The sequence below is a fragment of the Sabulicella rubraurantiaca genome (assembly GCF_017355885.1).
GTDB lineage: Bacteria > Pseudomonadota > Alphaproteobacteria > Acetobacterales > Acetobacteraceae > Roseococcus > Roseococcus rubraurantiacus.
Genome location: NZ_JAFEUU010000001.1, coordinates 723608 through 824106 on the forward strand (window position 1 = coordinate 723608; position 100499 = coordinate 824106).

Annotated in this window: 90 protein-coding genes, 1 tRNA gene and 3 pseudogenes (1 of these 94 cut by a window edge); 49 read left to right on the forward strand and 45 right to left on the reverse strand. The window is 67.0% G+C overall.

Annotated features, from left to right (window positions below; all coding sequences use genetic code 11):
* The 8 genes from JTJ31_RS03510 to JTJ31_RS03545 all read right to left on the reverse strand — a co-directional run.
* Window positions 1-437, reverse strand: the 5' portion of a protein-coding gene (locus tag JTJ31_RS03510; RefSeq protein ID WP_207537182.1) for a hypothetical protein. Its footprint begins 22 nt before the window's first position; 437 of the gene's 459 nt are visible here — the first part of the coding sequence; it begins with the start codon at window positions 435-437; its stop codon lies beyond the left edge, outside the window.
* A complete protein-coding gene (gene pth / locus JTJ31_RS03515) occupies window positions 434-1000 on the reverse strand; it encodes an aminoacyl-tRNA hydrolase (RefSeq protein WP_207537183.1) in 567 nt (188 codons plus the stop codon). The genes JTJ31_RS03510 and pth overlap by 4 nt, the downstream gene beginning before the upstream one ends.
* 6 nt (window positions 1001-1006) lie before the next feature.
* Window positions 1007-1681 (reverse strand): 50S ribosomal protein L25/general stress protein Ctc, encoded by a 675-nt coding sequence (locus JTJ31_RS03520; protein ID WP_207537184.1) that lies wholly within the window; start codon window positions 1679-1681, stop codon window positions 1007-1009.
* Between the two features lie 131 nt (window positions 1682-1812).
* Window positions 1813-2481, reverse strand: a complete 669-nt coding sequence (locus tag JTJ31_RS03525) for a hypothetical protein (RefSeq protein ID WP_207537185.1) — start codon at window positions 2479-2481, stop codon at window positions 1813-1815.
* Window positions 2482-2494: 13 nt separating this feature from the next.
* Window positions 2495-4696: a xanthine dehydrogenase family protein molybdopterin-binding subunit gene (locus JTJ31_RS03530; protein ID WP_207537186.1), complete on the reverse strand. Its 2202-nt coding sequence runs from the start codon at window positions 4694-4696 to the stop codon at window positions 2495-2497.
* Between the two features lie 10 nt (window positions 4697-4706).
* Window positions 4707-5171, reverse strand: coding sequence for a (2Fe-2S)-binding protein (locus JTJ31_RS03535; protein ID WP_207537187.1), 465 nt, complete (start codon window positions 5169-5171; stop codon window positions 4707-4709).
* A gap of 85 nt (window positions 5172-5256) precedes the next feature.
* Window positions 5257-6147 (reverse strand): hydroxymethylglutaryl-CoA lyase, encoded by an 891-nt coding sequence (locus tag JTJ31_RS03540; protein ID WP_207537188.1) that lies wholly within the window; start codon window positions 6145-6147, stop codon window positions 5257-5259.
* Window positions 6144-7313 (reverse strand): CaiB/BaiF CoA transferase family protein, encoded by a 1170-nt coding sequence (locus JTJ31_RS03545; RefSeq protein WP_236019791.1) that lies wholly within the window; start codon window positions 7311-7313, stop codon window positions 6144-6146. The genes JTJ31_RS03540 and JTJ31_RS03545 overlap by 4 nt, the downstream gene beginning before the upstream one ends.
* 308 nt (window positions 7314-7621) lie before the next feature.
* Here JTJ31_RS03545 and JTJ31_RS03550 point away from each other — a divergent pair, with 308 nt between their 5' ends.
* The 6 genes from JTJ31_RS03550 (at window position 7622) to JTJ31_RS03575 (ending at window position 12314) form a co-directional block, all read left to right on the forward strand.
* Entirely contained in the window at window positions 7622-8257 is a 636-nt protein-coding gene (locus tag JTJ31_RS03550; RefSeq protein WP_207537190.1) for a phosphorylase family protein, read from the forward strand.
* A gap of 31 nt (window positions 8258-8288) precedes the next feature.
* Window positions 8289-9251 carry a Bug family tripartite tricarboxylate transporter substrate binding protein gene (locus JTJ31_RS03555; protein WP_207537191.1) on the forward strand — a complete coding sequence of 321 codons (963 nt, stop codon included), beginning with the start codon at window positions 8289-8291 and terminating at the stop codon, window positions 9249-9251.
* A 73-nt stretch (window positions 9252-9324) separates the two neighbouring features.
* Window positions 9325-10311 carry a GTP 3',8-cyclase MoaA gene (gene moaA / locus JTJ31_RS03560; protein ID WP_207537192.1) on the forward strand — a complete coding sequence of 329 codons (987 nt, stop codon included), beginning with the start codon at window positions 9325-9327 and terminating at the stop codon, window positions 10309-10311.
* Window positions 10311-10673, forward strand: a complete 363-nt coding sequence (locus JTJ31_RS03565; protein ID WP_207537193.1) for a hypothetical protein — start codon at window positions 10311-10313, stop codon at window positions 10671-10673. Before moaA ends, JTJ31_RS03565 begins: the two co-directional genes overlap by 1 nt.
* A gap of 52 nt (window positions 10674-10725) precedes the next feature.
* On the forward strand, window positions 10726-11553 hold the full coding sequence (locus tag JTJ31_RS03570) for a carbon-nitrogen hydrolase family protein (protein WP_207537194.1): 828 nt from the start codon (window positions 10726-10728) through the stop codon (window positions 11551-11553).
* 2 nt (window positions 11554-11555) lie between these two features.
* The gene (locus tag JTJ31_RS03575; RefSeq protein WP_457852398.1) at window positions 11556-12314 is read left to right on the forward strand and encodes an NAD kinase; all 759 of its coding nucleotides are present in this window, start codon (window positions 11556-11558) and stop codon (window positions 12312-12314) included.
* Here JTJ31_RS03575 and wecB read toward each other — a convergent pair.
* Entirely contained in the window at window positions 12304-13419 is a 1116-nt protein-coding gene (gene wecB, locus JTJ31_RS03580) for a non-hydrolyzing UDP-N-acetylglucosamine 2-epimerase (RefSeq protein WP_236019792.1), read from the reverse strand. The genes JTJ31_RS03575 and wecB overlap by 11 nt on opposite strands.
* An 85-nt stretch (window positions 13420-13504) precedes the next feature.
* Window positions 13505-13981, reverse strand: coding sequence for a Fur family transcriptional regulator (locus tag JTJ31_RS03585; RefSeq protein ID WP_207537197.1), 477 nt, complete (start codon window positions 13979-13981; stop codon window positions 13505-13507).
* A 23-nt stretch (window positions 13982-14004) separates the two neighbouring features.
* Here JTJ31_RS03585 and hisI point away from each other — a divergent pair, with 23 nt between their 5' ends.
* From hisI to JTJ31_RS03620, 7 genes are read left to right on the forward strand one after another with little or no spacing between them, the layout of a single operon-like run.
* Window positions 14005-14424, forward strand: a complete 420-nt coding sequence (hisI, locus tag JTJ31_RS03590) for a phosphoribosyl-AMP cyclohydrolase (RefSeq protein WP_207537198.1) — start codon at window positions 14005-14007, stop codon at window positions 14422-14424.
* A complete protein-coding gene (locus JTJ31_RS03595) occupies window positions 14421-15377 on the forward strand; it encodes a CobW family GTP-binding protein (RefSeq protein WP_207537199.1) in 957 nt (318 codons plus the stop codon). The genes hisI and JTJ31_RS03595 overlap by 4 nt, the downstream gene beginning before the upstream one ends.
* Window positions 15374-15961, forward strand: a complete 588-nt coding sequence (locus JTJ31_RS03600; protein WP_328805655.1) for a GNAT family N-acetyltransferase — start codon at window positions 15374-15376, stop codon at window positions 15959-15961. The genes JTJ31_RS03595 and JTJ31_RS03600 overlap by 4 nt, the downstream gene beginning before the upstream one ends.
* Complete coding sequence (locus JTJ31_RS03605) at window positions 15958-16839, forward strand: carbon-nitrogen hydrolase family protein (RefSeq protein ID WP_328805656.1); 882 nt, start codon at window positions 15958-15960, stop codon at window positions 16837-16839. The genes JTJ31_RS03600 and JTJ31_RS03605 overlap by 4 nt, the downstream gene beginning before the upstream one ends.
* Window positions 16836-17936 (forward strand): lipid-A-disaccharide synthase, encoded by a 1101-nt coding sequence (gene lpxB / locus JTJ31_RS03610; RefSeq protein WP_207537200.1) that lies wholly within the window; start codon window positions 16836-16838, stop codon window positions 17934-17936. The genes JTJ31_RS03605 and lpxB overlap by 4 nt, the downstream gene beginning before the upstream one ends.
* Window positions 17937-17941: 5 nt before the next feature.
* Complete coding sequence (locus JTJ31_RS03615; RefSeq protein WP_207537322.1) at window positions 17942-18637, forward strand: ABC transporter ATP-binding protein; 696 nt, start codon at window positions 17942-17944, stop codon at window positions 18635-18637.
* Window positions 18634-19806 (forward strand): ABC transporter permease, encoded by a 1173-nt coding sequence (locus JTJ31_RS03620; RefSeq protein ID WP_207537201.1) that lies wholly within the window; start codon window positions 18634-18636, stop codon window positions 19804-19806. Before JTJ31_RS03615 ends, JTJ31_RS03620 begins: the two co-directional genes overlap by 4 nt.
* On the opposite strand, the gene JTJ31_RS03625 is transcribed toward JTJ31_RS03620, so the two are convergent.
* Window positions 19760-20032, reverse strand: a complete 273-nt coding sequence (locus JTJ31_RS03625) for a hypothetical protein (RefSeq protein WP_207537202.1) — start codon at window positions 20030-20032, stop codon at window positions 19760-19762. The two genes, JTJ31_RS03620 and JTJ31_RS03625, sit on opposite strands and share 47 nt — an antisense overlap.
* A gap of 100 nt (window positions 20033-20132) precedes the next feature.
* Between JTJ31_RS03625 and JTJ31_RS03630 the strand changes: the two genes are divergently transcribed.
* On the forward strand, window positions 20133-21620 hold the full coding sequence (locus JTJ31_RS03630) for a TolC family protein (protein ID WP_207537203.1): 1488 nt from the start codon (window positions 20133-20135) through the stop codon (window positions 21618-21620).
* A complete protein-coding gene (locus JTJ31_RS03635) occupies window positions 21613-23367 on the forward strand; it encodes an HlyD family efflux transporter periplasmic adaptor subunit (protein WP_207537204.1) in 1755 nt (584 codons plus the stop codon). The genes JTJ31_RS03630 and JTJ31_RS03635 overlap by 8 nt, the downstream gene beginning before the upstream one ends.
* Here the strand turns inward: JTJ31_RS03635 and JTJ31_RS03640 are convergent, their stop codons facing one another.
* Window positions 23368-24162, reverse strand: a complete 795-nt coding sequence (locus JTJ31_RS03640) for a class II aldolase/adducin family protein (RefSeq protein WP_207537205.1) — start codon at window positions 24160-24162, stop codon at window positions 23368-23370.
* Between the two features lie 177 nt (window positions 24163-24339).
* Between JTJ31_RS03640 and JTJ31_RS03645 the strand changes: the two genes are divergently transcribed.
* Window positions 24340-24726, forward strand: a complete 387-nt coding sequence (locus tag JTJ31_RS03645) for a c-type cytochrome (protein ID WP_207537206.1) — start codon at window positions 24340-24342, stop codon at window positions 24724-24726.
* A gap of 22 nt (window positions 24727-24748) precedes the next feature.
* On the opposite strand, the gene JTJ31_RS03650 is transcribed toward JTJ31_RS03645, so the two are convergent.
* The 3 genes from JTJ31_RS03650 to JTJ31_RS03660 all read right to left on the reverse strand — a co-directional run bounded on the left by JTJ31_RS03650 (window position 24749) and on the right by JTJ31_RS03660 (window position 27664).
* On the reverse strand, window positions 24749-25405 hold the full coding sequence (locus JTJ31_RS03650; RefSeq protein WP_207537207.1) for a GOLPH3/VPS74 family protein: 657 nt from the start codon (window positions 25403-25405) through the stop codon (window positions 24749-24751).
* A 76-nt stretch (window positions 25406-25481) separates the two neighbouring features.
* Complete coding sequence (locus JTJ31_RS03655) at window positions 25482-26111, reverse strand: GOLPH3/VPS74 family protein (protein WP_207537208.1); 630 nt, start codon at window positions 26109-26111, stop codon at window positions 25482-25484.
* A complete protein-coding gene (locus JTJ31_RS03660; protein WP_236019793.1) occupies window positions 26108-27664 on the reverse strand; it encodes a gamma-glutamyltransferase in 1557 nt (518 codons plus the stop codon). Before JTJ31_RS03660 ends, JTJ31_RS03655 begins: the two co-directional genes overlap by 4 nt.
* 136 nt (window positions 27665-27800) lie before the next feature.
* On the opposite strand from JTJ31_RS03660, the gene JTJ31_RS03665 reads away from it, so the two are divergent.
* Window positions 27801-29948: a malate synthase G gene (locus JTJ31_RS03665; RefSeq protein ID WP_207537209.1), complete on the forward strand. Its 2148-nt coding sequence runs from the start codon at window positions 27801-27803 to the stop codon at window positions 29946-29948.
* Window positions 29949-29963: 15 nt separating this feature from the next.
* Here the strand turns inward: JTJ31_RS03665 and JTJ31_RS24935 are convergent, their stop codons facing one another.
* The gene (locus tag JTJ31_RS24935; RefSeq protein WP_207537210.1) at window positions 29964-31394 is read right to left on the reverse strand and encodes a DUF3300 domain-containing protein; all 1431 of its coding nucleotides are present in this window, start codon (window positions 31392-31394) and stop codon (window positions 29964-29966) included.
* Between the two features lie 103 nt (window positions 31395-31497).
* Here JTJ31_RS24935 and JTJ31_RS03675 point away from each other — a divergent pair, with 103 nt between their 5' ends.
* The 6 genes from JTJ31_RS03675 (at window position 31498) to JTJ31_RS03700 (ending at window position 37318) form a co-directional block, all read left to right on the forward strand.
* Window positions 31498-32454, forward strand: a complete 957-nt coding sequence (locus tag JTJ31_RS03675; protein WP_207537211.1) for a tripartite tricarboxylate transporter substrate-binding protein — start codon at window positions 31498-31500, stop codon at window positions 32452-32454.
* Window positions 32454-33674: a CaiB/BaiF CoA transferase family protein gene (locus JTJ31_RS03680; RefSeq protein ID WP_207537212.1), complete on the forward strand. Its 1221-nt coding sequence runs from the start codon at window positions 32454-32456 to the stop codon at window positions 33672-33674. Before JTJ31_RS03675 ends, JTJ31_RS03680 begins: the two co-directional genes overlap by 1 nt.
* A complete protein-coding gene (locus JTJ31_RS03685; protein WP_207537213.1) occupies window positions 33671-35065 on the forward strand; it encodes an amidase in 1395 nt (464 codons plus the stop codon). Before JTJ31_RS03680 ends, JTJ31_RS03685 begins: the two co-directional genes overlap by 4 nt.
* Before the next feature lie 50 nt (window positions 35066-35115).
* On the forward strand, window positions 35116-35958 hold the full coding sequence (locus tag JTJ31_RS03690; RefSeq protein WP_207537214.1) for a fumarylacetoacetate hydrolase family protein: 843 nt from the start codon (window positions 35116-35118) through the stop codon (window positions 35956-35958).
* 29 nt (window positions 35959-35987) lie between these two features.
* The gene (locus tag JTJ31_RS03695; RefSeq protein WP_207537215.1) at window positions 35988-36140 is read left to right on the forward strand and encodes a hypothetical protein; all 153 of its coding nucleotides are present in this window, start codon (window positions 35988-35990) and stop codon (window positions 36138-36140) included.
* Window positions 36141-36337: 197 nt separating this feature from the next.
* Window positions 36338-37318, forward strand: coding sequence for a tripartite tricarboxylate transporter substrate binding protein (locus JTJ31_RS03700; RefSeq protein ID WP_207537216.1), 981 nt, complete (start codon window positions 36338-36340; stop codon window positions 37316-37318).
* 7 nt (window positions 37319-37325) lie between these two features.
* Here the strand turns inward: JTJ31_RS03700 and JTJ31_RS03705 are convergent, their stop codons facing one another.
* Window positions 37326-38042, reverse strand: coding sequence for a YcbK family protein (locus tag JTJ31_RS03705; RefSeq protein WP_207537217.1), 717 nt, complete (start codon window positions 38040-38042; stop codon window positions 37326-37328).
* 222 nt (window positions 38043-38264) lie between these two features.
* Between JTJ31_RS03705 and JTJ31_RS03710 the strand changes: the two genes are divergently transcribed.
* Both JTJ31_RS03710 and JTJ31_RS03715 read left to right on the forward strand, forming a co-directional pair.
* Entirely contained in the window at window positions 38265-39446 is a 1182-nt protein-coding gene (locus tag JTJ31_RS03710; RefSeq protein WP_207537218.1) for a M20 family metallopeptidase, read from the forward strand.
* A 32-nt stretch (window positions 39447-39478) separates the two neighbouring features.
* Window positions 39479-40348 carry an N-formylglutamate amidohydrolase gene (locus tag JTJ31_RS03715; RefSeq protein ID WP_207537219.1) on the forward strand — a complete coding sequence of 290 codons (870 nt, stop codon included), beginning with the start codon at window positions 39479-39481 and terminating at the stop codon, window positions 40346-40348.
* Window positions 40349-40394: 46 nt separating this feature from the next.
* On the opposite strand, the gene JTJ31_RS03720 is transcribed toward JTJ31_RS03715, so the two are convergent.
* Entirely contained in the window at window positions 40395-41096 is a 702-nt protein-coding gene (locus JTJ31_RS03720; protein ID WP_207537220.1) for an alpha/beta fold hydrolase, read from the reverse strand.
* Window positions 41097-41286: 190 nt separating this feature from the next.
* Here JTJ31_RS03720 and JTJ31_RS03725 point away from each other — a divergent pair, with 190 nt between their 5' ends.
* From JTJ31_RS03725 to JTJ31_RS03745, 5 genes are all read left to right on the forward strand, one after another.
* Complete coding sequence (locus JTJ31_RS03725; RefSeq protein ID WP_408015372.1) at window positions 41287-43170, forward strand: DEAD/DEAH box helicase; 1884 nt, start codon at window positions 41287-41289, stop codon at window positions 43168-43170.
* An 87-nt stretch (window positions 43171-43257) separates the two neighbouring features.
* Window positions 43258-44457 (forward strand): acyl-CoA dehydrogenase, encoded by a 1200-nt coding sequence (locus JTJ31_RS03730; RefSeq protein ID WP_207537222.1) that lies wholly within the window; start codon window positions 43258-43260, stop codon window positions 44455-44457.
* A complete protein-coding gene (locus JTJ31_RS03735; RefSeq protein WP_236019794.1) occupies window positions 44450-45682 on the forward strand; it encodes a class I SAM-dependent RNA methyltransferase in 1233 nt (410 codons plus the stop codon). The genes JTJ31_RS03730 and JTJ31_RS03735 overlap by 8 nt, the downstream gene beginning before the upstream one ends.
* Before the next feature lie 45 nt (window positions 45683-45727).
* Window positions 45728-46705 carry an MBL fold metallo-hydrolase gene (locus JTJ31_RS03740; RefSeq protein ID WP_207537223.1) on the forward strand — a complete coding sequence of 326 codons (978 nt, stop codon included), beginning with the start codon at window positions 45728-45730 and terminating at the stop codon, window positions 46703-46705.
* Window positions 46702-47667, forward strand: a complete 966-nt coding sequence (locus JTJ31_RS03745; protein ID WP_207537224.1) for an MBL fold metallo-hydrolase — start codon at window positions 46702-46704, stop codon at window positions 47665-47667. Before JTJ31_RS03740 ends, JTJ31_RS03745 begins: the two co-directional genes overlap by 4 nt.
* Window positions 47668-47679: 12 nt before the next feature.
* Here JTJ31_RS03745 and moaB read toward each other — a convergent pair whose 3' ends face one another.
* From moaB to JTJ31_RS03760, 3 genes are all read right to left on the reverse strand, one after another.
* Window positions 47680-48216, reverse strand: a complete 537-nt coding sequence (gene moaB, locus JTJ31_RS03750; RefSeq protein ID WP_207537225.1) for a molybdenum cofactor biosynthesis protein B — start codon at window positions 48214-48216, stop codon at window positions 47680-47682.
* A 6-nt stretch (window positions 48217-48222) separates the two neighbouring features.
* Window positions 48223-50019: a lytic transglycosylase domain-containing protein gene (locus JTJ31_RS03755; protein WP_207537226.1), complete on the reverse strand. Its 1797-nt coding sequence runs from the start codon at window positions 50017-50019 to the stop codon at window positions 48223-48225.
* A gap of 112 nt (window positions 50020-50131) precedes the next feature.
* Window positions 50132-50914 (reverse strand): uracil-DNA glycosylase, encoded by a 783-nt coding sequence (locus JTJ31_RS03760; RefSeq protein ID WP_207537227.1) that lies wholly within the window; start codon window positions 50912-50914, stop codon window positions 50132-50134.
* A gap of 72 nt (window positions 50915-50986) precedes the next feature.
* On the opposite strand from JTJ31_RS03760, the gene JTJ31_RS03765 reads away from it, so the two are divergent.
* The 10 genes and pseudogenes from JTJ31_RS03765 (at window position 50987) to JTJ31_RS03805 (ending at window position 59517) form a co-directional block, all read left to right on the forward strand.
* Window positions 50987-52633, forward strand: a complete 1647-nt coding sequence (locus tag JTJ31_RS03765; RefSeq protein ID WP_236019795.1) for an electron transfer flavoprotein-ubiquinone oxidoreductase — start codon at window positions 50987-50989, stop codon at window positions 52631-52633.
* Window positions 52634-52638: 5 nt separating this feature from the next.
* Complete coding sequence (locus JTJ31_RS03770; protein WP_207537228.1) at window positions 52639-53028, forward strand: DoxX family protein; 390 nt, start codon at window positions 52639-52641, stop codon at window positions 53026-53028.
* Window positions 53028-53228 carry a hypothetical protein gene (locus tag JTJ31_RS03775; RefSeq protein WP_207537229.1) on the forward strand — a complete coding sequence of 67 codons (201 nt, stop codon included), beginning with the start codon at window positions 53028-53030 and terminating at the stop codon, window positions 53226-53228. Before JTJ31_RS03770 ends, JTJ31_RS03775 begins: the two co-directional genes overlap by 1 nt.
* On the forward strand, window positions 53225-53833 hold the full coding sequence (locus tag JTJ31_RS03780) for a glutathione S-transferase family protein (protein ID WP_207537230.1): 609 nt from the start codon (window positions 53225-53227) through the stop codon (window positions 53831-53833). Before JTJ31_RS03775 ends, JTJ31_RS03780 begins: the two co-directional genes overlap by 4 nt.
* Entirely contained in the window at window positions 53830-54453 is a 624-nt protein-coding gene (locus JTJ31_RS03785; protein ID WP_328805657.1) for a class II aldolase/adducin family protein, read from the forward strand. The genes JTJ31_RS03780 and JTJ31_RS03785 overlap by 4 nt, the downstream gene beginning before the upstream one ends.
* Before the next feature lie 120 nt (window positions 54454-54573).
* Complete coding sequence (locus tag JTJ31_RS03790; protein WP_207537232.1) at window positions 54574-56274, forward strand: tetratricopeptide repeat protein; 1701 nt, start codon at window positions 54574-54576, stop codon at window positions 56272-56274.
* Between the two features lie 3 nt (window positions 56275-56277).
* Window positions 56278-57126 carry a 4-(cytidine 5'-diphospho)-2-C-methyl-D-erythritol kinase gene (locus JTJ31_RS03795; RefSeq protein WP_207537233.1) on the forward strand — a complete coding sequence of 283 codons (849 nt, stop codon included), beginning with the start codon at window positions 56278-56280 and terminating at the stop codon, window positions 57124-57126.
* A gap of 47 nt (window positions 57127-57173) precedes the next feature.
* Window positions 57174-57248: transfer RNA gene (locus tag JTJ31_RS03800), tRNA-Gln, on the forward strand.
* 73 nt (window positions 57249-57321) lie between these two features.
* A pseudogene (locus tag JTJ31_RS25295) lies at window positions 57322-57570 on the forward strand (DUF6538 domain-containing protein); the annotation flags it as partial.
* A gap of 12 nt (window positions 57571-57582) precedes the next feature.
* Window positions 57583-59517 (forward strand): site-specific integrase, encoded by a 1935-nt coding sequence (locus JTJ31_RS03805; protein WP_207537234.1) that lies wholly within the window; start codon window positions 57583-57585, stop codon window positions 59515-59517.
* Between the two features lie 196 nt (window positions 59518-59713).
* On the opposite strand, the gene JTJ31_RS03810 is transcribed toward JTJ31_RS03805, so the two are convergent.
* The 4 genes from JTJ31_RS03810 to JTJ31_RS03825 are packed head-to-tail and all read right to left on the reverse strand — an operon-like array spanning window position 59714 to window position 66312.
* Window positions 59714-62854 (reverse strand): type I restriction endonuclease subunit R, encoded by a 3141-nt coding sequence (locus JTJ31_RS03810; RefSeq protein WP_207537235.1) that lies wholly within the window; start codon window positions 62852-62854, stop codon window positions 59714-59716.
* Complete coding sequence (locus JTJ31_RS03815) at window positions 62851-63543, reverse strand: hypothetical protein (RefSeq protein ID WP_207537236.1); 693 nt, start codon at window positions 63541-63543, stop codon at window positions 62851-62853. Before JTJ31_RS03815 ends, JTJ31_RS03810 begins: the two co-directional genes overlap by 4 nt.
* Before the next feature lie 2 nt (window positions 63544-63545).
* Window positions 63546-64796 (reverse strand): restriction endonuclease subunit S, encoded by a 1251-nt coding sequence (locus JTJ31_RS03820; protein ID WP_207537237.1) that lies wholly within the window; start codon window positions 64794-64796, stop codon window positions 63546-63548.
* Complete coding sequence (locus tag JTJ31_RS03825; protein WP_236019796.1) at window positions 64786-66312, reverse strand: type I restriction-modification system subunit M; 1527 nt, start codon at window positions 66310-66312, stop codon at window positions 64786-64788. The genes JTJ31_RS03820 and JTJ31_RS03825 overlap by 11 nt, the downstream gene beginning before the upstream one ends.
* 1025 nt (window positions 66313-67337) lie before the next feature.
* Between JTJ31_RS03825 and JTJ31_RS03830 the strand changes: the two genes are divergently transcribed.
* The 3 genes from JTJ31_RS03830 (at window position 67338) to JTJ31_RS03840 (ending at window position 68878) form a co-directional block, all read left to right on the forward strand.
* The gene (locus JTJ31_RS03830) at window positions 67338-68312 is read left to right on the forward strand and encodes a hypothetical protein (protein WP_207537238.1); all 975 of its coding nucleotides are present in this window, start codon (window positions 67338-67340) and stop codon (window positions 68310-68312) included.
* Between the two features lie 69 nt (window positions 68313-68381).
* Window positions 68382-68579 carry a hypothetical protein gene (locus JTJ31_RS03835; RefSeq protein ID WP_207537239.1) on the forward strand — a complete coding sequence of 66 codons (198 nt, stop codon included), beginning with the start codon at window positions 68382-68384 and terminating at the stop codon, window positions 68577-68579.
* The gene (locus JTJ31_RS03840) at window positions 68576-68878 is read left to right on the forward strand and encodes a hypothetical protein (protein WP_207537240.1); all 303 of its coding nucleotides are present in this window, start codon (window positions 68576-68578) and stop codon (window positions 68876-68878) included. The genes JTJ31_RS03835 and JTJ31_RS03840 overlap by 4 nt, the downstream gene beginning before the upstream one ends.
* A gap of 748 nt (window positions 68879-69626) precedes the next feature.
* On the opposite strand, the gene JTJ31_RS03845 is transcribed toward JTJ31_RS03840, so the two are convergent.
* The 3 genes from JTJ31_RS03845 to JTJ31_RS03855 form a co-directional block, all read right to left on the reverse strand.
* Complete coding sequence (locus JTJ31_RS03845; RefSeq protein WP_207537241.1) at window positions 69627-70211, reverse strand: hypothetical protein; 585 nt, start codon at window positions 70209-70211, stop codon at window positions 69627-69629.
* Window positions 70212-70369: 158 nt separating this feature from the next.
* Entirely contained in the window at window positions 70370-71305 is a 936-nt protein-coding gene (locus tag JTJ31_RS03850; protein WP_207537242.1) for a DNA-primase RepB domain-containing protein, read from the reverse strand.
* On the reverse strand, window positions 71302-71856 hold the full coding sequence (locus tag JTJ31_RS03855; RefSeq protein ID WP_207537243.1) for a hypothetical protein: 555 nt from the start codon (window positions 71854-71856) through the stop codon (window positions 71302-71304). Before JTJ31_RS03855 ends, JTJ31_RS03850 begins: the two co-directional genes overlap by 4 nt.
* 330 nt (window positions 71857-72186) lie before the next feature.
* Here JTJ31_RS03855 and JTJ31_RS25300 point away from each other — a divergent pair, with 330 nt between their 5' ends.
* Both JTJ31_RS25300 and JTJ31_RS03865 read left to right on the forward strand, forming a co-directional pair.
* Window positions 72187-72696, forward strand: a complete 510-nt coding sequence (locus JTJ31_RS25300; RefSeq protein ID WP_207537244.1) for a hypothetical protein — start codon at window positions 72187-72189, stop codon at window positions 72694-72696.
* Between the two features lie 833 nt (window positions 72697-73529).
* On the forward strand, window positions 73530-74600 hold the full coding sequence (locus tag JTJ31_RS03865; RefSeq protein ID WP_207537245.1) for a hypothetical protein: 1071 nt from the start codon (window positions 73530-73532) through the stop codon (window positions 74598-74600).
* 562 nt (window positions 74601-75162) lie between these two features.
* Here the strand turns inward: JTJ31_RS03865 and JTJ31_RS03870 are convergent.
* The 3 genes from JTJ31_RS03870 to JTJ31_RS03880 form a co-directional block, all read right to left on the reverse strand.
* Window positions 75163-76014, reverse strand: a complete 852-nt coding sequence (locus JTJ31_RS03870) for a substrate-binding domain-containing protein (protein ID WP_207537246.1) — start codon at window positions 76012-76014, stop codon at window positions 75163-75165.
* A gap of 422 nt (window positions 76015-76436) precedes the next feature.
* Window positions 76437-77711, reverse strand: coding sequence for a Zn-dependent hydrolase (locus tag JTJ31_RS03875; RefSeq protein ID WP_328805658.1), 1275 nt, complete (start codon window positions 77709-77711; stop codon window positions 76437-76439).
* 40 nt (window positions 77712-77751) lie between these two features.
* Window positions 77752-78729: a Bug family tripartite tricarboxylate transporter substrate binding protein gene (locus JTJ31_RS03880; RefSeq protein WP_207537247.1), complete on the reverse strand. Its 978-nt coding sequence runs from the start codon at window positions 78727-78729 to the stop codon at window positions 77752-77754.
* Between the two features lie 237 nt (window positions 78730-78966).
* Here JTJ31_RS03880 and JTJ31_RS25305 point away from each other — a divergent pair, with 237 nt between their 5' ends.
* A complete protein-coding gene (locus tag JTJ31_RS25305; RefSeq protein WP_207537248.1) occupies window positions 78967-79260 on the forward strand; it encodes a transposase in 294 nt (97 codons plus the stop codon).
* A gap of 70 nt (window positions 79261-79330) precedes the next feature.
* On the opposite strand, the gene JTJ31_RS03890 is transcribed toward JTJ31_RS25305, so the two are convergent.
* Window positions 79331-80734 carry a M6 family metalloprotease domain-containing protein gene (locus tag JTJ31_RS03890; RefSeq protein ID WP_207537249.1) on the reverse strand — a complete coding sequence of 468 codons (1404 nt, stop codon included), beginning with the start codon at window positions 80732-80734 and terminating at the stop codon, window positions 79331-79333.
* 155 nt (window positions 80735-80889) lie between these two features.
* On the opposite strand from JTJ31_RS03890, the gene JTJ31_RS25310 reads away from it, so the two are divergent.
* Window positions 80890-81120, forward strand: coding sequence for a transposase (locus JTJ31_RS25310; protein WP_207537250.1), 231 nt, complete (start codon window positions 80890-80892; stop codon window positions 81118-81120).
* Between the two features lie 47 nt (window positions 81121-81167).
* On the opposite strand, the gene JTJ31_RS03900 is transcribed toward JTJ31_RS25310, so the two are convergent.
* From JTJ31_RS03900 to JTJ31_RS03915, 4 genes are all read right to left on the reverse strand, one after another.
* Entirely contained in the window at window positions 81168-81791 is a 624-nt protein-coding gene (locus tag JTJ31_RS03900; protein WP_207537251.1) for a hypothetical protein, read from the reverse strand.
* Between the two features lie 429 nt (window positions 81792-82220).
* Window positions 82221-83675, reverse strand: a complete 1455-nt coding sequence (locus tag JTJ31_RS03905; protein ID WP_207537252.1) for a T6SS phospholipase effector Tle1-like catalytic domain-containing protein — start codon at window positions 83673-83675, stop codon at window positions 82221-82223.
* 96 nt (window positions 83676-83771) lie between these two features.
* Window positions 83772-85646 (reverse strand): peptidoglycan-binding protein, encoded by a 1875-nt coding sequence (locus JTJ31_RS03910; RefSeq protein WP_207537253.1) that lies wholly within the window; start codon window positions 85644-85646, stop codon window positions 83772-83774.
* A gap of 34 nt (window positions 85647-85680) precedes the next feature.
* Window positions 85681-86499 (reverse strand): hypothetical protein, encoded by an 819-nt coding sequence (locus JTJ31_RS03915; RefSeq protein WP_207537254.1) that lies wholly within the window; start codon window positions 86497-86499, stop codon window positions 85681-85683.
* Between the two features lie 725 nt (window positions 86500-87224).
* Here JTJ31_RS03915 and JTJ31_RS03920 point away from each other — a divergent pair.
* Window positions 87225-89258, forward strand: coding sequence for a C1 family peptidase (locus tag JTJ31_RS03920; protein WP_207537255.1), 2034 nt, complete (start codon window positions 87225-87227; stop codon window positions 89256-89258).
* Between the two features lie 2011 nt (window positions 89259-91269).
* Here the strand turns inward: JTJ31_RS03920 and JTJ31_RS03925 are convergent.
* The 4 genes and pseudogenes from JTJ31_RS03925 to JTJ31_RS03940 all read right to left on the reverse strand — a co-directional run bounded on the left by JTJ31_RS03925 (window position 91270) and on the right by JTJ31_RS03940 (window position 94565).
* Window positions 91270-92079, reverse strand: a complete 810-nt coding sequence (locus tag JTJ31_RS03925) for a hypothetical protein (protein WP_207537256.1) — start codon at window positions 92077-92079, stop codon at window positions 91270-91272.
* Window positions 92080-92182: 103 nt separating this feature from the next.
* Window positions 92183-92434, reverse strand: coding sequence for an IS66 family transposase (locus JTJ31_RS25315; RefSeq protein ID WP_408015374.1), 252 nt, complete (start codon window positions 92432-92434; stop codon window positions 92183-92185).
* 293 nt (window positions 92435-92727) lie between these two features.
* On the reverse strand, window positions 92728-92922 hold the full coding sequence (locus JTJ31_RS03935; protein ID WP_207537258.1) for a hypothetical protein: 195 nt from the start codon (window positions 92920-92922) through the stop codon (window positions 92728-92730).
* Between the two features lie 617 nt (window positions 92923-93539).
* Window positions 93540-94565, reverse strand: a pseudogene (locus JTJ31_RS03940) (IS110 family RNA-guided transposase).
* Window positions 94566-94629: 64 nt separating this feature from the next.
* On the opposite strand from JTJ31_RS03940, the pseudogene JTJ31_RS03945 reads away from it, so the two are divergent.
* Window positions 94630-95049: pseudogene (locus JTJ31_RS03945) on the forward strand (IS630 family transposase); the annotation flags it as partial.
* A gap of 244 nt (window positions 95050-95293) precedes the next feature.
* Here JTJ31_RS03945 and JTJ31_RS03950 read toward each other — a convergent pair.
* From JTJ31_RS03950 to JTJ31_RS03970, 5 genes are all read right to left on the reverse strand, one after another.
* Entirely contained in the window at window positions 95294-95476 is a 183-nt protein-coding gene (locus JTJ31_RS03950; RefSeq protein ID WP_207537259.1) for a hypothetical protein, read from the reverse strand.
* A 109-nt stretch (window positions 95477-95585) separates the two neighbouring features.
* Window positions 95586-97127 carry a terpene cyclase/mutase family protein gene (locus JTJ31_RS03955; protein WP_207537260.1) on the reverse strand — a complete coding sequence of 514 codons (1542 nt, stop codon included), beginning with the start codon at window positions 97125-97127 and terminating at the stop codon, window positions 95586-95588.
* Window positions 97128-97465: 338 nt separating this feature from the next.
* The gene (locus JTJ31_RS03960) at window positions 97466-98869 is read right to left on the reverse strand and encodes a hypothetical protein (RefSeq protein ID WP_207537261.1); all 1404 of its coding nucleotides are present in this window, start codon (window positions 98867-98869) and stop codon (window positions 97466-97468) included.
* Between the two features lie 896 nt (window positions 98870-99765).
* A complete protein-coding gene (locus JTJ31_RS03965) occupies window positions 99766-100065 on the reverse strand; it encodes a hypothetical protein (RefSeq protein WP_207537262.1) in 300 nt (99 codons plus the stop codon).
* A gap of 1 nt (window position 100066) precedes the next feature.
* Window positions 100067-100429 carry an immune inhibitor A domain-containing protein gene (locus JTJ31_RS03970; protein ID WP_207537263.1) on the reverse strand — a complete coding sequence of 121 codons (363 nt, stop codon included), beginning with the start codon at window positions 100427-100429 and terminating at the stop codon, window positions 100067-100069.
* Window positions 100430-100499 lie beyond the last annotated feature (70 nt).

Genomic DNA, 100499 nt, shown 5'->3' on the forward strand with positions numbered 1-100499 from the left:
GCGCCCACCAGCTCCTGCACCCGAATGGCGGCGGCAATGCGTGCGGAGGCATCGTCGGTCGGCAAGGACAGGGCGGCGGCACGCAGCGCCGGGACCAGCCCGGCGATGTTCATTCCCAGACGCTTCGCAGCCTCCGTGAGGCGGGCGGCGATGGAGGCCGCCTCGCCGCCCGGGCCAACGATCTCAGCGGCCTCCAGCAGAAGCGCGGCGCGGCTGGCCGCCTCGGCGGCGGCGAGCGAGACGGCGCGGGCGCGCCGCATGTCAGAAAGCGGCCCGGCATCGGTGGGTCCGGGCAGGCAGGCGCGCAGCCCGGCGGCCGCCTGCGCCTCGGTTGCCGCGAAGCCGCGCAGCGCCTGCGCCAGGGCGGCGGCGGCGTTGAGCAGGTCGCCCTCGCCGGGTCCGCCGAAATATTCCTCGATCACCAGGGGTTCGGTCATCGCACGGCCTCCGCGACACGGGTCATGAAATCCTCTGCGCGCCCTTCGGCCAGCAGCGGCGCGTGGTCCGCCAGCGCGTCCAGCAGCGGCCCGACCCAGGTCTCGTCCTTGGCAAAATTGCCGAGCACGTGCCCGGTAACGCGGTCCTTGTGGCCAGGATGACCGATGCCCAGTCGCACCCGGCCGAAATCCGCCGTGCCGAAGGCGCGCTGCATGTCGCGCAGCCCGTTATGCCCGGCCGTGCCGCCGCCCTGCTTCACCCGCACCTTGCCGGGGGCGAGGTCCAGCTCATCGTGCCAAGCGGTGACCTCGGCCGGTGGAATCTTGTGGAAGGCGCAGGCGGCCTGCACCGAATCACCCGAGGCATTCATGTAGGTCTGCGGCTTGAGCAGGAGCAGGCGCTCCCGACCCAGCGTCACCTCGGTGACCTCGCCCTTGAATTTCTGCCGCCACGGGGGCGCCCCGTGGCGGCGGGCCATGGCGTCGATCGCCATGAAGCCGATGTTGTGACGCTGCCGCGCGTGCTCGGGGCCGGGATTACCCAGCCCGACCCAGAGTCGCATGGCGCGTTACTTCTTCTTCGCGGGCGCCTTGGCAGCGGCGCCAGCCTGCGGCGCCTTCTGCTTGGTCGCCTCGGGCGGCGGGGGAACGGCCACCGGGCCCGTGTCCTCGTCCACCGTCGGCGGGGCGATGGTCGCCACCACGAAGTCGCGGCCGCTGATCACAGGACGGGCGCCGGCCTTGTCCTGCACCACGGACCAGCGCAGCGAATCACCGATCTTCGCCTCGGCGAGGTTGATCACGAAGCTCTCCGGCACCGCGTCCACGGCGGCGTGGACTTCGACCTCACGGCGGACGACGTTCAGCACGCCGCCGGCCTTGATGCCCGGGCACTCTTCCTCGTTCAGGAAGGTGACGGGCACCTTCACGCGGATGCGCGCGCCGGGGGCGAGGCGCTGGAAATCGATATGGATGGGGCGGTCCGAGACGGGGTCGAACTGCACGTCGCGCATCAGGGTGCGGACGGTCGGGCCGTCGGTCACCGCCACCTCATAAAGGGAGGACTGCCAGCCACCCTTTTGCAGTTCCTTCATGATCACGCGCGGGTCGAGGGCGATCAGCGTCGCCTCCTCCTTCGCGCCATAGATCACGCCGGGGACAAGCCCCTCTCGCCGGGTCGCGCGCGCCGCCCCCTTACCGGCACGCCCGCGCGCCGCAGCCTCGATCCGAACGGTCTGGACCATGCTACATATTCCTCTTCGCGGTGTGTTGCTTCCGTGGGGGAATGCCCAAACGGAAACAGGCGGCCTCCAGGGGTGCCGCCTCGCCGCGGGTTCTAGGCGGAACGGGGCGCGGGCGCAACCTCAGCCCCGCGTCAGATTGCGTGGCGGATCGGCGAATCGCCCGAGCGGGTGTTGGGCATGACCGGCTTCTGGGGCACGCCCGGCGTGAAGGGCTGGGTTGGCGGAGCTTGGCGCGGCGCATCGCCGAAGGGCTGGGTCGGGCCGCCGCGCGGCGCGTCTCCCGTCCCCTGGCGCACCGCATTCATGCACTCAACCATCCGCCCCATGGCGGCGGCGGAACCGGTGAGGCTCACCACCCAGGGACCCTCGCTGCCCTCCGGGAACTCGAGGAACAGGCGCGTGCCATTGCGGAACTGCACCTCGAAGCGCTCGATCCCGCCGGCGACCGTCCATTCCACGAAGTTGCGCTGTCCGACGGCGCCACCCGTGGTCCAGGGCGCGTTGTTGTCCACCCGCAGGCTGAGGCGCAGCCGCGTGCCCTGCGGAATGGTCCAGCTCGACTTGAACGCCTGGAAGGTGACGTGCCGGTCCCCCGCGAAATGCTTGAGGTGCAGCGTGCGCCCCTCGGCCCCCACGACCCGGATGCCACAAAGCTGGCGCCCAGTCGGCGTCTGGGCGCGATACGCCGTCCAGGAGCCGTGGGTGGCGATATCCGTGGACCAACCGCCTTGTTGAGAGAGCGCCGGGGTCGAGGCCAGGCCCAACCCCAGCGTAAGCACCACAAGTCGAAACGAACGCATGCTGCCCCTTTCGTCAAACGCCCTGCGCGGCGGCGCGGAACTTTGCGGCGGTGAAGGGAATGCTCCGCATCCGCACGCCGGTCGCATCGAAGATCGCGTTACCGACCGCGCTCGGCACCACCGCCGCCGCCGGCTCGCCCGCGCCCCAGGGGCGCTCAGTCGGGCGGTCCACCAGATCCACCACGATCTCCGGAATCTCCGGGAAAGTGATGACCTGATAGCTCGCCCAGTCGAGCGAGGTGACGGCCTTGCGGTCGAAGGTCATCTCCTCCTTGAAGGTGCGCGACAAGGTGTGGATCACGTTGCCCTCGACCTGGGCGCGGACGCCGTCCGGGTTGATGATCTGGCCGCAATCGTGGCTGCACAGGAAGCGCGTCACCTTGATGGCGCCGGTGCGGCGGTTCACCTCCACCTCCGCCACCGCCGCGACATAGGTGCGGACCAGCTCATACTTGCAGAAGGTGACGCCACGCCCGCGCAGCACCTCGCCCGAGCGGTCATTTTGCGGCGAGGGACGGGCCTGCCAGTTGGCAAGACGCCCCACGCGCTCCAGCACTTCGCGCCCGCGCGCTTCCTCGTGCGGGAGCAGCGACAGGCGCAGCTCCAGCGGATCCTTGCCGGCGGCGGCGGCCATCTCGTCCAGGAAGCATTCGCTGGCATAGGTGTTCTGCATCCGCCCGGGCGTGCGGATCCAGGAGGGGCGGAAGGGCGTCGTTTCCAGCCGGTGGCAAGTGGTCTTCACCGCCGGGAAGCCATAGGGCTGGGCCAGGTTGTGGATGATGTTGCCCGGATGGATCTGGTTCTCGCGCGGAAGCCCGCCGAGTTCCGCCGCCACGAGGTCGACGTTGCCGCCGGCCCCCTTGGGGATCCAGGCTTCCGCCTCCCACCCCACGATGTTGCCCTGGGCGTCCAGCCCGCCACGCAGCTCTACGAGGTGGGGTGGCCCCTTGGGGTCCCAGCCATGCTCGTCATGACGCATCCACTGCACGCGCACCGGGCGACCGACCGCCTTGGCGAGAAGTGCCGCATCGGCCGCCGCATCCTCATGTCCGTTGCGGCCGTAGCAGCCGGCACCCTCCATGTAGATGCAGCGGACATTGTCCACCGGCTCGGCCAGCATCATCGCCAGCTGCTTGCGGAGATTGTGCGTCCCCTGGGAGGCGGACCAGGTGGTGAGGCGCCCATCCTTCCACTCCGCCACCGCGCAGGACGGCCCCATGGAGGCGTGAGAGTTGATGCCGAAATCATAGGTCGCGGAAAGCTGCCGCGTCGCGCCGCGCACCGCGCCCGGGGCGTCGCCGCGCTCGCTCGTCACCTGCACCTGGGCGACGGGGGTGGCCTTCACGTGCTCCCAGATGCGCGCCTGCTCGGGCAGGCCGTTCCAGTCGGACCAGCGCACGCGCAACTCCCGCGCCGCTTTGATCGCGGCCCATTCGCTTTCCGCGACCACGCCCACGAAGGCGCCCTGGTGGACGACGCGCACCACGCCCGGGATGTGCCGGATACTCGCCTCATCCACCGCCTCGGCCACCGCGCCCAGAGCGGGCGGCCGCACAGGGCGGCCATGCAGCATGCCGGGCAGCTTGAAGTCGTGCACGTATTCGAAGCGGCCGAACACCTTGTCCGGGATGTCCACGCGCGGCGCGGCGCGTCCGACGACGCGACGCTCCTCCGGCGACTTGATCGGCGCGCTGGTATCCACCGCCAGTTCCATCCGCCCGGTGCCCACGAGTTCCGCCAGGCTGGCGCGGCCATTGGGGGCAATGACGACCCCCTCCTCCATCCTCAGCGACGCAGGCTGGGCGCTGAAGCGATCGCCCGCGCGGCGCAGGACCTCGCGCCGCAGCGTGGCGGCGGCGGCGCGAAGCTGCACGCCGGCGTTCTGGATGGAGAGCGAACCATAGGTCACCCCCTGGTCCGGCGTCAGCGCCGTGTCGCCCTCGACCACGCGGATGCGGCCGAGCGGAATGTCGAGTTCCTCCGCCACGATCTGCATGAAGCCGGTGCGGACACCAGTGCCGAGATCCACTTTGCCGACATAGACGGTGACGCGCCCGTCGGATTCGAGCGCGAGGAAGGACTCCACACGGTCGGCGGCGACGGGCTTCTCCGCCCAGGCCAGGGCACCGCGTGGTGGGCCGCCGGCGACGAAGGCCACGAGAAGCGCACCGCCGGCCTTGAGCAGGGAGCGGCGGTCAGTGGTGATGCGGTCCATCGCTTCCTCCTCAGCCCTGCGCGGCGCGCAGCACGGCGGCGACGACGCGCGGATGCGTGCCGCAGCGGCAGATGTTGTTGGCCAGTGCCTCCTTCACCTGATCGGCGCTGGGGCGCGGGTTGCGCTCCAGGAGGGCAGCGCTCTCCATGATCATGCCGTTGGTGCAGTAGCCGCACTGCACCGCCTGCTCCTGGATGAAGGCGGATTGCAGCTTGTGCGGGTTCTCGGGCGTGCCAAGGCCTTCCAGCGTCACCACACGCTTGCCGGCGGCGTCGGCCACCGGCATCACACAGGAGCGGATGGCGGCGCCATCCACATGCACGGTGCAGGCGCCGCACTGCGCAAGGCCGCACCCGAAATGCGGGCCGGTCAGGCCCATCTCGTTCCGCAGCGCATAGAGCAGCGGCATTTGCGGATCGTCCACAGCAATGGTGACTGCGCGGCCATTGACCGTCAGGGCAAGACTCTGACTCATCTGGACTTCCTCCGGAGACGCCGGTGCGGTGCCGGCGTGTTGGGAGGAAGCAAAGCCCAGCGCGGGTTTCCCCGCAACCTGATTGTCAGGCGGCTTGTCGCGCCGCCGGGACGCCGCGCACCCGCCCGCCCGGCAGCGCGCCGGGAATGGAGGCGGCAAGGTCCGCCGCATCGAGCAGCTTCGCCCAGTCCAGCCCGGTCTCCACCCCCATGCGGCGGAACACCCAGGCCAGATCCTCCATCGCCGTGTTGCCGGTGGCGCCAGGCGCGTAAGGGCAGCCGCCGATGCCGCCCGAACCTGCATCGAAGACCCGGCATCCAGCCTCATAGGCGGCGAGGTTGTTCAGGACGCCCATGCCGTAGGTGTCATGGCCGTGGAAGGCGAAGCGGTTGCCCCAGGAGTTGATCGCGTGTTCGAAGACACGCCGCACCTGGTCCGGGGCAGCATTGCCGGTCGTGTCGCAGATGCTGACTTCGATGTCCGGCGACAGCGCCTGCACGCGCTCCACCCAGTCCAGCGCATCTTCCTCGGGCACCACGCCCTCGAAGGGGCAGTGGAAGGCGCAGGACAGGTTGAAGCGCACCTTCACGCCCGGCGGCACTTCGCGCAGCAGGGAGGAAAGCTCGGCGAAGCTGTCCATGCGCGAGCGGTTGAGGTTGGCGCGGTTGTGGCTCTCCGTCACGCTCATGAAGAAGCCCAGGCGATGCGCGCCCGCCTGCACCGCCGCATCGAAGCCGCGCCGGTTCGGCACCAGCACGGTGCATTCAAGGCCGGGCAACTCCCGCGCCGCCGCCAGCACCTCTCCCGTATCGGCCATCTGCGGGATCGCCTTGGGCGAGACGAAGGAGCCGACCTCCATGCGCCGGATGCCCGCCGCATGCAGCGCCCGGACCAGGGCGATCTTGGTCTCGGTCGGCACCCATCCCTTGATGGGTTGCAGCCCGTCGCGAGGGGAAACCTCTGAAAGCTGGATCATGGGCGGGGCTCCCCCAGAATGCCGTGGAACACGCGGTCATTGTCCGCCCCGGCCGCGCGGCCCGTCCAGCGGATCATCTCCTCAGGTCCGGCGCCATCCATGCGGAAGGGCGGCGCGGGGTGAAGCACCTCGCCGAGGAGCGGGTCCTGGACGCGGGCGACGAGGCGGCGTGCCTGGAAATGCGGGTCCTCGGCGCAATCCTTGATGTCGTAGAGGCGGGAACAGGGAACTTCCGCGCCCTCCAGCATGTCCTGCGCCTCGGCTGCCGGGAGGGTGCGGGTCCAGGCGGCAATGGCAGCGTCGAGTTCTTCCACGTGGGCGCAGCGCCCCCCATTCGTCGCCATGCGAGGATCGTCGCGCAGGTCGGGGCGGCCGATCATCGTCATCAGGCGCCCGAAGATCAGATCGCTGTTGCCGGCGATGCACAGCCACTTCCCGTCGGCACAGGGATAGGTGTTGGTGGGCGCCGCCGTGGCGATGGCCGCGCCCTGAGGCTGGCGGACCCAGCCGAACAACCCGTGCTCGGTGAGCATTCCCTCCATCAGCGAAAAGACGGAGGAGACGAGGTCCAGGTCGAGCACGCGCCCCTTCTGGCCATTGCGGTCCCGTCCCCAGCAGGCGGACACCAGCGCCAGCGCCGCATACATCCCTGCAAGGTCATCGCTGATCGAGACACCGCAGCGCGGCGGCGGATATTCATGCTGCCCCGGATTGGCGGTGAGGTGGCGCAGCCCGCCCATCGCCTCGCCGATTGCACCGAAGGCCGGCTTGTCGCGATACGGCCCGTCCTGCCCGTAGCCGGAGATGCGGGCGATCACGAGGCCGGGATTCTCCGACTGCAGATCCGCGGGCCCCAGTCCGATGCGCTCCAGGTAGCCAGGGCGGAAATTCTCCACCACCGCGTCGGCACGGGCGCAGAGCGCCTTCACCCGCCGCTTCCCTTCGTCGCTCTTGAGATCGAGCGTGACGGACAGCTTGTTGCGCCCATGGACGGAGAACCATACCGAATGCCCGTCCTTCTGAGCGCCCCAGCCGCGGAACGGATCACCGCCGGGCGGCTCGACCTTGATGACCTCGGCGCCCAGGTCAGCGAGGAGACGGGTGCAGAAGGGCGCGGCGATGTAGTGACCCAGCTCGACGACCTTTAAACCTTCCAGCGGCAGCAAGGACCGGCTCCCTCCCGATACATGAACCTGCCTTGATAGCCTGCCCTGTGCGAATGGAAACCCGTTCCATGATTTTTCCACAGCTTTCCGCAACCGACTCGGGTGAAACGGCATTGATGGGATGCACGGGAGCAGTCCCCCCCGACTCTCCCTTGTCTCTCCCGGATGTGCTCCTGTGAGCCGTCTTGGCTCCGGGTGACACCTAACTTAAGGGGGGTGGGCGCCCCCCCGTGCCCACCCCTCCTTTTTTTGTCCGGGCCTCGGGAGCACGCCTTCCGCCATTCCAGCCATCCCATTATTCCGCGGCCATGCCACCCCTCCTGCCCCCGGGCTGCCTCTTGGTCTGCGGGCTGCGTGCCGAGGCGGCGCTGCTTCCCAATCTGAGGGCGATCCATGTCGGCGGCGACGCCGCGCGTCTGCGCGCGGCGCTGGAGCAAGAGGCGCCGAAAGCAGTCCTGTCCTTCGGGCTGGCCGGCGGGCTGGACCCGGCCCTGGCCCCGGGCACGCTTCTGATCGGGGCAGGCCTCTGGGGGGTTGGGCAAGCCGATGCAGGCTGGTCGCTGCGCTTGGCACAGGCAACGGGTGCCCTCCCTGCCCTTCTGGCCGGCAGCGCCGAAGCCGTCGTCACGCGCGAAGCCAAGGCGACGCTGCATGCGGAAAGCGGCGCGGCGGCAGTGGACATGGAGTCCGCCATCGCTTTGCGCCACGCCATGCGCCACGGCATCCCTTTCGCTGCGCTGCGCGCAGTGGGCGATCCGGCAGACGCGGCGGTGCCCCCTTCGGCCCTGGCCGGGATGACGGCGGAGGGCGAAGTCGCGCCCGGACGGGTCCTGCTGTCGCTGCTGCGTCGCCCCGGCGACCTCCCACAACTCCTTCGCATCGCCCGGCACAGCCGCTCGGCCATGGCGCGTCTGCGCCTTGCGGCGAGGGCGCTCACCGCGTAACCAAATGGCACTACGCCAGGGGTTACACGCAATGAATCGCCGCCAGATCCTGTCCGCTCTGCCTGCCGCTGCCTTCGTCACACCTGCTTTCGCCCAGGAATGGCCGACCGGGCCGGTGCGCGGCATCGTTCCCTTTGCCGCGGGCAGCGCGACGGACACCGTGGCGCGGCTGTTCGGTGAGCGGATGCGCGACGTGCTGGGCCAGCCCGTCGTCATCGAAAACCGCGCCGGCGCAAACGGGCTGATCGGCGCCGAGGCCGTCGCGCGCGCCACGCCGGACGGGCAGACCGTGCTGTTCGGCACCAACTCGACCAATGCCGCCGCCAATGCCCTTTTCCGCCGCGTGCCCTTCGACATGGAACGGGACTTCATCCCTGTCTCCACCCTCTGCTCGGTGCCACTGCTGGTCGCCGTGGCGGCCAATTCCCGGTACCGGACCCTCCGCGAACTCCTGGACGCGGCGCGGGCGCGGCCGGATGCCGTCACCTTCGCCTCCGCCTCCGCCTCACAGCGCGTCGCTTCGGAAATGCTGGCCTCGATGGCTGGGGTGAAGATGCTTCACGTGCCCTATCGGTCCTCGCCCAATGCGGTGCAGGACCTGATCTCGGGCCGGGTGGACGTGTTCGTGGCCGATCAGGCGGTGATCCTGCCGGGCGTCCAGGGCGGGCAGCTGCGCCCGCTCGCAGTGACCACGCGCCAGCGCTCCGCGCAGTTGCCCGACGTGGCCCCGGTCGCGGAGCAAGGCCTGCCCGACTACGAGCTTTTCGCTTGGTTCGTGCTCTGCGTGCCGGCTGGCACCCCGGCTCGCGCCATCGAGCGGCTGAACGCCGCCGTGCGCCACGCCGCCGCCGACGCCACTCTGCGCGAGCGCCTGGGCAGTGGCTTCGGGATGCAGGTCCGCGCCTCCACCCCGGAGGAGGCTCGCGAATTCACCCGCGCCGAGACGGCGAAGTGGACCAACGCCATCCGCGCCGCCGGAATCGAGCCGGAGTAAGCCGACCTGGGGCGCTCATGACCCTTGCGGGAAGCCCTGTTCCGGCCCCACATGGTAAGCTGGAGCGCCCCTCATGATTGACCCATTCGGCCGCAGCGTCACTTACCTCCGCGTCTCGGTCACCGACCGGTGCGACCTTCGCTGCGTCTACTGCATGGCCGAGGACATGACCTTCCTCCCCAAGAGCGAGGTCCTGTCCCTGGAGGAGCTGGACCGGCTCTGCGGTGCCTTCGTCTCGATGGGCGTCCGCAAGCTGCGCCTGACGGGCGGCGAGCCGCTGGTGCGCCGGAATGTGATGTCGCTGATCGACAGCCTCGGCGCGCGCATCGGGCATGGGCTGGACGAGCTGACGCTCACCACCAACGGCACCCAGCTGGCAAAACACGCCGAGGGGCTGTTCCGCGCCGGCGTGCGGCGCGTCAACGTCTCGCTCGACACGCTGGACGCGGCCCGGTTCAAGGAGGCGACGCGCTGGGGCGACATCGCCAAGGTACTGGACGGGATCTACGCCGCGAAGGCGGCGGGGCTGCACGTCAAGATCAATGCCGTCGCGCTCAAGGGCGTGAACGAGGACGAGTTCGACCGGATGCTCTCCTGGTGCGGCGAGCATGGCTTCGACCTGTGCCTGATCGAAACCATGCCGCTCGGCGAGATCACGGGCGACCGAGCCGACCAGTTCCTGCCGCTCTCCACGGTGAAGCGGCAACTGGCGCAGCGCTGGACGCTGAACCCGACATCCTTCACCACGGGTGGCCCCGCCCGCTACTACGACGTGGCTGAGACCGGCACGCGGCTCGGCCTCATCACGCCGCTGACCCACAATTTCTGCGAGAGCTGCAATCGCGTCCGCCTGACCTGCACCGGCACGCTGTACATGTGCCTCGGCCAGGAGGACGCGGCCGACCTCCGCGCCCCGTTGCGCGACCCGGAACTGGGCGAGGATGGGCTGAAGCAGGCCATCCGGGACGCCATCGCCCGCAAGCCTAAGGGACACGACTTCGTGATCGAACGCGCGCGTGACCCGGCCCTGGCCCGCCACATGAGCGTGACCGGCGGCTGATGCTGAACCAGCTTTCCGAACGGCTGACCCTGCCGGGCATGCCGGAATGGACGGGCCTCGCCCTGCTGGTGATTCTGCTGGGGCTGGGGCTCTGCCTCCTTTTCATGCCCTTCTCGGTCTTTGGGGTGAAGGGACGCCTCGATGCCATCGAGGCGCAGCTGGATGAGCTGCGCGCCGAGATCCGCGGCCTCGCGGTAAGGCTCTCCGAAGGGCGCTCAGTGCGGGAGTGGTCCGCCCCGGAGGAGACCATGCTCGACGCCGGACCATTGCGTCCAGAGGACCCGATCGCGCCGCGCGCCCATCCCACCCTGCCGCCACGCGGCCGGTCCGAGCCGCGTATCACCTGGCCGAAGCCACGCTGAACCGAAGCTTCCGGCTCTAGCCGGGCCTCCGGCGCTGTGGCTCAATCAGCCCATGCGCGTCTCCGTGATCCAGATGAACCAGGGCAGCGACAAGGCGGCCAACCTCGCCCAGGCGCGGCGCCTCGTCGCCGCGGCGGTGGAGGCCGACCGGCCGCACATGGTGTCCCTGCCCGAGACCTGGACCAATCTGGGCGGCGGGCGCGACGCGCGCGTGGCCGCGGCCGAGACCTTGCCGGAACCGGGCGGCACCGGTGGCCCGGCCTATGAGGCGATGCGCGAGATGGCGCGCGGCGCCGGCATCTTTGTCCATGGCGGCAGCATCGTGGAGCAGGGCGCGGAGAAGCTGCACAACACCACCCTCGTCTTCGACCCGGAGGGGCGCGAGGTGGCGCGCTACCGCAAGATCCACCTCTTCGACATCACCGGGCCCGACGGCACCGGCTACCGCGAGAGTGCTCTCTATGGCGGCGGCTCGGAGATCGTGACCTTCGAGGCGGATGGCACGCGCTTCGGCTGCTCCATCTGCTACGATATCCGCTTCCCGGAAATGTATCTCGCCCTGCGCCGCGCGGGGGCAGAGGCAATCTTCGTCCCGTCCAACTTCACCCTGATGACCGGCAAGGACCACTGGGAGGTGCTGCTGCGCGCCCGCGCCATCGAGGCACAATGCTGGTTCATCGCCGCCGCCTCCTGGGGCAGCTACGAGGAGCGCGGCGCGATGCGACAGGTCTATGGCCACTCCCTGATCGCCGACCCGTGGGGCCACGTGGTCGCGCGCTGCTCGGACGGAACGGGATGGGCGACGGCGCGGCTGGACCGCGCCGTGACCGAACGGGTACGGCGCGACATGCCCGTGCTCGAGCACCGGAAGCTGGCCTGACCTTGGCCGCCATCGCCTTCCTGGCATCGCAGGGCGAGGCGGCACAGGCCGCGCGGGCCCGCCTCGCCGGTCTCTACGGCGACGCGCCGCCGGCCCAGGCGGATTTCGTGGTGGCGCTGGGCGGCGATGGCTTCATGCTGGAGGTGCAGCACCGTTTCCTGGGACGGAACACGCCAATCTACGGCATGAACCGGGGTTCGGTCGGCTTCCTGATGAACAGCTACCGGGAGGAGGATCTGCCGGCGCGCCTCGCGGTGGCGCTGGAAGCGACGCTGCACCCGCTGCGAATGCGCGCCCACACGGCGGACAAGACCCATGCAGCGCTGGCGATCAACGAGGTGTCGCTGCTGCGCGAAACCCGGCAGGCGGCCAAGCTGCGCATCATGGTCGATGGCAAGGAACGCCTCCCGGAACTGACCTGCGACGGCATCCTGCTCGCCACCCCAGCCGGGTCCACCGCCTATAACCTCTCGGCCCACGGGCCGATCGTGCCGCTGGACGCGAACCTCCTGCCCCTCACCCCGATTTCCGCCTTCCGGCCGCGGCGCTGGCGCGGGGCGCTGCTGCCCTCGGAGGCGCGGGTGGAGATCGAGGTGCTGGAGGCGCAGAAGCGACCGGTCTCCGCGACCGCCGACTACACGGAGGTGCGCGATGTCCGCCGGGTCGAGATCCGCGAGGATCGCAGCCTGTCCATGACCATGCTCTTCGACCCGGACCATTCCCTGTCCGAGCGTATCATCGCGGAGCAGTTCACGGTCTGACGGCCATCGCCGGGAGCCGCGCCTCAACCGGCCGGGCTGACTCCAGCGCTGCCAGGATCCGCGGCGCGTCGCGCCCGTCCCCGAAGGCGAGGCTGGGGCGCGGCGGCTTCGGCGGGGCATCCAGCACGCGATGCGCAGCGGCGAGCAGCCCTGCCTCCCCCGTGCCGACGAGGAGCGTCGTGCCCGCATCCATCGCCTCAGGCCGGTCGGTTTCCTCGCGCGCCACTAATACGGGGACGCCGAGCGTCGCGGCCTCCTCCTGCACCCCGCCGCTGTCGGTGATGACCAGGGCAGCGCGGCACAGCAGGGCAACGAAGGCGCGGTAATTCTGTGGCGGCAGCAGCGTGACGCTGCGGCAGTCCGCCAGCGCCTCGGCCAGCGGCTTGGCCGCCAGCGGGTTGCGGTGTAGCGGCACCACCATCTGCACGTCCGGCCTCGAAGCGAGGCGCGCCATTGCTCGTGCGAGGCGTTGCAGCCCCGCCGCCTGGCTTTCCCGTCGGTGCGCGGTGACCAGGACGAGGCGCCGCGCCGGGTCCAGCGTGACGGGCGGGTCGGGCGCCTCCGAAGCCACGGCAAGCAGGGCATCCACCCCGGTATTGCCGGTGACGCGGATCGCGCCGCCCGGAACGCCCTCACGTAGCAGGTTCTGCCGCGCGGTTTCCGTCGGCGCGAGGTGCAGCCGGGCAAGGCGTCCGATCACGGCGCGGTTCGCCTCCTCCGGGAAGGGGGCGTCCAGATCGTGGGAGCGCAGCCCGCCCTCCACATGCGCCACCGGGATGCGCGCATGGAAGCCGGCCAGCGCGCCCGCCATGGCGGAGGTGGTGTCGCCCTGCACCAGCAGCCAGTCCGGCCGCTCTGCCACCAGCCAGGGATCGAGCCCTGCCATGACCCCCGCCGCCAGTGCCGAGAGCCCCTGTCCCGGCCGCATCAGCCCGAGGTCCAGGGTCGCCCGCAGCGCGAACCCCTCCAGCGCCTGATCCAGCATCTCCCGATGCTGACCAGTGGACAGGATGTCGCAGCGATGACCGGCCGCACGGGCCGCCTGGATCACCGGGAAGAGCTTGATCGCCTCCGGGCGAGTGCCGACGACGCAGGCGAGGTGCAAGCAGGATGGCTCCAGAAACTCACGCCAGGACTCAACCGGCGGTTGCTTCCGACTTTGGCAGTTCTTGTGAAATGCAACCAGGGAGTCAGGCGCAGCGTGCGCAGATTCCTTCCACCTCGACCGTCGCGCGGTTGGGGCGGAAGCCCAGCCGGTCCGCCGCTGCCGACAAGGCATGGGCGACGTCGTGATCGGCGATCTCGGCCGTGACGCCGCAGCGCGTGCAGATCAGGAACTGGTGCGGGTGGTCGTGGCCGCAGCCATGGCCGCAAGGCGCCTCTTCCGGCCCGATGCAGGGCAGGAAGGCGTTCAGACGTTCCAACCGATGTATCAGCCCCTGCTCCAATAGGAAGTCCAGGGCACGATAGACGGTGGGCGGCGCGGCGGGGCCGCGTTCCTCCTTCAGGCGCTCCAGCAGCGTATAGGCACCGACAGGCTGTCCCGCTTCCAGCACGAGGCGAAGGACCTGGCGGCGAAGCGGGGTCAGCGTGGCCCCTTGGCTGGCGCAGCGCGCCTCGGCGGCGGCCAGGGCGGCGTGGAGTTCCGGCGTCTCTACGGCGGTCATGCGGCGGGTTATACTCCATTCCGATGAAGCCTGCCCTCCCCATTCCCGACCCGGCGCTTCGCATCGCCATCCTCCGCTCGGTGCGGTTCAACAGCATGGGTATCGTCCCCGCCATCGCGCAGCAGCACGACACGGGCGAGGTGCTGATGATGGCCTGGATGAACGACGCGGCGCTGGAGGAGACTCTGGAAACGGGACGGGCCTGCTATTTCAGCCGTTCGCGCAACAAGCTGTGGCGCAAGGGGGAAAGCTCGGGCCAGGTGCAGCGCGTCCTCGACCTCCGGATCGACTGCGACGGCGACACGGTGCTGCTGCTGGTGGACCAGCATGGCGTGGCCTGCCATACTGGCCGTCGCTCCTGCTTCTTCCTCGCGCCGCGTGACGGCGTGCTGACGGAGATCACGGCGCCGGAGGCCAGCCCCGAAAGCCTGTACGGCGCATGACCCCCCGTCCCGTTACCCTCCTCACCGGCTTCCTCGGCGTGGGCAAGACCACGCTACTGAACCGGCTCCTGCCCGCCCTGCCGCGCACCGCTGTGCTGGTGAATGAGTTCGGCGAGATCGGCCTGGACCACCTCTTCGTCCAGACGGTGGCGGAGGATGTGGTGCTTCTCCAGGCCGGGTGCCTGTGCTGCACCATCCGCGGCGACCTGTCGCGCGCCCTGCGCGACCTCGCTGCCTCGGGGCGGCCCTTCGATCGCGTGGTGATCGAGACAACGGGCCTCGCCGATCCCGGCCCGATCCTGCAGACGCTGATGTCCGATCCGCTGCTGCGCCGGGACTTCACGCTGGACGCCCTGGTGACGCTGGTGGACGCCGCGCATGGCGTGGCGACGCTGGATGCGCAGGAGGAAGCGCGGCGGCAGGTTGCGGTGGCGGATCGGCTGGTGCTGACCAAGACCGACCTCGTGACCGACACGGCGGCGCTGGAGGCGCGGCTGCGCGCCCTCAATCCGGTCGCTCCCATCCTCCGAAACGATGCGCCGGCCGAGGCGATCTTCGCGCCCGCCGGTCCGGGCCGCGACCTGCCCTGGTCGCCGGGTGATGTGCATCATCACCGACACCATCATCACGATCCGAACCGGCACGGCGCGGATATCCGCGCCCTTTGCCTGCGCTTCGACCAGCCGCTGCGATGGGAGGGCCTCGCCTCCTGGCTGGAGATGATGGCCATGACGCAGGGCGAGCGCATGTTGCGCCTCAAGGCCGTGCTGAACCTGGAAGGCGAGGAAGGACCGGTCGCGCTGCACGGGGTGCGGCACCTCTTCGACACGCCGCGCCGCCTTCCCGCCTGGCCGGACGGGGATGACCGCTCCTCGCGCCTCGTCCTCATCCTGCGCGGCCTCGACCCCGAGGTGGCGGAAGCGGGGCTGCGTGCCTTCCTGGAGGCGGCGTGACGCTGCGCATCGAGACGCTGCGTGGCGAGGCGCTGCTTCGCCACCTGCCCCGCCTCGGCCACCTGCGCGGCGCGGTGTTCCGCGAGTGGCCCTATCTCTATAAGGCCGAAGGTCGCTACGAGGCCAACTACCTACGCCAATACGCCGAGGGCGAGGGCGCGGCGGTGATTGTCGCGCTGGACGGGGATGAGGCCGTCGGCGCCTCCACCTGCCAGCCGATGCGCGAAGCCCACGCCCCCGTGCGCGAGGCCTTCGAGCGCGCGGGGCGCGACCCGGCAGAGCATTCCTATTTTGGCGAAAGCGTCCTGCTGCCCGAGTATCGCGGCCGGGGGATCGGCGTCGCCTTTTTCGCGCGGCGGGAGGAAGTGGCGCGAGAGGCGGGGCTGCGCTTCGCCACTTTCTGCGCCGTGGAGCGAGACGCAAGCGACCCACGGCGCCCGGCGGACTATGTGCCGCTGGACGAGTTCTGGAAGAAGCGCGGCTATACTCACCACCCGGACATCGCCTGCAGCTTCAACTGGCGCGAAATCGGCGGCACGGCGGAGATCCCGCACCGCCTCTCCTTCTGGATCAAGTCACTGTGACGCTGCGCCTCGCCACCTGTGCCTGGCCGGTCGAGCCGCTGCCCGACATCGCCGCCTATGCCGTCAAGCTGGAGCACTGGGCACGCCGCGCCCGCGACGCCGGGGCGGAGATGGTGGTCATGCCGGAATATGCCTGCGTGGAGCTGGGCGCCGCCCTGGCGGGCAACCGTGCGGCCGACGAGGCAACGGAACTTCGCGCCATGGTGCAGGCCGCGCCCGCCGTGCTTGAGGCGATGCGCGCGGCCGCCCGCGCTGCCGGCATCTGGCTCTGCCCCGGCAGCCTGCCGATGGAACTGCACGGGAAGGTCGTGAACCGCGCACCGCTGATCCGCCCCGACGGCACCATGGCCTTCCAGGACAAGCGCATGATGACGCGCTTCGAGTCCGAGCGCTGGATGATCGACGCTGGCGCGCCGCCACGCGTCTTTGACACGCCCTGGGGAAGGATCGGGATCGCCATCTGCTACGATGCGGAGTTCCCCAAGCTGGTTCGCACCCAGGTCGAGGCAGGTGCGTGGCTCGTCCTCGTGCCCTCCTGCACCGACACCGCGCATGGATTCAGCCGCGTCCGCATCGGCGCGCGGGCACGCGCGATGGAGAACCAATGCTTCGTTGCCGTTGCGCCCACGGTCGGCGGCTTCGCCGCCTCGGCCGCGCTGGACGAGAACCACGGCGCGGCCGGCATCTTCGGTCCGGTGGACCGCGGCTTTCCCGCCGATGGCATCCTGGCTCAAGGGGCGATGGATGAGCCGGGCCTCATCCTTGCCGAACTCGACCCCGAGGCGCTGGAGCGGGTGCGTGTGGATGGCCAGGTGCGGAACCACCGCGACTGGCCGCGCGCGCCGGTGCCCCACCCCTCCCCGGCCGAATTCGCATGAGCCTCGTCTGGATCGCGGCGGGCGAGGCCTCGGGCGACATCCTCGCCGCACGCCTCGTCGCCGCTCTGCGGACGCGGGCTCCGGGGCTCCGATTTGCCGGGATCGGCGGGGAGCGCATGGCCGAGCAGGGCGTCGAAAGCCTGTTCCCCATCCGCGAGCTCGCGCTGATGGGGCTGGTGGAGGTGCTGCCGCAGCTTCGCAACCTCGCACACCGGATGAGCGAGGCGGAGGAGGCGCTGCGCCGCGACCGCCCTGCCCTGTTGGTGACGGTGGACAGCCCGGGCTTCACCCTGCGCCTCGCGCGGCGAGCCAAGGCCCTGGGCATCCCGGTCGTGCACTATGTGGCGCCGCAGGTCTGGGCCTGGCGGCCCGGGCGGGTGCGGAAGATGGTGGGCGTGGTGGACCGCATCCTCGCCCTCCTCCCCTTCGAGGCGCCCTTCTTCGAGCAATCCGGCATCCCGGTGGAATTTGTCGGACACCCGATCCTGGAAAGCGAAGCCGCGCATGGCGACGCTGCGCGCTTCCCGCTGGAAGGTCCAGGCCTGCTCGTCATGCCGGGCAGCCGGCGCGGCGAGTTGCGCCGCCACCTGCCGGTCTTCAGCTCTGCATTGCCGCCTAGCATCACGCCGGTCGTCGCCCTGGCCGGCACGGTGGAGGAGGAGGTGCGCGCCGAGACCACCGCCTGGGGCGCACGCTATGTCCGCACCCCTGCCGAGAAGTCGGACGCCATGGCCGCTTGTCATGCCGGGCTGATCAAGTCCGGCACCTCCTCGCTGGAGGCGGCGGTGGCGGGGCTGCCGCATGTCGTCGCCTATCGCGTGAACCCGGTCACCGCCGCGATCGTCCGCCGCCTCATGCGCGTGCGCCACGCCTCCCTCGTGAACCTCCTCGCCGAGGAGGAGGTGGTGCCCGAGTTCCTGCAGGAACGCTGCGAGCCGAACCTCCTGCGCGCCGCGCTCCTGCCACTGATCGAGGGCGGAGCCGAGGCAACACGGCAGCGCCGGGGCTTCCATCGCGCGCTGGAGAAGCTGACGCCACCAGGCGGTGGCACCCCCAGCGAGGCGGCTGCTGAGGCGGTTCTGCGCATGCTATCGTGAGCACCATGCTCGAGCTTCGCGGCATCACGAGACGCTTCCGCATCGGCCCGACCGAGCGAACCGTATTGCATGGCATAGACCTCGACCTCGCGGCGGGCGAGCTGGTCTCGATCATGGGTGGCTCCGGCTCCGGCAAGACCACCTTCATGAACATTCTCGGCCTGCTCGACCGGCCCAGCACCGGCACCTACTGCATACGCGGCGAGGACGTTTTGGCCGCCAAGGCGGATGCCCAGTCGCTGATGCGGAACCGCATGATCGGCTTCGTGTTCCAGCAATTCTTCTTGATGCCCCGGCTCAATGCATGGCGGAACGTGGCGCTGCCGCTGATGTATCGCGGCACGCCGGAGGCGGAGGCGCGGCGGCGGTCGGAGGCGATGCTCCAGCGCGTCGGCCTCGGCCAGCATCTGAGCCACATGCCCAACATGCTTTCCGGCGGGCAGAAGCAGCGCGTCGCCATCGCACGCGCCCTGGTGACGGAGCCTGCCCTCATCCTCGCCGACGAGCCGACCGGGGCGCTGGACCCGACGGTGAGCCGCGAGATCATGGGGCTGTTCGAGGAGATGAACCGGGAGCTGGGCGTCCTGGTCGTCATCATCACCCATGACCCGGGCGTGGCCGCGCGCTGCCGGCGGCGCCTCACTCTCGTGCAGGGACGCCTGCTGGAGGAGGATGACCTCGCGAAGGCACGGGCGGCATGATCCGCCAGACGCTGATCGAGGCCGCGGGCAACCTGCTCGCCGTGTGGCAGCGCTCGCTGCTGGCGTTGATCGGCATCGTCGTCGGGGCTGGGGCGGTGATCGCCATGCTCCATGCCGGAGCGATGGCGCGGGAGGAAACGATCCGCCAGTTCCGTCAGATGGGCACGGACACGATGGTGCTGCGCGCCGACAGCAACACCGGCATGGGCAATTTCCGCCTGGGCGACATCGAGGCCACGCCCGAGGCGGTGCCGCTGATCCGCGAGATCGCGCCCTTCATGATCGGCGGCGGGACGATCATCTCCGAAGGTCGCTCGCGCAACGCAGGCTTCCTCGGCGTCACGGCGGAATTCGCGCAGGTCGCCCGCCTGCCGATGGCAGAGGGCCGCTTCCTGTCCCCCTTCGACCGGTTCGAGTTGCTGGTGGTGGTCGGCCACGACCTCGCGCAGCAGCTTTCCTCGCCCTTCGCGCCGCTACGCGTCGGCAGCCAGATCCGCATCTCCCGCTACGTCTTCACCGTCGCCGGCATCCTGGAGCCGGCGATGATGAACCCCATGCTGCCGGTGGACGTGAACACCACGCTGTTCCTTTCGCTGCCCAATGCGAGGCGGGTGATCGCCCTGCCCTCGCTCTCCATGGCAGTGGCGCGTTTGCAGCCGGATGCCGATCCGGAACTCGCCTCTCAGATGCTGCAGCAGCATCTTGGGCCGGGGCTGCGCGATGCGCGGTTGAACGTCCTGACAGCGCGGCAACTCATCGCCGGCATGAACAGTCAGGTCCAGCTCGTTGCCATGCTGCTAGGCGCGGTGGGGTCCATCGCGCTGGTGCTGGGCGGAGTAGGCGTCATGAACATCATGCTGATGTCGGTGGCGGAACGGCGGCGCGAGATCGGCATCCGCCTCGCCATCGGGGCACGCCGGCGGGATGTGCGGCGCCTATTCCTTGCCGAGGCATTGATCTTGTCCCTGCTAGGCGCGGCGCTCGGGGTCGGGCTGGGATTCCTGGGCGGCATCGGCTTCGCCTGGATGTCGGGCTGGCAGGTCAGCTTCTCGCCCATCGCGGCGCCGCTCGGCGCCGGCGTGTCCATTGCCGTGGGAGTCTTCTTCGGCTTCTACCCGGCCGTCATGGCCGCGCGGTTGGATCCGATCGAGGCGCTGCGGGCGGAGTGACCGCGCCCGGCTCCGCCACCCCGGGCAGGCGGACATGGCTGCGCGGGGCCGTTGCCGCCGGGTCCGGCAGGGCGATGGGCGGGTCGCCCATGCGCTGCATCACAGCGGGCATCGGGGCGAAAGCCCGCTCGACCGGCGTGTAGCTCGCGCCCCCGATGGGTTCCTGCAGCACGGAGGGCGGGGCGCAGGCGGCGAGGGCAAGCAGGGCCAGGGAGGCGGATCGCATCGCCCTTTCCTACCTGCGATGAACGGAGCCTGTCAGCGCCGTGGCAATACGCATTTGGGCTTGCTTGCGGCAGTCCTGTTCTTGGTGGGATAAGCTTTCCATGACGGGGCGTGGTGCATGGGGGGCAGCAATGCTCGCAGGGATTGTCCTGTGGGCCGCGCCTGCACTCGCGCAGAGCAGCCCTCCCCGACCGAATGGCGCACGGGCAGCGGCTTCCCCGGCGCACCCGCGCGGAACCGTCCCGCTCACCCTGGCCGAGACGGTGTTCCTGGCGCTCCGCCACAACCGTTCCATCCAGTCGCAATACATCCAGCGTGTCGCGGACCGCTTCAACCTGCGCGTGGCCGAGGCCACCTTCGCGCCCCGCTTCGGCATCGAGGGCAGCGTCAGCCATGGCCGCACCGCCGGCGTGACCGGAACGGTCACCACCCTCGGCCCGACGGTGAACCTCACCACCCCGATCGGCACGCGCTTCACCTTCGGTTGGCTCGGCATGCAGAGCAACACGCGCGGGCAGAACCCGCTCGCCACCTCCCGTGCGACCTTCCAGGTGGTGCAGCCGCTGCTGGCCGGGGGCGGCATCGATGTCACCATGGCCCCGGTCCGCGTCGCCCGCATCCAGGAAGTCGGCAGCAAGCTCCAGCTCCGCTCCCTGGTCGCGGAGCAGGTGACGCAGACCATCCTCGCCTACCGCGCCCTGCTTCAAGCGCAAGAGCAGCTTCGCATTGCGGACGAATCGCTGCGCCGCGCGCGTGACCTCGCCCAGGTGAACCAGGCTCTGGTCGCGGCGGGCCGGCTGGCCCAGGTGGAGCTGATCCAGGCCGAGACCTCCATCGCGCAGCAAGAGCTTGGTCTCACCACAGCGCAGAACCAGCACCAGCAGGCACGGCTGGCGCTGCTGACCCTGCTGGCGGTCAACCAGTCCTCGCCCATCTGGGCGGTGGAACGCCCAGCGGCTGAATCGGCGCGCGTGGATGTGCGCCAGGCGCTCGAGGTCGCGACGGCCAACCAGCCCGAATACCTCCGCACGCTGCTCGGCGCGGAGGTGGCGCGCATCAATCTCGACGTCGCCCGCAACCAGCGCCTGTGGGAGGTGAACGTCGTTGCCGGCACGGGCTACAACGCCCAGCGCGCTGACCTCATTCGCGCGCTGGATGCGCTGGGCAGCGCCCGATCCGACTTCAATATCGGGCTCCAGCTCAACATCCCCATCGGGCAGATCGCGCGCGAGCAGCCGGAGGTGAACGCCAACGTCGCCATGCGCCAGACCCAGCTCGGCATCGAAGGGGCGCGCGACCGCCTGCGGCAGCAGGTGGAGGACACGGTCCGCAACATCGACACGCTGCGGCGCCAAGCGGAGCTGGCACGGCGTGCGCGGGAACTGGCCGCGCAGCAGCTGGAGCTGGAGCTGGTGAAGCTCCAGGCCGGGCGCTCCTCCAACTTCCAGGTCGTGTCCTTCCAGGGCTACCTGCAATCCGCCGAGAGCGCCGAGCTTTCGGCGGTGATCGCCTATGCAAACGTGCTCACGCAGCTGGACCAGATCCTCGGCACTACCCTCGACACCTGGCAGATCCGCGTGAATGACTGAGACCGCCGCGCTGGACTACGCCCACCTGCTGGATGCCGTGGCGGATGGGGTGCTGACGGTCGGGCCGGACAGCCGGATCATGACGCTCAACCCCGCTGGCGCTGCCATGCTGGGGGTGAAGCGCGAGGAAGCCCTCGGCCAGACGCTGGCCTTCGCCCTGGCCGAGCAGGAGGATGCGGACGCTTTCCTCGACGCCGTGCTCTGCCCCTTGCAGCCGGAGGCGCCGCAGGGCCGGAGGGTCGTTTCCTTCGGGGACCGGCGGCTTTCCGTGGAAAGCCGGGTCTGGCGCCCGGAACACGGCCCCTTCGTTGGCCGCCCGGCGCTGACTACCGCCTTCTCCGACGTCACCGAAACAGAGCGCCTTCAGGCGGAGCTCGCGGAGCAGCACCGGCGCCTTCAGGACGCCTTCGTGGAACTTGAGCGCAAGGCGGAAGCGGAGCGTCGCTTCAGCCGCCGCGTAGGGCTGCTGCGGACAGGCGCCATCGCTTCCGTGCTGGCCGCCGTACTGGGCGTTGCGGCCTGGACCTTCCTGTCCCCTGCCGCCGCGCCGGAGGAAATCGCCCTCACGGCGCCCGGCGGCGTTGTCACCATGGCGGCGCAGGCGCAGCCCGTTGCGCAGCGCATCGCGGTGGTGGGGGCGCTGGAGCCGGGTGCTAATGTGTCCGTCGTCGGGCCTTATGACGGCACGGTGCGGGAGCGCCTTTTCCGCTACGGCGGCAGCGTGGAGCGCGGCGAGGTCCTGCTCCGCATGGACCGCAACGAGCTGGAATCGCGTATCCGCGAGGCCCGTGCCGCTGAGATCCGCGCTCGCGCCAAGGTGGAGGAGCTGCGTAGCTGGTCCACGGGCTTCGAGGTCGCACGCGCCCGGCGTCAGCTGGCTGCGGCGGAGCTAGAGACTGGCAACCTCCGCGCCCGCATCGGGCAGAGCCAGATGCTCCTGTCGCGCGGCATCATCCCGGCAGAAGAGCACCGCAATCTGCTCCAGCAGGCGCGCAATCAGGATCTGCAGCTGGAAGCGGCGCGGCAGGACCTCGCCTCCACCCTGGCGCGGGGCGATGCCACGCAACTGGCTACGGCGGAGCTAGAATTGCTGAACGCCGAGGGCAAGCTGCGCGACCTGGAACAGGACCTCGCCCAGGCGGAGGTGCGCGCCCCGGTGAGCGGCGTTGTGCTGATGCCGCCGGAACGCCAGGGGGCTGGAGGCGGCGGCGGGGGCGGGCCGCAGACGGTCGAGGCCGGCTCACGCGTTTCCCGCGGCCAGACCATGTTCACCATTGGCGACCTCGAGACCTTCATGGTGCGCGGTCAGGTGGACGAGATCGACGTGAACCAGGTGCGGCCCGGCCAGAATGTCGTGGTGACGGGCGATGCCTTCGCCGAGACGCCGCTGCGGGGTCGCGTCGCTTCCGTCGCCGCGCAGGCCAGCAGCGAGGGGCGCGGCATGGGGATGGGCAGCGGCATGCCCAGCTTCGCCGTCTCCGTCATCGTCGATGGGCTGACGCCGGAACAGCGCCAGCGCCTTGCGGTCGGCATGTCCGCAAGCCTCTCCATCGTCGTGCATGAGCGGCAGGAGGCAGTGGTCCTGCCGCCCCAAGCCATCCGCACGGAGAACGGGCAGCGGGTAGTGCGGGTGCGCGACGGGGCACGCTTCGTGAGCCGACCCGTCACCCTGGGAATCACCATCCCCGAGGGCATCGAGATCCGCGAAGGGATCAGCCCCGGGGACGTGATCGTGCTGCGCGAGTGATCAGCTGCGATAGCTGGGATCGATCCGGTTCAGCATTCGCAGCAGCGCCGGCCACTCCATGACGCCGTAGGGGCGGCGCGTCTTGGGCTGGTAGTTGTTCCACGTCTCCTGCAGCACCTCGGGACGCACCTGCACGAGCGGCGAGTTGCAGGCCATGGCCGCAAGCTGCGCCTTGCAGGAGAGCTCAAGCCGGTGCATCGCGTTGAACGCCTCGGCGATGGTGTGGCCGACAGTGAGAAGCCCGTGGTTGCGCAGGATCATCGCGTTGCTGTCGCCCAGGTCGGCTACCAGCTTGTCCTGCATCGCGACGTCCAGCACCACGCCCTCGTAGTCGTGATACGCGATCTTGAGGAAACGCATCGCCGTCTGGTTCATCGGCAGGAGGCCGCATTCCAGCGAGGACACCGCCATGCCAGGCCAAGTGTGGGTGTGGATCACGCAGTCCAGGTCGTGCCGCCGCTCATGGATGGCGCCGTGGATCACGTAGCCTGCGCGGTTGATGCCGTAATCCAGCCCGCCGAAATCAGGCTTGAGCAGGATATTGCCCTTCACGTCGATCTTGATGAGCGAAGAGGCGGTGATCTCCTCATACATCAGCCCATAGGCATTGATCAGGAAGGCGCCCTCCTCTCCCGGCACGCGGCAGGAGATGTGGTTGGCGATCATGTCGCTCATCCCGTAATGGGCGACGAGGCGATAGCAGGCAGCAAGGTCCACCCGCGCCTTCCATTCCTGCGGCGTCACCTGGTTCCGCAGGCTCGGGATGTTCAGGACGGGTTGCGCTTCTTCCAGCATGGGATTCCTCCGTTCCGCCGCATCCTAGCCATTGCGCCAGGTTCCGTCAGGGCCTCCCCTGGACGTGCCAGCGATGGGACGCTTACCTCGCATGGCGAAAATGCCTGCAGCGGTGACCCAATGGCCGTAGAGGCATTGAGCATCAAGATGCGGCAACGCAACGGAGGACGATACATCATGCGGGCATGGATGATCCTGGGCGCGGCCCTGGCAGCGGCACCCCTTGACGGCGCGATGGCGCAGGACGCGGATGCGGGACAGCGCGTCTTCAACCAGTGCCGCGCCTGCCACACCATCAACCAGGGCGGACGCAACGGCGTCGGACCAAACCTGCACGGGGTCTGGGGCCGCAAGGCCGCCTCGGTGGAAGGGTTCCGCTACTCGAACCCGATGCGCGAGCGCGCCGCCGCGGGCCTGACCTGGGACGAGGAGACCCTGCGCTCCTACATCACCGACCCCAAGGCGGTGGTCCCCGGCGGCTCCATGGCCTATCCGGGGCTCCGGAACGCGCAGCAGCTGAACGACCTGCTCGCCTATCTCCAGCGCGCCTCGACCGCGCAGTAGCGGCCGGGCGCGGCGGGGCCCCTCAGTGGGCCCCGGCGAAGGCGAGCATCATCGCATAGACCTCGCGCGTCACGGAGGAGAGGGTTCGGCCCAGCTCCTCCAGATCCGCGACCTGATCCACGCGCGCCATGGCCCTTTCCTGCTCCTCGGTGGAGAGGATCAGCGGGATGAGGCCGGCGGATCGGGCGAGGCCGATCATCAGCGCCTCGCGCGGCTCCGGGATCTCATCGTGCAGCAGCACGTCGCGAAGGCGGGCGCGCACTTCCTTGACCTCGGCCTGGCCTTCGGGCGGCTTGGGGTAGCGTCGCTCCGGGAAGACCCAGAGGAAGCGCCCCTCCTCCCGCCGCAGCACACCTTTGGCGGTGAGGCGGTCGAGCACCATGGAGCGGAAATGCTCGGTCTTGCGGCCGATCTCCACGATCCAGTGCCGGCTGTCGCGCATCGTCTGGGACGACGAGATCATGATCAGCGCCTCGTCCAGCACCGGATCATTGGTCGGCTTCTGGCTGGTGACCATCAGCCGCTCCAGGTCCGTGTCCACGCGGCCCTGGAGCGAAAGCTCCATCAGGATCGCGCTGGACAGGGCGTAATCTCCCGCCGGGGCCGGCAGCCCGATCGGCCGCCCGGTCCGGTCGTCGAGCAGGAGGAGCATGATCTCCTCCGGCATGGTCAGTTGCATGGCGCTAGCTCCTCAACGGTCGCGCCAGAGTGCGGTCGGCTTCCTGCCCTGTCCAGGGTAGGAAGATACCGATGCGCTACCCGCCGAGCCTCGCGACGCGCAGCGCCGCGACCGCCGCGCCCAGGCTGCGGCCCAGCGCCTCGATCCGCCCCAGCAGATCCAGACGTTCCTGCCGCGCGGCGAGGAGTTCGGGCGGCAGCAGGACGGGCAGCAGCCCCGCGGCCCGGGCCAGGGATACCAGCAGGGCCTCCCGCGGTTCGGGCACGTGATCGCCTTCCAGCGCGCGGCGGAGACGGGCCAGCACCTCGCCCGCCTCGGGCCGGTCACCTGCCGGCACCCAGCGCCGGGAGCGGAACAGCAGCAGCACGCGCCCCTCCGCGCGTCGGAGCAGCCCTTTCGCTTCCAGCCCTGCCATGGCCGCGCCGCGCAGCGCTTCCTCCTCGCGGGCGAGGAGCATCAGCGCGCTGCGCGAATCGCGCGAATCGGGCAGGCGCGAAAGGGCGAAATCCATCGCCGCATCGCCCGTCGGCTCCGCCGAGACGAGGAGGAGCGCCTCCCGATCCGTGTCCACGCGCCCGGCCAGGGCCAGCTCCATCAGCACCGCCCCGGCCAGGGCAAGCCCGGCCGCCACGCCCTGCCGGCCGAGTGGCCGCCCTTCCTCGTCCAGGGTGAGGAGAAGCACCTCCTCCGGCAGCGATAGGCTCATTCGGAAATCGCGGCCGACCAGGGCGACATCACGTCGGTGATGCCGACGCGTGTGCCTTCATGCTGTAGAATCAGGTTCGGGCAGGCGAAGTTCACCGGCATCACCGCGTGTTCCACCACCTCCACCGGGGCATCGGCGGCCAGCGCCGCGACGACGGTGTCGCCCATGCGCTCATCCGCCGTGACGCCTTCCGGCCCGCTGACGTCGATGCGCGGATGATGCGCCGCCGCCTCCGGATCCATGCCGAAATCGGCGACATAGGACAGCATCTGATAGACGCTCGCCATGATGCGCCGCCCGCCCGAGGCACCGAGCGCAATCTGCGGGTCGCCCTCGGCGTCCAGCGCGATCACCGGGCACATGTTGCAAAGCGGGCGCTTGCCCGGGCCGATGGCGTTGGGCGTCTCCGGACGCGGATCGAACCACATGACGCCGTTGTTCATCAGAACGCCGGAGCGCGGCAGCACCATGCGCGACCCCATGGAGGAGAGCAGCGTCGTGGTCATCGCCACCATCATCCCGTTGCGGTCGGCAACGGTCAGGTGGGTGGTGCAGCTATCGGCGCCCTGCGGCTCCGCCTCGCCCAGCCCGGCCAGGCGCTCGGCATAGGATTCGCGCAGGGAGCGGGCGAGATATGCATACCACTCCGCGTCCGGCACGCCGCTGAAGGGAGCCGCTTCCATCCGCTCCAGCAGCCGCGCCAGGGTGGGCGCGGCGGTGAGGCCGCGCGCCAGCATCAGGCGCCGGCCGCGATACGTCACCTCCAGCGCCGGCACGCTGCGCGCCGTGCAGCCGGAGAGGTCCTCGGCAGACAGGAAGCCTTCCATCGCCTTCATGTCGGCCGCGATCTCGCGCGCCACGTCGCCTTCGTAGAAGTCGCGCAGACCGGCGGACTGCAGCCGCTCAAGCGTGTCCGCTAGCTTGCCCAGGCGGAAGAAGCCGGGCTTGCCCTGGTAGGGGGCCACGGGCGGCAGGCCGTTGGGCAGGTAGATGCGCGCGCTCTCCTCATAGAGGCGCAGCACGGCGGCGCTGTTGGCGATCTTCAGCGTGGTGAACCAGTCCTGCGCCAGTCCGCGCTTCGCAAGCGCCACTGCGGGGGCCAGCACCTCGCGGATCGGCAGCTTGCCGTGGCGCTCGTGCAGCAGCGCATAGCCGGCGACGGCGGAGGGGATGACCACGGATTTCGGCCCGTGGATGTTCACGTCGCCCTCGACCTCCGGCCAGGCGAAGAGGTCCTGCTTCATCCGCCCCGTCATCGGATAGGCAGAGGGATCGAGGCTGCCTGGCGCACGGGGGCCGAAATCGAAGGTCTCGGCCGCATGGCCCGGCTTCATCACCTGGGCGAAGCCGATGCCGCCGAGGCCGCTGTTCCAGGGCTCCACCGCCGCCAGGGCGAAGGCTGTAGCGACGGCTGCATCCGCCGCCGTGCCGCCCATGCGCAGCATCGCCGCCCCCGCCTCGGCCGCCTCGCGCGCCTGGGAGGCGACGATGCCCCCCTCGCCGCGCGCGGCGGGCTTGCGGAGGGTCCAGTGCTGCGAAACGTGCGGGATCATGCGGCGGCGCTCCTGTGTCGTTCGATGCATGGTCGGCGCGGCGCGGCCCTTGGGCAAGCCACCCCCAGCCTCTTCCGCCCCCGGCCAATGTCGCCTAAAGCCGGGAAAACCTACATCTCGGCAGGGAGTCAAACGGATGAGCCTGGACGTCGCCCCGGAACTGCGCAGCTTCATCGAGAACGAGGCGCTCCCGGGCACGGGGGTGGACCCTGCGCGTTTCTGGCAGGGGATGGAGGCGATCCTGCGCGACCTCGCCCCCCGGAATGCCGCCCTGCTTGCCAAGCGCGACGCCCTCCAGGCCAAGCTGGATGAGTGGCACCGCGCCAACCCGGCCCGGCCCATCGATCTGGGCGCCTATGAGGGGTTCCTGCGCGAGATTGGCTACCTCCTGCCCGAGCCCGAGGATTTCCAGGTCACCACCGCCAACACCGACCCCGAATTCGGCCTCGTCGCCGGTCCGCAGCTTGTCGTGCCGGTGTCCAACGCGCGCTACGCGCTGAACGCCGCCAATGCGCGTTGGGGGTCGCTCTACGACGCGCTCTACGGCACCGACGCCATTCCGGAGACGGACGGGTCGGAACGGACGGGAAGCGACTACAACCCGGCACGCGGCAAGCGCGTCATCACCTTTGCCCGCCAGGTGCTGGACCAGGCCGCGAAGCTGGACGGCGCGGGCCATGCCGAGGCGATTAAGTATCAGGTGAAGGACGGCGAACTCCTCGTCTCGCTTCAGGGCGGGGGCGATGTGGGGTTGAAGGATCCCTCGCGCCTCGTCGGCTATACGGGCGAGCCCTCCTCACCGAAGTCGCTGCTGTTCCGCAACAACGGGCTGCATCTCGAATTGCGGATCGACCGCTCGCATCCCATCGGCAAGGAGGATCCGGCGGGCATCGCCGACCTCGTGCTGGAAAGCGCGCTCTCGACCATCCAGGATTGTGAGGACAGCGTCGCGGCGGTGGATGCCGCCGACAAGGTGCTGGTCTATCGCAACTGGCTCGGGCTGATGAAGGGCGACCTTGCCGCCGACCTCGAGAAAAACGGCAAGGTGATGACGCGCCGGCTCAACCCGGACCGCAGCTGGACCACGCCGGATGGCAAAGGGCAGATTACCCTGCCGGGCCGCTCCGTCATGCTGGTGCGCAATGTGGGCCACCACATGATGACGGATGCGGTGACGCTGGATGGCGCGCAGACGCCGGAAACCATCCTCGACTGCCTCGTGACCTCGCTGATTGCGATGCACGACGTGAACGGCAAGCGCCTGAACTCGCGCGCCGGCAGCGTCTACATCGTGAAGCCGAAGATGCACGGGCCGGAGGAAGTGGCCTGGGCGAATGAGTTGTTCGGCCGCGTGGAGCAGGTGCTGGGCCTCGCGCCCAACACCCTCAAAATGGGCATCATGGACGAGGAGCGGCGCACCACCGTCAACCTCAAGGCCTGCATCAAGGAGGCGTCGAGCCGCGTCGCCTTCATCAACACCGGCTTCCTCGACCGTACGGGCGACGAGATCCACACCTCGATGGAAGCCGGCCCAATGATCCGCAAGAACGACATGAAGGGCACGGCCTGGATCAAGGCTTATGAGGACTGGAACGTCGATATCGGTCTGATGTGCGGCCTGCGCGGCAAGGCGCAGATCGGCAAGGGCATGTGGGCCATGCCGGACGCCATGGCCGCGATGATCGAGCAGAAGGTTGCGCACCCGAAGGCTGGCGCGACCACCGCCTGGGTGCCCTCGCCCACCGCCGCCACGCTGCATGCGCTGCACTATCACCAAGTCAGCGTCGCCGCGCGCCAGGAGGAGATCGCGCAGGGCGGCCGCCGCGCCGCGCTCCAGGATCTGCTGACCGTGCCCGTGGCCACCAACACCAACTGGGCGCCGGCGGACCTCCAGGCTGAGCTCGACAACAACGCGCAGGGCATTCTGGGCTACGTGGTGCGCTGGGTGGACCAGGGGGTCGGCTGCTCGAAGGTGCCGGACATCAACAATGTGGGCCTGATGGAGGACCGCGCGACGCTGCGCATCTCCGCCCAGCACATCGCCAACTGGCTGCGCCACGGCATCGTCTCCACCGATCAGGTGATGGCCACGATGCAGCGCATGGCGGCGGTGGTGGATCGGCAGAACGCGGGTGATCCGCTCTACCACGCCATGGCACCGGGCTTCGATGGCGCGGCGTTCCGTGCCGCCTGTGCCCTGGTCTTCGAAGGGACGACACAGCCCAATGGCTACACGGAGTTCCTGCTGACGCGCTTCCGCCGCGAGGCGAAGACCACAGGCTAAAGCTGCGGCGGGGGCTCAGCGCCCCCGCCCGCCGCCTCCACCCCCACCTCCGCGGCCTCCACCTCCGCCGCCGCCCCCGTGGCCGCCACCTCCACCACCGCGGCCACCGCCACCTCCATGACCGCCGCCGCCGCCGCCGCGATTTCCGCCGCCCCCACCGCCGCCGTGGTTGCCTCCCCCGTGACCGCCCCCGTGCCCTCCCCCGCCGGGGCTTCTGCCCCCGCCACCATGGTTGCCGCCTCCGCCGCGCGGGCCTTGGTTGCCGCTAGGATTGCCACCCCTGCCGCCGCCACCGCCCGGATGTCCGGCCGGTCGTCCTCCACCACCGTGTCCGCCACCCGGCGGACCTCGATCATGCGACGGTCCGCGCTGCGGGGCAGAGGGGCGTGGACCGGGTCCTCGGTCCGGTCGGGGGCCGAACTCACGGCCAGGACCACCGCGGAAATGTTCGGCGCGAGGCGGAGGCCCGCCGCCCCGACCGCGATCAGGCCCGCGCCCAGGTGGCGGGCCGCCGACCAGACGTGGCGCCTCCCATCCGCGGAAGCGGCCATCCCAGCGCGCCGGACCATATCCACGAGGCCCGCGGCGGCCCGGGTCGGGACGCCAATAGCCGCCCGGCGGCAGGGGACGTGCACCCGGAATCAGCGCATAGCGGGCCGGCTCGATCAAGACGCCCCGGCCCCAGGAGGGCCTCGCCCAGCCCCATAGCGCGCCCAGGACGGCCCCACCGGCCAGGAAGGCCAGCCCAGTCCCAAGTGCGCCGCTCAGCCCATAGGAAGCGGGAGGCGGGGCGTAGGGCGGCGGGTAGTCCGGATAGGGCCACTCCCCGTAGACGAGGCGCGGGTCATAGACCGGGACATAGACGTGGTCCGGCTGTGCCGGCTCGATCACGATGACCTCGGGCGGCGGCTCGATGATCCAGGGCTGCGCGGGGGGCGGGGCCGCGAAGGGCTCGACCGAAATGGCGAGGCGTTCGTCGCCACGCAGGTGGCCACGCTGCCGCGCACGGTGCCGCAGCACCTGCACCGCATTGAGCAGGTCGGCCTCGCGCTCCAGGAAGGCTTCGCCCAGCGCCTGCGTCCAGTCGAGGTTCTGGCTCATCATCCGCAGCACGTCGGGAAAGGCCACCAGCGACTTCACGGCCGGGTCCCAGGGCGCTGCGGCCGCCGCCCGCTCCAGCTCGGGGCCAGAGAGGCTCGCCTGCCTCGGATCAGAGAGCCAGCGTTCCGCCTGCACCACCTCCACCGGATAGGTAGCGGCCATCAACACCTGCGCCAGCAAACGGTCCGGATAAAGGGCGATGGGCGCCACCAGCTGTTCCAGCCGGCCGCGTGTCAGCGCCGGGCCCTGGCCCTGCGCTGGTTTCAGAACGGCAAACAGGCCGCCTCCGGCCAGCAGCAGCAGCGCCGCGCGCCGCGATTCCACGCCCTTTGCATCCTCGGCCATTCCGGCGTCTCCTCGTGTCGCTGCCTTCCCAACGAGGAAAGGACGCGTCCGTTTGCCCGAACCCGTGCGGCGCGCCATGCTCATGGCGAGAGGAATCGTCGCCATGCTCCGTCGCCATGCCTTAGCCCTTCTGGGCGCACCCGCCCTGCTGCCAAGCCGCGCCTCGGCCCAGTTCAGCCGGCCCATCCGCATCGTCGTCCCCTTCCCGCCCGGCGGCTCCAACGACGTGATCGCGCGGCCGCTGGCAGACCGGCTGCAGGCGCGGATCGGGCAGCCCGTGGTCATCGAGAACCGCGCCGGCGCGGGCGGTGCCATCGGCGCGAGCCAAGTGGCTCAGGCCGCCGCCGACGGGCACACGCTGATGATCACCTCCTCCTCCTTCGCGGCCTCGGCGGTGGTGCAGCGCACGCCCTACGACGCGCAGACCTCCTTCGAGCCGGTCTCTGTGCTGGCGCGCGCCCCCTTCTTCATCCTGACGAACCTGAACTTCCCGCCGCGCGACGTGCGCGAGCTGATCGAGTACGCGAAGGCCAATCCGGGCAAGGTGGATTTCGGCTCCTCCGGCCCGGGCGGCATTAACCACTTCATCTCCGAGCTTTTCGCGCTGCGCGCGGGAGTCCGGTTGAACCATGTCCCCTATCGCGGGATGCCGCCTGCGGTGACGGATCTCCTCGCCGGGCACATTCAGATGCTGATCACCACCATGGCCAGCGCTTCCGCCCCGGTGCGTGAGAATCGCGTGCGCCTCCTAGCTTACACCGCTCCGGGCGCACCCCCGGGCAGCCCGCCCGCGCCCACGGTGCGCGAGGCGACAGGCCTCGACTACGACGCCGCGATCTGGTGGGGACTCTTCGCGCCGCGCGGCACCCCGCGAGAGGTGGTGCGTGCCATCAATGAGGCGACGCGCACAGCCCTGGCCGATCCGGACCTCACCCGCATCTACCAGGGCGAGGGCGCGATGCCCGCCCCTTCCTCACCGGAGGAATTCGCCGCCTCGCTTGCCGCCGACATCGGCCGTTTCCGCGAGGTCGCGCAGGCCGCGAATATCCGTCTCGACTGATGACGCTCCCACGCAAGGATTTCAACCCGAAGGCGCGCGGCCCGCTGCATGGGCTGCGCATCGTGGACCTGTCGCGCCTCGTCGCCGGCAACACCGCCACCAAGGTGATGGCCGATGCGGGCGCCGAGGTGATCAAGGTCGAGCCTCCCGAGGGCGACACGCTTCGCGCCTGGCGTGTCGAGGGGATCGAGACCTCCTGGAAGACGATCTGCCGCAACAAGCTCTCGGTCTGCGTGAATCTGAAGTCACCCGAAGGCGTCGGCGTGGTGAAGCGCCTCGTCGAGGATGCGGCGATGTTCGTCGAATCTTTCCGGCCTGGAGTGCTGGAAGCGATGGGGCTGGGGCCGGAGGTGCTGCTGGCGCTCAACCCGCGCCTCGTCATCCTGCGCGTCTCGGGCTGGGGCCAGGACGGGCCGTATCGGCACAAGCCGGGCTTCGGCACGCTGGTCGAAGGGTATTCAGGTTTCGCCGCCATCAACGGCTTCGGCGACCGCGAGCCGGTGCTGCCGCCCATGTTCATGGGCGACGCCTATGCGGGGCTGCACGGCGCCGCTGCTGCCATGATTGCCCTGCGCCATGCCGAGGCGACCGGCGAGGGCCAAGTGGTGGATCTGTCGCTCTTCGAGCCGCTCTTCGCGGTGCTGGAGCCGCAGATGGCGAACTGGCGCCTCACGCACCGCAAGAAGCCGCGCACCGGGTCGCGCTCCACAAACACCGCGCCGCGCAATGTCTACAAGACCGGTGATGGAGGCTGGGTCTGCCTCAGCGCCTCCACCCAAGGCATGACGGAGAAGCTATTCCGCGCCATCGACCGCGCCGACCTGATCGCCGATCCGCGCTACTCCACCAATCCGCATCGCGTGCGCAACGCGCCGGAGCTGGATGCGATCATCGGCGAGTTCGTGGGCCGCATGACGCTGTCCGAATGCTGCGACTTCTTCGACAAGGCAGGCGTCACGATCGGCCCCGTGATGGACACGGAACTGCTGGAGCAGGACGGCTACGTGCGCGGCCGCGAGGCGCTGGTCGAGGTGCCAGATGACGAGATGCCCGGCGGCCTCCTCCCCATGACCGGCGAGGTGCCGCGCCTCTCTCGAACGCCCAACATCCTGGCCCGCCCCGCCCCGAGGCTGGGTGAGCACAACGATGCGGTGCTGGCGCCCCTGCTGGGTGAGGCGGAGGTGACGCGGTTGCGCGGGGCGGGCATCCTGCAGGGATGACGCCATCCGATCCCGCCCTGATGACGGCGGAAGACCTTCTCGCCCTCTACGCTCGCCGCGCCCTTTCCCCCGTCGAGGCCCTGAAGGCGGTGATGGAACGGGTGGCGCGGCTCAATCCCTGGGTCAACGCCTTCGCCGCGCTCAACCCGCGCGCCATCCAGCAAGCGGGGGAGAGCGAGGCGCGCTGGATGGCGGGGCGCCCGATCGGCGTGCTGGATGGCGTGCCCTGCACGGTGAAGGACCTTCTGAACCTCGCAGGCTTTCCGACGCGGCGCGGGTCGCGCGCCACCGACGCCACGCCAGCGACGGAGGACGCGCCCGCGGTGATGGGTCTGAAGCGCGAGGGCGCGGTAATCCTCGGCAAGACGACCACCACCGAGTTCGGCTGGAAGACGCCGGGCGATTGTCCGCTGCATGGCATCACCCGCAACCCCTGGAACCGGGAGCGGACGCCGGGTGGATCCTCCTCCGGCGCGGGCGCGGCGGCGGCGGCCAGCTTCGGGCCGCTGCATATCGGAACGGATGCGGGCGGCTCCATCCGCATCCCCGCCGCCTATTGCGGCGTGGTGGGGGTGAAGCCCTCCTTCGGGCGTGTGCCGCAATGGCCGCTCGGCGCCTTCGCCAATGTCGCGGTGGCGGGGCCAATGGCGCGCAGCGTGCGCGACTCGGCGCTGATGCTGAACGCCATGGCGCGCCGCGACCTGCGCGACCCGTTCTGCTTGCCCGCCGAGTCGCGCGACTGGCTCGACGGCATCGAGGCGGGCGTTTCCGGCATGCGAGTCGCCGTGGTTCGCCGCCAGGGCTTCGAAGCGCCGCTGGACCGCGAGGGGATGGAAGCGCTGGACGGCGCCGCCCGTGCCTTCGAGTCACAGGGCGCAATCGTGGAAGAGGCGGAGCCGGACCTGCCCGATATCCGCGCCGTGTTCGGACGGGTCTGGGGCGTCGCCCTGGCAAGGCTGGTCGCCACCCTTCCCAAGGAGAGGCACGCCCTACTCGACCCTGGCATCCTGGAGGTGGCGGAGCGCGAGTCGCGCATGTCGGCCGCCGATTTCCTGGGCGCTGACGCGCTGCGCATCGAGGCGGCGCATGCCATGGCGCGGTTCCACCAACGCTTCGACCTTCTGCTGACACCCTGCACGCCAACGGCCGCCTTCGGCGCGGACCAGCCCACATTGCAGCCGCAGATGGCCTTGTGGCGCGACTGGGCGCCCTGGACCTTCCTGTTCAATTTGAGCCGCCAGCCCGCGATTTCGGTGCCCGTGGGGCTGGATTCCGAGGGGATGCCGCGTGCCGTGCAGGTCGCGGCGGCTCTGTATCGGGATGACCTCGCCTTCCGCGGTGCGCGGGCGCTGGAACTCGGGGTCCGTCATCCCAATGCCCCGGACTTGTAACTGGGCCGTAACCATGCTTCACGCCCCGCCCAGCGGGATGGAGAAGCTGGATGCGGCTGGTCACCTTCGATGACGGCAAGGGCGCACGCCTCGGCGCGATGACGGCCTCCGGGATCCGCGATCTCGGCCCCCGCACCATGCTGGACGCCATCGCCGATTCCTCCGGGCTGCTCGCCGCCTGCGAGAAGGCGCCGCTGGTGACGGAGGCGAAGCTGCTGGCGCCCTTGCCGCGCACGCCGAAGAACATTTTCTGCGTCGGCAAGAACTATCACGAGCACGCGAAGGAATTCGCCGGCTCCGGCTTCGATGGCGGCGCGAAGGACGTGGTACCGCCCTTCCCCGTCGTGTTCTCCAAGCCACACACCTCGATCATCGCGCATGGCGAGCCGATCCTGTCGGCGATGGATCCCACCGGCGGCCTCGACTACGAGGGCGAGCTGGCGGTGGTGATCGGGGTGGGCGGGCGCGGCATCCGCAAGGCGGACGCTCTGTCCCACGTCTTCGGTTACACCATCGTCAACGACGTCACCGCCCGGCACCTGCAGAAGCGCCACAGCCAGTGGATCCTCGGCAAGGGACTGGACAGCTTCTGCCCGATGGGCCCCGCCATCCTCACGGCGGACGAGGTGCCTGACCCTACGGAGCTGACGCTCTCCACATGGATCAACGGGCAGCGGCGGCAGCACGCACCCGTGCGCGATCTCATCTTCGACATTCCCACGCTGATCGAGGCCATCAGCGCCAGCATCACGCTGGAGCCGGGCGACGTGATCGCCACCGGAACCCCGGCGGGCGTGGGCATCGGCTTCGACCCGCCGGTCTTCCTGAAGCCCGGCGATGTGGTGCGGATCGAGGTGCCGGGCATCGGCGTCCTCGAGAACCCGGTCGCCTGACCAGCAGAGCCCCGAGAGGGAGGAAGACAATGCTCCGCATGACGCTCGCCCATGCCGCCCGGCGCCGCCTGCTCGCTTCGCCCCCGCCGCCGCGCTCCGAGTCCCAAGCGCAGCAGCGCCCGGCGACCCCCGCCAAGCCCGCCGAGGCGCAGCGCAAGACCGGCACCAACCAGCGCGGCTGACCGAGGCCGCTTCTTCCCTTGCCGGATTCGGACAGGCATCTTGCCTGTCACGAAGCCGGCGGAAGCGAGGTTGGACGGAAGCGACACGGCGTCGGGCGCCGATGTTTCCCTACCCTCGCCTCGCCGAATGACAACTGCACCAACGCCGTGGACGCGGCCCGCCTGAGCACGGCCGTGAGCCGCTTTGGGAGGGAAGAATGACCAAAGTCCTGATGAATCGCCGTGCCCTCCTGGCCGGCGCCGCCGCGCTTTCTGCGGGCGCCGCGCACGCGCAGGATTTTCCCACCCGCGCTGTCACGATGGTGGTGGGCTTCCCGCCTGGCGGGCAGGCCGACCTCGCAGCGCGACCCGTCGCCGCAGCCATGGAGCGCAATCTGCGCCAGCCCGTCGTGGTACAGAACCGCGCAGGTGCGGCCGGAGCGCTCGGCAATGCCTTTGTCGCCCGTGCCCCCGCAGACGGGCACACGCTGCTGATGGCGCTCTCCTCCCTGGCTGTCATCCCGGAGGCGGAACGCCTCTTCGGCCGGCCCGCGCCTTACGAGGTGAGCCAGTTCGCGCCAATCGGCCTGGTGAACGCCGACCCCACCATGCTCGCCGTGCCAGCCTCTGCGCCCTGGCGTACGCTGGAGGAGTTCGTCGAGGCGGCGAAGGCGCGGCCGGGCGACATTCCGTATGGCTCCTCCGGCGCTTACGGCACGCTGCATGTGGCGATGGAAATGTTCGCGACCGCCGCCGGCATCCGCATGCTCCACGTTCCCTTCCAGGGCGCGGGCCCGGCGATCACGGCCCTGTTGTCCGGCAATATCCAGGCGCTCGCCAGCGCGCCGGGCACGCTCACCCAGCATGTGCAGGGCGGACGGGTGCGCGTCCTGGCCTGCTGGGGTGCGCAGCGCGCCCCCGCCTTTCCGGACGTGCCGACCTTCATGGAGCGCGGCTCCCGCGACGTGGAGTTCTACATCTGGGCCGGGCTGCTCGCCCCCGCCGCCACTCCTGCCCCCATCCAGGCGCGGCTGCGCGACGCCTTCCGCGCCGCCATGCAGGATCCGGAGGCGCTGCGCGCCTTCGAGGCGGCCGGCAGCCCGCCACGCTACATGGATGCGCCGGATTTCGCCCGCTTCCTGGCGGAGGACAGCGCCCGCCTCGTGCGCGCGGTGCAGCGCATCGGGCGGGTGGAGTAGCCGCGCGTCAGCGCAGGTTGAGGATGCGCGGCGCCGGGAAGATGGGGCCGCCCTGCGCCTGGCGCTCCAGCGGCTCGATGACCATCCACTGCCGGCCACGGGCCAGCGTGGTGGGGCCGCCGCGCGCCGGCTCGCGTCCCGCCGGGGCGCGAACTGCGAGGATGGCCTCCGGCTCGGGTCCGCCCGTGCCGCCGTGCCGCTGATCCCAGAAGCGCACCGCACCGGTGTCGAGGTGCATCCAGCCGGAATAGGCGCCCACCCCGCCGGCCCGCATCGCCACCGCCTTCTCGATCGCGGTGCCGAGTCGGCCGGCCGGCAGCCAGATATCCAAGGCGCGGGCCGAGAGATGCTGGCTGCCCGGCACGCCGCCCACCGCCGCGTTGGTGCGGGGGCTGCGGTAGCCGGACAGGACGGAGAATTCGCTCACCCGCGCCTCACGCCCCAATCGCCACAGCAGATCGAGCACGGCGGGATCGAACTGCTTCACCTCACCGGTGCGCCAGTCCCGCATCACCTCCGAGAACTCCTCGATCGCTTTCGGATCGTGCCCCTCCTCGTTGCGGAAGGGGCCGCGGAACCATGCACCGGTGTGCGTGAACTGCACGGCCAGCCGCCGCACCTCGCTTGATGCGGCGGGGCGGCGCGACTGGGCGGCACCAGGATTCGAAAGCAGAAGCGGGGCAGCGCCAGTCAAGCCTGCCAGAATGGCACGTCGTCCGAACAAGAATTCCCCTCCCTCCCGAACATGGCGTGCGGCTGAGATGCCAGGGCTCTGTATCGTCGGAGCGAAGCCAAGTCATCATGCAACGGATTGGAAGGTTGGCGGCCGGCGTTACTTCCGCCCGCTGCGCGCTTTCGCGTCACGATTGGAAGGGCAAGCCGGATGGCGCAGGGGCCGCGATGCGCCTAGGCTCTGTTGCGCAAGGGACAAGGGAAACCGGGACGCATGAACACCGAATCGGCCGAGGCTAAGATCACCGCATGGCTCGCCACGCAGCAGGACGCGATGCTGCGCGTGCTGGAGGCGATGGTGAACACGGATGGCGGCTCCTACGACAAGGCTGGGGTGGACGCCGTCGGCGCGCAGATCCGCGCCTTCTGCGAGGAGCACGGGCTGAAGGTCGAGACGGTGCGCGGCGAGCGCTATGGCGACTGCCTGCGCGCCATCCTGCCGCATGAGGGCCCGGCGAAGTCGCGCGGCAACCAGGCCCAGAACATCGTCCTCATGGGCCATCGCGACACGGTCTTCCCGAAGGGCGAGCCGCAGCGCCGCCCCTTCACCGTGAAGGACGGCAAGGCCTTCGGCCCGGGCGTGGCCGACATGAAGGCGGGCCTCGTGATGAACATGTTCGTCCTCGCTGCCTTCGCGAAATGCGGCGGCGCGCCCGGCCCGCTGGTCGGGCTGTTCACGGGCGACGAGGAGATCGGCTCCCCCGAGGGCCGCGCGGTGATCGAGGAGGAGGCGCGCGGCGCCCGCGTCGTCTTCAACTCGGAGCCGGGCCGGCCGGGGAATGGCGTCGTGACCGGCCGCAAGGGCGGCGTGTTCATGGTCTTCGACATCGAGGGCAAGGCCGCGCATTCGGGCGGCAATTTCGAGGCCGGCATCTCCGCCATTGGCGAGCTGGCGCACAAGATCACCGCCATCCATGCGCTGACCGACCTCAAGCGGGGCATCACCCTCAATGTCGGCTTGGTCAGCGGCGGGCAGAGCGTCAACACCGTGGCGCCACATGCCCAGGGCCAGATCGACCTGCGCTACGTGAACCCCGAGGACCGCGACGAGGTGATGGGCAAGATCGAGGCGATCATCGCCCGCGCCCATGTTCCCGGCACCAAGGCAAAGCTGGCGATCAAGGGCGAGTTCCGCCCGCTGACCCAGGACGCGGCGGCGGCCCGGCTCTTCGACCTCTACCGCTCGGTCAGCGAGGCACCGGTGGAGGGCATGTTCTCCGGCGGTTGCGCCGATTCCGGCTTCACCGCCGACATGGGCGCACCCACCATCTGCGCCGTCGGCCCGGTGGGTGGCAACGCGCACAGCCCCGAGGAGTGGCTCGACGTCTCCACGCTGGTGCCGCGTGCCCAGGCGGCGGCTCGCGCCATCCTCCGCCTCGAAGAAGCCGGGCTGTGACGCAGCGCTGAGCCGGACGTATAGGAGGGGCGATGGACCTGCCGCCAATCGGCGCCGAACTGGCTTTGCCCCCCTTCACCCTGACGCGCCCCGCGCGTCAGGAGGCCCCGGTCGTGCTCGTTTCCGCGCATTCGGGACGCCGCTACCCGACCGAGTTCCTCCAGGCGGCGCGCCTCGACTCCCTCGCCCTGCGCAAGAGCGAGGACGCCTTCGTGGAGGAGCTCCTCGCCGCCGCGCCGGAACTCGGCCTGCCGCTGCTGGCGGCGGAGTTCCCGCGCGCCTTCTGCGACGCGAACCGGGAGCCCTGGGAACTCGACCCGGGCATGTTCGACACGCCACTGCCCCACTGGGTGAACAGCGCCAGCCCCCGCGTCGGGGCAGGCCTCGGCACCATCGCGCGCATCGTCGCCTCGGGCGAGCCGATCTACCGGCGCCGCTTGTCCTTCGAGGAAGCCGAGCGCCGTGTCCGCGACTGCTGGGAACCGTTCCACGCCGCCCTGCTCGCGCTGATCGGCGAGACGCAGGCGCGCTTCGGCTCCTGCCTCGTCCTCGATTGCCACTCCATGCCGAGCCAGGCCCTGCCCGGAATGCCGGTGCCCGAGATCGTGCTGGGCGACGCGCATGGCACCGCCGCCAACCCGCGCGCCGTGCGCCAGGTCGAGATGTCGCTCCAGCGCCTCGGCTTCCGGGTTCGCCGCAATGACCCCTACGCGGGGGGCTACATCACGCGCCGCTACGGCCGCCCGCGCGAGGCGGTGCACGTGGTGCAGATCGAGCTCGCGCGCTCCCTCTACATGGATGAGGGGCGGATCGAACGCAGCAAGGGCTTCGCCGCGATGCAGGCGCGCCTGACGGGCTTTCTCGGCGAGATGGCGGAGTCCGATTGGACCATGCTGCGCTGACGCCAGATCGGCTGGCACTCAGGACCGATGTTTGTCCCGCCTGCCGTCAGACGCGGCCTAGCCACTCCCTGAGCGCGGCGCCCGATGCCTCGGGGTCCTCCAGCGTCGGCAAGTGCCCGCACCCGGCGAAGCGGCGAAGCACGGCGCCCGGGATGGCGGCCGCCATCTCCTCCGCCAGTTCGGGCGGCGTAAGCACATCGGCCTCCCCCACCCCGACCAGTGCCGGCACGGCGATATGTGGGAGGAGCGGTCGCGAATCCTCCCGCCCCATGATGGCGCGCTGCTGGCGCAGGAAGGCCTCGGCGCCGACGCGGGCGGCCATTTCCTTCACCTCCTCGGCAAGGGGGGTGTCGAGGCGCGAGGGATGCACGAGTTGCGGCAGGAGGCGCGGCGTGACGCCGCGAAACTGGCCGCGCTGCGACAGGGCGATCAGGTCGACGCGCTTGCGCTTCGCCTCCTCCGTGTCGGGCCGGGCTGAGGTGTCGAGCAGCGCAAGCGCGGCAACGCGTGGCCCGGCTTGGCGCATCACCTCCAGCGCGACATAGCCGCCCATCGACAGGCCGGCGACGGCGAAGCGCTCCGCGCCCTCGACCAGCGCGAGGGCGCGCCGCGCCATCCCTGTCATTGTCTCGTCCTGCGTCAAGTCGGCCACGACAGGCGCGGCGATGCCTTTGACGGCACCTAGGCAGTCGCGCCACAGGCGCGAATCGCAAAGCAGCCCAGGGAGCAGGAGAAGCGGAATGGCCATGCCCTGGGCATAGATGCCCTGGGGAAACCCCGCAAATCCCCCGGCAGCGCTTGCTTTTCCGGTGGCGCGAGCGCATATGCGCGCTGTTCGCAGACGAGGGCGGCCTGACCGCCCGCTCGGTCGCGCGCCTTTTTCCTGGCCTCAGGCCTGGCAGGCGACGCGGCCCCGCAAGGCGCTAGGAAGCCCAGACTTGACCGAAACTACCGAGAACACCCCGGCCGCCACGGCTGCGGAGACCCTCACCGAAGGCCCCACCCGCACGCCGGTGACGCCCGACTCCCTGCCCGAGCATGCCCGCGAGGGCGAGCCCGTTGTGGACGGGGCCGAACCTGCCGAGACGCCTGACTCCCTGCCGGAAGTCGATCGCTCCACGGACCCGCTGACGGGTCCGGATGACGGCAGCGAGGCCGATGCCCGCATCGACGAGCGCCGCGCCGAAGCAGAGCCGGTGGCCGAAACCGAAGTCGAGGCCGAAGCAGTCGACGAGGCCGAGGCGCCGCGTGCCATCTTCTCTGACCTCGGCCTGTCCGAGAAGCTGCTCCGTGCGGTCGAGGAGGCGGGCTACAAGCACCCGACCCCGATCCAGGAGCAGGCCATCCCCATCGTCCTGATGGGCCGCGACGTGCTGGGCTGCGCCCAGACCGGCACGGGCAAGACGGCGTCCTTCACCCTACCGATGATGGACATCCTGGCCGGTTCCCGCGCCAAGGCCCGCATGCCGCGCTCCCTGATCCTTGAGCCGACGCGCGAGCTGGCGCTGCAGGTGGCCGAGCAGTTCGTGAAGTACGGCAAGTATCTGGGCCTGACCCATGCGCTGCTCATCGGCGGCGAGAGCATGGACGACCAGAAGGCCGCGCTGGAGAAGGGCGTGGACGTGCTGATCGCCACGCCGGGCCGGCTGCTGGACCTGTTCGACCGCGGCCGCATCCTGATGGCGGATTGCAAGCTGCTGGTGATCGACGAGGCGGACCGCATGCTGGACATGGGGTTCATTCCCGATGTCGAGCGCATCGTCTCCATCATCCCGGCACTGCGGCAGACGCTTTTCTTCTCGGCGACCATGGCGCCGGAGATCCGCCGCCTCGCCGATGCCTTCCTTCGCAACCCGAAGGAGATCACGGTCAGCCGTCCGGCGACGGTCGCGACCACCATCACCACCGGGCTGCTCTACGTTCCGGAGATGGACAAGCGCGAGGCGCTGCGCCGCCTGATCCGGCGTGAGCAGGTGCAGAACGCCCTCATCTTCTGCAACCGTAAACGCGACGTAGACATCCTCTACAAGTCGCTCAAGAAGCACGGTTTCTCGGTCGGCGCGCTGCATGGCGACATGGACCAGTCGTCCCGCTTCGCCACTTTGAACGCCTTCAAGGCGAATGAGATCCGGCTGCTGGTCTGCTCGGATGTCGCGGCACGCGGCCTCGACATCGGCGGACTTTCTCACGTCTTCAACTTTGATGTGCCTTTCCACTCTGAGGACTATGTCCATCGCATCGGCCGTACCGGCCGCGCGGGGCGCGAGGGCCACGCCTACACGCTGGCGACGCCGGAGGACGGCAAGCTCGTGCAGGCGGTCGAGAAACTGACCGGCGCGCCCATCCCCCGCATGGAGATTGAGGGGATGGAGCCCGTCACCGACGAGGAAATCGCCGAGGCCATGACCCGCAAGCGCGGCGGGCGCGGCAGCCGGGCCGATGCCGGGCGCGGCGAGCGCTCGGGCGGCAGGGACCGCGGTGGCCGCGGCCGCGAGCGCGACCGCGAGGATCGCCCGCGCCGCGCCTCCTCCGTCGAGGAGGTGACGGAGGAGCGTCCGCGCCGCGAGGATCGCGACCGCCGGCGCGACGAGCGCCCGCGCCGCGAGGAAGCCCGCCGGGACGAGCAGCCGCGTCGCGAGGAGCCGCGCCGTGACCGGGAGCGCGACGACCACCGCCGCCGCGACCGCGACGATCTGGGCCCGCCGGTGCGCGGCTTCGGAGATGAGGTGCCGGCCTTCATGCTGATTCCCATCCCGCGCCCGCGGAAGCCGCGCGCGGAGACGGCCCCCGCCCCCGAGGGCGACGCGGCCGAGGCCGCCTGATTTCCAGCCCGCCCGGGCCGCATGGCTCGGGCGACTGACAAGGGCGGGGCGCGCGCGCTAAACAGCGTCCCCAGGAGGATCATTCCCATGAACGTCGTCACGCCGGCCAAGACCAGGCATGCCCCCTTCCAGTGGGAGGACGCGCTGCTGCTCGACGAGCAGCTGACCGAGGATGAGCGGATGATCCGCGACGCCGCGCGGGCCTTCTGCCAGGACCGGCTGATGCCCGGCGTGCTCATGGCCAACCGGACCGAGACCTTCGACCGGTCCATCATGAACGCCTTCGGCGAGCAGGGCTTCCTTGGCGCGACGCTGGAAGGCTATGGCTGCGCCGGCGTGTCCTACGTCGCCTACGGGCTGATGGCGCGCGAGGTAGAGCGGGTGGATAGCGGCTACCGCTCCGCCTTCTCCGTGCAGTCCAGCCTCGTGATGTATCCCATCCACGCCTTTGGCTCCGAGGCGCAGAAGCAGAAGTTCCTGCCCATGCTGCGCACCGGCGAATGGGTGGGCTGCTTCGGCCTGACCGAGCCCGATGCCGGCTCCGACCCCTCCTCCATGCGGACGCGGGCGAAGAAGGTGGATGGCGGCTGGCTGGTCTCCGGCTCCAAGACCTGGATCACCAACTCCCCCATCGCCGATGTATGCCTCGTCTGGGCCAAGACCGACGAGGGTGAGCTGAACGGCTTCCTGCTCGAGCGCGGGATGAAGGGCCTCACCACGCCCAAGATCGAGGGCAAGTTCAGCCTTCGCCCCTCCGTCACCGGCATGATCATGATGGATGAGGTCTTCGTGCCGGAGGAGAACCGCCTGCCGGGCGTGCGCTCCCTGGCTGGCCCTTTCTCCTGCCTCAACCGCGCCCGTTACGGCATCGCGTGGGGCGTGCTGGGCGCCGCCGAGTTCTGCATGCACGCCGCGCGCGACTACACGCTGAATCGCAAGATGTTCAACAAGCCGCTGGCGCAGACGCAGCTGATCCAGAAGAAGCTGGCGGACATGGAGACCGAGATCACGCTCGGCCTCCAGGCAGCGCTGCGCGTCGGCCGCCTGTTCGACGAGGGCAAGGCCGCGCCGGAGATGATCTCCCTCATCAAGCGCAACAATTGCGGCAAGGCGCTCGACATCGCGCGGGTCAGCCGCGACATGCACGGCGGCAACGGCATCGTGGACGAGTATCACGTGATCCGGCACGTCATGAACCTCGAGACGGTGAACACCTACGAGGGCACGCATGACGTGCATGCGCTGATCCTCGGCCGCGCGATCACTGGTCTGAACGCCTTTGGCTGAACCGGTCGAAACCACGATCGAGGCGATGGGGGCCGGGGGCGATGGGATCGCCCCCGGCCCTCTCTTCATTCCCTGGACGCTGCCCGGAGAGCGGGTGCGCGCCACACCGGGCGCCAAGGGGCGCGGGCGGCTGGAGGAGGTGCTTGCCCCCTCGCCCGATCGCGTCGCACCGCCCTGCGCGCATTTCGGACCTTGCGGCGGCTGCGCCCTCCAGCACTGGTCGCTCGACGCCTATGCCGGGTGGAAGCGCTCGCGCTTGGTCGAGGCGCTGTCGCGCGCCGGCTTCCCGGACGCGCCTGTCGCGCCCGCCTTCGTCACGCCGCGCAACTCGCGCCGCCGCGCCGATTGGGGGCTGGAGCGGCAGTCGGATGGCTCGGTCGCCATCGGCTTCCACGAGCGCCACGGCACCGCCCTGGTGCCCATGCGCGAATGCCACATCCTCCGCCCCGAACTGGTCGCGCTGCTCGGGCCGCTGGCGGCGGCGCTGCGCGGGCTGGAAGGGCTGCGGCGCCTCGGCACGGTCGTGGTGAACTGGCTCGACACCGGCGCCGACATCCGGCTCGACACGGATGGCCCACTGACCGAGGGCGACCGCCGCCGCCTCGCTGCCTTTGCGGCGGAGCAAGGCATCCCGCGCATCGCCTGGCGGAACGAGGTCGCGGCCCAGCGCGGTGCCGTTGCCATCACCCTCGCCGGCGTTTCCGTCGCCCCACCTCCCGGCGCTTTCCTCCAGGCCACGCCCGAGGGCGAGGCGGCGATCATCGCCGCCGTCCTGGCTGCCCTGCCCGCCAAGCTGCCTCCCCGCGCCCGCCTCGCCGATCTTTATGCAGGGATCGGCACGCTGTCCTTCCCACTGGCGTCGCGCGGCGTTGTGGATGCCTTTGAAGGCGACACCCCTGCGGCCGAGGCGCTGAAGCGCGCCTCGGGCGGCGGGCGGGTCCGGGCACAGCGTCGCGACCTCGTTCGCCAGCCCTTGCTGCCGGCGGAGCTCAAGCCCTACGCCGCCGTGGTGCTGGACCCGCCCTTCAACGGCGCCGCGGACCAAGTTGCGCAGATCGCCCGCTCGACCACCAAGCGGGTCATCTACGTCTCCTGCAATCCGACGGCCTTGTCCCGAGACGGCGCGGCGTTGCGGGCGGCCGGGTTCAGGGTCGAATCGGCGGTCCCGGTGGACCAGTTCCTCTGGTCCCCCCACCTCGAATCCGTCGTTGCCTTTATCCGGTGACTTCCTATTTGCTGGGCCGAACCCAGCATGGGAGGGATCCGTCCAATGAGCACCCATCGCCGCGGCCTCTTCGCGGGCAGCGCGGCCATCGCCTCGGCCATGGCATTGCCCGCCGCCGCGCAGAATGCGCAGACCGGCAACACGCCAGCCGCCCAGGCGCAGGCCCCCGGCTTTTACCGATTCAAGGTCGGCAACCTCACCGTCACCACGGTGCATGACGGGTTCTTCCGGCGCCCGGTGGAAGGCTTCGTCCGCAACGCCCCGGCATCCGAGGTGCGGGAGGTGTTGGCGGACAGCTTCATGCCGCCCGACACCCTGACCGTCCCCTTCACCGTCACCTTCGTCGAGACGCCACGCGGCCTCGTCGTGTTCGACACCGGCACGGGCGGGCAGGCAGCGCCGACGGCCGGGCAGCTGGCCACGAATCTCCGCGCTGCCGGGCTGGATCTCGGCCAGGTGCGGGCCGTGGTGATCTCCCACTTCCACGGCGACCACATCACCGGCCTCACCACCGCCCAGAACGAGCCCGTCTTCCCGCAGGCCGAGATCTTCGTGCCGGCCGCCGAATGGGCGTGGTGGACGGATGAGGGCAATCAGACCCGCTCGCCGGAAGGCCAGCGCGGCAACTTCGCCAACACGGCGCGGCGCTTCGGCCCGTATCGCGACCGAATCCGGCAGGTGCAGGACGGTGCGGAGGTGCTGCCCGGCATCCGCGCCATTTCCGCGCCTGGCCACACGCCGGGCCACACCTGCTATCACGTCAGCGACGGCGACGCGCAGATGATTTTCCTGGCCGACGTGACCAACCGGCCTGAGCTGATGATGCCGCGTCCGGACTGGCAGATCGTCTTCGACTTCGACCCGGAAATGGCAGTCCAGACCCGACGCCGCATGCTGGACCGCGTGGCGACGGACCGCATCCGCGTCACCGGCTACCACTTCCCCTTCCCGGCGAATGGCTATGTCACGCGCCAGGACCAGGGCTTCCGCTTCGTTCCCGCCGATTGGACGACCGCGCTATGAGCCGACGCCTCCTCCTCGCCGCGCCCGCCCTGCTGCTGGCGCATCGTGCGGTCGCCCAAGGCTCCGCCCCGGCGGCGCAGCCCGCCCCGACCTCGCCCGGCTTCTACCGGTTCCGCCTGGGCGAGTTCTCGGTCACGACGCTGCATGACGGTTTCGTGCGCCGCCCCAACGCCCTCCAGGGCCTGGTGACGAATGCGCCCGCCGAGCAGGTGCGGGCGACGCTGGACGAGGTGGCGCTGCCGGCACAGAACCTCGTGAATCCCTACGTCATCACGACGCTCCGGACGCCGCGCGGTGTGGTGTTCTTCGATGCCGGAACCGGCGCTGGACAGTTGGCCCCCGGCACCGGGCAGTTGCCGCGCAGCATGGCGGCCGCCGGCATCCAGCCCGACGAGGTGACGCTCGTCGTCGTCTCGCATTTCCACGGCGACCACATCACCGGCCTTACCACCGCCGAGAACCGCCCCTTCTTCCCCAATGCCGAGGTCGCAGTCCCCGCGACGGAATGGGCGTGGTGGAGCGACGAGGCGAACCGCAATCGCTCGCCCGAGTTCCAGCGCGGCAATTTTGCGAACACGGCGCGTCGCTTCGCCCCGCTGCGGGAGCGCATGCGCACCTTCGAGGATGGGGCCGAGGTGGCGCCGGGCATCCGCGCCATCGCGACTTACGGTCACACGCCCGGCCACACCGCCTTCCATGTCACCAGCGGCAACGAGCAGATGTTCGTGACCGCGGACACGGCCGGGCGCCCGGAACTCTTCCTGCGGCACCCGAACTGGCATTCTGTCTTCGACTTCGATGGCGCCATGGCCACGGAAAGCCGCAACCGCCTGTTCGGCCGCATCGCTGAGGAGCGGGCACGGATCTGCGCCTACCACTTCAACTTCCCCGGCACGGGCTACGTCACCCGGCAGGGCGACGGGTTCCGCTTCGTGCCGGCGGACTGGTCGAGCGCGACCTGAACGGAGGGGCGTTTAGCCCTTCAAATGCTCCTGCAGCCTCGGCATCAGCTCGACGAGGTTGCAGGGGCGGTGCCGTGCATCCAGCTGCCAGCGCAGGATGTCATCCCACCCATCCTTGCAGGCGCCGGTGCTGCCCGGCAGCGCGAAGAGGTAGGTGCCACCCGCGACGCCACCAATGGCGCGAGACTGCATGGTGGAAGTGCCGATCTTCGCGAAGCTGATTATGCGGAACAACTCGCCGAAGCCCTCGATCTCCTTTTCGAGGACGCGGGCGAAGGCCTCGGGCGTCACGTCGCGGCCGGTGATGCCGGTGCCGCCCGTGGAGATGACGCAATCCACTTCCGGGTCTGCGATCCAGCCGCGCAGCTTTGCCTCGATCAGGTCCGCCTCGTCCCGCACGATGTCGCGGGCAGCGAGCACGTGCCCTGCCTCCTCGATCCGGGCGGCGAGCGTGTCGCCGGAGCGGTCGGTGGAGAGATCGCGCGTGTCACTCACCGTCAGAACGGCGATGTTGACCGGGATGAAGCGGCGCGACTCGTCGATGGGCATGGGGCTTTAATTGCCCCTCTGCGGCCTCGCCCGCAACATCGCCGTGACCGCCTCCGGTCCCTGGAACTCGGGGAACTGCCCGCCCGCGATGGCGTCCAGGCTCGGCGAGGGCAGTCCCAGCCGGTTCGCGTAGATCCACGAAAAGGTGAGGACGCGCTGCACGTAGTGGCGCGTTTCGTTGATCGGGATGCTCTCGATGAACAGCAGCGGGTCGGAACGATGGCGTTGCGCCGGCATCCAGCGCTGGAGATTGCCCGGCCCGGCATTGTAGGCGGCGAGGATGCGGATCAGGTCGCCTCCGGTCGCCTCGTGCCGGGCAAGGTAGTGGATGTAGCGCTGGCCGATTTCCAGCGAGAAGCCGGGCTCGTGCAGCCGGTTCATCCGCTCCCCGCGCAGGGACGGGTCGTTCGCGACATAGGAGGCGGTGGCCGGCATGATCTGCAGCAGGCCCCGCGCCCCGGCCGGGCTGACGGCGCTCGGGTCGAAGCGGCTTTCCTGCAGGGCGATGGCGTAGATCAGCGACGGGTCCATGCGGAACCCGTTCGCCGGCAGCAAGGTCGGCAGCGGGAAGCGCGAGGTGTCGCGTCCGCGTGAATCCTCGCCCTGTGCCGCGTTGGCGACGGCGGTGGTGACGCTCGCCAGGCCGGCCTGCTGCGCGACGGAAAGGATCCCCTGCACCACCGGCCGGTTGTTGCGCGCCCGCCGATGCAGGAGGCGCAGCTCCGCCTCCGCGCGCTCGGTCTGGCCAACCTGCAACAGGGCGAGGGCGCGCCACCCACCTGCGGTCTCGGCAATGGCGGCGGCGTGGGTTTCGCCGGCAACGTCCCGCTCCCAGACCAGCCCGGGCGGCAGGCCCAGCGTGCGGCGCGCTATCATGCCGTAGAAGGTGCGTGGCTCCTGCGCGGCCTGGAGCATCCAGGGCACATACTGCGTCGGCCTCCGCGCCCGCACCGCGGAGCGTGCCGTCCAGTAGGCAGCAGAGGCCCGCAGCGCCGGCGCCGCCGAGTCGGCCCGCGCGGCCCGCTCGAAGGAGGAATAGGCGAGGTCCCAGCGCTCCAGTGCCCAGGCGCTCAGTCCGACCTGGAAGGCCGCGAGCGCGTGGCCGGGGACGCTTCGCAGCGCATCCTGCGCGAGGCGCAGCGCCTGCTCATCCTTGCCTTGCTGGAACAGGGTCTGCGCCGCCTCGGCCTTGAGCTCCGCCGCATAGGCGGGGGTGAGGCCACGGGTCCTCCCGAGATGCGAGAGGATCGCATCCACGTTGCCCTCGGCGGCGCGCGCCGCGACGGTGCGGTCCAGCGCCGGGTTCCGGACAAAGCTTTCGGGTCCGGAGGTGCGCTCCTCCGGCATCTCTGCGAGACTTGGCAGTTCCGGCTGCTGCGGGGGTGGTGGCGCCGAGGCGCCACGCGGCAGGCTGGCGACCAGCGTGTCATGGATGGCCGGCGCGTCGGGATGATCGGAGAAATCCGACAGCCAGGCCTGTAGCTCCGGAGCTCCTCCCTGCCCGCGCAGGAGTCGGTCGGCGAGGAGATGGCCCATCAGGCGCCGGTCCTCAAGCCGCTCTGCCTCACGGGAAGCGGCGGCGAAGTCGCCGCGGCCTTGCGCCTCGAAGGCCCGGCGCATCCGTGCAGCGTCGAGGGCGGTCATGGGCTGGGGAAGCCCGGTGGTGGTCCGCGTCCGGCCCTGGGAAGGGGCGGTCTGGTCTTGGGCCCGCTGCGCGGTGGCCGGGGAAAGCCCGGCGCCGAAAAACGCCACCAGGCTCAAAACGGCCAGGCGACGGCGGGCCATGGGGCAGAGCGCGCTCATGGTCCTCTTGCCCTACACAGGGGTCCCGTCCCCATGCAAGAGTTAACCCGGGCTTAACGTCCAATATCGGGCAGAAAAATCCCACTTTCGCATGGCAACCCCAAAGGCAGGGTCAAATCGCCACATTATCGCCATCATTCAGCCTGCGCTGCAACGCCAGCAAGTCACGCCACGCATCACGCTTGGCGAGCGGATTTCTCAACAGATACGCAGGGTGCAAAGTGGGGAGAACAGGAATGACTTCGCCTTGACTTGACGTGAACTTCTGCCACTTGCCGCGCAGCCGTGTAATTCCTTCGCGCGTCTGAAGAAGCCCCTTGGCGGAAACGCCGCCCGCGAGCACCAGCAGGCGCGGCCGGGCCAGGGCGATGTGCCGATGCAGGAAGGGCATGAACAGCGCCACCTCCGCATCGCTCGGCGTGCGATTCCCTGGCGGCCGGTAGGGGAGGATGTTGGTGATGTAGAGGTTCGTTTGGCGCGACAGGCCGATCGTCGCCATCATGCGGTCCATCAGCCGTCCCGACACGCCCACGAAGGGTCGGCCGATGCGATCCTCGTCGGCGCCCGGAGCCTCGCCGATCACCATCACCGGCGCGCCGGGCACGCCATCGGCGAAGACGAGCTGGCTGGCGGTTTCGCGCAGCGGACTGCCCTCGAAGCGCGCCATGGCCTCACGCAGCTCCTCCAGCGACGTGGCGCCGGCCGCAAGCTCGACCGCCATGCCGCCCGGCGGGCGCAGCACGGCGAGGGTCGGGCGTGGCGAGGCTTGGGTTTGCGTCGGTTCGGGCGGCGGGACGTCACGGCGCTGCGGCTCCGCCAGGATCGCCTCATCGGCGCCCATGGCGGCCTGCCAGGACAAGGCGGCCAGCAGGGCCTGTCGGGTCGCGTCCTCCATCTTCCCCCTTCTACCGCGCCGCGCCGCTTCGCGTTAGGTTCCGCCGCAGCATTCATGGGGAAAAGCCGGGACATGAGCGAGAATCACGAGGAGGCGATGGCCGAAGAGCGCGAGGCCATGGAGTTCGACGTGCTCATCGTCGGTGCCGGGCCCGCCGGCCTCGCCGCGGCGATCCGGCTGAAGCAGCTTTCGCCTGATGCCAGCGTCTGCGTGGTGGAGAAGGGCGGCGAGGTCGGCGCGCATATCCTCTCGGGCGCCGTGCTGGAGCCGCGCGCGCTGGATGAGCTGATCCCCGATTGGCGTGACGATCCCCCTGCCCTCGCCACCCCAGCGGGCGAGGACCGCTTCATGCTGCTGACCGCGACGCGGGCCTTCAAGCTGCCCACGCCGCCGAGCATGAACAACCACGGCAACTACATCGTCTCGCTTGGCAACGTCGTGCGCTGGCTCGGCGCCAAGGCCGAGGCGCTGGGCGTCGAGATCTATCCTGGCTTCGCCGCCTCCGAGACGATCATCGAGGATGGGCAGGTCAAGGGCGTCGTCGCCGGCGTCATGGGCATCGAGAAGGACGGCACCAAGGGCGGCAACTACCAGCCCGGCATGGAGCTGCGCGCCACCTACACGCTCTTCGCCGAAGGGTGCCGCGGCTCGCTCACCAAGCGCCTTTTCGAGACCTACAAGCTGCGCGAGGGCGTGGCGCCGCAGACCTACGCGCTCGGCATCAAGGAACTTTGGGAGATCCCCAAGGAGAAGCACCAGCCCGGCCTCATCTGGCATTCGGTGGGCTGGCCCCTGCCCTCCGACACCTATGGCGGGTCCTGGCTCTACATGCTGGGCGAGAACCTCGTTTCCATCGGCTTCGTCATCGGGCTCGACTACCCGAACCCGTGGCTCTCGCCCTTCGACGAGTTCCAGCGCTTCAAGCACCACCCCGCCGTGAAGGCGATGCTGGAGGGCGGCAAGCGCATCTCCTACGGCGCCCGCGCGCTGAACGAGGGCGGGTTCCAGGCCATCCCGAAGCTGGTCTTCCCCGGCGGCGCGCTGATCGGCGACGCGGCGGGCTTCCTGAACGTGCCCAAGATCAAGGGCACCCACACCGCGATGAAGAGCGGCATGGTGGCGGCCGAGGCGATCGCCGAGGCGCTGGAGTCGAAGCCGGCCGTGCTCGATGCTTATCCGGCCAAGCTGGAGGCGTCCTGGGTGTGGTCGGAGCTTCGCTCCGTCCGCAACATCCGCTCCGGCTTCGGCAAGTTCGGCTTCTGGGGCGGCATGGCCAACGCCGCCCTCGACACCTACCTGTTCCGCGGCCGCGCGCCCTGGACCATGACGCACCACCAGGACCACGAGACGCTGCGCCGCGCCGATGACGCGCCGCGCATCGACTACCCCAAGCCCGATGGCGTGCTGTCCTTCGACCGCCTCTCCTCCGTGTTCCTGTCGAACACCAACCATGAGGAGAACCAGCCCGCCCACCTGGTCCTGAAGGACCCCAGCCGCTGGCTGCCCGAGAACTGGGAGAAGTACCGCTCGCCCGAAAGCCGCTACTGCCCGGCGGGGGTGTACGAGGCGGTGGGCGTCGAGGAGGGCGAGCCGCGCCTCGTGATCAACGCGCAGAACTGCGTTCATTGCAAAACCTGCGACATCAAAGACCCGACGCAGAACATCGACTGGCGCACACCGGAAGGCGCCGGTGGGCCGAATTATCCTGGAGGGATGTGACCTGAATGCGTGACTTCGCGACCCGCGCGCAGCCCTGGCTGCTTTCTGCCCTGCGGATCATGGCCGCGCTGCTGCTGATGCAGCACGGTATGCAGAAGATCCTGGGCTGGCCGCCCTCGCCGCGGCCCGCGCCTGAACTTCTGAGCCAGTACTGGTTTGCCGGCATCCTGGAGTTCGGTGGCGGCGCGCTGCTCGCCCTCGGCCTGTTCACGCGGCCGGTGGCGTTCGTGCTCGCGGGGCTGATGGCCTTCGCCTACTTCCTTGGCCATGCGCCGCGCGGCTTCCTTCCGATCCTGAATGGCGGGAACCTCGCGATCCTCTACTGCTTCGTCTTCCTGTATCTCTCGGCCGCGGGCGGCGGGCCGCTTTCGCTCGACGCGGCGCGGCGTCGCTGATGCCACTCCTTGCCCTGCTTCGCCAGGGCATGGTGCTGTCTCTGGGTTGGGTGGTGGCGGCGGCGCTGGTGCTCCGCCACCACGGCTTCCCCTGGGCGCTGCTGCTCCTGGTGATCTGGGCCGCGCTGCTCATCCGCTTCCAGCGCGCCACCGTGGCCCATGCGCGCAGCATCGCGGCGCTCGACAAGGAAAACACATGATCCGCATCCATGGTACCGCGCGCTCTCGCGCCTTCCGCTGCATCTGGGCCGCAGAGGAGGCGAAGCTTCCCTATGAACTGGTGGACACCGGCTTCGGCGCCGCGCTGCGCTCGGCCGACCATCTGCGCGTGAATCCGAACGGAAAGATTCCGGCGCTGGAGGATGGTGACCTCGTCCTTTTCGAGAGCCTCGCCATCAACCTGCACCTCGCCCGCCGCTCCGGCCAACCGCTGATGCCGGAAGGCGACGACGAAAGCCGCGTGCTGCAATGGACGCTCTGGGCCGCGACGGAAGTCGAGCCGGCGGCGATGCAGTGGGCCTACCACACCTATCTCCGCCCCGAAGGCGAGCGTGATGCCGGCCAGGCGGCCCAGGGCGCGTCCGGGCTGGGCGCGAGGCTGGACGTCCTGGAATCGCATCTGGAAGGTCGGCCGCACCTGCTCGGCGAGGCCTTCACCATCGCGGACTGCAATCTCGCCGGCGTGCTTTACGGCGCTTGGTCCAACCGCTTCGACTTCGGTGGCCACACGCGCAGCCGCGCTTGGCTGGAGCGATGCTTCAACCGCCCGGCTGCCCAGGCGGCGAGAAAGCTGCGCGAAGGGTGAGCGGCTCCCTGGTCGCGGCGGCCCGGCGTCTGGACGCGCTGGGCTTCATGCCCTCGAAGTCGGGAAATCTCTCGGTCCGCACGCCGCGCGGCTTCCGCATCACCCCGGCCGGCCTTCCCTATGCGGAGCTGAGCGAAGACGATCTCGTCGAATGCGATGCCGATGGGGTGCCGTTCAACGGTCGGCGGCGGCCTTCCTCCGAATGGCGCCTCCACGCGACGCTCTACGCGGCACGGCCGGAGGTGGAGGCGGTGGTCCACACCCATTCGCCCTGCGCCACGGCCCTGTCCTGCGCGCGGCAGTCCATCCCACCCTTCCACTACATGATCCTGTCGGCCGGCGGGACCGACATCCCATGCGCGCGCCATGCCACCTTCGGCACGGAGGACTTGGCGGTCGAAGCGGCCGTGGCCCTGGTCGGACGCCGAGCATGCCTGCTGGCGAATCACGGCGTGGTCGCTGTCGGGGCGAGCCTTTCCGCCGCCGAGACCCTGGCCAGGGAAGTGGAAAACCTCGCCTCGCAATATCTCTCGCTTCTCGCCGCGGGGCTCCAGCCCGTGCTATTGGATGAGACGGAACTGCACGAGGCGAGTGCGCAATTCGCCAGCTACGGGCGCTGAAGTTGCGCAACCGCGCCCCAGGCCGACCTGTTGCATTCTTGCACGAAAGCGACGGTTCTTGTGGCCGCCGCGCAACGGGGGTTCTGTGCGATGCAGGAGGTTCCTGCTAGACCGGGGCGCATGGCCGGAAGCCCCTTTTGCCGCGCGGCTTTGCTGGCCGTCACCTTGTTCGCGACATCTGCCGCTGGAGTGGATGTGCCGGGCAGCGATGCCTCGCTTCGCCCGCCCGCCCCGGGCAATCCCAGCAATGTCTTCGGCGCCTTCCTGGCCGGGCGCTTCGCCGCCGACGAGCTGGACACGCGAACCGCCGCCGACAGCCTCCTCTCTGCCCTGCGCGCCGAGCCGGACCAGCCGGAGCTGCTGCAGCGCGCCTTCCTGGCAGCGTTGCTGGACGGCCGGCCCGAGGCGCTGCGCCTCGCGCGCCGCCTGCCGGACAACCTCGCATCGCAGCTCGTCCTCATGGGCAGCGACGTGATGGGAGGGCGCTTCGACCGCGCCGAGTCCCGCGCGCGTGCCCTGCCGCGTCAGGGCGCGATTCAGGCGCTGCAGCCGGTCATCATTGCCTGGACCCTGGCCGGACGCGGCCAGTGGGGCGAGGCCTTGGCCCTCCTTCGCCCACAGGCGGAAAGCGGACGGTTCCGCGCGCTCAACGCGCTGCACGCCGCGCTGATCGCCGATCTGGGCAATCGTCCACGCGACGCGGAGCGCTACGTGCGCCTCGCCCTCGCCGACCAGCCGGAGCCGACGCTGCGCCTGTCGCTGCTCGCCGCTTCCATCCTCCACCGCACCGGCAAGCAGGCCGAGGCGGCTCGGCTGCTGGACCGGCTAGCCGAAGGTCATGACGAGCTGGCGCTGGCGGCGCTGGAACCCGCGCGCTCGCACGTTCTGGCTGCGCGAGGCATCACTTCGCCCGCGGAAGGGATCGCCGAGGCGTATGTTGCGCTGGGGGCGGCGCTGCGCGGCCAGGGGCTGGAGGAGATGTCGACCCTCCTCGCCCGACTGGCGCTGCGCATCCGGCCTGGCTTCGCCCCCGCCCTGCTCCTGCTCGGTGATCAGTTCGCGGAGGCGGAGCAGTTCGAGGCCGGACTGGAAATCCTCGCGGCGATCCCCGCCAACGACCCCCTCGCCCCTGCCGTCGCGCTGCGCCGCGCCGGGCTGCTGGACCGTCTGGACCGTCTGGCCGAGGCGGAGCAGATCATCCGCGAGGTGATGGAGATTCTCCCGGACCCGCCGCAGCCCCGTATTCGCCTGGGCGACATCCTTCGCCGTCGCTCCCGCTTCGCCGAGGCGGCGGTGGCCTATGACGGTGCGATCGAACGCCTAGGAGTGCCTCGCGGCTATGACTGGCCGCTCTTCTATGCCCGCGGCATCGCGCGCGAGCGCTCGGGCAACTGGCCCGGCGCAGAGGCAGATTTCCTCTACGCGCTCGAACTCACGCCCGAGCAGCCCTACGTGCTGAATTACCTCGGCTATTCCTGGGCCGACCAGGGCGTAAACCTGGACCGTGCGCGCGCCATGCTGGAGCGCGCGGTGGAGCTTCGCCCCCAGGACGGCAACATCGCCGACAGCCTGGGCTGGGTGCTGTTCCGCCTTGGAGACCACTCGGGGGCGATCCAGTGGCTGGAGAAGGCGGTCGAGCTGGAACCGCGCAGCGGCACAATCAACGACCATCTTGGTGATGCCTATTGGGGCGTGGGTCGCGAGGCCGAGGCACGCTTCCAGTGGCGCCGCGCCCTCACCATGGATAACGAGCCGGACGAGGCCGAGAAGATCGAGCTGAAGCTGCGCGACGGCCTGCCCCGGCCTGCCCGCCAGGACTGAGCCGTGTCGCTGCGCGAGGCCGCACCGGCCAAGGTCAATCTGTTCCTGCACGTCACTGGGCAGCGCGCGGACGGCTATCACCTGCTCGACAGCCTTGCCGTGTTCGGCCCTGCCGCCGATGAGCTGCGCGGCGAAAGTGCTACGGGCCTTTCCCTTCGCGTCAAGGGGCCGTTCGCCGCCGCCTTGGCTGGGGAGGCGGACAACCTCGTGCTTCGCGCGGCACACGCCCTGGCGGAGCGTGGCGGCGTATCGCCTCGCGCCGCCCTCACGCTGGTGAAGCGTCTTCCCGTCGCTTCGGGGATCGGCGGCGGCTCAGCCGATGCAGCCGCTGCGCTTCGCCTCCTGAACCGCGCCTGGGGTCTGTCACTCGACGAAGCGGAACTGCGCGAGATCGCCCTGCCACTGGGCGCCGACATCCCAGTCTGCCTCGCCTCGCGCCCAGCGCGCATGGGGGGCGTCGGCGAGGTGATCACCGAGGCGCCCCGCCTGCCGCCCTGCGGTTTGCTGCTGGTGAACCCTGGCGTTACGCTGCCGACGCCGGTGGTGTTCCGTGCCCGCACAGGCGGGTTCAGCCACCCGGCCTCACTGCCTGCCGCTTGGCCCAACGCCGCCGCCATGGCCGCGGAACTGGCGCATCTCAGTAACGACCTGGAGGCGCCAGCCGTCGCGCTGCGTCCGCCCATTGGAGAGGTGCTGTCGGCACTGCGCACCCTGCCCGGCTGCCTGCTGGCACGCATGAGCGGATCAGGCGCGACCTGCTTTGGCCTGTTCGCGACGGCGGACAAAGCCCGCGCCGCCTGCGCTTCCCTTCCTGCCACGTGGTGGCGAGAAGGCGGCGCCCTGACCGGCTGACCCCCGGTTCCAGTGGCTGAACTTCTGCCTTATAGGGAGGCGCCGGCTGGGGCGTAGCCAAGCGGTAAGGCAGCGGTTTTTGGTACCGCCATTCCCAGGTTCGAATCCTGGCGCCCCAACCAAGACCGGACGGATTCCCAAGGAAATCAGGAGCTTCACGGCGGGCGTGGCCCGAACCGGAGGCTGCCAGATCCCATGGTCCCCACTCGTGGTCCCCAGGATGGTCCCCATCCGCCCTGCATTCCCCCTCCACCAGTTACCCGGCGAGCAGGGCGGGCGCCCGCCCACCTCCTCCTCCGCCCCGGGGGCTACACGTGGCGCCGGCGCCTTCCAGCCCCGCGCGACGCGCCCCACGGTGGCATGGCGAAACGGCATGAGATCCGGCTATCTCTGAGGACGGGGAGCCTCGCCCAGGCGCGCGGCCTTGCCCTGCAACTCGACGCCCGGTTTGAAGCCATGTCACGCGCCCGCCTCGACCCAGCCAAGCTCAGCGCCACCTTGGCGGAGTTCCGCGACCACCTTCTGCAGCGCTTCCTCGTCGAGCGGGCGCAGCAGGGCCGGGGGCGCCCTGCCCTCCGGTCTGTCCAGGGCCCAAGCCTTCCACCCGCGCTGGCTGCCCGGCTGAACTTTGCCCTTGAGGGGCGCGAGCCAGGCTTTACGCTGGACCCCGGCATCAGCGCTGAGCTCCTGGCGCTTGCCGCGCAGATGCCTGATCCGGAACCGGTCTTCTTGCCTCCTCGGAAGGTCCGTGTGCAGACCGCCTTCGGCCAGGCGGGCGCCCTGGCCGCAGCCGCAAGGGACCGCGACTCCGGGCCGGTCGGCGAGGCCCTGGACGATTTCCTGTCAGAGAAAGGTATCACGCTCAGCGAGGACGAACGGCTGCTCGCGGGCGAGGCGGCTCTCCGCGCCGCGGGCGAAGCGTGGCTCGGGGTGGCGGCGCACGAGGAGCAGATCGGCCGGGGCTGGGCCGCGCCAGGCGCGGCCGGCACGCCGGTCGATCTCGCCGGGTCCGCAAATGGCGCCAGCGGAAGCGGAGCACTCCTGCCGGCACAGCCGGCAGCGCCGCACGCTCTGCCCGAGCCCAGATCGGGAGCACGGGAGGCTCACACCACGGCCACGGCAACGGCGGGTGGCGCCTCTAACGACCCCGTCTTCGTGCACGAATTGGTCGCGCGCTGGGGGGAGTCGCGGACCTCCGCAGCCCCGGACGCCGCCGAGGACGACGAGGTCCGCGTGTCGACCGCAAGCGGCCGGGCCTGCGTCGCGCGCTTGTTCCTCGAACTCATGGGGCCCGTCGTGGCGAATGAGTTCACCGAGCAGAGCGCCCGCGAGTTCAAGCGGCGGCTGCAGCGCGTCCCGACCATGCACGGGAGGGGGAAGGAATTCAGGCACCTTTCGGTCAACGAAGCCATCGCGAAGGCCGATGCGCTGGATGCGTCTCGGTCTCCGGAAGAGAGGACGCCCCGCCTGTCACGCGCTACGATCAACAGCCACCTCTCGGCGATGACCCCCGCCCTGGATGGCCATGCGCCGAGAAACTTGAAGGGCGAGCTGCCGACTCTCGCAGTACGGTTCAGCAAGAAGCAGGTCGAGGCGCAGCAGACCTTTGTCCGCAAGCAGTACGACGACCGTGAGCTGCGCGCCTTCTTCTCCGGCTCGATCTACACGGGGCACGATGGCAGCGCGAACCGGACCGCTCCCGGCCCTTATGTGACACGTGACCTGATGTACTGGGTCCCGCTTCTCGCGCTGTTCCAAGGGCTGTGCCTCGAGGAGGCGCTCCAGCTTTGCACGAAGCACGTGCGCACCGTCGACGGCGTCGCACAAATAGAGATCGGTGACGGGATGGTCCTGAAGACGTTCACCCGGCCTCGCACCCTTCCTGTTCATCCGGCTCTGATCGAACTGGGCTTCGTGGACTGGGTGGATTCGGTGCGCGAAGCCGGAGGCACTCGCCTGTTCCCCGAGGCGGTTCAGGCCGGCCCTGACAAGCGCTATGGGCACAAGGAGACGCAGCGTTTCACAACTTACCGCCGGGCGGTTGGGATCACGCGCAAAGGCGTGGACTTCCATGCTCTGCGCACCACCTTCTCCGCTAGCCTGAAGAACTCCAGGCAGAACCAAGTCGTCATCGGCGACATGATGGGTCACGCCCGGTCGGGCGTGACGGCCAAGCATTACGGCGGAGAAACGCCGATGCCTGTCATGGTGGAAGCGCTTGAGGCCCTCACTTTCAAGGCAGTGGACCTCGCCCGCCTCAAGAAGTGTGCTGAGCAGGCAGAGCAACGCAACGGAGAGGTTGCTGGCCGGCTGGAGTCTCTGACAAGCGATCGCCGACTTGGAAGACGGTCTAATGGCAGAAAACGTCAGGCTCCCCATCCGAGGGCATGAAAAGGGAGTCGCGGACGGCGGGTGTTGAGAGAAGATCGGACCTGGTTGCCTTGCGAGCCAGGGTTGCAAGACGCCTCTCGCAACGTGGGGCTCGCTGCAGGTTCAAATCGCGGACAGGGTTCGGCTTATCGCGAATTTGCCTTCGCATGAACTCCTAGACATAGCTGGCAGCCCAACCCCACTCCGGCCTAGGCCTTTAGTACCAACTGCGGGCCAGCGTCTCAGCCTGCTGAATGACGAGGTCTACTGCGGCCTTTTGCAGATCGGGTGGGTATCCGTACCGAGCCAGCAGCTTCCGGACCTCAATACGCATCTTCGCCCGAACGCTCTCCTTTCGCGTCCAGTCAAGCTTGGCCGATCCGCGGATCGTGCGCGTGAGCATCTGGGCCAACACGCGAAGCTGCTCGTGCTCCATGAGCGCTTTGGCCGATCCATTCTCGGCAAGGGCGTCGTAAAATGCGAGCTCTTCCGCATTAAGTCCGAACTCCGCTCCTCTAGCGTTCGCCGCTCTGATGTCTTTGGCGAGAGCGACCAGCTCCTCGATTACCTGCACACTGTCCACAGCGCGGTTGTGGTAGCGCCGAAGTGTCTCGCCGAGGCGATCGCTCAATTTGCGTGCTTGCACGAGGTTGGTCGACGCCCGCACCTTGATCTCGCCTGCGAGGAGTCGCCGAAGCGTTTCGACCGCAAGGTTCCTCTCCTTGGCTCGCCCCACTTCATTAAGAAACTCCTCGGACAGGACCGAAAGATCCGGTCGGTCAAGGCCCGCCGCACCGAACACATCGAGGATGCCATCTGCCATGACCGCGCGAGAGATTAGTTGGCGGATGTCCCTCTCCACAGCCGCCCGGCCGCGGCCGCTGCCCGTCGTGTACTTCACCAAGTTCGCCCTTAGCGCCGCAACGAAGGCGATCTCGTCGCGCCGGGTGGCCACTCGTTCGTCACCAGCACTGAGGGCGAAGGCGGTCTCTAGTTCTGTCGCACTCGTGATAAACGAATCTCTGTGACCATTCTTCAGCAGGTGCTCAAGGCATTGCTTGAGGATAGTGAGGCGCGTCATCGGGTCGGCGCCGAAGAAGCTTCGCCACAGCGCGCCTTCCAACAGCGATAGCGCACTCTCCAGTCGCGTCAGGGTCTGACGGACCGCTTCATCCGTATCCAACTTCACCTGCGCACGGTCGCGCGCACTGTACTCCGCCAGCGCAGCCCGCAGCTCGGCCCCGATGCCGAGGTAATCCACAATCAGGCCGCCCGGCTTGTCGCCCCAAACGCGATTCACTCGCGCGATGGCCTGCATCAGCCCGTGCCCTCGCATGGGCTTGTCAATGTAGAGGGTGTGGAGCGACGGAGCGTCAAAGCCAGTTAGCCACATATCCCTGACAATGACGAGGTCGAACCCCGAGCCCGGGCGCTTGAAGTTCTCCGCGAGATACTCGAGCCGCCTTTTGCTGCGAAGATGCGGCTGGAGTGGCTCGGGGTCTGCGCTACCGTTGCCGGTGATCACCACCTTCATCATCCCAGAGTTGTCGTCTGCGGGATCGACGGCCACCCAGTCCGGCCGAAGCGCAGCGATCCGGTCGTACAGCTCCACCGCGACGCGCCGGCTAATAGTGACGATCATCCCCTTACCGCCGGCCAGCGCCTCACGGCGTCGCTCGAAATGCTCAACGATATCTGCTGCGATCGCCGTCAATCGTTCCGGTGCACCGACCACCTCCTCGAATCGGGCGAGTTTGCCTTTGCTGCGCTCGACGGCGGCGTCGTCGCCTTCCGTCAACTCTTCAGCTAGCGCGTCGAGCTCAGCGCGGTCGTCGTCCGACAGATTGAGCCGGAGCCGTGCCAAGCGAGCCGTGTAATGGATTGGGACCGTTGCACGGTCGGCGACAGACTGTGCCATGTCGTAGGTGTCCACGACGTCGCCGAACACCGCCTCTGTATTACGGTCCCGCAGCGCGATAGGCGTGCCGGTGAAGCCGACGTAAGTGGCGTTTGGCAGTGCCTGTCGTAGCAGCTCGGCGAAGCCGACCCGCTCGCGCACCTCGCCTTTACCCGCGACGAAGCGCTTCCGGAACCCGTAATGTGTGCGGTGCGCCTCGTCGGCGATGACAATGACGTTCTCCCGCTGGGTCAGCATCGGGTGCGCGCCATCCTCGTCACGGAACTTCTGAATGGAAGTGAAAACCAAACCTCCGATGTCCACGTTAAGGAGGGCCCGCATCTCAGCGGCGGTCTCTGCTTGCCGCGGGGTACCTCGCAAGGCCGACATGTGGGCCGTGAACGTGCCGAACAGCTGGTCGTCGAGATCGTTCCGGTCGGTGAGTAGCACGATGGTCGGGTTACGCAGCGCCTTTGCGAGCTGGAGCTGGCGCACGAAGAACAGCATCGTGAGCGACTTGCCAGATCCCTGAGTGTGCCACACTACGCCACCCTTTCGCCCGCCGCCCGTCGCGGCACTCACGGTCGAGGTGAGCGCCCTCCTCACCGCGTGGAACTGATGATACCCAGCGAGCTTTTTGGAGCGGACGACGCCGTCCTCCACCTCGAAGGCGACGTAGTCCACGACAAGGTCGAGGAATCGATCCGGATCAAACACGCCGCGGATCAATACCTCCAGTTCCGGTCTTCCCTCGTCGTCCAGCGCCGCGCCATCGATGGTGCGCCACGGTGCGAAGCGGTCGAGGCCCGCAGTGAGCGAGCCGATACGCGCCTGAATGCCGTCGCTGATGATGAGTACTTGGTTGGTGCGCAGCAGTTCCGGCGCTTTCGCCATGTAGTTTCGTAACTGCGTGTACGCACGCTCTAATGTCGCAGCGGCATCGACGGGGCTCTTCAGCTCCAGCACGGCCAGCGGGAGCCCATTAACGAAGGCGACAATATCGGCGCGTACGGAGCCACGGTCGCCTTGAACGATGAACTGATTCGCTGCAAGCAAGCGGTTCGCAGAAGGGTTGGCGCGGTCTAGCAGCCGTAGAGCGATGGTTCGAGCCTCGCCACCCTGGTGCACCTCAACAGGCACGCCGGACGCGAGAAAAGGGTGGAAGACGCGATTGTTCTCTAAGAGGTCTTGGCTTGGCGTGGCCAGCATGGTGCGGACTGCCGCATCGACCATCGCCGGCGTGGCGTCCGGATTTAGCGTTGCAAGCGCGCTGCGCAGCTCTGGCTCAAGTATGGCTTGGCGGTAGTCACCACGTGCACCCATAGCGCCATCGGGTGACAGCTGATCTCCGGTCACCGTGCGCCAACCAGCCAACTCGAACCAAGAGAGGGCAGCCAGCTCAACGGCCGCCTCCCGCAGCGAGTCCTGACTCGTGCGCGTGGCCTGAGGCGCGTCACTCACGCCGCAACACCTGCTTCAGTCGTCGCGGTAGCCTGCTCTGCCTCCCATTCCTGCCGCGCAGCATCGTACTGTGTGCGGTCTAATAGATAGAGGACCTTGCTCGGTAGGAAGATAGCTCCAGCAATCTCGACCTCTTCATATTCGTCGTCGAGCGCCGCGTTAAAGGAAGCGAAGTCCTCATACCTGTCAGCCTCGGGCGAAACGGCCTGCGTGGGGGCGCGACGCCATGCGACTTCGAAGAGAAAGCTGACAAGAGTGTCGCAAAGCCCTCCTAGCATAAGCGCGTGCTGCCGCTCCAGTGTACCCCAATCGAGCGAACCGCCATGTCGCATGTTAGGGATGTTACTGAGTTTGGCGAGTGCAACGGCAGTGTCGTCAATACCTTGGGCGAGTGCTGCCAACTGCTTTCCAATCTCCTCCGCCTGCGGATGGCCTTCGATTGAAAAGTCGAGCGCGGCGATCACCCCGCGCATGCGATCCGGAAAGCCAGACTTCTTTGCGAAGGATACACCGAGAAGGGGTGCGACGGTCTCGTGTGCCGCTTCGAAGAGCGTCCGCACGTTTTGAAGGCAGAAGGCGGGCTGGCTCTCAATGCTAATTTCTAGCGCCTCAATATGTCGTAGCAGCGGTGCGGCGCGGTCGGGGTGTGCCTCGATCAACGTGCGGAGGAGCTGGAGAGTGTAAGGCATGATCAGGCGGCCGCGACTGTGCGTTCAGCGTCGGCGATGCTGAGCGCGCCTGAAATGAGTTTAGGAAGCAGAGCATCTCGGAGGTCGGCTAGGGTGGCGCTCTCGCGTCCCAGCAACAAACGACGTGCAAGCACTGGCTCGGCAACCGCAGCAAAGGCAGCAAGTATAGACGCAGGCGGTATTGGCCATTCGGTCCTGAGAAGAGAAGCCGGTTGAACGCGCTGATGGCTCTTCGATGTGCCCGTTACCATCCCCATCGCCTTTTTGCGGAACGGATCGGAGGCAAGCAGACCTTCCAAAAAGGAGAGCGGGACCGCCGCATTAGAAGGCCGGAGCGCCAAAAACTCCGTTGACCCCATCATCGGGCGGACGGCTTGGTCCTGAACCACCCAAACACGCGGTGTTTCGGGGTTCAGCTTTGAAAACAATACAAGGGGAGCGCTTAGGCTCAACTTAAGGCTCTTGATACAGTTGGAAGGCTCAATCGATGGGCGCTGGCCGGCATCAAATGCAGGTAAGCTGAAATGCTCGACAAGCGTCTCCCCCAATATCGCTGGGTCGACGGTAGCTCGGTCTTGAACGACGATCTGGCTGAGCTGCTGCAGTTCCCAACCCTCTGGTAAACCGTCTTGCCCGAATCGCTCGGGGAAGAGCGCGGCGAGAACAACAGAAAGACCAGTAGAGCAGCCTTTAGCTTTAGCGCAGACGGGGTCGAAGTCCACAAACCAGCTCTTGAAGAGCGTTCCAGCCAACACCCTCAGCGTCTCCGCCATACGACGATTGAACTCTATCTTGTCATCAAGCGCCCTAAGAAGCTCCACGATCGCGTACCGCGTTTTTGGTTCGGGAAAGGGCACCAAAACGCGATTCAAGGATGCTTGAGTCAATTTATCCTGAACCGACCCAGAAATGAAAGGCCTTATGGGAACTTGCCCCAGGGCATAATACAGGAAGATTGTATCGCGCTTATCCGCAGCCCGAAGGACATGAGTATGGTTATTTGCCCAAAATTTCCCTCCGACAAGCTGCCGAAATACTGTACCATCGTCCCTCTCTACAGATCCGTCCTCAGCCACCAACAGGAATGTGCCATCGAATAATTCCGTTTCAATGTAATCCAATATGCCGGTCGGACCATAATAGGGAATGTTTCCGGGCCTCTTCTCGCGCTCTGACCGAGATAGCGGAACACGCCGCGCATCGAAGTTTTCCACCAGCGAACCAAGTGGCTTGAGCATGGCCTCACCATCCATAGCCGACTCCCGCTAGCTCTCGCCTGATGCGCTCCTCCAGCTGGGCCCCTTCGGTCAGTTGCTCCCGCAGTTCTGACGTCAGCCGTCCTATCCGCTGCTCGAATGGTTCACCCTCGGCTTCAGCTTCGGCCGCACCGACGTACCGTCCGGGCGTCAGCACAAAGTGCTGTGCTGCAATCCCGGCTGTCGTGACCGATTTTGCAAAGCCTGGTACGTCCGTGTAATGGCCGCCCATTTCTCGCCAGGCGTGGTACGTGCCAGCAATTCGCGCAACATCCTTGTCGGTCAGAACCTTCAGTGTGCGGCTCTCCATCGTCCCAAGTCCGCGGGCGTCGATAAAGAGGGTCTCGTGCTGTCGATCGCGCAGTTTTTTATCGCGAACCAGTCCGTTAGACTTGTCGCGCGTGAGGAACCAAAGACAGACGGGAATTTGCGTTGTGAAGAATAGCTGCCCGGGCAGACTGACGATACAGTCTACTAAATCTGCTTCAACGATTGCGCGACGGATCTCACCTTCGCCAGACTGCTGGCTAGACAGCGCGCCGTTGGCCAATACGAAGCCGGCATAGCCGTGCGGCGCTAGGTGGTGGATGAAGTGCTGCACCCATGCGAAGTTGGCGTTTCCGACAGGTGGGACACCGTACTGCCAGCGGTCGCCAGAGCGCAGCCGCTCGCCTCCCCAGTCGCTATCGTTAAATGGCGGATTGGCAAGCACGAAGTCTGCCTTCAGGCCGGGGTGTAAATCCTCGTGAAATGTGTCGGCCCACTTCGGCCCGAGGTTCGCCTCAATGCCACGGATGGCGAGGTTCATCTTCGCGAGGCGCCAAGTGGTCGGGTTGGACTCCTGACCGAAAACCGAGACATCGTCACGACCCCCGCCATGCGCCGCGACGAACTGCTCCGACTGCACGAACATCCCCCCCGAACCGCAACAGGGGTCGTACACGCGGCCCTTGAAGGGCTGCAGCATCTCGACTAGTAGCCGCACAACGGAGCCTGCGGTGTAGAACTGCCCACCACGCTTGCCCTCTGCGATCGCGAACTGGCCAAGGAAGTATTCGTAGACTCGCCCAAGCACGTCTTGGCCATGATGAGCGTCGCGGAAGGTAAGATCGGTGAATAGCTTGATCACCTCGCCGAGCTTCGTCTGATCGAGCTCAGGCCTTGCGTAGTTCTTTGTCAGAACGCCCCTGAGACTTGGATTCTCAGTTTCCAAGGCGAGCATAGCGCCATCGATCAGCGCACCGATTGTTGGTTCGGCGCTGGTAGCATTAGCCTTGAGGAAGTCCCAGCGCGCCTTCTCCGGGACCCAAAAAACGTTTTCGGCGGTGTAGGCATCGCGCTCCTCCGCCAACTCCTGCCTCAGGTCGTCCGGCGAGTCAGGATCAGTAAGAATCTCGGCGCGCCGCTCCTCGAAGCGGTCTGATATGTATTTGAGGAAGATAAGGCCGAGCGCGACGTGTTTGTACTCGGCGGCATCCATATTGCCCCGAAGCTTGTCCGCTGCCGCCCACAAGGTGGCCTCAAAATTTGAGCTCCTCGTTGTTGACCCCCTACCATCCGCTTTCGGCTTACGCCCCCTCGCCACGCGCTATCTCCCGCCTTGCTTGTTCAAACGTCGCGCCACCGCGCGGTGCTATCTGCCGTGTCTCAAAAACTGTTCGGCCGCTTTGAGCAACGGCGCATCAAAGTGCACAGAATGAGGCCGCTTCGCAACGTTGCGGCCCATGATCTCGACTTCCGGACCATTCTTACTGTCGAGCAAAACCCAGGCCAGTGTCGGTCCTTGCACGGACCACAGGTCACACTCGCGAAAAGGCCGGCGCAGCTTTCTACATTTCTCGCCGCATGACAGGCGGCGGCGTCTTCTGGCGTGATCGGAGCGTCCGCGCCTTCCGGGGCGGGGACGCCCGGCGTGGTCGGTGTGATACGGCAGCGCGTCGGTGCAGCCCGGTGCTGTGGGGCTGGTGGCATGAACCGGAAGGGCACCGCTGACGCTTGATGCCCATGGCCACCCGGGGGTGAGACGTCGCCCTCGAGAAGACGCAAGCGTGCTGGACGTCCTCCTCCTTGGGGCGTCCGGGCCCGGGCGAGGGGCCGGCTCCGCCGGAACATCTTGCAGGGCGGGCGGGCCACCCGGCGCTTTGCGCGGGGCTGGTCCCGCTTTGCCCATGCTCCAGGCCTCACCACCGGATCATCGACGGGGAATGAGAGAAGACCTTGGCTCTCAGCTCCCCCCGAAATCGCAGAAGCGATCCCTGAACCAAACACAAACCCCACGCCCCAACCGGCCGGCCGGGCGGCAGCAGCCACCTCAAGATTCGAGACTCCCTGGAAGGCATCGCGCTGCCCCGTCCCGAGCTCTTCGCTCTCAGCCAGCCCGCAGATCTCCTCTCCGATCCGGGAGACTACCAACCGGCCCGGAATCGCCCGCCGAGATCTCGACCAGGTCCACTCCGCTCTGCTCAAACACTCGGACCAGCCCCGATTCGCCGGACGCTGCATGACGCCCCCACCATGCATCGGCAAAGAGATCCATCCATGAAACACCTCCCCTCCCGACCTTCTTCGGCGGAGCCATCCGTCGCCGACCAGCCCAACGTTGCGCAGGCTGCGGCTGCCCTCTCGGACCGCGCCCGGCAGATCATTTCTCGCTCCCCCGAGGAGATCACCGCCCTCCGCTTGGCCCGCCTCCAGGCCACCGGCGAGGCCGACAGGGCTCCCGCTGATTGGGCGTCGCCGGTCGTCATGACAGAGGCCGAAATCACCGAGTGGCTCCACGCATCTGCACGCGTGCGCCGGGAAATCCTTCGACCCGATAGCGCAGATCTGCCGACCCCGAGTTTCTTGCGAGAGGCGCTCTCCGCCCGCCAGCAACAGGCCTTCGACCTTTGGGCGGACACCATTGGGACCACCGACGGGGTCTCGAGCTTCGTCATGCTGATGGACAATCTACGGCGCCACGCCGAGGGCGCGAGCGAGATGCATGTGGGCCGGCAGCATGAGCGGTCTTTGCGGCGGCTAGAGCAACAGCTGCGAGCCGTGCGCGACACCCTTGAACAGCTCCATCCTGGGGTGCGCACCGACCTGTTCAAAGACGTCATCGGCTCGGGGACTCCTGTCGTCACCAACCGCCTCCGGGCTCTGCGGCACGAGCAGGACCTCCTGTCACGCGTGCGCCAACTGGAGGCCGCTGCATCGCGCCAAGCTGATGCGGTCGAGGAGCTCCCGCCGAACCGCCCCAAGACCTGGGATCCGTTGGTCTACTCGCTCGAGTGGTTGCACGCGCTGTGGCTCCAGCATGCAGGCCGTCCGGCCACGACCAGCATGAACGCGGATCAGTTCGGGGGTTTCTGCGCGCGGGCGTGGGAGATCCTGATGGCTTCGGGCACGCCCTACGCCGAGATCAAGCCAAGCTCGATCCGCGGTGCCGTGGTGCGCTTCTTGCGGACCAAGAACGGCAAGCGGGCAGACCGGGGGCGTCCGCCCAAGCAGGGGGCGCACACCGCCGTCTGACCAAGGGGGCTTTCTGCATTAACGCCTTGTGGAGGCGGTGGGGGTGGGTCTGTATCTGAACAGACCAGCATGTCTGGTCATTCCCTTCCCCCGCTGCCGCAAACCCTCGCCGAGCTCACGCCGGCGCGGATGGCCGAACTCGCGCCGGTTCTGAAGCAGCGCCGCCTCATCGCCCTCGTTCGCGCCCTGGCGCGCCAAGCGGCCGCAGAGGCATGGATCGAGGCGTGGCCCCAGCCGGTGCGCCGGCGGCCCCCTTTCCCCTCGTGAGCGACGACGACCCACTGCTCGAGGCCGATGACGCGGACGGCGAGGATCCCGCCTCCCGCCTGCCCGACGCGCTCGCCCTGCTCCCCGCTGCGGTCGTGGCGGCGCTGTTCGGTCGCACCCTTGGCACGCTCTCGAACTGGGACCGGGCGGGCGTCACGCATCCCGTCCTGATCCGCGGCCGCCGCTTCTACCGCCGCTCCGACATCGAGGCCCTGGCTGCCCACGGCACGGGTGGTCGTGGCGCCCGGGCGGGCAGTCCCATCAAGTATTTATGCCATAATCGTGACAATGGAACCTAAGTAAAGAAGGGGTAGACCTGCGTCGTGCCGCGGCGAGGCAGCCGCGCCAATAGGACACACACCGCACTCATCGCCTCAGGCGGTGCGCCCCAAGGACAGAAGACGGAGGTGCAACGAGGGGCATGGCCGGGAGGGTGGCGATACGGCCCGCCCGCCGCGCCTGCGTGACAAGCCGCACCAAAGTCTGAGATTCAGACTTCGGCCTCAGAGCAGCCAGGTGGCCTCGCCGCCCATACCCCATGCGCCCACCGGCATAGGCCCGGTCGTCGCGCGTCGTGGCGTCCTTGAGCATCACGTGGGCCATAGAGGCCGCGTCCCCGCCGCGCCTGACGGCAGGCGTCACTTGGCGCAATGTCACGCATGCCGTCCTGGGGCCGGCCCCGCGCACCGTTGCACACCGCAGCGCCTCCGGTCCGGCGCGTCCCAGTTCTCTGGCAAGGTCGCACAGCATGCCGCCAGCACCGAACGTGGCGCATCGGCGCGGGCGAAGTACTCCACAGCAAGGTGGGACGCGGCGACGGTGACGCCGGGGACCGGCCCAGGATCTGCTACAGGACGCGACGAGATGGCGGATCGCTGACGCGGATGAGGCATTGAGTTTCCTTCCGGTATCCCACGCCCCTTCCCTCCCACCGAATGAGGGAACACGAGCGGCCCGGGGGTGGCACATCTGCACGCCCGCGCCGGCGCCGAGGGCCGGCCGTCACCTCCCCCCCTCTCCCCGCCGCTAGGCGACGGCGGCGTGTGATCAGCACTCGCGCCCGGCGGGCGCGTCCTCATCCTGTCGTCCCCGCTGCCCGCCGCGCCGCCGACGCCTCGCAGAGCGGGCCCTGCGTCCGCCCTTGGGCGCCATGGGTTCTTCGGCCCGGGGCTGGACCTCCCCGTAGCGCTGCGACCCCGCCTCGCCTGCTTCCTCCGGCTCGAGCAGGCTGCCCTGACCGCGCAGGGCAAAGGCCACGTAGGCAGCCCAGGCGGGCAGGTCATCACCCAAGAGGCAGGCGCCGCCGTCCCGCACCAGTGACCGGGTGCTCCATGGCGCAAGTCCCGCTGCCGCCAGGCGGATGTGAGTCAGCGCATCGGTATCGACCGTGTGCACGCGGAGAGCATGCAGGGAGCGCAGCCGCGGCATCTCGTCGGGCGCCAGGAGCTCGTACTGGACCGGGCCTATGCCCCAGGTGGCACCGTGCGGCCGCACCACAAAGAGCGCCCCGGGGTCGACTGCATCGAGCCCCCGGGCCTCGCGCCGGAGGTCAGCGGTCCCGGCTTCAAGCCACGCGGCTGAAAACACGACGACCTCGTCACTGTGCGTCGGAAGAAGAATGTTGTTCGTCATTGAAGAAATGCTTTCGTGTGAGTCATGGTCCCTCTGCCCATCTGGCGGGCGAGGTGGGAGCGAAGGATGTGCCCCCGCACAACCCGCAGGGGGCTGGACCGCCTTTGCCCCTGCCAGTGGCAGGGGCATGAGATGAGCATCCGCGCCATATGCGCGCCTTATTCCGGGTCGTCGGAGCCGTCCGGTGTGCACAGTGACCGCAGCGCTGCTCGCACAGTCCGCTGTGAGTAAGCCTCGCGCACGGCTGGCTGCAGCCCCTCGGCGCGCGCGCCAGCCTCTACGACCGCCTCCACGAAGTCCGCAGGGGTGCCCTGGAGGAGCAGCCGCCGTGCGACCGAGAAGTCGAGGCGTGAGCGGTCCAGCGTGGCCCCTCTTGGCAGAGTCAACCGCACTCGGTGCTCCGCCTCCCGATGCTCCTCTGCCGGGCTGCGCCAGTGGATCCGGCCCCACGCCTGTGGCCCGGGCAGCAAGGGCCGCGAAGTGCGCAGCGGCGCGGTGGCGTGGCGAAACGCCTCCTCCACCAGCGCCGTCCCGCCGGGATCAACGCCGCCAGGGGCAGCGCGCAGCCGCGCCCACGGCAAGGACCCATTTTTCCTCTGGTGCAGGGGCTTCCGGTTTGCGAGCCCAGGCAGGCGGCCCAGGTGATGCGCGTCCGCAGCGCCGGGATCTCCGCCGAACCGCGCGGCGAGATGCCGCGCGATGGCCGTCGCCAGAGGCGCGGCGATCTCCTCCTCGCTCACAGTCACCCATGCCTGCAGGCTGTGCGGCGAGGTCTCGACGACCGCGGCGACGTGATGCGCGGCCTGCAAGGCGTCCAGCCGGTCCTCGCAGAGGTCGTCCACGAGCACGTGGCGCGCCTCAGCCGGCCGGCCGTAGGGGTTGCAGCCGCGGGCGTTGCGGTGCCGCAGCCAGTCGCCGGCCTCCTCCAGCTTCTCCTCCGTGAAGCAGCGCCTCTCGGGCCGCGCCGCGGCGTCCTCCCCGGCGGGAATGACGGCGACAAGGAAGGACGGCGACGGCAGCGCACGGCACCACGCTCGCAGGGCGTCGCGCGTGCGCCGAGATCCCATTCCGTCCGTGGCAGGACGACGCATCATGCCACCTCCATCCCAGCGGCGTGCCGGGCCAGCAGGGAAGGAAAGTCCGCAGGCAGGCGCAGCACCTCATGCGCGACGAACAGGCCCAGCCCGCCTGCACGCAGGATTCCGATCGTCGTCTGCGCGAAGCGCTCCCCCGCCTCGCCCGGCGGCTGCGCCACCGTGACGTGCCAGAGCTCGTGGCTGCGCACCAGCACCTCCAGCGCCGCCTCAGCCTGCGCGGCCCAGACGCCGCCAGGCGAGGCGCACACCGTGCCCGGATCCGCCTCCAGCGCGTGCGCGCAGAGGGACGCGTAGGCGCTCGACGTGAGCAGCAGGCGCGTCGCGCCAGGCGCTCCGCCGAGGATGGCGAGGCCGCGCCGGCCGCCTGCGCCGAAGCAGTAGCGGCCGGGGCTGGCCATGGTGAGCACGCCGCATGGAAGGCCAGCGGCATCGCGCTCCTCAAAGCTCAGGACGCGCCGGTCGGCGCGCACAGCCGGAGCAAGGCCCGCGAGGTGACGCGGGCGCAGGCCGTCACGTAACGCGAAGGCCGGCAGTTCGATAAATTTCATAGGTTAGTCTTTCAGGAGGTGGGGTGGATGCCCCACCGCGCGGCGCCCGGCGGGCCCGGGGCGGGGACCGGACACGGCCCTGCCCCGGCGCCAGCGGGCGCCGCGCGGGAGGCCTCCGGGCCTCCCTCCCCCTGGGGGTTCTTCATTCCGCGCGAGAAAATCGGCCTGCCGCACCCAGCGACTCTTGCGGATGCGGCGCGCGCGATTCACATAGAGAACTCTCCTCCCCGGCCGCGTGGCGCAGCGCGGCCTTCCATCGGCCCCGTCTGAGCTCAGACCAATGTCTGAATCTCAGACTTTCCTGACCCGACCCGGGATGGAGATCTTCCCTTGAACCTGCCTCATCTCAGCCGCGCCTCTGGCGCGGCTGCCAGGCCGCCCCTGCGCCTCACCGCACCCGAGCAGGCCACCCTCGATGCGCTCCTGCGCACAGGGCTCGGACCGCTCCGCTGCCACGCCGTGGATCTGCGCGGCACGCCGGACCTCGTGCTCGACACCCACCGCGTGTGTATGTTCGTGCATGGATGCTTCTGGCACCATCACCGTGGCTGCCAGCTGGCGCGCGTGCCCACGACGAACCGCGGCTATTGGGAAGCGAAGTTCCGCCATAATCAGGCGCGAGACGCCACCGTCCTATCGGTCCTGCAGAAGCATGGATGGCGCACGATTGTGGTACGCGAATGCGCAACTCGCCGCATGCAGGCGGCCCGTCTTGGAGCGGAGCTAAGGCGTTTCGTGGAGGGCGGCGCCCAGCATAGTGAGGTCACGGCCTTGCCACCGCCTCCTGCCCCTAGCAGCCCTGTTCCGGCCGGCGGCATACCAGGGTCGCGACAGCCCTGATCTTGGCGTGGCTGCCGGAGCGCCATGCTCCGGCAGCCAAGACGCTGCAATCGCGTCACGACAGAAGCCATGTGGCAAATGGAAAACCGGGCAAAACGAACTTTTGCGGTATCGAGCCGGTGCACAATCTGGAAGCCAACGCCTCCAGCAACGGAGGACCAAGGCGAACGCAAGACCTCCCTGACGCGGGGGCGGTGCATCATGAGTAGATCCGTGGTGGATGGGCGGAAGACAGCCGGAAGATCTGTAGTGGACTTTCGGTGAACTGACTGGCCCCGAACTTGACGGACCATGAGACTGGTCATCAGGCCAGCGCCCATCGCCACGCCCGACCTTGTGAACCAAACGGGCCATGAGATGGCCATGCGAACTGGAGAACCCGCCGCAGCCTGATCGCAGTGCGCGGATCTGGACCCAGCCTCATTCGGCCGTTGCACGTCCGGCACCCAGATGCCGAAGAGGATCATGAGAGCGAGAAGGGGCAAGCGGCGATGAGGCGTGAGGTCCCCGTCTCCGTCATCGCGAGCGCCTCCGCTCGACATCACCCGACAAAGTGACTGCTGCCGCCTTTGCCTGACTAACACCAGCCAGTCACGCGCTAGGAGCTGAAAAGCGAGGCTCGAGAACAAGACCAGACAGAGGCCGAAAGATGTGGCGCGATCTGCAGCGGGCGAATGCTTGGGAGCTTCGAAAAAATCGCGAAACGCCCCAACGAAACCTTGTTCGGGGCGGGGCGGACAGGGCTGATGGAAGTACCCGCGTGGGCAAGTGTTCAGGACACTTAGCCTGCAGCGCGGGACTCGTGGGTTCGAATCGTAGAAGGACCAAATGCCATGGACAACACTCTCTTCAGCTCCGCGCCGGCTCCCGAAAACCTCTCGCCGGGGGACCCCGACGGCCCCTCCGGCACCAAGGAGACGGTGGTCCGGTCCAAGGAGGAGGCTGACGCCTCCGATGGCCCCGGTGAGCAACTAAACGAAATCCAGGACGGCGAGAGAAAGAACATCAAGGCCCGCGAAGACGCCGAGGGGACGGAAGCAAAGCTCAGCGGCAGCAAAGCTCTGGACTCCTCTCAGCGGGGCCGACTGGACCGCGCCCTTCAGGCCCTTGAGGACGTCCGCAAGGAGCTGAACGAATCCTCGGCGCGCTCGAACAAGGCTCTGGCGGAGGTGGCAGCGACCGTCGCAGTGCAGGCTCTGCGGGTTGGCCAGGATCCCGAGATCATGCGCGGCCTCGTCGACACGCTGAACGAGACCAACAAGGCTCTTGACGCGAATGCGCCGGCTGTATCGTTCGGCCAACGCGCGCGGTCCAATCCGACCTTGCTTCTGGCACGGCTCGTCATGCCGGCCGGGCACGACAAGCACCGTCGGACGACCGTCGTCTGCGCCGCGCAACTCGCGGCGTCGCATGTCCTGGCTGAGGCCATGGAAGGAGGCCGAACCCAGGAGCAGCTCGTGCGCTCAAATTCGCTCAGGAAGGAAATAGCGAACTGGATCTGCGTCCGGGGTGGCGTCACCGGGCTTTACAACCGGCACCGGGCCGAGACCCGGGGCAAGCGAAACGGGGGCGTGGTCGATATCCGGCTGCGCGACGAACCCTACCGCGCGCTCGAGTCGAACCTTGAGAAGAAAGCTTGCGCGCTTATCCTGGTGACCCGCGACGCGGACGGAGGGATCCGGCCGCTCGTCGAGGGGCAGGAGAGCATCGATGTCGTGCCGCTCAGGACGAACCAGTCGTTTGAGCAGTGCAAGAAGGAATACGGGGGCGAGATCCGGAAGGAAGCGGGCAGTCAGTTCCTCCGCGGCCCGGCCACCTCCGCGGTCCTGCGCGCGCTGGCGGACGGGAGCCTCAGCCTCTGGATCGCCCCGAAGGTGGAGAATGTGGACGCCGCGAAGAAGTGAACTACCTACCCGGCGTGTTCCCGCCCCACGCCGGGTGATGCTCTTTGAGAACCATGGTGAGAATGCACTGCAGCCCGCTTACCTCTGCAATCGCCTCTCGCACGCATATCAGGCTTGCATTCTGACGCAGGCAACGGTCTCAACGGACTTGCCTCAGAGGACGCTCCGTCTTCCATTCGAAGTGAACTGGTAAAGCAGCAGCTTTCTCTCTCCGCCCCGAGTGGGATGCTCCCGCAGCGCGAGGACACCGGCGCTCTCGGTCAGCCGAACAACTCATCCTAAGGTTATGCGGTGTACGAGTGAGTACGACAGAAGCCGCAGCCAGTAAGCACCACGTCCTCGCGGCGCGGAAGAGCCGCGATCTTCAAGTCGGCGGGGCGCCGGCAACAGTCGAACCCGCATAGCATCTCGGCCGCGGGGCAACTGGTGAGGGTGGCCGTCGCATTGAGCGTCGACCCTGCTACCTAATGCTCGATCTTCAAGCCCGCAATGTTCTCTGGGTGCGCAGCATCACGTTGAAGGCTGCTGTTGCGGCGCATGGGACGACGAAGCTGCTTTGAGGTCACCCGATCTCGTGAGGAGTGCCGCTCCAGATTTCCGAGAGCGCGAGTGAGCGACGCGTCAGCCCCTGCTCGGCGCACCAGCGTGCGGCGAGGCTGAGGGCAGGCGCCAGCGCGGCGCGCGTCGTCACGTTGGCGCCGCTTGCATTGAAGAGGTTCAGCAGGCGCATCAGCTCGGGCGCGCGATCCCGCGCCACGTCGCTCCGGGCGATCAGCAGGTGGTTCACTGGCACAAAGCCATGCCGGGCCCGGAAAGCCTCGCTGGCGTCCACCGGCTCAGGGAAGACAGTGCGGAAACCCGGTGGCGCCTCGCTTCCGAAGATGGCTGCATCCAGGGTGCCCTCGCGCAGCATGCCCTCCAGCGTCGCGCCCGCGGCAGCGCGTTCGCACCACGGCGGGTCGCGGAAGTCGGCGACGTGAGCTTCCTCGAAAGTCGTCCAGCGCACCTGTTCGGGCGGGACACTATGGCTCTCGGCGAGAATGCCACGCAGCCACATGCCGGTGGTCTGGCTGTAGGCGCGCACGCCGACGCGGGCCCCACGCAATTGATGCGGGCCGCGTAAGGGCGAATCCTCGCGACAGAGAAGCGACCCCTCCTGCGCACGGGCGGCCAGCACGCAGGGCAGCAGCACCAGCGGCCTGCCAGCTTCCTTCGCCATCAGAAAGGTGGCGATCGCCATTTCAGAGACGGGCCAACGGCCCTCGCGCACCATCGCTGGGAAGGCGCCCGTGATTGCCGGGATCGCTGGCAGCTCCAAAGGCAATGCCGGATCCGAGACCGCGCCGGTAAACAGCGCCTCCGTGCGTGGCGTACGGCCGATCGCGACGGCCAGCGCTGTCCCAGCTTCAGTCACCGGCGGACTCCCGAGGTAGGCTTTTGTGGGTCGGGGCGTCGCGCACCGCAGATATCGAGGTCGCTGCGCCGAGGGAGCGAAGGGAGCAGCCGCCTCGAGCGCACCGGGGGCAGTTCGTACTCACCACCACATGCGCGAACATCGGCTGGCAGCCTTCGCCCCGCTGATGATTTAACCGTTGCTGCGAGCGGATCCTGCGCCCCGCTGGGCGGCATGGGCTCGGCACTCGCATGGCTGCCCCGGGCAGCCCTTCGCTCGGTGGCGGAACGCCAGCAGGATCAAACCGGCGGGATGTCCATTGGCACACCGGGCCTACAGTTGCGCGGCCTGGACCGGCGCGGCTGGCACAGGAACTCGGGACCCGGAGGCAGAAGCGAGGAGGCTTCATCTCGTTATTCTCGCACGGAGTCCAGTTGCATGCGTCAGCGGCTCGCCGCACCCACCGTCCAGGCCATCAGGACACGGCATGCCGCCTCGAAATCCTCCGGCCTCATGGCTTCGTCCGGATTGTGGCTGCCGTTCTGGCTGCGAACGAAGAGCATCCCAGCCGGAATTCCGGCCGCGACGAAGCTCTGAGCGTCGTGCCCACCACCACTGGCCATACGGCGAAAGGGCACAGCCGCGTCATCTGCCGCCTGCGCCAGTGCCTCCACGATCGCCGGGTCCATCGGCACAGGTTCGCGCGCTTGCTCTGGTCCCAGTTCAAAGCGGACACCACGCTGCGCCTCGATCGCGGCGACGAGGGCATGCAGATCTCGATACAAGGCATCGAGCGCGGCCTGCTGCCCACTCCGCACGTCCAGCTTGAAGGCAACCTCGCCCGGCACCTTGCCAAAGGCAGCTTGTGGACCGGTCTCAAAGACGCAGAAGGTCATGACCAGGTCATGTCCTTCTGCCTCGAGGCGGATCCATGATTGTTCCAGCCGGTACGCGAGTTCCGCCGCTGCGAGAACGGCGTCACGGCGATGGCGGCGGGGGGTGGTGCCGGAGTGATTGTACTCACCCACCACCCGCGCAAAGCGATGGCGCCGATTGCCAGGAAGGCCGAAGACGATGCCAACCGGCCGGTCCTCCTCTTCAAGCACCAGGCCTTGTTCGATGTGCAGCTCGACATAGGCCTGGACATTGTCGGGCCCGAGCTCGCGCTGGCCGGACCGGCACCAGTCCGGGTCGAAGCCCGACTGGCGCATGGCCTCCTCCAACGTCAGAGCCCCATCCATTCGGCGCGTTGCCAGGGCGTCCGGCTGCATCAGGCCGAGCGCGGCGCGGCTGCCGGGAAAGGGGGTCGGGAACCAAGCGCCTCCCTCCTCCGAGCGGATCGCCATCACTTCGATGTCGCGTCCCGGCAGGAAGCCGGCCTTTCGCAGCCCCACCACCACTGCGAGCCCCGCCGCGACACCCGCGGCCCCATCATAGTCGCCGCCCTGTCGTACGGAATCGAGGTGGCTGCCGATGACCAGGCGCTTCGCGGATGGATCCGCACCGGGCAGCGTCATGTACAGGTTGCCCGCCGGATCCACGCGGGTCCGCAGCCCCTCGCACTCCGCCGCCGCACGAACGATGTCGTGCGCCTTTTGCTCCCCCGGGCCGTATCCTTCCCGCGTCACGCCACCCATCGGGTCCCGCGTCGCGTCATGGATGGCTGAGAGCAATGCAAGCGCCAAGCCGGTGTCGGGCGGTGGCTGATTGGAGATCACGCGAATACCCCCGTGTGGTTCGCTGGCCGGAATGAGGCGGCTAATCCAGCTTCACGCCGGAAGACTGCACGATGCGCTGCCACCGTGGCGTATCGTCCCGGATCAGCTTCGCCAGGCTCTCCGGTGCCTCACTGAGCACCGTGCGGAAGCCAAGCGGCCGCAGTCGCTCCGTGAGGTCCGACTGGGTCGCTATGATCCGGATGGCCTCCGCCAGACGCGCGATGACCGGCGCTGGCGTGCCGGCGGGCGCCATCACGGCATTCCACGTGTCCACGTCCAGGTCGCCCAGCCCGATATCCGCGAACTCGGCCATGCCCGGAACATCCGGGACGAAGAACTGACGGGCGCGTGTGCTGACGGCCAGCGGCTTCACCGCGCCGCGTTCGACCAAAGGCATCAGAGCCGGCGGAGAATCGAACATCATGTCGACCCGGCCGGCGACGAGATCATTGATGGCTGGCCCACCTCCGCGATACGGCACATGGAGGATCCTGACCCCGGCGGCCTCGTTGACCGCCGTAATGACAAGATGGCTGGAGGTCCCGACGCCTGACGACGCCATGCTCACGCCCTCTGGGTTGGCCTTCGCCCATGCAATCAGCGCACGAAAATCAGTCCATCCGCGCTGCGCCGCCGTCTGGGCGTTGACCACGCAGAGCCGCGCCCCGTCCGAGATCTGTGTCACAGGCGCGAGATCCGCCTGAGGGTCGAATGGGAGGCGATTATAGAGGAACTGCGCGGCGCACAGCACCGCAACGCCTACGATGCCGATCGTCGTTCCATCGGGTGCCGCCTTGGCGATCGCGTCGCCCCCGATGATACCCCCGGCTCCACTTCGATTTTCAACGACCACCGACTGGCCGAGCACGGGCGGCAAGCGATCCGCGAGCAGGCGGCCCAATATGTCGATCGCACCGCCGGGTGGAAACGGCACGATGAGGCGGATCGGGCGGCCGGCAGCGATCGGCTGCGCATTGGACCGCGCGGAGGAAATCCCTGCCAGCAAGGTGCCGACCAAGGCTGCACGACGCCCTTGCCGAAGAGACTTCACTTTGCCGGTCCTCCGTCGCTTCCGCCCCGCACGTTAGGGGCGGGACAGGCCGGAGCCAACCGGCTCGCTGATGGCCGATACGTCAAACTGCCTCAATGCTTATTCCGCTTCCCCTCACCAAGTTAGGTGGCATCCAGATCGCCGCTCCCGTCGGCAGGGACGTAGAGCACCTAGCAGAACCGGGTGATGTGCGTTGGGGCTTTCATGGCGAAGCGCCTCTTATCCAATGATCGATGGGCGGCGGTGGAGCCGTTGCTGCCGCCCGAGCGGGCCAAGCCGAAGGGCAGCCGCCGCGCGTGGCCAATTGGGGCGGCACTGATGGGCATCCTGCTCGTGCTGAAAACGGGCATGGCGTGGGAGCATGTGCCCGTCGGGATGGGCTGCAGGTCTGGATCGTCTGGCCTCCTACGACGGCCGCAACTTTCCGTCCTCTGGTGCCCCTTAGCGGCCGCTCCGGCCCTGCAAGCGGAAGCGACACTAACAGCATCGAGGACCTGAGGACGGGGAGGACCGAACCTCTTCTCAGCGCCGGCGAGACGTCGAGGTCTGGCGCTTGGGGGCCGTCTTGTTAGCTGCCCCTGTCGCCTTCCTCGACGCGGCGGCCTCCCTTGTCTCCCTTCTCGTCGTCGCTGTCTTTGCTGTGCCCCGCTTCGCTGTCGCGCTCCTCGCCGACGTTTTCTTCGTCGCAGCGGCCTTTACCGTGGACCTCTTTGCCGTGGTGGTTTTGGCCGCCCTCTTCTTTGTCGCGGCTCCCGTCCTCGCTGTCGCGGATTTGGCCGTCGCCCGCTTCGCCGTGGCGCTCCGCGCCGTGCCAGTCCGGGCCGTGGCGGCCGCGGCGGTGGACGTTCTCGTTGTGCCCGTCTTCGCCGTGGCCCTCCTGGCGGGAGCCTTCTTTGCCGTTCTGACGGTCACCCCTTCCCGCAGCACGCCGGCTCTCGGGCGGGTCGGCGCCTTGCCCAGCCCTAGCCCTCGTCCTGGCGCCGGTGAACCGCACGTCCAGAGTGACGACCCCGCCCTCGTCGATGCTGATGTTTCGGAGCGAAATCCCGGACCGCTTGGTCCCGAAGGAGGTCGAAGTCGCCCCCAGGTCGCCGAGCGTGGTTCGCCCAGTGCTGCCGGGAAAGGGGTCCCCGTCATCGCCCTGGTCGACGTCGCTCGGGTTGTTCAGGTTGTTCTGGCCATCCGCCTGGATCAGGGACAGCCCGGGCATCTCCGGACCGGTCTGCTCTTTCGGTTCGTCGACCTTCCAGACGAGAAGGCCCTCCCCGGGCAGATGGCTGTCGAACCCGGCCCGAATGCGCGACTCCAGCAGGAGATACTGCTTCGCCTTGAAGGCGGGGCTCACCAGCTTGTAGACGCGGCCGGTCGTCGCCGTGTAGGGCCGGATGCGCAGGCCCTTGGTCTTGGTGACGGTCGTGACCGGAACCCAGCCGTGCTGGATCTTATGCAAGGCCGCCGGATGCGCAGGCTTCAGCTCGCCCCCGTTGTAGGAGCCGCTGGCCATAAGGTCCCAGTCTCCCGTGCCGTCCCAGCTCGTGCCGTCCTCGCTGTAGTTGGGGTCGTAGAAATCCTGCCACTGAAAGGCCAAGTGACCCAACTCGTGGGCGCAGACTCCCAATTTGCAGTCCTGGGGGACCGTCAGGTAGATCGTCGCCCAAAGGTCATTCGAAACCTGAACGGGATTCCTCAAGTTCCATTTGTGCGACCAGATGTGCTGGCCCTGCAGCTGCCGCGCTTGTTTCTCGGCTCCGCGCCCTGAATGCACAATGAAGAGCGCCGTGATGATCCCTTTCTGAAAGGTATCCAGCGAGGCGTCGAACTGGACGCTCTTCTCCAGCGCCGCCTTCACGGCATCCTCCGCCATCCGTGGGGCATTGTTGGGGTAGCTCTTCCACTGCGTGCCGGACTCGCCGTTGGTGTAGTACGAATAGGGCTGAGGCAGGCGGATCCAGTCGGAGACGGTGCCGACCAATCCACCTTTCCGAGGCTCACCTCCTGAAAGTAGTCCCGCATGCTTCCCGTGGGATGGATGCCTCGCGAGAGAGCAGATCTTCGAATTGTTCTTTGGGCCTGATGCCGGGTCTGTCGTCGAAATCGACGAGACGCACCTTGACCTGAACCTCGCCGATGACCGGCTGCGAGGGGATGGCCATGCGGCCGCCAAGCGGCCGGGGTGTCGGTGGCCGGCGCGGTGCGCTGGCTGCGGGCCTGGATGACGCCACGCGTCACAGGCTGCGCAACGTCATCGAGCGCACCTTCTGTCGCATCAAGGATTTCGGCGGCATCGCCACCCGCTGCGACAAGACAGCAAGCGACTTCTTCGCCGCCATCTGCCTCATCACAGCCATCACTTATTGAGCGTGATTGAGTCCACGCCCTAGGCCGAACACATAGTGCGCGAGTTCCTAACGACTTGCAGCTGTCGTTTCACCCGACCCGCCTCCTCCAGAGCTGCCCGCGCGCTGCCCGCCTGCCTCCGTCGCTGCTCGCGCAGGCGGGACGGTCCCGCTCAACACAGGCGCGACCGTTACCGCTGGCCGAGACGCCGCCGCCCGTAGTGCCGGCATCTCGGCCTTAATGATGCGCTCCACCGGCGGGAGGAGATCGCGCATCAACTGAATGTAGGTCCGCTCATCAATCACCCGCTGCATGAACATGGCGCAATACTGGAAGGCCTGATCGCGCGCGAGCTGGAGTCCCTGCGATCGATAAAGCATCGGCGTCGCCGCCGTCGCGAAGGTGCGAGAGGCCTCTGTGCCAAAGGACGCTCTGTTGGCCCCGCCTGCTTGCACCGAGGCCGCCACCGCATTGGCATAGGCCTCCACGGCATCGGCTGGTGGTTCGGGACAAACCCGAACTTGCTGCGCCCTTGGCATCTGAACCAGCACCGTCCGGCGCCCTGCACTGCTGGATAACATACCGTACAGCGGCTCGCCGGACCGCTCGCTAACATAGTCCTCGAGAACCGGGTTTGTTGCACGGTCGGTGAAATATCGATTGCCGCAGCCCATTAACGTCAACAGCGCCATGGCTGCCAGTGGTCCTATGCCCCGCATTTCGCGTTCCCCCTTTGAAGTTCTGTCCCCCCAACCGTGTTTTTCAGTCTCGGATGGCGGTATGTCGGAGGGAGACTGGCCTCGCTTTATTCTAGCACTTGCTACATGCCGGCCGGGCGATTAGCCGCCTCAGCGCCCTTAACTCCCACTTCCCATTACAGGCGGTTCTTCTTTCACGGCCCGTCTCCTGTGCGCATGCGAAGCGCTGGCCAGCCCGGCGCAACCCTTGATCATCCTGCACAGCGCGAGGCGGGCCACCCTGCCTCAAACGAACATCTGGTCTATGCGGGCCTAGAGGGTTGTACCTTGCTTTCACCCAGTCCTTGCACTTGCTCCGCCCTAAGCGAGAAAAGCGCACGCGCTGACTCAGACGCACCTAGCTCGTGTGCCTCACTGCTTCATTCAAAATCCCGCCGCTTGAAGCCTCTGTCGTGCTGCGTCGAGGCACCGCAGTGCCGCCTTGCGCCCCGCGGGCGCGGCGGGGTCGAACTGCTCCCCTGACCAATCGACTATTGGAATGGGGTGCTCTGCCCTGTTGCTATCTGAGTTCGCGCCGTAGGTAGTGCCAATAGCTTCCAACACGGCAAGCAGCGACGGTGGCGCATAGATGGCCGTTCGGCCCTCGATGGCTACCTCCCGACCAAGCCGCTCAAGAGCTGACACGTGTATCATCTCACCTGCGGGCACTACATGCCGCTCGCGGCCGAGGTTGACCTCCCACCACCCGACGGGAACTGGGACATTGGCGATCGACCGGCGCGCGCGCCGCTGCAGGGCGTAGAACCCGGTGCGCGGTTCGTGTTGCGGCGCCAGTGCGGCCGCCTCTCCCGAGCGGCTGCCGTCAGCTCCGTGGGGAAGATCGTCCGTGTCGCAGGGAAAGCCCGGGCAGTGTACCCGAATCCGGCGCAGCATCCAATCGAGGGACAAATCGTCGAGCTCTGGCTCCTGGTCGCGCCGGCTTTCCAGGTCCTCGTAGCCGCCACCGACGTCCGAGTGAGCGCCGGGAAACCAGACCTGCTCAGCGACCGAGCTTAGCTGCTTAAACTTGTGCTGGCGCCAAACCGCGGCCTCAAACGGGATGCGATGCTCGTCAATAGCGACCGCGTGCAGGTTCACTCGACTGACTGATGGCATCTCGACGTTGTGGAATTGATACTTTAGGACATTGCGGCGCCGCAGCAACTCGAGCGGTACGCCAAGCGCACCCACGGTGTCGAAGACGGCGATGCACTCGATTTGGAAGGTGTCGCGGTCGTGCACATGTCCACCCAGCGCGTGCCAAACGCCGGGCGAACGGTCGTCAGGCGGAGTCCGGTAGTAGGACCACGCTAAGGCCTCTCGCTCAGGTGTGCAGTGCTGGCGAGTGAGGAGACCTGCGGCAGCCAAGTAGCCGACCAGGGAACGGGCCGTATAGGCGCCGCGGGAGAAGCCAAAGACATAAATTTCATCACCGGGCTCGTAATGGAAGGAAAGAAATTTGTACGCGCGACGTACGTTCGCATCGAGGCCGAGTCCAAAGCCACCCCCCCTAAAACGGTCAAGCCCGAACCTCGTGCCCACTCCGGGCTGGTAGTAGACGAGGTGCTTCCAGTCGTCCCGACCCGAAGCGGCCGCGGGTATTGCTGCAGGCGCGTGGCTAACGACGCTCTCGCCGTCGTCCGTTGGTCCCGGTCTGCCGGCACCTGCGCGCAGCGGTGTCGCGTGCCTAGCTAGATAGCGCGAGACGATCTCGCGGATGCGTACAATGTTGGTGTCACGTGGGTTGAAAGCCGCGTCCTGCCAAGTTCCATCGAGCAGCAGGATAATTCGACGCCTGCTTGTCGTGGGAGTCCCTTCGCTCTTTCTTCCACTTGCCATAGACACTTCTCCCAAGCCAGAGGCGCCGTAAAAATGCGTACACTCCGTAGGTCTTTACACGACAGCCTTGCTGAGCCCGTCCATTCCGCTTTTCCCTCAAGCAATCAGCACGAAGTCGGCTTGCTTGTAGCTTCGGCTGCGCGTTGTGGCCTCGAAGCCGTTTCGGCTGCCGTCGCTGTTTGTATTACCCTCAATCGTCAGGAAGCTTTCGGCCCTCGCCTCAGCCACAAGGCCGGTGTGAATCCAGTCATTGGGGTTGGTCGTACTTCGGATCACAAAGAGTGACCCCGCGGGTAGGCGGCTTATCCGAGCCTCGGAGGAGCGAAGGCTGTCGCCTTGCACGAAGCGGCCGTCGCGCTTCGCATCAGCGACCAGCGCGTCGACCCCCACCTGCCGACGGAGCGGCATGTCCTGCCCCAAGGCCAAGGCCGCCTGCTGCAGCAAAAAGCACACGAAGCCTGCGCACCAAGCTTGATCGCTCCCCTCCTTCCCCGCCATGTATAGCCGCACCCAAGGCCCGCGGTTGTCGCCACCTGCCTCTCGCGGGTGCTCCTTCAAATGCTGCCGCGACACCGCGATGACCGCGCTATGGAGGCCCGCTGCAGCACCGTCCAGCGGGGCAAGAGCGCGATGCAGGGGTGCCGTCAGGGCCGCCCACGTCCGCACATCCACGATGCCAGTTCCAAGCAGCCCCCGTGCGACCTGGAAGTCACGGACCGCATCGCGCGTGCCTGCGCCAAAATCCCCATCCACCTTCGTCCCGAAGCCGTGCAGTGTGCACCACTCCTGGATGCGCCTGACAGCCTCCTTCTTGCGGCTGCCCTCGGCGACCTCGTCAGAAAGATCGAGTTCCGCTCGTACATAAGAAGGCAGAGCCGACTTGGTCTGCGGTGGCAGAACCGCGCCGCGCGTGCCGAGCGCCGCCTCGGCCGACAGGGCGTTGCGCTTGCTGTCCAGGCTGACGATGCCATCCTGAAGGAGTTGCCAGAGAAGCACGGCTGCCCCGCACTGGCCCGAGACAGCCTCCGGGTCGTAGCGCCCGTCGGCCACGAACTTGCCCTTGGCGTAGTGGGTCGAGAAGCTCCACAGGTAGGGCGAGCGAGTGCCGCGCTTGCGGTATCCCCAGCCGTTGTATCGTTCCCAACGCTCGAGCAGCTTCGGCAACGCCCAATCAGTTTCAAGGTGGAACTTCTTCAGCCGGAGCGCATCCGCAGCGCTGTCCTTCCAGGAGAATGGCGGCGAGCCTGATTTTGGGTGCCCCGTCGGAACGCGGACGGTATGGGCGGTGAGCGGATCACCGTTGTGAAGGTGGGTCGAAAAGCTGAAGCTGCTTTCTAGCGCGTGAATGATCCCGACGAAGTACCAAGGGATGTTGCCGCCCGCGGCGGCGGCGGCGTCCTCGTAGACCGCAGATTTGGCGGCAAGACGGGCCGTGATGCGGCGGACTTCCTGGACCCGCTCAGACCTGACTGCGCAACTTCCGAAGAGTTCCTCGTACTCCTTCGCTAACACCTCGGCCTCGGGAAGGGCGGGGGCAGTCGCTGTTGCGGAATCGGCCAGCGTCGCCGCGGTCCCGCCGGCTACCGCGAGGGCCGGCTCATGCAGCTTCGCGGGAGCGGCAGGCGCAGGCTCGGCCTCGTCGGTCGACAGGGCGCCCCGCACATTCGCGGCCGAATCAGCCAGCGCGAACCCGACATTGTCGAGCAGATCCTCGATCCGCCGGGCGATGCCGTTGAGTGGCTGTGTCCGGATGCCAGCGATGGTGCCGGTCAGCGTGTCGCTGAGTGCGTTCAGAGTGTTGGCGCGTTGAAGCGTATCATCGAAGATGGCACGCGCCCGAAGCTGTCCTAACTCCTCGATCTGCGTGCGCAGGGATTGCTTCTCGGCGGGGTCTGTGGTCACGTCTAGCCGCTCAAAAAGCAGCATCTCGGCCTCCAGAATGAGCCGGAGCGTGTCGGTGCTGGTCGCCATCTCGTCTCTCTCCTTCTCAGGTCTTGTTATCCACTCAGATCTCGCCCCGCGCGCGCATGACCGCGGCGCGTATGGCTGATGACAGATCGCGCAGGCGCGCCGTGCGCGCGGCCATGTCGGCTGCATTCGCGAGGCTTGTTGTTCCTTGAACGCTGGATGCCGTCTCGATCGCGGTCTTCACCGCCCTTATCGCGCCGCGGGTCTCCTCCAGCAGCACTACCCAATCCGACAGTGCGGTCCGATACGCCTCGTGGCGGCTCATGATCGCCGCGCGGTCGGGCAGGTCGGCTCCATCGAGGCGGGCGCGGCGCAGCCGGTCGACGCCTGGCGTGGTGAGCACAAGGAACATCGTCGGCACGCCTGCCCGAAGTTCCGACAGGATCTGGTCGACCGTCTGAAAACCCTCCAGAAAAGCCTCGCGAAAGGCGGCCCGTGAGGCCGCCTGCTGTGCCCTGTCAGCGACCGCCGAAAGAACCGGCAGTATCGCGGGTAGGCCAGCCAAAACTGGCCCCCCACCGACGACCGATCCCAGCGCGAGCAACTCGCTGCCCAGCTTCGCCGCCTCGCCCCTCAGCTCACTCAGACCCCGGCCCTCGGCGAGTGCAAGGAGGCCTTCATTGTAGGCGGCGACCACGGCGAGAGCGCGGCGGCTCGCCTGCGCCATCGGCGGCGTTGCGCTGGAAGCGAAATAGACCGCGCGTGCGGGGTCGAAGACAGGGTCCACGCCGAGGGCACGCGTTCGCGCCGCACGGCCTTCCTCGCGGCCCAGCCTCCGCTCAGCAATGGCAAACTCGTTCAGGAGATCTTCCGAAGCACGATGCGTGCGGCTAAACGCTTCCGCATAGCTGCGCATCTCGGGGAGCCCCGCAGAGGACGCGCAGGCCCCCAGCGCCAACGGCCACATAAGGATCAATCTACGCATCGCCCTGGTCATCGGGCTATTCTGAAGAGGTCTCGATGCGACATTCCTGCCGCCGGACGGCGAGCTTGGCAAGCACGGATAAGAGCGCCGAGGGGAGCGCCGCGTAGAGGCGTCAAGGTGACAGGTATTTGCTGACGGGCCCATGCGATACGTCTCCCCTGGCCCCGGCTTAGACACAGCTTGGCTTAATCCGCACGACAGCATCAACACAATTCATTTGCTGCGCAGCCATAAAACGCTTTATCTTTACGCCCTGCTTAGGCAGACTACCTCCTTGTCGCGTGCTTTAAGGGAGGGCTCAGCCTTGCGCCATACTCCGGGGCCCATTCGCCTGTGACGGGGGCGTGAGGGGAAATAACGATCCTCCCTCGGCGTGAACCTAGTGCATATGCGTGGTATCACCTCGCGTGCCCAGGCCGGACGTCCGGCGCCGCTTCGTGCACGCGGCGGTCCAGGTTTCCTTTAATCCTCGTGAAGAGCGTCGTGAGCCAAGCGTCCGCGGAACCCGACAATCTCAGGCACCTCGTATGCTACTCGCGTGCCTTTGATTTTTCCCGGCACGGCAAGCCCGCCGACAAATGCTTCGCGGAAACTAGATTCAGGACTTGAACGCCAGCGCCGTCGTCCGCCAACCTGAGGCAAAAGGAGCGGCAACTATGGCGACAAAACCTAATCCATCGGACAAATCGCCGCCAACACGAGGCAAAGCGAGGAACAGCAAGGCTGGCCGCGTCGCGGAGCGGCGCCGCTTTGACGCTCTGCCCGATACACTGGACTTCCGCGATCAACTCTACGTCCCTGCTCTAGTAGCTGTGCCTCCAGCATCCGACCTTGCTGCATACCGAGCGCACAGACTACCTGTCCTCGATCAGGGCACAGAAGGCGCGTGTACCGGCTTCGGCCTAGCTGCCGTTGCAAACTATCTCCTCCGCGTCCGTGGCAGAGCCCCCAAAGCGGATGAGGTCAGTGCTTGGATGCTCTACACGATGGCACGCCGGTACGACGAATGGCCGGGCGAGGCATACGAGGGATCAAGCGCACGCGGCGCAGTAAAGGGCTGGCATAAGCACGGCCTCTGCTCTCTCGCCCTCTGGAGGGACAACCAGGGCGATCTCACATTGAATGAAAAGCGGTCTGCCAATGCTCTTCAACGTCCGCTCGGCGCATATTTTCGAGTAAACCATAAAGATCTTGTCAGCATGCACGCGGCGATCACTGAGGTCGGTGTTCTTTATGCTACCGCGCAGGTGCATGAGGGATGGCAAAAAGTCCGGCCGGGCGACGAGCAAATAGACTTCCACGAGGGAGTAATCGGCGGCCACGCCTTTGCGATTGTTGGCTACGATAACATTGGCTTCTGGATCCAGAACAGCTGGGGCAAGGGATGGGGCAGCAGCGGCTTGGCTCGCCTCGGATACGGCGACTGGCTCGCGAACGGCACCGATGTTTGGGTGGCAGCGCTCGGTGCGCCCGTCGATTTTGGCCTTCCCGTTAGCCAAGGAAGGATGATCGCCGGCGCGCCCCGCAGCTACGAAAGCGCCATTTACGCAACCTTGCGGCCTCATATTGTCACTACCCGAAACGACGGCGTGCTGGACGAAAAGGGCACCTACGGCCTAACCGAACAAGGCCTTCGCAATGTTATCCACACGGACCTACCCAAGGCAATGTCGGGTTGGCGCCGAAGGCGTGTCGTCCTCTACGCTCATGGCGGTCTCGTTGAACAGAGTACCGCGGTCCAATACGTCGCAGAGAATCGGGCGCGGATGCTCCAGGCCGAGGCTTACCCGCTTTCCTTTATTTGGCGCAGTGACGCTTGGGCAACGCTGGGAAACATTTTGCGCGATGCGATGGCGCGGCGGCGCTCCGAAGGTCCGCTAGACGCGCTGAAAGATTTTATGTTCGATCGCCTCGATGACATGCTCGAACCGGTGGCACGGGCCCTAGGCGGCAGAACGCTATGGGATGAGATGAAGGAGAACGCGCACCTCGCCGCGGCCCATGTGGAGGGTGCGGCGCGACAGACTGCGGATCATCTCGTCGCTCTGCACATGCGAGGCGATCTCGATGAGGTTCACTTGGTCGCGCATAGCGCCGGCTCCATCCTTCTCGCCCCGCTGGCTCAACAATTGGCGAAGGCATCGGTGCCGATCCCGAGCCTGAGCCTCTGGGCGCCCGCATGCACAATTGAGCTCTTCCAATCAACCTACCGACCGTTGATCGATAGTGGGCAGATCGGCGCCTTCGACCTCTTCACGCTAGATGACCGAACGGAGCGCGACGACCACTGCGCCCACATCTACCACAAGTCGCTTCTCTACCTCGTCAGCGCGGCTCTCGAGGCACAGCCGCGCATTCCGTGGCAAGAACACCAGCAGGGGACGCCAATTCTTGGCTTGGCGCGCGACGTGGCTAAGCACCTTCGAGAGGACTTTTGGAATGGAGATGACCGACGCTGGATCGTGGCACCTGGCGCTAAAGAGAGCGACGCGGCGCACCATGGTGACTTCGACAACGACCCAGTGACGCGCATGACGACGCTCCGCCGCATATGTGGTGAAGCAGCAGCCGGGGTCGTTGCTGAGGCACCCCGAATGGGCTCTGCAGCTGGGATTCAAGGGCGTCGGCAGAGCGTCGAAGCGGCAATTGGTATGGTAGGCCCCACAAGAACCAAAGCCAGTTCGAGGTGACAGGCAGTTCCCACGCCGCCTCTTAGAAAAAGTCCGAGGGCCACATGATTTTCAATCAGCCTTCCCTCCGTAGAGAGACCGATGATTCTGGCCTCGCGAAAGATTACGTTCGCGAACTGCAGCGTGATGGCCGCCTCCTGCTCAGGTATGTTGCTAGACATGTCGATCGGCCACTCGTGCAGCCCGGGGTGGGGAGCTGGCGAGGCGCAGCGGAATATCCACAGCCGGTTGCGCATATACTCACTTCGAGCCCCGAGGCAGTTTCGGCTAGCGGCGCACAGATGGAACAACTGGCGGTCCTGGTTGACAATTTAGCCCAGCGTGCTGCTCCAGCGAGCGTCACCAGCATCCGTCTCACCGCTGCGTATCTCCGCGTGCCTGTCGAGGGACTGGAGCCGCCGAAGGAAGTTCAGAAGCGCGCAAAGAGATTAAAAAAGCTGATGCTTTTGATCGTCGCCATCGCCGTACTGGCGACTTTAATATCCGTGCTCTTGCTCGCTCATGTAGACAGTGGGCAAAGGAGCATGCGGCAACTCCAGGCCGTGCGCGCCGACTTGGCTGAGACGGCCGAGCGCATGTCCGATCTTCCAAATGAAGCTTGGATGGCGCCCCCAGACGATGTACGTAGAACCGTTAGCGCAAGGCCACAAGGCGAAGCTTATCGAGGCTTTTGCCATCCGCCGAGCGGCGAGGGACCTCCAGCGCGGAACTCATCCGATAATAGGATGACTAGTCGGGACCAAACCAATCACCTAGCCGCACGACGACTTCCGGCTGGAACGGAAGAAGGCGAGCGAGCACAGGCGCTGTGTTCCAAGCATGTGCAGTCACTTCTGCGCGAGGAACTCGTTTTTCGCCAACTAGAGGGGTGGAACCAGCGCACCGAGAGATTGTATGGAATGGTGCGATGGATTGTCGGGGCGCCTATCAACTTCGTGCGTTTTACGTGCCGGCAAGCCGGCCTCGAATTTTGCAGCGGGATGGCGTCCCATGCCATAGCTACACAAGGCGAGTTATGGCACACGAGCATGTGGTACGGACGGTCACTAGGCGAACACTGGAGGCGGACCGAACTGCGAACCTCGAGTTCGATCTCCCTCCTCACTGGCTTCGTTTTACCGCTCCTACTCGGCTGCGTTGGCGGATGTGCCTACGCGCTACGGCGCTTAGACCAGAGGCTCTCGAACTGGACTCTCGAATTTCGGGATGGTTCGCATTCATTATTGCGTGTGTTACTAGCAACGATGTTAGGAGGCCTTGTCGGGATCGTTTGGACTGGCGACGCCCCCGTTCAACTCGGTGGGTTCACCCTCACTTTGGCGGCAGTGGCCTTTTTTGTCGGTTTCTCACTCGAAGTGGTTTTCTCGGTCATCGAAACCATGGTTGAGGCCGTTGCGGGAAAGCTGCGGGCGCAGCCACCTGCGCCGATTGTACTTCCTATGCCGAGCGCCAATGGGCAGCCGATCCCAGTGAATAACCGCCCCAGCACGAGCACAGAACCCCAGAATTTAGTCCGGACAGGGGACGCTGCTTCTGATCAAGAAGAACAGCGACCACCCGGCCCCCCGAAGCCAGCACCGTCTCCCTAGAGAACCTCGGCAAGACTGATTGGTGTGCTCCTGGCAGGCAGAGCGCAGCCTCCTCGCCATGGGCCTGAAATTCTCAAGCCGTGAGCTCCCGGCTGCTTCGGCCCTAAATTTCGCCTTGCGCCCCTTGCGTAACGCAGCCAACCTGCGTGAGCCAAAAAGGGATCTATTCGCACGCATAGCATTTCTGTTTTAGAGTACCATTTGTCCTCAGTTTCCCTTCACGGCGCCAGATAATTTGCGCAGCCATCCGGTCGATCCGTATGCTTGAGGTCAAACGCACTTCCGTGGGTCAGCGGAGCGCTGGTGATGGATGGGGTGCACTCCACCCCTTGGTTGTCGATTTAACTTGCCATGCCTACAAATGCGTAGGCTGTGTTAGGCGGGGCTATTGCCGTGGGTCTTGGTCTCTGCAAACGCATCTCTCACTGGGACCCACCCAAGCTTCGAGCATAATTTGGAGCCGCGTCGGGGTCTAACGCAAAGGGCAGTTCGAGCGCAGCCAGCGCTGCGTCTGTACAGGCGATAAATTCCGCGGATGAATACCTCTGCTCGCATACTCTCGGCCCAACTCCTATAGCATCTCTCAAGCAAGCTACCGGGATAATCCTCGGAGCAACGACGTGACTGGCCATGCCATCAAGGAGTGCTTCGTAACGCACCACCTGTACCCTATTCGCTGTCACCATAACGGGCTGCTGAAACATTCCAGGAAAAGCCCCAAAAAATGCAGCTATAGCGCCTGAGGTCACCAGCACAGTTACTAAGTAATTGCTCGATGCCGACCACCCCTTAGAGCTCATGAAAAAGAGCGCAACAGCAGAAATTGCGCCAAATACTATGCTCACCACCAGCGACATGTAAGAATTAGCTATATAGCCTTTAAGAAGATCCGCATGCATGCATTCTAGCCGCTGAACCTTGACGGCTTGATCAGCTATGCGTCGCCTCTCGGTCTCTGTTGCTGGGTAGCTGAGCAAGCCCGGTAATAGCTCTGCGGCGACCTTCTCAACGGTAGGTGCGACCTCGCCGTCATCCCTGCAGAGCATCTGCCGCCGTTTGGGAACAAGGTGCTGGAACGCACTTTCCACACGCAGCGTCGCATCTCTAAAACTGTACTCCCTTGTGAGCAGCAGCAGCAGTAAAGCTGAAGCGACAATTGCAATATGTCGCACAGCGGCTGGCCCCTTCGAGGACCTAAACCGGCGGCCTAAAGACTTGAGCTCGACGATCACGATATCGCCTCCTCTCTGGCATTTAGGCGGGTACAGGTGTACATTCGCACAGGACTAAAGCTCTTCGTGTGGTGAGCCTCGCCGCCATCGAGGCAGACTGCCATCACCTTGGTCGAGCTGCCGGAGCTGCTCGAGCAGGTCTTCCGCCCAAGCGCCGCTCGGCTGGCGTGGCCGCCTTGCCCGCTGAGCCCGCCTGAATGCCTTTCGGCAGGTCCAGTCCCTCCCGGGCAAAGATCTCCGCCTGTCGATGGAGCGGCAGGTGGTCGCAGTACTTCCCGACCAGCACATGGGCGAGCAGCCCTAGGCCGGGCCACCCGCGCCAGATGAGCAGGGCGCGCATGTGCACCTGTGTCATCGCCTCGGATGAGCGGCAGGAGAAGGCAAGGGCAGATATGGCGCACCACCTCGAACCGGCGTGGCTGATACTCGCGGACCTCGGTCACATCCTTGCCCACCTTGCGCAGCGCACCCCTAAAAGCTGCACATAAAAGCAGCACAGACGCAGTTGTTGCTGCCTGGCGGAGGTGCATGACGTCGTTCCTCGGCGGGCTCCCGGGCAGCGGCTTGCGGCCCCAATGCGTGTCCTTCTCCGGGGGGACTTCGCCTCGGTCGTCTCCTCGGCGCTGCGGCGGCGATGTCGGCCAGCACCTAATCGAGTTGCAGGGGCGACCGCTCGTCCTCGGCGGCCATGCGTTCCGAGGAGCCGCCGAACCGCTCGTGCCGCAGCCGCGCGATTTGCACCCATAGCCGCTCGGCCTCCAATGTCTTTGGCTGCAGGCTCAGCTCGGCGGCATGGCCGGCCGCGCGCTCCTCGGCCAGCCTGCTCCGCAGCGGCAGGATCATCGCAAGCCGGCGCAGTGGGATCTTCAGGCATCGTAAGGTCGACCTGGGCTGGCACGAAGGAATCGTCTCAGACAGGCCCGCGTCGGGGCAAGCCGAAAGCCGCGTGACCTACACGGTGATCTCGGGCTTCCAGCTGGGCGTCGGCGTGCGCCAGCCGCGCCCTTCGAGCAGCAACGCCAGCTGCGCGGTAGTGAGCGTGACACTGCCGCCCATGGTCTGCGAGGGTAGTTGAGGTTGATGGCAGGTTCGGTTGCAGGACCGGAAGCGGCGAAGTCCGACGCATACATCGCTCCTGGAGAGCGCCAAATGATTGGACGCCGCTTCGCGGAAACCATCAGGGTCCAAACGAGACCGGATAGCTGACTGCAGGCGACCGTGCTGCTAGAATGCCAAGATCACCCGCGTGGGGTGGGGCCGTCCATAGCCGTGTCCGGCCTCTGATGCGGCGGGTCACATGCCGCGGGCCCGTATGGGAGTACGAGGGTCGAGACCACATCATTGGAACGCGCTCGGAGCGCTCGCCATGTGCCTGGTTCTCCCGACCCCGCCTCATCGACGTTGCGACATACCTGTCCTTTGACCTCCTCACACCCCCACCAACCTCGCGTCCGCCCCGCCTACGCGGTGACAGCCGGAGCCCGATAAATCCCACCCCTCGTCAACAGTGCCCAGGCGATGCGCGTGGTTTTGTTGGCCAGCGCCACAGTCACCAGCATCGGTGGCTTGCGCACCAGCATCCGGCTCAGCCACGAGCCGGCCGGCACGCCTTTGCGCCTCGCCTATCGCACAACCGCGCTTGAGGCGATGATGAGAAGGCGCCGCAACGTCCGCTCGCCCGTGCGCGACGTCTGGCCCAGGCGCTCCTTGCCGCCGGTCGAGCGCTGCACCGGCGTCAGACCAACCCAGGCCGCGAAGTCTCGCCCCGAGCGGAACGTCTCGGGCGGCGGAGCCAGTGCCTCGATCGCGGTGGCGACGAGCGGTCCTATGCCCGGAACCGTCATGAGGCGGCGGGCGACGTCGTCGGCCTTGGCGCGCACAGCGATCTCGGCATCAAGCGCGGCGGTCTGCTCCTGCAGGTGGCGGAGCGCACGAACCAGCACGGCGAGGCAGACGCGTGCGGCTTCCGGCACGTTGGACGTGGGGTCCTCGATCTGGTCGATCAGCCGCTCGATGTGGAAGGGCCCTTCCGGCGCGACAAAGCCGTACTCCGCCAAGTGCCCCCGGACCGCATTGATGAGCTGCGTGCGCTGTCCGACCAGCACGTCACGGGTCTGGAAGATCACGGCCGAGGCCTGCTTGGTCTCACTCTTCACGCCGACGAAGCGCATGGTCGGGCGCTGGGCCGCCTCGCAGCTCGCTTCGGCATCGGCTGCGTCGTTCTTCTGCCGCTTCACGAACGGCTTCACGTAGGCTGGCGCGATCAGCCGGACCTCATGGCCAAGCTTGCCGATGTCACGACCCCAGTAATGAGCCCCAGGACAGGCTTCCATGGCGACGCGGCAAGGTGGCTGGGCGGCGAAGAAGGCTAGCACCTGATCGCGCCGCAGCCTTTTGCGGAACACCGGCGCGCCAGCGGCATGCGCGCCGTGCGCCTGAAAGACGTTATTGGCGATGTCCAGGCCGATGGTGCAAACCTCTGTCACGGACGTCTCCCTCCAGTGGTTTTCAACGCCCCATTTTGGCACGTCGGTGCCGTCGGGAGGGCGTCCACCCCATCATTGGAAGACCACCACCTTCACCGGCGCGCTGCGGCTGTCGGGCCTGACCGCGCCCATGGTGCTGGATGGGCCGATGAACGGTCGGACCTTCCTGGCCTATGTCGAGCAGGTGCTGGTGCCGACGCTGCGGCCCGGGGATATCGTGATCATGGACAACCTGCCGGCGCACAAACCTCACGGCGTGCGAGAGGCCATCGAGCGCGCGCGAGCAAGGCTTTGCTTCCTGCCGCCCTACTCGCCGGACTTCAACCTGATCGAGAACGCCTTCGCCAAGCTCAAGGCGCTGCTGCGCAAGGCGGCCGCCCGGACCATCGAAGACCTTTGGGATGCCAACCGCGACGCACTGCCCGCCTTCACGCCAGCCGAGTGCGCAAACTACTTCACCGCTACCGGATACGAGCCCGAATGAACGGATTCTGCCCTAGAGAAAGCGGCCCTTCTCCAGCCGCTTGACCAACAGTACCAGCCCCAAACCGTCCCATCACAGCGCCTTCAGCAGATCAGCGCGCTTGCCACGGAACAGGAACACGTGGCCCGAGGAGGGATCGACGTGCAGCACCATCTGCACTGTGCGGGCACGCCATTGAAGCCCTTCCTCATGTCCGTGGTGCCCAGCGTCAAGTGCACCCGCACGCCCGCATGCAGCGCCAGCATCAGCCGTGCAGCGCCGCGGCCAGCCGTCCCAGCACATCGGGCACGATCGTCTCCGAGACCCGAAGCACCCTGCCATTCGCCAGCACCGTGTCCACCACTAGTGCCACGTTGCGCCCCAGCTCGACCAGCCCGGGCGGATCCGCCTTGGTCGGCGCGTCGTCCACGACGGAACCGGCACCCATCTGAAGGGCATGCCTGGCCGACCCACAAAGCGGAGCCGCGACTAAATTCGAACTCAGACTAGCGCCGAATTAGAAGTCGCTTCTAAATGGCTCACAAAGGCCAAGCGCGTTATTGTCCACGAGAGGGCACTGCCGTCTGCGCGGAGGCGGACTGGATAAAGAGGTTTATCGCTATCAGCGCCTCTGCCGCTGGGTAGGCGACCGGATCACGCTGAGCGAATATCCATAAGCCATTAAGTTTCCGCGTCAGGGAGCCGAGCAAATTTCTAGCTAATCTACTTTCGTCGGCCGTGAGTTCGGAGGGTGCGACCAACCATCCGGCCGTAGCAGCTAATGCCCAAGGGTACCAAAGGAATGTTGACCCCTCGACCATGTACTGCGTGCCCGTAAGATATCTATCGGAATCGTGGGCGCGTTGGTTCGAAGAAACAGGGCGATTGCGCAGCGAAAAACTCTCGCCGATTTGCCCATTAGCTATTTTGAGAAAGTTTTCACGAGATCGCATATATGAGATCTCATCCGCGGTATGTCCATAAACTCTTCGCGCGGCTTCCAAAACGTATAAAACTTGAGCGGAAAGACCAGGGAAATATTCGTCTCTTGCATTCAAAGCCGGGTTTGGCTGCCATCCCCCTTGACCTGATGGGTCAAAGTGCCACTTCGATAAAAGCCAAGCTACCCCGTTTCGGGCCGCCCGGTCATACAAGCTACTATCTCTATCGCCGAGTATTCCTGCCCTCCTTACCTCAGTCAAGGCCCATACGGCCATAACCGTTGAATAAGTTCTTAAATGCGCTGGATTGTTGGTTCTTGGGACCGGCGGCCATCCACCGTCGTCATGTTGTCTCGAGATGATGAGCAACAGATCGCGCTCGAGGCGACGGATAACTTCCGAAGCCTCGTCACTAGTCCAGATCGGGGGCTCTGATTGTAGCGCGGCCGATGTAGCCAGCACTACCCACCCAGCAATTTCAGTCACTCCCCAGTCAACCCCCTCCACATAACCCCATCCCTGCGCCGGGCCGGGTAGGCGAACTCTTTCAATATATTCAAACGCTCGCCGCACATCACTTTGATGGTCTCTCGTGCTGCCCTTATATGTTAGGAGCGCGTAAAGAATCTGAGCAGATGTCCAGACCTGAGTATCATGGATATTGCTATTTCTAGAAAAGCGGAATCCACCGCTTGGCTCCAGCTGCAGCAGAAGTATACGGCGTAAATCTCGGCGTATCCTTTCTGCAACAGGATAGACATCTGGATTCGGCGGGAAAGCATAATTTATATCAACGATAGCCAATAATACGGCCGCTAATACTGCGAAAATTTTAAAACTAAAATTGACCCGTCGAGATCTGCGCCTCACAAAGCGAACGTATACCCACACTGCAACGAATGAATAACCAGCCAACAATAAAAGACCAAATACGACTGTCAAAATAATATGCAGCAACTCCGAGCTCTGAATGCCAAGATAATCAACTGCGAAATCGTGCGCAGCATCCAGATGCCCGATCGCCCCCGCCAAATTTCCAATCCCGACAGCGAGCACGCCGAACAATGCCCATAGCTTGGGCGTGAGTGCGGAGAGTTTTTTCCGAAGAAAGGAGAGAAAACTCTGATCTGACATATCGACGGGCGTTTCGTCTGACATGCTTGCTCATCCAGCCACTGTTAACGCGAGATATTACATATCAGAGCAGGTTAATCCGATACAAACTCAAATATTCGCCGCGATCGGTTCTTACAAAGGTTTAACAGCTGACAGATCGCAACCTTAGTGATGCGCCGGGCCTCACGACGCGCCCCCCCCTGATTAAGCCAAACCCTGCCAGCTTGGCTCCAGCCCAGAGGCCAATTCTAACCACCACGCTCTACGGACGACATCACAATGCAGCATGCCCATTTTAACCCGAAACCTTCGCCAAATCGGATTGAGCCATTTCCGCGGCATATGAGTCGCATCCTCCTGATTTTAACAAAACCCCCTTATTAATTATTAGGTTGTCCGCGAGGACTTGAACGGCGGCTTCCCAACCCTCCTTCTACATTCCCAATAAAGTCGGTTGCGAACCGCTCGCTGAACCCAGCCAGAAACCCGACTACAATCAAAAAAAATGCAAACTTAACCTCTGCAGGGTTCGCCGTAGCAATGCTGAAGAGACCAAACCCCTGAACTGCAACTATGAACATCGCCATCACAGCCCCAATGAAAGGCCGAGACACCGCGTTGAGAAATAGTAGCTTGGGGTCTATACCGCGACGTGTCTCAAAATGCTCAAGCCTCGTTAGGACACTGACCACCCCTCCGGCGAACGCTGCAATGGCGGCTCCCTCGATTGAGCCCGCCGCAAGCACAGTTTGGTCAACGATGGACCCTGATGCGTTCGGCTGTTGAGCGACTGTATGCTGGAAATACCTATCCATGCGAGTGAAGATGTTGATCTGAGGAAAGATATGAATAACGGCCAGCAACAGCGAAAAGAAGAATGAGGCCGTGACCACTCCCAACACCACCGTGAAACTCGGAGATCCGTTCGTAAACTGCAACAATTGTCTTGAGAACTTGTCTTCCGCCCTATATATATCCATAATTATCTCATGCCTCATCTCCCGAACGAGATTCAAGCTACCTTGAGGTTTCAGTAAGATAACATCTATGGCCAGCTCAGCCCGTTTCATTAGATCCTTTGCGCGCGCAGGCTCAAGAGTTCTATCTATTGAATTGTCAACGACATAGGATAGTATATTAACCCATTTCCCGAGTTCCGTTTCGGCTTCTTCGTTTATCTGCCGGACCCCCCTTCTGATTTCCCAGTAAAGATCGACTGCCATCTGAAAAATTTTCTCCGCTTCGTCGGCGGAAGAAGTTAAGTCAGCTCGCAGCGCTGAATCACTATTAAATTCTTCCTTTTGTTCAGGACTGGCGGCCGTGAAAATTCTAGGCGAACCGAGAATTGATGTTGGATCGCTCGCCGTCAAGCGCATGTTTCGAGCTTTCACTCGAACGTTCTCGCTTGCCTCCGAGGCATCATCTATTGTATCAAAAACTGCAATCGCAACTCCGCAACTCTCGCTTCTCTCATCAAGGAAAGTATAACATCCGCTATATCCCTGCTCCTCCTTGAAGTTCTCAACGACGTGGTTTCGCATCAAAATCGTAGCGTTTTCTTTCGGGCCGATGTCTTCGTAAACATGAACAATGAAACCTTTCGAGGCCCAGTTTTGGGTAGATGCCGGCGTGATATGCAACGGGTCGCATACCACTGCTTCTCCTGTGAAAATTTCTGGGGGCTTTGTGAGGAGGTTTCCGAGCTTCGTCCCAATCCACTCACGAGTTTTTATTCTAGCTCGCATAGCAGATCTATAGTCATCGAAAATGGTGATTGAAACCACGTCACCATCCGTGCTAGAAAATGCGCAATAAAGTCCAAATCCCGGCATGCTAGCTAGCAATGGAACGAGTTCGCCGCGTACCGGGGGGGCAAGGCTATCAGCCAAGCTCGCTTTGTTATGAAACTTTCGAATTTCGACGTACATATTGAAAGCCCCATCCGCGAGCAGAGATTCTTGCATGAATTTTCAGCACCCGGTCAACACATTTCAGCCTATCGGATGCAAGAGCCAGAGGCTTCGTTCTCGTTGGCGTTGTCATGGCACAAAATTATCATTGCGGCCTTTAGGGGAAATTTATTAGTCCGGTCATGGGGCGCTTTCCTTCTTCCGCCCGTAAAGCTCCACGCCCTGCTGCCAGATTTAGCGGTCTTGCTTGGCCACCTTGGAGTTGTAGGTTTTTTTGTTGCCTGAACCTGTCGGCTGCGATGGTGCTCCGCCCAAGGGGAAGGTGCCTACTATGATTTTCGTCACACGTTGGCGGTGGCCCTCAGCCGTAACTAAAACGGATCCGAAGGACACGTAAGGCCCGGTGAACTTGGTCCCTGCCAGCCTCCGGCGCTTGGCTTCGTCCGCAGAGTTCGCGCCGGGTCTGAGAGTGGCTACTCGACCTGTTACAAGAGCGCCGGATGCAGCTCTGCGTGATGCTTCTCGACGGCATCAGCGTGCGGGACGACTAGATGTTCGATCCCGCGGTGTGGTGGTAAGGTTGATCACCGTGCCGCGAGGGATGCGCTAAGGGCCAAGTTCTTCACGGAAGCGCCAGCTCGACGGAGGCAATCCGTCGAGCGATCCAGCTCCGTCAAGAGAGCGTAAGGGCACTGGCCCAGCGCTTCGGCGTCAGCCCCACCACGGTGCAGAAATGCCCGATAGCTCTGACGGAGAGCGACGAGATCCTCCTAAAAGGCTTGGAAGCGAGCGGAGGCGAGCGGGTGAGGCGCGCCGTTGCCCATCTGGTTAATAGTCTCCATCAGCATTATTGCACGGGCCCACCGGTAGCGAAGTTCGGTGCGCGGCAATGCCAAACCTTCGCGGATCCTGCTGCGCAGTGGCTCCTTCACCGCGTCGAGCAGAGCCTGCGGCGGCGTGTAGGCGGCGTCTTGCAGGACGGCGATGGTTTCCTTGACGCCGTCCGGCACGAGGAACCAGCCGTGCACTTGGCGCCGCAGACGGTCCTCAACGGAGTTCAGCCACTTCATGTTAGGATTGGGCACTACGCCCACCGACCGTCAGGTAGATCGTCGCCCAAAGGTCATTCGAAACCTGAACGGGATTCCTCAAGTTCCATTTGTGCGACCAGATGTGCTGGCCCTGCAGCTGCCGCGCTTGTTTCTCGGCTCCGCGCCCTGAATGCACAATGAAGAGCGCCGTGATGATCCCTTTCTGAAAGGTATCCAGCGAGGCGTCGAACTGGACGCTCTTCTCCAGCGCCGCCTTCACGGCATCCTCCGCCATCCGTGGGGCATTGTTGGGGTAGCTCTTCCACTGCGTGCCGGACTCGCCGTTGGTGTAGTACGAATAGGGCTGAGGCAGGCGGATCCAGTCGGAGACGGTGCCGACCAATCCACCTTTCCGAGGCTCACCTCCTGAAAGTAGTCCCGCATGCTTCCCGTGGGATGGATGCCTCGCGAGA

Bases quoted from the DNA above. Each gene is read 5' to 3' on its own strand.
- pth (WP_207537183.1), bottom strand. From the start codon at position 1,000: ATGCGACTCTGGGTCGGGCTGGGTAATCCCGGCCCCGAGCACGCGCGG.
- JTJ31_RS03520 (WP_207537184.1), bottom strand. From the start codon at position 1,681: ATGGTCCAGACCGTTCGGATCGAGGCTGCGGCGCGCGGGCGTGCCGGT.
- JTJ31_RS03525 (WP_207537185.1), bottom strand. From the start codon at position 2,481: ATGCGTTCGTTTCGACTTGTGGTGCTTACGCTGGGGTTGGGCCTGGCC.
- JTJ31_RS03530 (WP_207537186.1), bottom strand. From the start codon at position 4,696: ATGGACCGCATCACCACTGACCGCCGCTCCCTGCTCAAGGCCGGCGGT.
- JTJ31_RS03535 (WP_207537187.1), bottom strand. From the start codon at position 5,171: ATGAGTCAGAGTCTTGCCCTGACGGTCAATGGCCGCGCAGTCACCATT.
- JTJ31_RS03540 (WP_207537188.1), bottom strand. From the start codon at position 6,147: ATGATCCAGCTTTCAGAGGTTTCCCCTCGCGACGGGCTGCAACCCATC.
- JTJ31_RS03550 (WP_207537190.1), top strand. From the start codon at position 7,622: ATGCCACCCCTCCTGCCCCCGGGCTGCCTCTTGGTCTGCGGGCTGCGT.
- JTJ31_RS03555 (WP_207537191.1), top strand. From the start codon at position 8,289: ATGAATCGCCGCCAGATCCTGTCCGCTCTGCCTGCCGCTGCCTTCGTC.
- moaA (WP_207537192.1), top strand. From the start codon at position 9,325: ATGATTGACCCATTCGGCCGCAGCGTCACTTACCTCCGCGTCTCGGTC.
- JTJ31_RS03565 (WP_207537193.1), top strand. From the start codon at position 10,311: ATGCTGAACCAGCTTTCCGAACGGCTGACCCTGCCGGGCATGCCGGAA.
- JTJ31_RS03570 (WP_207537194.1), top strand. From the start codon at position 10,726: ATGCGCGTCTCCGTGATCCAGATGAACCAGGGCAGCGACAAGGCGGCC.
- JTJ31_RS03585 (WP_207537197.1), bottom strand. From the start codon at position 13,981: ATGACCGCCGTAGAGACGCCGGAACTCCACGCCGCCCTGGCCGCCGCC.
- hisI (WP_207537198.1), top strand. From the start codon at position 14,005: ATGAAGCCTGCCCTCCCCATTCCCGACCCGGCGCTTCGCATCGCCATC.
- JTJ31_RS03595 (WP_207537199.1), top strand. From the start codon at position 14,421: ATGACCCCCCGTCCCGTTACCCTCCTCACCGGCTTCCTCGGCGTGGGC.
- lpxB (WP_207537200.1), top strand. From the start codon at position 16,836: ATGAGCCTCGTCTGGATCGCGGCGGGCGAGGCCTCGGGCGACATCCTC.
- JTJ31_RS03615 (WP_207537322.1), top strand. From the start codon at position 17,942: ATGCTCGAGCTTCGCGGCATCACGAGACGCTTCCGCATCGGCCCGACC.
- JTJ31_RS03620 (WP_207537201.1), top strand. From the start codon at position 18,634: ATGATCCGCCAGACGCTGATCGAGGCCGCGGGCAACCTGCTCGCCGTG.
- JTJ31_RS03625 (WP_207537202.1), bottom strand. From the start codon at position 20,032: ATGCGATCCGCCTCCCTGGCCCTGCTTGCCCTCGCCGCCTGCGCCCCG.
- JTJ31_RS03630 (WP_207537203.1), top strand. From the start codon at position 20,133: ATGACGGGGCGTGGTGCATGGGGGGCAGCAATGCTCGCAGGGATTGTC.
- JTJ31_RS03635 (WP_207537204.1), top strand. From the start codon at position 21,613: ATGACTGAGACCGCCGCGCTGGACTACGCCCACCTGCTGGATGCCGTG.
- JTJ31_RS03640 (WP_207537205.1), bottom strand. From the start codon at position 24,162: ATGCTGGAAGAAGCGCAACCCGTCCTGAACATCCCGAGCCTGCGGAAC.
- JTJ31_RS03645 (WP_207537206.1), top strand. From the start codon at position 24,340: ATGCGGGCATGGATGATCCTGGGCGCGGCCCTGGCAGCGGCACCCCTT.
- JTJ31_RS03650 (WP_207537207.1), bottom strand. From the start codon at position 25,405: ATGCAACTGACCATGCCGGAGGAGATCATGCTCCTCCTGCTCGACGAC.
- JTJ31_RS03655 (WP_207537208.1), bottom strand. From the start codon at position 26,111: ATGAGCCTATCGCTGCCGGAGGAGGTGCTTCTCCTCACCCTGGACGAG.
- JTJ31_RS03660 (WP_236019793.1), bottom strand. From the start codon at position 27,664: ATGATCCCGCACGTTTCGCAGCACTGGACCCTCCGCAAGCCCGCCGCG.
- JTJ31_RS03665 (WP_207537209.1), top strand. From the start codon at position 27,801: ATGAGCCTGGACGTCGCCCCGGAACTGCGCAGCTTCATCGAGAACGAG.
- JTJ31_RS24935 (WP_207537210.1), bottom strand. From the start codon at position 31,394: ATGGCCGAGGATGCAAAGGGCGTGGAATCGCGGCGCGCGGCGCTGCTG.
- JTJ31_RS03675 (WP_207537211.1), top strand. From the start codon at position 31,498: ATGCTCCGTCGCCATGCCTTAGCCCTTCTGGGCGCACCCGCCCTGCTG.
- JTJ31_RS03680 (WP_207537212.1), top strand. From the start codon at position 32,454: ATGACGCTCCCACGCAAGGATTTCAACCCGAAGGCGCGCGGCCCGCTG.
- JTJ31_RS03685 (WP_207537213.1), top strand. From the start codon at position 33,671: ATGACGCCATCCGATCCCGCCCTGATGACGGCGGAAGACCTTCTCGCC.
- JTJ31_RS03690 (WP_207537214.1), top strand. From the start codon at position 35,116: ATGCGGCTGGTCACCTTCGATGACGGCAAGGGCGCACGCCTCGGCGCG.
- JTJ31_RS03695 (WP_207537215.1), top strand. From the start codon at position 35,988: ATGCTCCGCATGACGCTCGCCCATGCCGCCCGGCGCCGCCTGCTCGCT.
- JTJ31_RS03700 (WP_207537216.1), top strand. From the start codon at position 36,338: ATGACCAAAGTCCTGATGAATCGCCGTGCCCTCCTGGCCGGCGCCGCC.
- JTJ31_RS03710 (WP_207537218.1), top strand. From the start codon at position 38,265: ATGAACACCGAATCGGCCGAGGCTAAGATCACCGCATGGCTCGCCACG.
- JTJ31_RS03715 (WP_207537219.1), top strand. From the start codon at position 39,479: ATGGACCTGCCGCCAATCGGCGCCGAACTGGCTTTGCCCCCCTTCACC.
- JTJ31_RS03720 (WP_207537220.1), bottom strand. From the start codon at position 41,096: ATGGCCATTCCGCTTCTCCTGCTCCCTGGGCTGCTTTGCGATTCGCGC.
- JTJ31_RS03730 (WP_207537222.1), top strand. From the start codon at position 43,258: ATGAACGTCGTCACGCCGGCCAAGACCAGGCATGCCCCCTTCCAGTGG.
- JTJ31_RS03740 (WP_207537223.1), top strand. From the start codon at position 45,728: ATGAGCACCCATCGCCGCGGCCTCTTCGCGGGCAGCGCGGCCATCGCC.
- JTJ31_RS03745 (WP_207537224.1), top strand. From the start codon at position 46,702: ATGAGCCGACGCCTCCTCCTCGCCGCGCCCGCCCTGCTGCTGGCGCAT.
- moaB (WP_207537225.1), bottom strand. From the start codon at position 48,216: ATGCCCATCGACGAGTCGCGCCGCTTCATCCCGGTCAACATCGCCGTT.
- JTJ31_RS03755 (WP_207537226.1), bottom strand. From the start codon at position 50,019: ATGAGCGCGCTCTGCCCCATGGCCCGCCGTCGCCTGGCCGTTTTGAGC.
- JTJ31_RS03760 (WP_207537227.1), bottom strand. From the start codon at position 50,914: ATGGAGGACGCGACCCGACAGGCCCTGCTGGCCGCCTTGTCCTGGCAG.
- JTJ31_RS03765 (WP_236019795.1), top strand. From the start codon at position 50,987: ATGAGCGAGAATCACGAGGAGGCGATGGCCGAAGAGCGCGAGGCCATG.
- JTJ31_RS03770 (WP_207537228.1), top strand. From the start codon at position 52,639: ATGCGTGACTTCGCGACCCGCGCGCAGCCCTGGCTGCTTTCTGCCCTG.
- JTJ31_RS03775 (WP_207537229.1), top strand. From the start codon at position 53,028: ATGCCACTCCTTGCCCTGCTTCGCCAGGGCATGGTGCTGTCTCTGGGT.
- JTJ31_RS03780 (WP_207537230.1), top strand. From the start codon at position 53,225: ATGATCCGCATCCATGGTACCGCGCGCTCTCGCGCCTTCCGCTGCATC.
- JTJ31_RS03790 (WP_207537232.1), top strand. From the start codon at position 54,574: ATGGCCGGAAGCCCCTTTTGCCGCGCGGCTTTGCTGGCCGTCACCTTG.
- JTJ31_RS03805 (WP_207537234.1), top strand. From the start codon at position 57,583: ATGTCACGCGCCCGCCTCGACCCAGCCAAGCTCAGCGCCACCTTGGCG.
- JTJ31_RS03815 (WP_207537236.1), bottom strand. From the start codon at position 63,543: ATGCCTTACACTCTCCAGCTCCTCCGCACGTTGATCGAGGCACACCCC.
- JTJ31_RS03820 (WP_207537237.1), bottom strand. From the start codon at position 64,796: ATGGATGGTGAGGCCATGCTCAAGCCACTTGGTTCGCTGGTGGAAAAC.
- JTJ31_RS03830 (WP_207537238.1), top strand. From the start codon at position 67,338: ATGAAACACCTCCCCTCCCGACCTTCTTCGGCGGAGCCATCCGTCGCC.
- JTJ31_RS03835 (WP_207537239.1), top strand. From the start codon at position 68,382: ATGTCTGGTCATTCCCTTCCCCCGCTGCCGCAAACCCTCGCCGAGCTC.
- JTJ31_RS03845 (WP_207537241.1), bottom strand. From the start codon at position 70,211: ATGACGAACAACATTCTTCTTCCGACGCACAGTGACGAGGTCGTCGTG.
- JTJ31_RS03850 (WP_207537242.1), bottom strand. From the start codon at position 71,305: ATGATGCGTCGTCCTGCCACGGACGGAATGGGATCTCGGCGCACGCGC.
- JTJ31_RS03855 (WP_207537243.1), bottom strand. From the start codon at position 71,856: ATGAAATTTATCGAACTGCCGGCCTTCGCGTTACGTGACGGCCTGCGC.
- JTJ31_RS03865 (WP_207537245.1), top strand. From the start codon at position 73,530: ATGGACAACACTCTCTTCAGCTCCGCGCCGGCTCCCGAAAACCTCTCG.
- JTJ31_RS25305 (WP_207537248.1), top strand. From the start codon at position 78,967: ATGGCGAAGCGCCTCTTATCCAATGATCGATGGGCGGCGGTGGAGCCG.
- JTJ31_RS25310 (WP_207537250.1), top strand. From the start codon at position 80,890: ATGACCGGCTGCGAGGGGATGGCCATGCGGCCGCCAAGCGGCCGGGGT.
- JTJ31_RS03900 (WP_207537251.1), bottom strand. From the start codon at position 81,791: ATGGCGCTGTTGACGTTAATGGGCTGCGGCAATCGATATTTCACCGAC.
- JTJ31_RS03905 (WP_207537252.1), bottom strand. From the start codon at position 83,675: ATGGCAAGTGGAAGAAAGAGCGAAGGGACTCCCACGACAAGCAGGCGT.
- JTJ31_RS03910 (WP_207537253.1), bottom strand. From the start codon at position 85,646: ATGGCGACCAGCACCGACACGCTCCGGCTCATTCTGGAGGCCGAGATG.
- JTJ31_RS03915 (WP_207537254.1), bottom strand. From the start codon at position 86,499: ATGCGCAGCTATGCGGAAGCGTTTAGCCGCACGCATCGTGCTTCGGAA.
- JTJ31_RS03920 (WP_207537255.1), top strand. From the start codon at position 87,225: ATGGCGACAAAACCTAATCCATCGGACAAATCGCCGCCAACACGAGGC.
- JTJ31_RS25315 (WP_408015374.1), bottom strand. From the start codon at position 92,434: ATGACACAGGTGCACATGCGCGCCCTGCTCATCTGGCGCGGGTGGCCC.
- JTJ31_RS03935 (WP_207537258.1), bottom strand. From the start codon at position 92,922: ATGATCCTGCCGCTGCGGAGCAGGCTGGCCGAGGAGCGCGCGGCCGGC.
- JTJ31_RS03950 (WP_207537259.1), bottom strand. From the start codon at position 95,476: ATGGGTGCCGGTTCCGTCGTGGACGACGCGCCGACCAAGGCGGATCCG.
- JTJ31_RS03955 (WP_207537260.1), bottom strand. From the start codon at position 97,127: ATGTCAGACGAAACGCCCGTCGATATGTCAGATCAGAGTTTTCTCTCC.
- JTJ31_RS03965 (WP_207537262.1), bottom strand. From the start codon at position 100,065: ATGAAGTGGCTGAACTCCGTTGAGGACCGTCTGCGGCGCCAAGTGCAC.